Consider the following 106,862-nt stretch of genomic DNA (forward strand, 5'->3'; position numbering starts at 1 on the left):
CCACCGATACCGAGACGCAGCGTCGTATAGAGAATCCACAAGAGCCACAGCAGGCCGAACGCCATCGCCGCGAGCGACAGCGTCAGCGCAAGCGCGTTGGTCATGCGACGGCGCCCTTGCAGACGCACGCGCATCGTTTCGAGCGTCGCGGCGTCCTTCAGACCCGGCATGTTCAGGGACGGCCCGCTCATTTCGCGCCCTCCCCTTTCTCGAGACGCAGCAGCATGATTTTCGAAATCGCCAGCACGATGAATGTAATCACGAACAGGATCAGGCCGAGCTCCATCAGCGCCGACGTATGCAGGCCCGGCTCCGCTTCCGCGAACTCGTTGGCGAGCGCCGACGTGATGCTGTTGCCCGGCGAAAACAGCGAAATATTGTCGAGCAGGTTGGTGTTGCCGATTACGAACGTGACCGCCATCGTCTCACCCAGCGCGCGGCCGAGGCCGAGCATGATGCCGCCGATCACACCGCTCTTGGTGAACGGCAGCACGATCTTCCACATCACTTCCCACGTCGTGCAGCCGATACCGTACGCCGATTCCTTCAGCAGCACCGGCGTCACTTCGAACACGTCGCGCATCACCGCTGCGATGTACGGGATGATCATGATCGCAAGGATCACGCCCGCGCACAGAATGCCGATCCCGATCGGCGGACCGGCGAACAGCGCGCCGACGATCGGAATGCCGCCGAGCACCGCGCCTAGCGGCTTCTGGAACCACACCGCGAAGATCGGCGCGAACACGAGCAGACCCCACATGCCGTACACGATCGACGGAATCGCGGCGAGCAGCTCGATCGCGATGCCGAGCGGCCGGCGCAGCCACGCGGGCGACAGTTCGGTCAGAAATAGCGCGATACCGAAGCTGACGGGCACCGCGATGAGCAGAGCGATGATCGACGTCGCGAGAGTGCCGTAGATCGGAACGAGCGCGCCAAATTGCTTGCTGGGTGGATCCCACACTGCCGTCCACAGGAACGCAAGACCGAACTCGCGAATCGACGGCATCGAGGCGACGATCAGCGACACGATGATGCCGCCGAGCATCAGCAGCGTGACGATGGCGGAAAGGCGTGCGAGGCCGCCGAAGATCACATCGCCCGAGCGGCCAGGCGCTTTCTGCTGCGACGCGCTGCCAGGCGGAGTGGCCCGGCTCGTGCCGGACCCTAAATGAATATCGGACATGAGAGCCTGAGGGACCTGTTTCCAGTTGCCGGACGACACATGTCGGGCGGTCGGTGATGCATGCGGCGCATGCCGCGTGAAAGTCACAGGCCGTCCTCGCAGGAGGACGGCCGGGGTGCTACAGAGCGCGGCCCAGATCGACCGCGCCAGCTTACGCCTGTTACTCGGCGAGCGTCTTGCCTGCCGAATCCTTGACCTTCTGCTTCCACTGCGTGCGGATTTCCGAGACGACCGACTGCGGCAGCGAGATGTAGTCCAGATCGTTCGCAGCCTGGCCGCCGTTCTTGAACGCCCAGTCGAAGAACTTCAGCGTTTCCGCGCCTTGCGGTGCCTTGTCCTGCGTCGTGTGCAGCAGCACGAACGTCGCGCCGACGATCGGCCATGCGTTCTTGCCCGGCTCGTTCGTCAGGATCTGATAGAACGACTTCGACCAATCGGCGCCAGCCGCCGCTGCCTTGAACGTGTCGGTCTCCGGCTGAACCACCGCGCCGGATTCGTTCTTCATCGCGACGTAGTTCATGTGGTTCTGCTTGGCGTACGCCCATTCGACGTAACCGATCGCGCCCGGCAAACGCTGCACGAAAGCCGCGACGCCGTCGTTGCCCTTGCCGCCCGTGCCGGTCGGCCAGTTGACCGTCGCACCTTCACCGACCTTCGTCTTCCATTCCGGGTTGACCTTCGACAGGTAGTTCGTCCAGATGAAGCTGGTGCCCGAACCGTCGGCGCGGCGCACCACGGCGATGTCCAGATCCGGCAGCTTGACCTTCGGGTTCAGCGCGACGATTGCCGGGTCGTTCCACTTCTTGATCTTGCCCAGGTAGATGTCACCGAGCACTTCACCCGACAGCACCAGTTCGCCCGGCTTGACGCCCGGCACGTTGACTGCCGGCACCACGCCGCCGACCACCGTCGGGAACTGGAAGAGGCCCGCCTTCGCGAGTTCGTCGTCCTTCAGCGGAGCGTCCGACCCTGCGAAATCGACGGTCTTCGCCTCGATCTGCTTGATGCCGCCCGACGAACCGATGCCTTGGTAGTTAACCTTGCCGCCGCCGGTCTTCTGATAAGCGTCGGCCCACTTCGTGTAAATCGGTGCCGCGAACGTGCTGCCCGCGCCGGTGATGTCTGCGGCTTGCGCTGCGATTGCGAAGAGCGCGCCAGCGACGCCAGCGAACACGGTTTGCATCAATTTCATGAGACCTCCAAGGGGGTGTGAGCGTGTGGTGTGAGCGTGAAACTCGAACACCGCGAAGCTTAGGGTCTCTTTATGACAAAAACGTGACTGATAATGAATCAGATGTGACAGTAATATTACCCCGTGAAAGGTGCCGAAGCCGCCGAATTGCCGCTGTGCCGATGCCCGTTGCATCGCATTTTTCGAGGTAGACAAAAAAGATGGGGCGCGAACGTTTGCGCTGCGCGCGGAGGTCGTTTTTATGCGGGATGTGTCGTCCTTTTGGCGGCTGCGGAGTGGGGATTCGATGGGGTGAGGAATGAGCCTTCGTTGGGTGTGAAAGCCCGGCCACCCAGTTTATGGAGCCCGCTGAATCTTCTGCTTGCGACGCTCAGGCAGGCGGCAAGCGGTCGCCACCGCTCGCCGTCGACTCGGGAATCGATCAGGCCGTCGCTACCCGCACGGCTTCGGCAATCGCTTCAGAATGCTCGAGCGCGTCCGCGACGTTCTGCGCCTCCACCATCACGCGCAGTACCGGTTCGGTGCCCGACGCGCGGATCAGCACGCGGCCGCGGCCGTCGAGCGCGCCTTCGGCCACCTTGATCGCACTGCGGATCGTCTCGCTGCCCTTCCAGTCCGAGCCGGGCTTCATGCGCACGTTGATCAGCTTCTGCGGAAACAGGGTGACACCGTCGAGCAGATCCGCGAGCGATTTGCCGCTGCGCTGCATCGCCGCCAGCACGAGCAGAGCGGACACGATGCCGTCGCCGGTCGAATGGCGATCGAGTGACAGAATGTGGCCCGAACCTTCGGCGCCGAGCTGCCAGCCGTGCTCGCGAAGCTGTTCGAGCACATAGCGGTCGCCGACCGCGGCGCGCACGAACTTGACGCCGGCATTCTGCAGCGCGACCTCCACGGCCATGTTGGTCATCAGCGTGCCGACCGCTCCTTCCACGTGGCCGGCGGTCGCCATACGATCCTTGACCAGCACGTACAACAGCTCGTCGCCGTTGAAAAGGCGGCCGGACTCGTCGACGACCTGCAGACGGTCGGCGTCGCCATCGAGCGCGATACCGAGGTCCGCGTGGTTCGCGCGCACCGCGCGAACCAGCGCATCCGGCGCGGTCGCGCCGACGCCGTCGTTGATATTGAAGCCGTTCGGCGAGACGCCGATCGGGATCACTTCCGCGCCGAGCTCATGGAACACGTGCGGCGCGACGTCGTACGCGGCGCCATGCGCGCAATCGACGACGAGCTTCATGCCGCGCAGGTCGTACGCGGCCGGGAACGTGCTCTTGCAGAACTCGATGTAGCGGCCACCTGCGTCATCGAGACGGCGCGCTTTGCCCAGTTGCTCGGAGGCCGCGCACGCGAGCGGCAGTTCGAGCTGCTCCTCGATCTGCGCCTCGACGTCGTCCGGCAGCTTGTTGCCGTCGGCCGAGAAGAACTTGATGCCGTTGTCGTAGTACGGGTTGTGCGATGCGCTGATCACGACACCCGCGGCAAGCCGCAGTGCGCGCGTCAGATAGGCGATGCCGGGTGTCGGCATCGGGCCGGCCAGCATCACGTCGACGCCGGCGGCCGAGAAGCCCGATTCGAGCGCGGCTTCGAGCATGTAGCCCGACACCCGCGTGTCCTTGCCGATCAGCACGGTCGGACGGGTGCCTGTTTTCGCCCATTGATCGGCGCCCGCGAGCACCTTGCCGGCCGCATAGCCGAGCCGCAACACGAATTCCGGCGTGATCGGGCCTTCGCCGACCTTGCCTCGAATGCCGTCCGTTCCGAAGTAACGACGTGCCATGTTTGTTCTCCCTGTCCGTGGCTGCGGGTTCAACCGTGCGCGCGGCTCTGCTTGTCCGCGTCGCGCAGGGTTGCCCATACTTTCAATGCATCGACTGTTTGCGCGACGTCGTGTACGCGCAGAATCGCGGCGCCCCGTTCGGCCGCGCACACCGCCGCGGCGATGCTGCCGGCCACGCGCTCCGGCGCCGGCCGCCCCGTCACCGCGCCAACCATCGACTTGCGCGACATGCCCGCAAGAATCGGATACGGCGAAGCGGCGCGCGGAGCCGTGTCGCGCAGATGCGCGAGCAGCGCGTAGTTATGCTCGACGACGACCTTGCCGAAGCCGAAACCCGGATCGACGCTGATACGCTCGCGCGCAATCCCCGCCTGCTGCAACGTCGCGACACGCTCCTCGAGGAAGTGGCGCACTTCGCCGACGACGTCGTCATAGTGCGGCTCGCCCAGCTGCATGGTCTGCGGCTCACCTAGCATATGCATGACACAAAGGCCGCAGTCGCTGTCGCGCACCGCGTCGATCGCGCCGGGCATGCGGAAGCCCCAGATGTCGTTGATCAGGTCGGCGCCCGCGTTCAACGCATGACGCATCACTTCCGGCTTGTACGTATCAACCGACAATGGCACGTTCGCGCCACGCAGTTGCTCGACGAGCGGCAACACGCGCTCCAGCTCTTCGTCGAGCGGCACCGGCGGCGCGCCAGGACGCGTCGATTCCCCTCCGATATCGATGATGTCCGCGCCCTCGAACATCATGCGCTCGGCCTGGCGCAGCGCATCGCCGCGCATCGCGAACTTGCCGCCATCGGAAAAGGAATCGGGAGTGACGTTCAGGATGCCCATGACCAACGGGCGTTCGAACGTCAGCTTGAAGCGGCCACACTGCAGCGGCTCTGGAAGGGGTACGGAAGAAGAATCGGCTTTCGACACGTAGCAATGCTTCACTTGGAACGGATAAATGCAAAACGGGCCGGTGTGTAGCACACCGGCCCGCACTTTCTACTGGCTGCCGATCAGGCCGGCGCGGTTGCGCTGCCCGGCTTGACTTCGGTGCCCGGGCTGCCGCCCGACGAGGCGTCGCTTGCCGACGGCGGCGAGCTCTTCGGCGAACGCGGCGGACGGCCTGCCATGATGTCGTTGATCTGATCGGCGTCGATCGTCTCCCACTCCATCAGTGCGGCGGTCATCGCTTCGACCTTGTCGCGGTTCTCTTCGAGCAGGCGCCGTGCGAGATTGTACTGCTCGTCCAGCACATGACGGATTTCCGCGTCGACCTTCTGCTGCGTCGCTTCCGAAATGGTCCGCGTGAAGCCACGGCCGAACGGCGAAGCGTCGTTCTCGTCGTCGACATAGACCATCGGTCCGAGCGCATCCGTCATGCCGAAGCGGGCAACCATTGCGCGAGCCGTCTGCGTCGCCTTGTTGAAGTCGTCCGACGCACCGGTGCTGATCAGGTTCAGGAACAGCTCTTCCGCGACGCGGCCACCGAACAGGATGGCAAGACGGTCGAGCAGATATTCCTTCGAGTACGTTTCGTTGTCATGCTCCGGCAACTGCCATGTGACGCCCAGCGCACGGCCGCGCGGAATGATCGTGACCTTGTGCACCGGATCGGCCTTCGGCAACAGCTTCGCGATCACCGCATGACCCGATTCGTGATACGCGGTAGCACGCTTCGATTCTTCGCGGATCACAGCCGACTTGCGCTCTGGACCCATGAAGATCTTGTCCTTCGCGTCCTCGAAGTCCGTCATTTCGACGATGCGCTTGCCGCGGCGCGCCGCGAACAGTGCTGCTTCGTTGACGAGGTTTGCGAGATCTGCGCCCGAGAAACCCGGCGTGCCGCGCGCGATCACTGCCGCATCGACGTCGTTCGAGATCGGCACCTTGCGCAGGTGCACCTTCATGATGTGCTCGCGGCCGCGAATATCGGGCAGACCCACGTACACCTGACGGTCGAAACGGCCCGGACGCAACAGCGCCTTGTCGAGCACATCCGAACGGTTCGTCGCGGCGATCACGATGACGCCCGAGTTCGCCTCGAAGCCATCCATTTCGACGAGCATCTGGTTCAGCGTCTGTTCGCGCTCGTCGTTACCGCCGCCCATGCCGGCGCCTCGATGACGGCCGACCGCGTCGATTTCGTCGATGAACACGATACACGGCGCGTGCTTCTTGGCCTGCTCGAACATGTCGCGCACGCGGGCCGCACCGACGCCGACGAACATTTCCACGAAATCTGAACCTGAAATGCTGAAGAACGGCACCTTCGCCTCGCCGGCGATGGCGCGCGCGAGCAGCGTCTTACCGGTTCCCGGCGGGCCGACGAGCAGCACGCCGCGCGGAATACGACCACCGAGCTTCTGGAATTTCTGCGGATCGCGCAGGAAGTCGACGAGTTCCGACACTTCTTCCTTGGCTTCGTCGCAACCGGCGACGTCGGTGAAATTGATTGCGTTGTTATTCTCGTCGATCAGCCGCGCGCGCGACTTGCCAAACGAGAAGGCCCCGCCTTTGCCGCCCCCCTGCATCTGTCGCATCATGTAAAACCAGAAACCGATGATCAGGATCGTCGGTCCGAGGTAATACAGCACGGACATCAGTGCATTGGGTTCGTCGTCAGCCTTGCCGCTCACCTGTACGCCATACTTCATCAGATCGCCGACCATCCAGATGTCGCCCGGCGACACGATCTGGTACTTCTGGCCGTCTGCTGGAGTGACCGTGAGGTTCCGCCCCTGGACAATGACGTTCTTGACTTTGCCGTTCTTCGCGTCGTCCATGAACTGCGAATAGGAAACGCCTTCCTGGACACGGGGCTTGTCGAACTGCTTGAACACCGTAAACAGCACCAGTGCGATCACCAGCCACACTGCTGCTTTCGAAAACATATTGTTGTTCAAAGCACCACTCCTTCACTTAGACGGGCGCCTACATTTGCCTTGCGGCACCACGAAAGCATTCTAATCCAGTCCGCAGACCCCTGCCATAACGTTTCACTACCACGGAAATAGGGTAGCGGGCCGGCTTGACGCCCGTCTCCGGACGCATCGGGCTCATTATTGGCAGAGATGGAACCGGCTCGCCGCATCCCTATGCGGGACGCTTCAGATGCTTACCCAAAATAAATGTTTCTGACGATTTATCCCGCGACGCCTTCGGCTTGCGGGCCGCCACCACCTTGAATTGGCGTTTGAACTTTTCGACAATCTGACTGTATCCGCTGCCGTGAAAGCATTTGACTAAAAGGGCACCATCCGGCTTCAGGTGATTTTGCGCGAATTCGAGCGCGAGATCGCATAAATGCTCGATCCGCGCCGCATCCGCGATCGCCACGCCCGACAGGTTGGGCGCCATATCCGAAATTACAAGGTCTACCTGGCGCGCACCGACCAATTCTTCGAGCTGGACCAGCACCGAGTCTTCGCGGAAATCGCCCTGGATGAAGTGCACGTCGGCCACCGGCTCCATTGGCAGAATGTCCAAAGCGATGATCGTGCCGTCGATGCCACCTTCGCGCTCCGCGTTGCGCTGCGAGCCGCCCGCGAGCTTGTTGCGCACGTACTGGCTCCAGCTGCCCGGCGAGGAACCGAGATCGACGATCACCTGCCCGGGACGGATCAGCTTGTCCTGCTCGTCGATTTCCTTGAGTTTGTAGGCCGCGCGGGCGCGATAACCTTCCCGTTGCGCCATTTTGACGTACGGATCGTTGATGTGGTCGTGCAGCCACGCGGTATTGAACTTGTTTTTTGCCATTAAAGATTGAACTATTGCTGCGTGGGGTCGCGCTTTAGGGGATAATACGCGGTTAATTCGCGCGGCCCCCGCCAGACTGGCGGCGATCCGCGATTCTGTTGTTCTGACGCGCGCCCTGCTGAATCGAGTCGCCCGAATCGCTCGGCGATCGGACGAAAACGCAGGAGCCGCCATTTTAGTCGAGTCTTCCACTTTCCATGCCAGCCCTCAAAGTCTCTTCCGACCAACGCGCCGAGTTGCGCTCCCAGGCACATGCGCTCAAACCGGTCGTGCTCGTCGGCGCCGAAGGCTTGACCGACGCTGTGCTCGCCGAAATCAAGGTGCACCTCGCCGCGCATCAACTGATCAAAATTCGCGTGTTCGGCGATGAGCGCGAGGAGCGCATCGCTATCTACGAAGAAATCTGCGACGCGCTGAACGCTGCACCGATCCAGCATATCGGCAAGCTGCTCGTGATCTGGAAGCCAGAATCGGCACAGCCGGCGGCAAAAGCGAAGCGCGGCGCGTTGCCGAGCGCCCGCGAAGCGGCAGCCGAACAAACCCGGCCGGCCAAGGGACGCGCACCCCGCATCGTCAAGGTCGCCAAGCCGACCGACGTGCCGATGCGCAAGCCGCGAGCGAAAGCGGTGCTGGTGCGCGGCAATGAACGCGTGACGCAGGGCGGCAACATCAAGCGCGCGAAGAAGCGTCAAACCAGCGCGAAGCGTTCGCATCAGTCGAAGTAAGAGAACACGCGCCCAAGGTGCGGACCGACTCCGCACTGCGCATTGGCGGCCTTGAGCGCGAGGCCCGAAGCAGCGCGAATGAACCGTAGTTGGCCACCGGAATCGCGACGATTCGTCGCAATGTGAGGTTCATCGCGGGCATCGGCATCGACCCGGCGGCCATGGCATGCGCACCGTCACACCATCAGCCACCCGCGAGCTTCAGCCCGCCACCTTGCCCGTGACGCCGCGCGCGCCCTCTTCCTCGGCACCGACAGGCGCCGGCAGCAGCCAAACGAGCGCAACCCCTAGCAGGCTCTCGATCAGGTAGAACAGACTGGACACGCCATGCAGGATGCCGAAGCGCGTCGCATAAACGGAATGCCCGATATCGCTGCCCGCCTCGAGCGCCGCCACGCGCATCGCGTTCATGAACGGCTGCAACGCGAAATAGCCAACCAGCACGCATACGAGCATACCGGCGAGCAGCCAGCGCAAGCGGCGATATGCGCCACTCCCGCGCCGCACGAGCAAATTGGCGAGACCGAGCAGCAAAATGCCGCACACGACGCCAATCACACCCTGAATACGAAACAGCTGCGCGGCGACGGCGCCCGCCGTCATCCGGTCGAGCGTCGTGAACAGCACGGGCGCAACCGCATAGCCGATAGTCAACAGACTACCGACCCACACCACCGTCAACAGGCGGAAAAAACGATGCGGCATCAAAGACACCGGCGCCACCCTCAGACGTAGCTGACCGCGATGATTTCGTATTCGCGCACGCCCCCCGGCGCTTGCACCGACGCGACGTCGCCTTCCGACTTGCCGATCAGCGCACGCGCGATCGGCGAGCTGATCGAGATCAGGCCGTGGTCGATGTCCGCTTCGTCGTCGCCGACGATCTGGTATTTGACCGACGCACCCGACTCGAGGTCTTCGAGCTCGAGCGTCGCGCCGAACACCACGCGGCCGTCCGCTTCCACTTGCGAGGGATCGATCACCTGCGCGCCCGCGAGCTTCGACTCGATTTCGGCGATACGGCCTTCGATGAAGCCCTGCTTTTCCTTCGCAGCGTCGTATTCCGCGTTTTCCGACAGATCGCCCTGGGCGCGCGCTTCCGCGATCGAGTTGATCACGGCCGGACGTTCAACCGATTTCAGGCGCTGCAATTCATCGCGCAGCATGTCTGCGCCGCGCTTCGTCAATGGAATAGTGCTCATAAACAACTCTGGAGGCAAAAAACGGCCATAAAAAAAATCACCGCGGTTAAGTGCATTCCGCGAAAGCCGCCGCCCGTGGACAAACCCGGGCCGCAGCACCTGCGGAACGCCGCTTAACCGCGGCACTTACATCTTGGACAGCTAGTCGAAGCCTTAGTTTAGGCGAGCATGGAGTCCTTGTAAATCATAGACTTCCAGGTTCTTCAGATAACGAAGACCCTCCACCGCCGCGCGTGCGCCCGACATCGTCGTGTAGTAGGTGACCTTGTTCGCCTGCGCGCTCATGCGGATCGAACGCGAATCCGCGATCGCCGCGCGCGTTTCGTCGACGGTCGTGAAGACGAGCGCGATCTCGCCGTTCTTGATCATGTCGACGATGTGCGGACGGCCGTCCTTCACCTTGTTGACGACCTTGACTGGCACGCCGGCCGCTTCGATCGCGGCAGCCGTGCCCTTGGTCGCGACGATCGGGTAGCCGAGCTCGTGCAGCATGCGCGCGACTTCGACTGCCTTCGGTTTGTCGGCGTCCATCACGGTCAGCAGCACCGTGCCCGATTCGGGCAGACGCGAACCCGCCGCGAGCTGCGACTTGAACAGAGCCTCGCCGAACGTCTGGCCGACGCCCATCACTTCGCCGGTCGAACGCATTTCAGGTCCGAGCACCGGGTCGACCGCCGGGAACTTGACGAACGGGAACACCGCTTCCTTCACGCTGAAGTACGGCGGCTCGACTTCCTTCGTCACGCCTTGCGCGGCGAGCTTCTGGCCGACCATCGCGCGCGCTGCGATCTTCGCGAGCGGCAGGCTGGTCGCCTTCGACACGTACGGCACCGTGCGCGACGCGCGCGGGTTCACTTCGAGCACGTAGATGATGTCGTCCTTCGAGCCGTCAGCCTGCGGTACCTGCTGGATCGCGAACTGCACGTTCATCAGGCCGACCACGTTCAGCGCCTTCGCCATCGCAGCGGTCTGGCGCTTCAGTTCGGCGACGGTCGCCTTCGATAGCGAATACGGCGGCAGCGAGCAGGCCGAGTCGCCCGAGTGCACGCCCGCCTGTTCGATGTGCTCCATCACGCCGCCGATGAACACGGCATCGCCATCGGAAATGCAATCCACGTCGCATTCGATCGCGTCGTTCAGGAAGCGGTCGAGCAGCACCGGCGAGTCGTTCGACACCTTCACCGCCTCGCGCATATAGCGCTCGAGATCTCGCGGCTCGTGGACGATTTCCATCGCGCGGCCGCCCAGCACGTACGACGGACGCACGACGAGCGGATAGCCGATTTCGTCGGCGAGCTTCAGTGCTTCGTCTTCGGCGCGCGCGGTGCGGTTCGGCGGCTGGCGCAGACCGAGGTCCTGCAGCAGCTTCTGGAAGCGCTCGCGGTCTTCGGCCGCGTCGATCATGTCCGGCGACGTACCGATGATCGGCACACCGTTCGCCTCGAGGTCGAGCGCGAGCTTCAGCGGCGTCTGGCCGCCGTACTGCACGATCACGCCGACCGGCTTTTCCTTGTCGACGATTTCGAGCACGTCTTCGAGCGTCAGCGATTCGAAGTACAGACGGTCGGAGGTGTCGTAGTCGGTCGACACGGTTTCCGGGTTGCAGTTGACCATGATCGTTTCATAGCCGTCCTCGCGCATCGCGAGCGCGGCATGCACGCAGCAGTAGTCGAACTCGATACCCTGGCCGATCCGGTTCGGGCCGCCGCCCAGCACCATGATCTTCCTGTTGCTGGTCGGATTCGCTTCGCACTCTTCCTCGTAGGTCGAGTACATGTACGCGGTCCTGGTTGCGAACTCGGCCGCGCAGGTGTCGACGCGCTTATACACCGGACGCACGTTCAACTCGATACGACGCGCGCGCACGTCCGCCGGCTTCGCGCCGAGCAGCTTGGCCAGACGACGATCCGAGAAGCCGCTCTGTTTCAGATACTTCAGCTCCTCCTTCGTCAGGCTCGCCAGCGTGCGGCCTGCCAGCGCCTTTTCCTTCAGGACGATCTGCTCGATCTGTGCGAGGAACCACGGGTCGATCGCGGTCTCCTCGAAGATCTCTTGCGCGCTCATGCCCACACGGAACGCGTCGCCAACATACCAGATGCGATCCGGACCAGCTTCGCCGATCTCGCGGATGATCTCGTCGCGATTGGCGGTCTTTTCATCGAGACCATCGACGCCGACTTCGAGGCCGCGCAGCGCCTTCTGGAACGACTCCTGGAACGTGCGGCCAATCGCCATCACTTCGCCGACCGACTTCATCTGCGTGGTCAGGCGCGAATCGGCTTCACGGAATTTCTCGAACGCGAAACGCGGGATCTTCGTGACGACGTAGTCGATCGTCGGTTCGAACGACGCCGGGGTCTGGCCGCCGGTGATTTCGTTCTTGAGTTCATCCAGCGTGTAGCCGACCGCCAGCTTCGCCGCGACCTTCGCGATCGGGAAGCCGGTTGCCTTCGACGCCAGCGCCGACGAGCGCGACACGCGCGGGTTCATTTCGATCACGATCATGCGGCCGTCTTTCGGATTGATCGAGAACTGCACGTTCGAGCCGCCCGTGTCGACGCCGATCTCGCGCAGCACCGCGAGCGACGCGTTACGCAGGATCTGGTATTCCTTGTCGGTCAGCGTCTGCGCCGGAGCGACCGTGATCGAGTCGCCGGTGTGGATGCCCATCGGGTCGAGGTTTTCGATCGAGCAGACGATGATGCAGTTATCCGCCTTGTCGCGGACCACTTCCATTTCGTACTCTTTCCAGCCGAGCAGCGACTCTTCGATCAGCAGCTCGCGCGTCGGCGACAGGTCGAGCCCACGCTTGCAGATCTCTTCGAACTCGTCGCGGTTGTACGCGATGCCGCCGCCCGAGCCGCCCAGCGTGAACGACGGACGGATCACGACCGGATAGCCGCCGCTGCCAGTTTCCACGGCGATCTTCGCCTGCACCTGCAGCGCTTCTTCCATCGAATGCGCGGTGCCCGACTTGGCCGAACCGAGGCCGATCTTGGTCATCGCGTCCTTGAACTTCTGACGGTCTTCCGCTTTGTCGATCGCTTCCGGCGATGCGCCGATCAGCTCGACCTCGTACTTCGCCAGCACGCCGTGCGCGTGCAGGTCGAGCGCGCAGTTCAGCGCGGTCTGGCCGCCCATCGTCGGCAGGATCGCGTCCGGGCGCTCCTTCGCGATGATGCGCTCGACCACTTCCCACGTGATCGGCTCGATATAGGTCACGTCGGCCGTGTTCGGGTCGGTCATGATCGTCGCCGGATTGCTGTTGACGAGAATGACCTTGTAGCCTTCCTCACGCAGCGCCTTGCATGCCTGCGCGCCCGAATAATCGAACTCGCACGCCTGACCGATGATGATCGGACCCGCGCCGATGATGAGGATGCTCTTGATGTCTGTCCGCTTGGGCATAACGCTCTCGCTAATGTATTCCTGAATTCTTTCCGTCGGCGCGCGCCGTTTTCACGTTGCGCGCGCTGTTTCGCGGCATGCCCGCCGCGTAGCGCCGCGGGCTGCGGCGGCCGCCGCGAGCCGTTTCCGGCTGGCCTCTGCGGCCGGCCTGTACTGCTTCAAGCCGCTGCGCTCTTGCCGTTCTTGTGCGCGTCCATCAACGCGGTGAAGCGGTCGAACAGGTACGCGATGTCGTTCGGACCGGGCGATGCTTCCGGGTGGCCCTGGAAGCAGAACGCCGGCTTGTCGGTCAGCGCGAAGCCCTGCAGCGTGCCGTCGAACAGCGACACGTGGGTCACGCGCGCGTTGGCGGGCAGCGTGTCGGCATCGACCGCGAAACCATGGTTCTGCGACGTGATCACCACGCGGCCGTCTTCGAGATCCTTGACCGGATGGTTCGCGCCGTGATGGCCGGTCTTCATCTTCATCGTCTTCGCGCCGACCGCGAGGCCCATGATCTGGTGGCCCAGGCAGATGCCGAAGGTCGGAATGCCGCGCTCGATGAACTCCCTGGTCGCCGCGATCGCGTAGTCGCACGGCTCAGGGTCGCCCGGGCCGTTCGACAGGAACACGCCGTCGGGGTTGAGCTCGAGCGCGTCAGCGGCGCTCGCTTGCGCCGGCAGCACGGTGACATGGCAGCCGCGCTCGGCCAGCATGCGCAGGATGTTCTGCTTGACGCCGTAGTCGAATGCGACCACGCGGTACGTCGGCGCTTTCTGCTCGCCATAGCCCGTGCCCAGACGCCATTCGGTTTTGGTCCACTCGTAGGTTTCCTGGGTCGACACGACCTTCGCGAGGTCCATGCCGGCGAGGCCCGGGAACGAGCGCGCGAGTTCGATGGCCTTCGCTTCGTCGTCGGAACCAGCGAGGATCGCGCCGTTTTGCGCGCCCTTGTCGCGCAGGAGGCGGGTCAGCTTGCGAGTGTCGATGCCGGCGATGGCGACCACGCCTTCGTCCTGCAGATATTGCGGGAGCGTGCCCTCCATGCGGAAGTTCGACGCGAGAACCGGCAGATCACGGATGATCAGGCCGGCGGCATGGACTTTCGTCGCTTCGACGTCTTCGGCGTTCACGCCGACGTTGCCGATATGCGGGTACGTGAGGGTCACGATCTGGCGCGCGTAGCTCGGGTCAGTCAGGATTTCCTGATAGCCGGTGATGGCAGTGTTGAACACGACTTCACCGATGGTATGCCCGGGGGCGCCGATCGAATAACCACGAAAGACCGTGCCGTCGGCGAGCGCGAGTAGAGCGGGAGAAAATGACGGCAACACGGGAGACTCCTTGGGGGAACACCCTGTTGCCACCTGTCTATCCGATTGCAAGCCGCAGCGAAACACATCGTGGATGCGCGCGCAGACTCGCTCGCGAGTTGCCGGTGACGCTGCAAGGGGCGCGATGGGTCCATTGTGTGGACGACTCGGCTGGGTGTGGAGCCCTTCTTGCTACGCCAATGGCGCGCGGCGGATGAACGGTATGGGGGAGGTAGGCGCTAGGGTGCGGGTGGATAAGCTCAAACCTTCAAATTATAGCCTGAATCCACTGTTCCCTCCAAATGGGAGATAGGACGAGGCGTTGAGGCGACGTGCCTGGGCGGACCCTCAAAGCCTTGCCGGGCCGCGTCGCCAGGTACTTGCCACGCCTGTCTATGCGGTTCTGTCGAGACGCCACTATTGACTGGGACGGAACCGCCGTGGCGGCCCCTCCGGGTCCGACGCAAGGCCTGGCGCGGCCGTTCAGGCCTCCTGTTCCGCGCGCAGCTCGCCCGAACGGACAAGCTGCCGACCCGGCAACACGTACCAGATCGCACTCAGCACCTGCAGCGCGACGAGGATTTTCCACACACTCAGATGCGCGAGCACCGGGTAATGCCCGCCGCTCGCCGGCCAGTGCGACAGCACCGCGCCAACGCCGATCTGGAAACCGAAGATCAGCAGAAAAATAATTAGCGTCAGCGTCGTGTTGACACGGCCGATCATCTGCGGCGGGAAATGCCGCGCCATCACCGCGTAGCTCAGAATCCCGGTGCCGCCGAAGATGCCGTAGGCGGCCCACAACAGGCTCGCCGGCAACGGCGCGTTAAACATGATGAGCATCTGCGTCAGCACATATAGCGCCATGCCGATGCCGCAGAACGCGTACAGCGAGAGGCCGCGCCGCTCGAGACTACGCGCCGCCGCGCCGAAACCGACGCAGCCGGCCATCATCGCGAAGCCGAGAATCGACACGAGCGCCGCCGCCTGGTGCGGCTCGAAGCCTTGTACGTCGCGCAGCCATGCTCCGACCCACAACGACTGCATCGCGTAGAAGACGCCTTGCGTAACGACCGAGAACGACGCGATTTTCCAGAAAGCCGCGCTGCGCAGGATGTGCCACGTACCCTTGAACTGCGCGACGATGCTCGCCTGGCGATGCGTTTCGCGCGCGTCCGGAGCGAGCGTCCATTGCGCGAGCGCAACCGCTACCGTCAGGACACCGAGTCCGACGCAAACCGGGCGCCAGCTGGAAAAACCGAGCACCCACGTGAGCGGCGAACCGACCATCACGCCGCCGAAACCGCCGATCGCCATCACAAGCCCGTTCATCAATGGCAAACGCGCCACCGGAAAATGCTGCGCGAGCGCCTTGAACGCGGCGCCGAGGCACACCGACACGCCAACGCCGATCAGCAGCCGCCCGACCATCATCATGCCGAGACTGTGCGCGGCGCCGAATACCCAGATGCCGAGCGCGGCAAAAAGCAGCGTGACGGAGGTCACGCGACGCGCGCCGAAGTGATCGAGCAGCACGCCAGCGGGGATCTGCGCGCCCGCGAAACCGAGGAAATACAGACTCGTCAGCACACCCAGATCAGCGGCTGACAGACCGAGATCGCGCGTGATGAACGGCGCGAAACCAAGATTGACGCCGCGAAACACGTAAGAGACGAAGTAGCCGGCGGAAAAAAGCAGAAAGACGCGCAGTTGGGTCGACGACATAAATCAGGAAGTAAACCTGGAAATGACCTCAAGAACCTCTCCCGAGGTTCGGACGGATCAGGACGGACCGGCACCCCGCGGCCAACGCGGCCGAAGCACGAACAATAAAGTAAATACCGCAAACGCGCAGGAATCGTCCGCGCAATGAAAAACGCCGTCACCCTGAGGTGACGGCGTTGGATGAACACGGTACGTGATCGGAGCGCAATCCATGCGCTGCCCCCGCAACGCATGTGGTCACTACCGTGAGAGCCGCTATTGGTCTATTTACCCTTCTTCTTCGCGTTGGCCACGGTCTTCGGGCGGCTCTCAGCCGCGGCCTTCGACGCCTTGCCGGGCTCCGAGGCCGAGACCTTCTCGACCTTGCCCTTGCTGGCAACGGGCGCCGCCGGCTTGTTACCCTTGCCGCCCGGCTCGGAGACCTTGACGATGGCAGAGTGGCCGCGCCCTTTCTTCTTATCGTAGCGCGAATGACCGTGTGTGTCTGCGACGCGGACGCCAATCTTCTGCACACTGCCGCCTTGCACGTCGGCGGCGATCTTTTCCGGACCCGGCTCGCTGGGTACCGGCTTGCCGACCGGCACGTGCAGCACGATCACCTGGCCGCGCGAAACCTGATCGCGATGCGTCCTGTTCCACGCCTTCAGCTGACCGACCGACACACCGTAGCGCACCGCGATGGCCGCCATCGACTGATTGCGACGCACGCGGATCAGCATCTTGCGCGTGTCGGGTACGTCGGGTTCCATCGCGAGCACCGCGCTTTCGGCGACGTCGGCGCTGATGTCCTCGTCGTCGTCCGAGCCGCGCGGCACGACGATCGTCGAGCCCGGCTTCAGGCGCATACCGACCGGAATCTTGTTCACTTCCATCAGCGTGTCGGGGTCGACGCCGATCTTCTGTGCGATCGCCGCGGGCGTCGCGCGTGCGTCGACCGTGTAGGTCGTCCAGGACGACAGCGAGCCCGAGTACGTTTTCAGATTGCGCTCGAACGCGGACGCGTTGTCGAAAGGCAACAGAATCTGCGGCTGCGTCGCGCCGAGAATCACCGGCTTCCTGAACGACGGGTTCAGCGAACGGAACTCGTCCGTCGACATATTGGCGAGCCGCGCGGCGACGTCGACGTCGATGTCGTGCGAGGTCGTGACCGTCACGAAGTACGGGTGGTTCGGAATAGACGGCAGGGTGAGGCCGTACATCTGCGGGTTCATCACGAGGTTCTTGACCGCTTGCAGCTTCGGCACGTAGTTGCGCGTTTCGTTCGGCAGACGCAGGCTCATGTAGTCGGTCGGCAGACCCGCCGCCTCGTTGCGCGCGATCGCGCGCTGCACGTTGCCCTCGCCCCAGTTATACGCAGCGAGCGCGAGTTGCCAGTCGCCGAACATGTCGTGCAGGTTCGACAGGTAGTCGAGCGCGGCACTGGTCGACGCAAGCACGTCGCGGCGCTCGTCCTGCCACATGTTCTGCTTCAGGTTGTAGGTCCGGCCCGTGCCCGGCATGAACTGCCACATACCCGCAGCCTTGGCGACCGACAAAGCCTGCGGACTATATGCAGACTCGATGAACGGCAAGAGCGCGAGCTCGGTCGGCATATGGCGCGACTCAAGTTCCTCGACGATGTGATACAGGTATTTCTGCGAGCGCTCGGTCATGCGCTGCACGTAATCGGGACGCTGCAGATACCAGTTCAGCTGCATGTCGACGAGGTCGCTCTGCAGGTCCGGCATCTGGAAGCCACGGCGAATGCGGCCCCACAGATCGGCGTCCTCGCTCGTCAACTGATTGACGGAGCTCTGGTCGACGTTGATGGTTTCTTTAGCGGTGGCGTTCTTGCGAAGGGCGTCGGCTACGGCCTGCTGGCTGGCGGGGTTAGTGGCGGTATTCGTCGTCGGTCCCTGACTCGCGCACGCGGCGAGTGTCAGGACCAATAACGCACTTAAGATAAATCGCATGAACGTCTCGGTTTCCACAAGGGCTGGAATTTGCAGCCGATAGTACGAAACGTCAACGTTTCCGTCAATTGGAAAATCAAGAAAAAAATCAACCAAATCTGGGGCTTGGCGAATTTTTCCGATTCATCGCGTGAAGAACCGCCGAATGCGCTCCGGATCAACGGAAGCGGTTCTTCCATTCGCGCATCAATGTGAAGGCCTTCAGCCGGTCAGACACCGTTTCGTGCAATCGTGCTTCGAGGTTCGACTGGATCGCCGGCTCGCCTGCGCGCAGGAACGGATTGACCGCGCGCTCGTGCGCGATCGTGGTCGGCAGCGTCGGCTGGCGGCGGGCGCGCAACTCGTTCGCCTTGTCGCGCCACGCCTGCAGTTCGGCATTATGCGGCTCGCAAGCGAGCGCGAAGCGAATGTTCGACAGCGTGTATTCGTGTGCGCAATGCACTTCGGTTGCGCCGGGCAGCGCGGCGAGCGCATCGAGCGAATTCAGCATCTGCTGCGGCGTGCCTTCGAAAAGGCGCCCGCAACCGCACGCGAACAGTGTGTCGCCGCAAAACACGTGCGGCGTGCCGCGCGTATCGGCCGCCTGGAAATAGGCGATGTGTCCGCTCGTGTGACCGGGCACGTCGAGCACGCTGAATTCAAGTGCGGGTACAGCGATCGTCACGTGATCGCCACTTTTGAGACGATGCGTCAGGTGCGCGATCGCTTCGCCGGCGGGGCCGTAGACCGGCACGTCCTGGCCGTTCAGCAGATCGGCCACCCCGCCGACGTGGTCTTGATGATGGTGCGTGAGTAAAATAGCGCTCAGCCGCCAGCCTCGTTGGGCCAGACAGGCGCGCACAGGGGCGGCTTCGCCCGGATCGACGACGACCGCGTGGTGTCCGTCGGCAATGACCCAGATGTAATTGTCTTCAAACGCCGGGACCGGTACGTACTCGAGCGCATTCATAGGCGACGCATTTTTAATATGACTGACCGAGCGATTATAGACTGGCCCGCCTGGACCGATTCGCCGCCAGGCCGCTACGTGCTCGACTGGGAGCAAACCCAGCTCGATCGCGTGGTGTCGGACGTGTTCGGCTATCATGCGCTGCAACTCGGCCTGCCGCAGCTCGACGCGCTGCGCGAGAACCGCATGCCGTGCCGCGGCCTCGTGCTCGACGCGGCGAGCGGCGCGAGCGCGCCGTACACGTATCCGCGCTGGGCACGTCATGGCAGCGTGAGCGGCATCAGCAGCGCGGGCAACGCTGGCGACGACAACCCCGCGAACGCCGCGCGAGGCGCCCCTGGTCTGCACGCGCCGGCCGGGCGCAGCGCGGTCTGGTGCGACCTGCTCGATCTGCCGTTCGAAGCGCAAAGCGTCGACCTGCTCGTGATGCCGCATACGCTCGAATTCACCAGCGACCCGCATCGGCTGCTGCGCGAAGCCGAACGCGTGCTGGTGCCTGAAGGCCAACTGATCATCCTCGGCTTCAACTCGTTGTCGCTGTGGGGAGTACGGCAGTCGATCGGCAAGATGACAGGCCGCCCGTTCGTGCCCTCCGCCGTCGATCTGATCGCGTTCACGCGCCTGAAGGACTGGATCAAGTTGCTCGGCTTCGACCTTGAACGCGGGCGCTTCGGCTGCTATCGTCCGCCGCTCGCGAGCGATCAATGGCTCGCGCGTTATGGCTTCATGGAAGCCGCCGGCGACCGCTGGTGGCCGATTTTCGGCGCCACCTACATGATCAAGGCGATCAAGCGCGTGCGCGGCATGCGTCTCGTCGGGCCGCTCAAAGTGAAAAAGCCCGTGCTCGCGGCAGGCCTCGCGCCCGCCGCCACCCCGAACACACGAAACCACACCGAATGACTCCAGATCACATCGACATCTATACCGACGGCGCCTGCAAGGGCAATCCCGGCCCTGGCGGCTGGGGCGCGTTGCTGCGCTTCGGCAGCCAGGAAAAAGAACTGTTCGGCGGCGAGGCCAACACGACCAACAATCGCATGGAGCTGATGGGCGTGATTTCCGCGCTCGAGGCGTTGAAGCGCCCGTGCAAGGCGATCGTGCACACCGACTCGCAGTACGTACAGAAAGGCATCAGCGAGTGGATTCACGGCTGGAAGAAGAAAGGCTGGGTCACTGCGGCGAAACAGCCGGTCAAGAACGCCGATCTGTGGAAGCGGCTCGATGCGCTCGTCGCGCAACACGAGATTGAATGGCGCTGGGTGCGCGGCCACAATGGCCACCCGGAAAACGAGCGCGCCGATCAATTGGCCAATCGCGGCGTGGCATCGCTCGCCGAGATGTAAAGAGCGTGCGCGCATCGGCAACACCGCGCGCCGCCCTCCCCGCTTTTTTTCCGCAATTTTTTCGAAGCAGGCTAATCCGACATGCGTCAACTGATCCTCGATACCGAAACTACCGGCCTGAACGCCCGCGGCGGCGACCGGATTCTCGAACTCGGTTGCGTCGAGCTCGTGAACCGCCGGCTGACCGGCAACAACCTGCACTTCTATATCAACCCCGAGCGCGACAGCGATCCGGGCGCGCTCGCGGTGCACGGCCTCACCACGGAATTTTTGAGCGATAAGCCGAAGTTCGCGGAGATCATCGACCAGTTCCGCGATTTCATCCAGGACGCGGACCTGATCATCCACAACGCGCCATTCGACATCGGCTTTCTCGACGCCGAGTTCGCGCTGCTCGGTCTGCCGCCAGTGAGCATGCACTGCGGCGAGATCATCGACACGCTCGCGCAAGCCAAGCAGATGTTCCCCGGCAAGCGCAATTCGCTCGATGCGCTGTGCGATCGCTTCGGCATCAGCAATGCGCACCGTACGCTGCACGGCGCGCTGCTCGACTCGGAACTGCTCGCCGAGGTCTATCTGGCGATGACGCGCGGTCAGGAAAGCCTCGTCATCGACATGCTCGGCGAAGCGCAGGCCGGCGGCGATACGCATGCGCCGCGTGTCGCGCTCGACTCGCTGGAGCTGGTCGTGATCGCTGCGAGCGACGACGAAAGCACCGCGCACGAAGCCGTACTCGACGATCTCGACAAGGCGCTCAAAGGCGCGAGCGTATGGCGTCTTGAACCCGCGCCGGCAACTGATGAGCAAACTGCTTAAAAAAGACTAGACGAACCCTAAATTCCCTGACATAATTTCGATCTCTTCGGGTGGTTAGCTCAGCGGTAGAGCACTGCCTTCACACGGCAGGGGTCACTGGTTCGATCCCAGTACTACCCACCAGATTCTTGGTGTGTCGATCACCGAAGACAAAAGGGCTTACGCAGCAATGCGTAAGCCCTTTTTCTATTTGCCGGCAAATACGTCGCGTGCGCCATGCGAGATATCGTTGGCTATAGAACCACGTCGTTCCGTAGGTTGGCGAGCGCCCCGCACTATTGCTATATTCGGCAAACGGGCATTCGCCCGGTCCGGCTCCGTCCGGTTTCTCCATCTTGAACCATCTCAGGGAGGCGCCACATGTTTGCAGTGCATCGCGCGCTCCCCCGCATGGTTCCACGACCGCCGGCCCGTCCGCCACGACCGATGCGACCTTGAAGCCGCAGCGTTGTCGCTGATGCGCCGCCGCCTCGGCAGGCGCACCGCGTTCATTCCAGACAGTCCGTTGTTCGGTTGCCGTTGTTTGCCGTCGTATTTTTTCGCGCGTTCCCGCGCGGATTCCGGCATCCGCTGGCTGTCTACCCCTTTTTCGCTTCTGACTGGAATCTCGGCGCGCTCGTGCTTCGCCGGGCCCAAAGCAAATGGCCAACAGAAAACTCGATTTTCGCGGACAAGCCTTCAAGGATGTCCTCGGCTTCACCTTCCGTCACTGGGCGCAACAGCCGGGGCGCATCGTCGTGATCGCGGCGCTCGCGCTGTTCACGGCGGGCGCGGACATCCTGACGCCGGTCTTCGCCGGACGTCTCGTCGACGCGATCGCGGCCGGTCCGGCGTCGTCGGCGCCCATCTGGCATCACGCGCTCGCGGCCTTCGGCGCGCTCGCCGCGCTCGGCCTCACCGCGACGCTGCTGCGCCAGGGCGTGTACTTCAACATCATCCGCTTCACGCTGAAGATGATGAGCGAGATCGCCGCGCGCGCGTTTCATCGCGTGCAGCGCTTTTCGACCGACTGGCACGCGAACAGCTTCGCCGGCTCGACCGTGCGCAAGATCACGCGCGGCATGTGGGCGCTCGACCTGCTGAATGACACGCTGCTGATCGCGCTGCTGCCATCGCTGGCGATGCTGATCGGCGCGACCCTGCTGCTCGGCTCGCGCTGGCTCATGATGGGCATCGTCGTCGGCATCGGCTCGCTGCTGTACATCGGCGTGACCGTAACGGTGTCGCTGGGCTTCGTCGCGCCGTCCGCGCGTCTCGCGAACGCGTGGGACACACGCATGGGCGGCGCGCTCGCCGATGCGGTCAGCTGCAACGGCGTCGTCAAGGCATTCGGCGCGGAAGCGCGCGAGGAAGCGCGCCTCGCGCACGTGATCGGCAAATGGCGGCAACGCACACGCCGCACGTGGGTGCGCGGCACGCTCAACGGCGGCCTCCAGGGCGGCATGCTGGCTGCGATCCAGGCGGCGATTCTCGGCGTGGCGCTACTGCTGTGGGCACGCGGCGAAGCGAGCGTCGGCGACATCACGTTCGCGCTGACGATGTTCTTCATGCTGCAAGGCTATCTGCGTGACATCGGCATGCACATCCGTAACCTGCAGCGCTCGGTCAACGACATGGAGGAACTGGTGTCACTCGAGAGTCAGCCGCTCGGCGTCGAGGATCGTCCCGGCGCCGGCGCCATCGCGATCCGCGACGGCGAGATCCGCTTCGAGCAGGTGTCGTTTCACTATGGCGCGCACAGCCGGCCGCTCTACGACGACTTTTCCATCCGCATCGCGGCGGGCGAGCGCGTCGGGCTGGTCGGTCATTCCGGCTCGGGCAAGACGACCTTCATCAAGCTGATCCAGCGCCTTCACGACATTTCGGGCGGGCGGATCACGATCGACGGCCAGGACATCGCGCAGGTCCAGCAAGCGTCGCTGCGCAGCCAGATCGCGATCGTCCAGCAGGAGCCGCTACTGTTTCACCGCTCGCTTGCCGAGAACATCGCGTATGGACGGCCCGGCGCGAGCCGCGCCGACATCGAGCGGGCCGCGCGGCTCGCGAGCGCGCACGACTTCATCGCCGCGCTGCCGAACGGCTACGACACGCTGGTCGGCGAACGCGGCATCAAGCTATCGGGCGGCGAGCGTCAACGCGTCGCGATCGCGCGGGCTTTTCTCGCCGACGCGCCGATCCTGATTCTCGACGAAGCCACGTCGAGCCTCGACAGCGAAAGCGAAGTGCTGATCCAGCGCGCGATGGAGCGGCTGATGCAGGGGCGTACGACGCTGGTGGTCGCGCATCGGCTGTCGACGGTGCGCGCGCTCGACCGGCTCCTCGTGCTCGACAAGGGCAAGGTGATCGAGGAAGGCAGCCACGACGCGCTGATCAAACGCGACAACGGCTTGTACCGTCGCTTGTTCGAGCGTCAGGCGCTGGAGCTGATCAAGGGTCTCGGCGAGCCGGAGCTCGTGCGCGAGTCGGCAAAGGTCAAAGCCGACCGGGTCGACGATTCTGGCTTGTTGGTCGGCTAGCGCGACGCAGGCATGCACCAGGCTTCGCGGCAAACGATGTCACGCCTGGCGCCACCAGCCCTGGCAATAGAAGGCCCGCCGCGCTACACCGCGCCGGCGGGCAACCCGATGCCGCGCGCCATTCCGGTCGCGGCAAACACCATCAGAACCAGCAGCACGGTCTGGATCACGCTGAAATGCGCGTAGGATCGCGCCTTCTTCAGATTCGGCGCCGCGCCGCTGCGGATCGACGCGCGCCAGCGCATCAGGCCGAGCATCGTGGGCACTTCGAGGATCAGGATCAGCACCAGCAACGTCATCTTCACGTGAAAGAGCGGCTGGTGCAGGTAGTAGTCGGCGCCCTTCTCATAGCTACCGAACATGCGCATCAGGCCGGTCACGATCAGCACCAGCGCGGCGATGCCCCAGCGTGAATCGGCGCGGAACACCGAACGCAACGCGGCGGGCACCGACGCGCGACGCAGCGACCACGTGCGTCTGAGAATCGACGCGAGCGCAAAACCATAAGCGAGCAGATGAAGGGCGGCAAGCAACCAGCGAACCAGCATGGCGACTCCTGCGAAAGACGCAATATGATCGATGAGTGTCCCACTCGCCCGCCTGCAGGCCGGGCGCCTTGATTGCATTATCGACGAAGCTTCGCTTCGGGATGCGTGCATCGGCCACGCGATGTGACCGATAGCACAAAACATGCAGCGTCAGACCTGGCGCAGCGTCGTGTCGAGCGCGCGAGCGGCGACGCGATCGCCTTCGGTCGTCAGCGCGGCGCGGAAAACGGTCTGCCGGTTATGACCCGCGGCGGCAGGCGAATCCCACAGCAACTCGACCTTCGGACGTACGCCGAACGCGCTGCGCGCAAGCGAGGGCGCCGCGACCGACCCTATCGGCGCCGCTGACGCGCCGGCCTTGCCCGCCGCGCCGAACGCGACCGCGGGCGCCGGCGTCGCGCGCGCATTGGAACCGCTCGCCCAGCGCACCGACAATTCGCGCGCATCGTATTGCCCCACCTTGCGCCGCTCAGCCCACACGACGACGGTGCGGGTCAGCGGATCGAGCGACACCGCATAGCGGCCGATCGCAAAGCGCCGCGCCGCCACATTGGTGCGCCACAACGGCAGCGGCCGGCAGATCCACAAGACGATCGCATACAGCACCGGCGCCGCGACGAGCCAACCGTTGCTGGCCGCGACCGCCTGCATCGCGCGACGCCAGCCTGCGCTCGCGACGAACGCGCCGACCGACCACAGCGCAAACAAAAACCCGAGGAACGCGAACAGGCGCAGCGCCTGACGCAGCCATTGCGGCAACGGATGGAACGGACGCTCCGCGACGGCGCGCGCGCCCGGCAGGAAGATCAGCAGGAACAGAAAAACGAGGTTGATACAGGCCCACGGTGAAGACGCCATCGCGGTCAGCGCGGTGGTCAGCTTCATCTCGGACATCGAGAAAAACCAGCGGGCGGCGAGCACGAGACCGATGGCGCGCAACGTAAAAATCGTTCCGGCGCCGGGCGCGGCGTTCGCGCGCGTCTCTTTCGTTCTCGCCAAGGCATCCTCCTGTCGTCGGCGGCACCGCAGCCCAATTTGCGGCACGGCAATTATAGGGATATTACCGAGACTGGCTCGTTCGCGCCGCGCGGAAACCCGCATTTTCAGTTGTGCACCGACGAAAAACGCAGCGCGCATGCAACAACGCCCCGCCGGCGACATGCCGGCGGGGCGTTCAGAGCAGCAGGGAAGCGTGCAACCGGTTCCTGCCGACAGCGTTTTATCTACCGCGAAACAATCGCCAATCAGCCCGCGTTGACTTCGCGCAGCACCGTGCGATGTTTGCGGCGCAGCAGCTCTTCATAGGTGGCGACGTAGTTCTGCGCCATCACCTTCGACGAGAAGCGCGCCTCGAACGCCTTGCGCACGCCAGCGCGGGGCAGCGTGTGCAGACGTTTGACGGCGGCGACCGCGCTGATTTCGTCCTCGACGACGAAACCCGACACGCCGTTTTCGATCACTTCCGGCACCGAACCGCGATTGAACGCGATCACCGGCGTGCCGCAAGCCATCGCCTCGATCATCACGAGACCGAAGGGCTCCGGCCAGTCGATCGGGAACACCAGTGCGTGCGCATTGCCGAGAAACTCGCGCTTTTCAGCTTCGCCGATTTCGCCGATGTACTCGACGTGCGACAACGACATCAGCGGCTTGATGACTTCTTCGTAGTAGGCACGGTCGGCCTTGTCGATCTTGGCGGCGACCTTGAGCTTCATGCCTGCCTGCCCGGCGATGCGAATCGCCCTGTCAAGCCCCTTCTCCGGCGAGACGCGGCCCAGGAATGCGAGGTAGCCGGGCTCGACGTTGGGAATCGGCTTGAGCACGTCTTCCGGCAAACCGTGATAGACGGTTTGCAGCCAGTGCGCCTGCGGAAGCGGAATGCGCTGGTTGTCCGAGATCGACACGACCGGCACGTCATTGAACGTGTTGAAGATCGGCTGCAGTTCAGGCAGATCGAGACGGCCGTGCAGCGTCGTGACGAACGGCACAGGCTGACGCGCGAACAGCGAGAACGGGTAGTAGTCGATGTGGAAATGCAGCACGTCGAATTCGTCCGCGCGGCGGCGCACTTCTTCGAGCAGCAGCATGTGCGGCGCCATCACGTCGCGGATCGTCGGGTCGAGGCGCAGCGCCTGCGGCCAGAAAGCTTCGAGCTTCGCCGAGGTTTGCGAATCACCGCTTGCAAACAGCGTGACGTCGTGGCCCTGCTCGACCAGCGCCTCGGTCAGATAGGACACCACGCGTTCCGTACCACCGTACAGCTTGGGAGGAACCGCCTCGTGCAGCGGAGCGATTTGAGCGATTCGCATATTGACGAACTCCTAGTAAAAAATCAGGCAAAAGTCCTGCATTTGGAAAAAGCGACTCGCTTGCTCGCCAGGGCAGTCTGGCCGGAAATGCCGGCGCGGGCCTGATTCTTTTGAGAAATCCTGCGATGGATCGCTTGGTAACGAGCCCGGACAAGTGGATCAGCGACTGGGCATGTGCGAGTAAACGCGCCCGTTGCACCGACGTTGACAAACTGTCAGAAAAATTACCGGGCTAACGAGCACGCATTATCAATGCCTGGATTGTTGCAGCACCGCAGCATTTCAAAGTCTTTACGTTGTTACAAACGCGAAACACTTTGCAAACCCTTGTTTTCAAAGACAGTTCTACAGTATGCAAGAGGTTTCGGGAGGCGCGGCGGTACCGTGTCTGCGAGCTCTCGCCCATCAACGTTGCCGGCAGGAATTGCAAAATTGCCGCAGCGCGGTCGAATGCAATCTGTAATCATATCTCGAAATTTTCCGCAATCTGCCTGAATGGCCCGTCGGCTGGTGTGTCGGGACGATGCAGATCGCGGAGGTCCATCGCGAAATCAATCGCGTCAAAGCCCGGATACACAGGGCGCAATCGCCTTTGCATGTTTACAATGCGAAGCATCGGCTTCACGGAGAGCCATGCTTGTCCGTGTGGTCCGCGCATTGCATGCACAACCCGCAACACATCGATCTCAGCTCAATTGGAACACTTGACCATCGCCCAGCGTAACGCCCAGAACGCCAAGCTCGCGAGCTATGCGCACCGGCCACTTGCGTTTCTCTTCCGCTTTATCCGCCGCCATCCGCTCGCGCATGCGATCGTGTTGTGCAGCGTGTTTGCGGCCGTGGGCTGTGCACTCGCTTCGCAGTACGCGATCAAACATCTGATCGACGTGCTCGGCGGCGGCAGGCATCATCCGGGACCGCTGTGGGGCGCGTTCGCGATCCTCGTCGGCCTGATCGCTGCCGACAACCTGTTGTGGCGGATCGGCGGCTGGTTCGCCGCGCACACGTTCGTCGCCGTGACGGGCGATTTGCGGCGCGACCTGTTTCAGTACCTGAGCGGCCACTCGCCGACCTACTACGCCGAAAAGCAGCCCGGCATGCTGGCAAGCCGGATCACCGCGACCTCGAACGCCGTCTACACCGCCGAAAACACCACCGCGTGGAACGTGCTGCCGCCGTGCATCGCGGTGCTCGGCGCGATCGTGATGATCATCGCGGTGAACCCGCTGATGGCCGCCGGCCTGATGCTGTGCTCGGCGATCCTGTCGGTCGTGCTGTACAAGCTCGCGGGCCGCGGTTCCGCGCGTCACCATAATTTCGCGACCAAGGCGGCATCGGTCGACGGCGAGCTTGTCGACGTGATCAGCAATATGGGGCTCGTGCGCGCGTTCGGCATGACGTTCCGCGAACAGCACCGCTTTGCTTCGACGGTCAAGTCGGAAATGGACGCGCGCCAGCAAAGCCTGCTGTACCTGGAAAAGCTGCGTCTGCTGCACGCCGTGGTCACCGCGCTGCTGTCGGCCGGCCTGCTCGGCTGGGCGCTATGGCTGTGGGACCAGGGCCGCGCGACCTCGGGCGACATCGTGCTCGTCAGCTCGCTCGGCTTCACGATCCTGCACGGCACGCGCGATCTCGCCGTCGCGCTCGTCGACGTCACGCAGCACGTCGCGCGACTCGCAGAGGCCGTGCGCACGCTGCTCGAACCGCACGGCATGCCCGATCGCGACGACGCGACCGAACTCGTGCCGCAGGGCGGCCGCGTCACGTTCGACGGCGTCACGTTCGCCTATCCGCGCCGCCGGCCGATTCTCGATCACTTCGACCTCGATATCGAACCGGGTCAGCGCGTCGGGCTGATCGGCAAGTCGGGCGCCGGCAAATCGACCGTGCTCGCGCTGTTGCAGCGCTTCTACGAGACCCAGGGTGGCGCGATCAAGATCGACGGTCAGGACATCGCGTCGATTACCCAGGACAGCCTGCGCCACGCGATCGCGCTGGTGCCCCAGGACATCTCGCTGTTCCATCGCACCGTGTACGAGAACATCGCGTACGGCCGCCCGGACGCGAGCCGCGAGGAAGTGCTCGCCGCCGCGCGCGAGGCGCGTTGCTCTGAGTTTATCGAAGCGATGCCGGAAGGCTACGACACGATCGTGGGCGACCGCGGCGTGAAGCTGTCGGGCGGTCAGCGCCAGCGCATCGCAATCGCGCGCGCGATTCTGAAAAACGCGCCGATCCTGCTGCTCGACGAAGCCACGTCCGCGCTCGACAGCGCGTCCGAGGAAGCGATCCAGAAGGCGCTCGACCGCCTGATGGTCGGCCGCACCGTGATCGCGATCGCGCACCGTCTGTCGACGCTGAACAACTTCGACCGGATCATCGTGATGAGCGCCGGCAAGGTCATCGACGACGGCACGCCGGAAGAACTGCGCCAGCGTCCGGGCCTCTATCGCGACCTGCTCTCGAAGCAGTATGGCAAGGGCCAGACGCTGCATATCGGCGGCAAGAAGGTCGACGAACAGCACGTAGCCTGACGCACGCCTGGTCCACGCGCTGCGCATCGCTTGAAAAAAAGCCGCTCCCTGGAGCGGCTTTTTGCTGTCTGTCTCGCGGCCCGGCTTGGCTTAACCGGTCACGCTCTCGCGCGCCGCCCTCTTCCGCGCGGCGCCCGCAGCACCCGTGGCCGCGCGCGCTTTCCCGCTTCTGGCGCGCTTCGCGCCCTCGACGCTCTGCAGATCGCGCATGAAGTTATCGCGCCACACCGACACGTTGTTCTCGCGCAGCTGCGCCATCATGTCCCGATAGCGCCTCTGGCGCTCGGCGAGCGGCATGTCGAGCGCCCGCGCGAGCGCTTCGGCCATGCCGTCGATATCGACCGGATTGACGATCAGCGCGCCGTCGAGCTCCTGCGCCGCGCCCGCGAAGCGCGACAGCACCAGCACGCCGGGATTCTCCGGATCCTGCGCCGACACGTATTCCTTCGCAACGAGGTTCATGCCGTCGCGCAACGGCGTCACATAGCCGACGTGCGCGGTACGGAACAGCGCCGCCAGCACCGAGCGCTCGTACTGCTTGTGGATGTATAGGATCGGCGTCCAGTCCAGCTCGGCGAAACGTCCGTTGATCCGTCCCGACTCGGCTTCGAGCTGTAGCCGGATGTCTTGATACGCGTGCAGGTCGGCGCGCGTCGGCGGGGCGATCTGCAGGAACGACACCTTGTTGCGCTGCGCGGCCGTATGCTCGAGCAGGCGCTCGAACGCGCGGAACCGCTCGACCAGCCCCTTCGAATAATCGAGCCGGTCGACGCTCATGATCAGCTTGCGCGAATGCAGGGTCGCCTTCATCGTGCGCACCGGCTTGCCGCGTTCGCCCGCCTTCGCGAGCTCGGCGATCTCGTCCGGATAGACGCCGATCGGATACGCAGAGGCGCGCAACGTGCGGCCGAACGCATGCACACTCAGCGGTCCTTTCGCCGACGCGTCGATCGAGCCGCCCTCCTCGTTGATCACGTAGTCGCAGAACGCGCGCAGATCGGGACCGGTCTGGAAACCGAGCAGGTCGAACGAACACAGCGCCTCGACGAGCTCGCGATGCGGCGGCACCGTCAGCAGCACCTGCGCGGCCGGAAACGGAATGTGCAGAAAAAAACCGATGCGGTTCTTCACGCCTGCCGAGCGCAGCGCCTGAGCGAACGGAATCAGGTGATAGTCGTGCACCCAGATCACGTCGTCTTCGCGCAGGAGCGGCACGAGTTGCTGCGCGAGCCACGCGTTGACGCGGCAGTAGCCTTCGAAGTCGTGCCGGTCGTAATGCAGCAGGTCGGATCGATAGTGGAACGCGGGCCACAGCGTCGCGTTCGAGAAACCACGGTAGTACTGGTCGTAATCGCGGCGCATGAGCGGGACGGTCGCGAAGGTCACCGGACCCCGCTCCTCGAGCTTGATCTGCGGCTGGCCGGAGGTCAGCACGTCGCCGCTCCAGCCGAACCACATGCCGCCGGTCTCCTTCAGCGCGTCGTACACGCCGACCGCCAGACCGCCCGCCGCCGGACCGCCCTCCGAAATAGGCGCCACCCGGTTCGAAACAATGATCAGTCGGCTCATGAAGCGCGATTCCCGATGCAGTATGTTGTTTTCGTTGAACGGGGCCGCCGGCGTCATGCGCCGCGCGCCGCCGCGACGATGGTTTCGAGCCAGTCGAGCAGTGACGACACCGATTCGACGCGCGTGTGCGCCATCGTTTCGCCCGCGCCGACCTTGATCGACAGACCGCCGCGCTCGTTGACGACCGCGAAGCCCTTCTCGTCGGTCAGATCGTCGCCGGCGAATATCGGCGTGCGGCCGGTGAACGGCAGCTCGTCGAGGAACGCGCGCGTCGCGCGGCCCTTGTCGACGTCCTTCGGCTTGATCTCGTAGACCATCTTGCCGGGCTGCAGCACGTAAGAAGCGGGGTAATCGGCGACGAGCCGCTCGGTCGCCTCGCGCGCGACCGGCTCGCGGTCCGGCGCGTTGCGGTAGTGCAGCGCGAGCGCCGCGCCCTTGATCTCGAGCAGCAGGCCCGGATGTTCGTTGACGACCTGCGCGAGCACCTGCTCCATGCGCAACAGGCGCTCGTCGTGAAAGCCGATGCGCTGCGTGTCGCCATTCGCATCGCGCCGCTCGGCGCCGTGCAGACCCGCGACCGGCAGATCGGGCATGCCGAGAAAACTGTCGATGCTGTCGATGCCGCGCCCCGACACCACCGCGACCGCGCCATTCGTCAGACTGCGCAGTTCACGCAGCAGGTCGATCACGCGCGGCTGCACCAGCACGCCGTCCGGTGTGGGGGCGAGTTCGACGAGCGTGCCATCGAAGTCGAAGAAAAATGCCGTCTCGCTCGGAGACAGAACAGCCGGAAGTGCTTGCATCGCCTGGGTTCGCCTTTCAGCCATCTATGGCCGGAAAAGTGTGCGCATCTTACCGCGCATCCGTCAATTTTTCGAGAAAGTAAGCTGGGACTCAAGCCCGATGGGCGATCTATCCATCCGCTTCTGTCGATTGCGTTCAAAAGCGCAACAATTGGGCTTCAACCGGCTTTCAGCAAGCTGCGTCAAATTGACTCGCAAATCGCGCGCCCGGTGCGCCGCGCGACGCTGGCGCCAATTTTGCGCTACAGTCGCTGCCACGCGGACCGTCGGTGTGATGGACATCGTTGCACGCTCTCAATCAATCGCGTGTCGCGCGCGAATCTTGCGCGGCATGATCGGGCGGCGGTGCGGCCCCCTGCTCCATCGATTCGTGTTGCCTGCTCTTCAATCGAGTCATTGAACCCTGCTTTGTTCCCGATCCTGCCACCCCAGCGCCAGCGGCCGAACCTGTCCCGCTCACGACCCAAGCGACTCACGCACCGCTTGATGCACGGGTTGGCACGCCGGCTTGCGGCGGCAACTGCGCTGGGCATGCTGGTCGCGCTCGCCGCGCTGACCGGTTGCACACAGCGCGCCGAGCCGTGGCAGTTGACCAACGTGACCGGCCACCTGCCGGATCTGGACTTCACCTTGACCGACGACACCGGCCGTCCCGTCAACGCCGCGTCGTTCAGGGGCCGCACGTCGCTGGTTTACTTCGGCTACACGCATTGCCCGGACGTCTGTCCCGAAACGATGGGCCGTCTGATGCAGGTGCTCGGCAAGCTCGGTCCCGATGCGCAGAAAGTGCGCATTCTGTTCATCACCGTCGATCCCGCGCGCGACACGCCGCGGGCCTTGCACGACTATGTCGGCGCGTTCGACGCACAGCACGCCGAAGGGCTGACCGGCACCGACTGGCAGATCGAGTCGCTGGCCAAGCGCTATCGTGTCGCTTATCAGATGGAAAAGCGCGACTCGACCGGCAACTACGAGGTCACGCACAGCTCCGCCGTCTATGTGTTCGACAGCCGGGGCCGCGCGCGCCTGCTCGCCACCGATCACGACACGCCCGATGCGATCGCGCAGGACCTGCGCCGCATCATCGATGACCAATCCTGATTCTTCTTTGATCCCAGTCCATTCCATCATGACGATCAAGCTCAAACCAATCGCTTCCCTCGCCTGCGCGCTCGCGCTGTCACTCGGCGCCGCGTCGGCCGCGCAAGCGGCCGATGCTCACGCGATCAGCATCAAGGACGCGTGGGTGCGCTGGCTGCCGAACAACCTGCCCGCGGCCGGCTATGCGACGCTCGTCAACGCGAGCGACAAGCCGATCGACCTCGTCGATGTATCGAGCGACGACTACGGCGATGCGATGCTGCATCAAACCGTATCGAACGGTTCGACGCAGAAGATGGTGATGGTCGACAAGCTGACGGTACCCGCGCATGGCCAGGTCGCGATCGCGCCGGGCGGCTATCACGTGATGCTCGAGGACGCGAAGCACAAGGTCGCGCCGGGCGACACCGTGCGTCTGACGCTGAAGTTCTCCGACGGCGAAACAGTGAGCGCGCCGTTCGCGGTCAAGTCGCCGGGCCAGACCAAGTAAGCGGCACGACGGGCCGCCGCCACCGCACGCGCCATCGCCATGAACCTGCTCTACTGGCTCGATCCCTGGGAGTTTTCGCCGACCGTCGTGATCGCGTTGCTGATCCCCGCGATCCTGTTCGTGCGCGGCGCGCGCAAGGCGCGGCTGTCGTTCGCGCGGCGTCTGTCATTCTGGTTCGGGCTGGTCGCGCTGTATGTCGTGCTGCATACGCGGCTCGATTATTTCTTCGAGCATGAATTCTTCATGCATCGCTTGCAGCATCTGGTGCTGCATCATCTCGGGCCGTTCTTCATTGCGCTGTCGTATCCGGGCGCGGCGTTGCGCGCGGGAATTCCGTTGCGCTGGCGACAGCGCTTCGTGCGGCCCGCGCTGCAAACACCGCTCGTGCGCACGGCGCTCGACGTCGTCATGCACCCGGTCGTCGCGCTCACGCTATTCGTCGGGCTGATCTATTTCTGGCTGCTGTCGCCGATCCATTTCGTCGCGATGCTCGACTGGCGGCTCTATCGCGTAATGAACTGGAGCATGGCGATCGACGGCCTGCTGTTCTGGTGGCTCGTACTCGATCCGCGTCCGGCGCCGCCCGCGCGTCTGTCTCCGGGCAAGCGCGTGCTCGTCGTGATCGCGGCGATTCCGCCGCAGATCGTTCTCGGCGCATTCATCTTTTTTACGACGCACGAGTTGTATCCGATCTACTCGATCTGCGGCCGCGCGTTCACGTGGCTGAGCCCGATGCGCGATCAGCAGATCGGCGGGCTCCTGCTATGGATTCCGGGTTCGATGATGAGCGTGGTCGGCGCGCTGATCGCGCTGCGTCACTGGATGCGGCTGTCGTCTCGCGGACGCCTGCGCGCCGAGCGGCATGCAAAAGCGGCGCGCGGGCTCACGCATGCGGCGTCGACGACCACGAACGTGCCCCGCTGACCCGTTCGCGTTCACAGCGCGCGCATCCACACATGCGGGATGCCGTCTTCGTCGTGAACCTCCGAGACCGGCTCGAAGCCGAACGCACCGTAAAAGCCTTGCAGATGCGCCTGCGCGTGCAGACGGATCGGCGTATCGGGCCACAGCGCACGGATTTGCGCGAGCGAGCGTTCGAGCATCGCATTGCCGAGACCGATGCCGCGAAACGGCGCGGTCGTCAACACCCGGCCGATGCGCACATCGGCATCCGCCGCATCGGGCAACAACACGCGCAGATAGCCGGCCAACGGCGGCAGCGCCGCACCGTCGCCGGTGCCATACGCAAGCAGATGCCAGGCTTCGACGTCGAGCCCATCGATATCGCCATACACGCAGTTCTGTTCGACGACGAACACCGCGCTGCGGGCGGCCAGCATCTCATAGACTTCGACGCTCGTGAGGTTCCCGAACGGCTTCCAGCGCCATTCGAGCTGGGCGAGCCGCGCGGCGGCGGTGTGTTGCGGTTCAGTCATCGGTAGCTTTCAGGGTCAATGCGCGACAGCGCGGGCAACGATCCGCAATTATGCCGCGCGGCTCGTCATCGAGCATGCGCAGGCCTGGCATCCGGGCGGTCGACACGGCTGTATTCAGTCGCGAAAGCCGCGCACGCGTTCAGAACACCGCTTGCACGGGTCGCGCGAGACAGTCGGGGAGATTGCCGGGGCCGCATAGATGCAGCGCGCCGACGACCACCAGCGTGCGCGCGCGAACGTCCAGCAACTCGCTCAGCCGCGCGGCCCACGCGCGATTGCGCACGTCGAGAATCGCCTGACGGATGCCGGCCAGATTGAACATCGGCGCTTCGACGGCGATTTGCTGTATCGCGTGCAGATCGCCCTCCAGCCACGCCGCGTGCATCCGTTCGAGCGTGCGCTGCGGTTCGCCGCGGTCGGCCATCAACATGTCGAGCGCCGCGGCAATGGCTTCGAGCGGAATCGATTCGAGCGCGACTGCGACGTCCCGCGCGGACTCGAGATAGCGATACGGCTTCGCCTGCGCGAGCGCCGAGCGCAACATGCGCGGCTCGACACCCTCGACGACCTGCTGCAGCAGCGTCGGCGCGACGATCAGCGCGGCCCACGGACGCAGTGTTTCAAGCGGCGCGAGCAGGCCATCGGTCGGCCACAGCGCCTGCAGTTGCGTCCAGGCTTCGTCGCGCATCCGGGGCCGCAGTTGCGCGGCGTCGGGGTGTGCGTCGGCTTTGAGAAACGGCAGGATCGTTGCTGGGTCGGACTCGAATACGAGCGCGTCGGCCCAGTCATAGGCTTCGGCGACCCATGGCGGCGTTCGACGGCTCGTCGCGGGAAACAGATGCATCGAGCCGAGCAGGCGGACCTGAGTGCCGGTGAGTTGGAAATACATGCGGCTTCAATGAAAACGGGCGATGACGATGGTGCGATTCTATCGCCCGCCCTGGATGAGGCGCGCCGGCGTGCGTTGCCCTTCCCGTGCGCGTGCCGGACACGCCGTTGAGCGGAATGCGCTGCCCCAATGAATGCGGGAACGCATCAAACGCCTGAACCCGATTATTGCCCGCTCTTTTTAAACGACTCGAGTTCGGTCGTATAGCGCTCGTTTCTCACGCCATTGCTGCCGTAATACTCTTCCACCGATTTCACCCAACGGCCGACTTCCGGCACATACCAAAACGCTTTACACGTGCGCCCCGTCGCCTGAACAGGACCGAGTTTCTGCGCATGCGTGATCATCGCAGTGTCGCCCTGCTCGACCTGGGTGGCTTGCATGACCGTCTGCCGCGGCTCGAGTTGCGCGAGCCAGTCGCCTTCAGCTTCGATCTTGATCGCCTGGGACGGTTTCCGTCCCGACCACCCGATACTGCGAGTTCCACTTCTGCGAAGCGAATACCCGGTTCGGATGCTGCCCGGCGTATTCGACCGTCCAGCTCTTACCCCGCGACAACGGAAACGCGAACGGCCGGTTCACGACTGTATCGGTGCCGTTCACGCTGCGCTCGCGGCTCCAGTCCGCTCCGGCGATCACTTCGCGTGGCGCCTGCGTCGAACCCGAGATCTTCGATTCGAAATAGATGTGCGTGGCGTCGCCCGCAGCACCGTCACCTGCTCGTGCGTCTGGTTCCAGCCCGATGGCCCTCTCTCGCTCGTCGATGTATATGTCCGGCGGTACGCTGCAAGAGAACTACTGCTTCCTGAACACCGCTGCCGTGCAGTCGATTAAATCCGCGCTCAATTTCTGATCGATTCGGAGGAACGTCTGCGGCACGCAGTCGGATCGACCGCTCCGCTCACCTTGATGACGACGATCGACAAGGCTGGCGAAGAGAGGAACAGAAAAACGAAAAGCCCCGACAAGTCGGGGCTTTCGCTTTACATCAAAGACTGGAGGCGCGAGCCGGAGTCGAACCGGCCTAAACGGCTTTGCAGGCCGCTGCATAACCGCTTTGCTATCGCGCCGCAAGCGGACTGGAACCTGGACACGGGTTCGCAGATTTATCTGGTGATAACCAGAAGAACCGAAGCTCTGGAAGTTCAGAACGAGCGGCCTTCCAAACAAAAAGGGAAGCGCTGCTTCCCCTGATGTATGGAGCGGGAGACGAGGCTCGAACTCGCGACCTCAACCTTGGCAAGGTTGCGCTCTACCAACTGAGCTACTCCCGCATTGAACTGCTTCACCGCGCTGCCTTTTTTACTTCGCCAAACAACGCGATGCTTCGAATACTGGAGCGGGAAACGAGGCTCGAACTCGCGACCTCAACCTTGGCAAGGTTGCGCTCTACCAACTGAGCTATTCCCGCGTTGTGCTGCATTTACCGCTACTGCTTTACTGCGTCTCCGGTGTTTCGCATTGCGTGCATCGGAGAAACGAGATTATGGAGAATCGACTGAAACGTGTCAACCCCTTTGCCCGTCTGCTTTAAAGAAAATATTTCTCTCGTAGTAGTGCGGGGTTCGAACACACTTTTGCGCCCCTCGTGCTCTTCTATTCACACCGTCACGCAATGCCGCCGCGCTCGCGAATCTGCGGCCACGCGAGCTTCATGTAGTACAGCATCGACCAGATCGTCAGGAACGCAGCCAGATAGATCAGCCACAGGCCCCACACGCGCGTGTCGACCGTCACGCCGCCACCGAGCGGCAGCGGGCCATAGAACAGCAGCATCGGAATCGCGACCATCTGGCAAGCGGTCTTGAACTTGCCGAGCGAGTTCACCGCGACGCTCTTCGACGCACCGATCTGCGCCATCCATTCGCGCAGGGCCGAGATCGCGATTTCACGTCCGACGATCACGAGCGCGATCGCGGAATCGATCCGCGTGAGTTGCACGAGCACGAGCAGCGCCGCGGTCACCATCAGCTTGTCGGCGACCGGATCGAGAAACGCGCCGAATGCCGAGGTCTGATTCCATTTGCGGGCCAGAAAGCCGTCGAACCAGTCGGTGAGCGCCGCCAGGATGAAGATCGTCGCGGCCGCGAGATTGCGGTGCGCAGGGCTCATCATCATGTCGGGCAAATAGAACACACCGACGACGAGCGGAATCAGCACGATCCGCAGCCAGGTCAGGAATATCGGGAAATTAAACGGCATGGGGCAGGCGCAGCGTCTGACGAGTGAGTTGCAATTGTGCCGTGTCACAGGGCCTGCCACAAGCAAGCGCGCCCAGGCATGGCCGCGCGGGGGTGGCAAGCGAGCCGCCCCCGGCGCGTGGTTCGCAGCCAGCGCATCCGCAGCGCGACGCCGCGGGTCCGACGAACCGTCGTTCCGATCACGCCGCGGCGCGGCCCGCCAATTCAATGCAGTTGCCGGTAGATCTGCTCGGCGAGCGCCTGCGAAATGCCTTCGACGCTCGCGAGATCCTCTACGCTCGCGGCCACCACGCCGCGCAAGCCGCCAAAGCGCGCCAGCAGGCGCTGACGCCGCTTCGCCCCTACGCCTTCGAGTTCTTCGAGCCGCGAGGTCTGGCGCGTCTTGCCGCGTTTGGCGCGCATGCCGGTGATCGCGAAACGATGCGCTTCGTCGCGGATCTGCGCGACCAGCATCAGCGCGGCGCTTTCCTTGCCGAGTTCGAGCGGCGTGCGGCCGTCCGCGAAAATCAGCGTCTCGAGACCGACCTTGCGCCCCTCGCCCTTCGCGACGCCGACGAGCATGCCAGTATCGAGCCCCAACTCCGTGAAAACCTGCCGCGCGATCTCCACCTGCCCCTTGCCGCCGTCGATCAGCACGATGGTCGGCAGCACGCCGCCGGCCGCGGCCGGCTCGGCGGCATCGGCGGCGAGCGCGGGATCGGCGGCCGCGTCACTTTGCGATTCGGCGGCTTCGTCGCTCGCATTCGCGGCGGCCTGCGCGACCATCTTTTCGTAGCGGCGCGTGAGCACCTGGCGCATCGCCGCGTAATCGTCACCGGGCGTGATGCCGGCGATGTTGTAGCGGCGATACTCGGACGACTGCATCTTGTGGTGGTGAAAGACGACGCAGGACGCCTGCGTCGCCTCGCCCATCGTGTGACTGATGTCGAAGCATTCGATGCGCAGATGCGCGAGGTCGTCGCACTCCATGCCGAGCGTGTCGGTCAACGCGCGCGTGCGCGCCTGCTGCGAGCCCTGCTCGGAGAGCAGGCGCGCGAGCGCGAGCCGCGCGTTCTGCTCGGCCATCGCGAGCCAAGCGCGCCGCTGTCCTTGCGGTTGACGCAGTACGGTCACCTTGTGGCCCGCCTGCTCGATCAGCACGTCGACGAGTTCGCGCGCCGGCGCGTGGCTGACCACCAGCACCGGCGGCACGCGATTGCCGAGGTAATGCTGCGCGATGAACGCTTCGAGTACTTCGGATTCGATGCCACCTGGCGCGCGGCTTTTGCGGCGCTTCGCCGCGGGGCCGGACTCTGCGTTCCCGTCGGTGCCTTCGTCCGCGCCTTCGTCGCTGACGGCGTCCGGGGTCGCTTCGGCAGCCTCGTCGATCGCGTCTTCTTCACTACCATCGGCGTCCTCGTCTTCCGACGGCATGTCCTGAGCGATCGCGAGCGCATCGGCCGAGGCGCTCGCCGCCACGGCCGATGGCGCGACCGCTCGCGCATCCGCCGATGCATCGTGCTGATCGCCGTCTTCTTCGAGCCCGCCTTCCTCCGCCGTCAACGCGCTCTCCACGTGCGTGGGAAAGTACGCCTTGTCGCCGAGATGTCGTCCGCCGCGCACCATCGCGAGATTCACGCACACGCGGCCGCCCAGCGCGACTACCGCGAGAATGTCGACGTCGCTGTCGCTGCCGACTTCGATTGCCTGCTGATGCAGCACCGTCGACAGCGAACTCATCTGGTTGCGCACCGCCGCGGCCTGCTCGAACTTCAGCTGGCTCGCGAACGCATGCATCTTCTGCTCGAGCTCCTTCATCACCTCGCCCTGACGGCCGAGCAGAAAGCGCGACGCGTTGGCGACGTCGCGCGCGTAATCCTCCTCGCTGATGTTCGCGACGCACGGCGCCGTGCAACGGCCGATCTGATGCAGCAGACACGGCCGCGTGCGGTTGTTGAACACCGAGTCTTCGCAGGTGCGCAGCTGGAACACGCGCTGCAGGATCTGGATGCTCTCGCGCACCGCCCACGCGCTCGGGAACGGGCCGAAGTACTGGTTCTTGCGATCGACCGAGCCGCGGTAATAGGCCATGCGCGGAAACTTGTGGCCGGTCAGCTTCAGATAGGGATACGACTTGTCGTCGCGAAACAGGATGTTGTAACGCGGCGTGAGCGCCTTGATCAGATTGTTTTCGAGCAGCAGCGCCTCGGCCTCGGAACGCGTGACCGTGGTCTCGATGCGCGCGATGCGCGTGACCATCATCGCGATACGCGGCGACAGTTGCGTCTTCGTGAAGTAGCTCGATACGCGCTTCTTCAGATCGCGCGCCTTGCCGACGTAGAGCACCGCGCCACTCGTGTCGTAATAGCGGTAGACGCCGGGCAGATGCGGCAGTTGGGCGAGCACTGTTTTCGGCTCGAAGGTGTCGGGGGCGTCGCTGGCTTCGGGTTCGGTCATGCGGGATCGATTGAGGTGGGACTGTCTCGCGCTGCCTCGCCGCTTGCACCGATTGCACCGATTGCGCCGCCGGGTGCCCGGCATCGTGCGCCGGGGGTCATGTCGCGTGTCGCCGATGCGGCCCGCATGGCGGACAAAGGGCGCGCGCGATCGCGAGCGAGGCTTTAGAATCGCCAGTTTAGAACATTCCGCGTTCGTTCGAACCCGCTCCGTTCGCCGGAGTCACCGAGCCAGCCGAGCCGCCATGTCCTCCGTCGCGCCCGATTCCGGATCACCCGCCGCCCCTGCCAACCCGATCGCCTGCGATATCTTCTGCGCGGTGATCGACAACTTCGGCGACATCGGCGTGTGCTGGCGCCTCGCGCGCCAACTCGCGCGCGAGCACGGCTGGCAGGTGCGCGTGTTCGTCGACGATCTGCATGCGTTCAGGAGGCTGTGCCCGTCACTCGAGCTGGAGCGTGCGCGGCAGACGCTCGACGGCATCGTCGTCGAGCATTGGCACGAGCCGTCCCACGCTGGCGATACGCTCGAAGTCGCCGACGTCGTGATCGAGGCGTTCGCCTGCGAACTGCCGCCCGTCTATATCGCGGCGATGGCAGAGCGAACGAGCGTGCCGCTCTGGTTCAACCTCGAATATCTGAGCGCCGAGGACTGGATCGCCGATTTTCATCTGCGGCCGTCGCCGCATCCGCGCTATGCACTCAGCAAGACCTTCTTTTTCCCCGGACTCGGCCCCGGCACCGGTGGCGTCCTGAAGGAGCGCGATCTCGACGCGGCGCGCGCCGCGTTCGAAGCATCGCCCGCCGCGCGCACCGACTGGTGGCGCAACGTCACGGGCCACGCGCCGCCGCCCGCCGACGCGACGGTCGTGTCGCTGTTCGCCTACGAAAACCCGGCCGTCGACAGCCTGCTCGAACAATGGCGCGACAACGCAAGCCCGATCGTGCTGCTGGTGCCCGAAGGACGCATTTCCGGCGCGCTGGCGCGCTTTTTCGGCCTACCGTCGTTTGCAGCGGGCACCCATGCGACGCTCGGCAACCTCAGCGCGCACGCGCTCGCGTTCACCGATCAGCCTGGCTACGACGCACTGCTCTGGGCGAGCGACGTCAATTTCGTACGCGGCGAGGACTCGTTCGTGCGCGCGCAGTGGGCCGCCAAGCCGTTCGTCTGGCACATCTACCCGCAGGCCGACGACGCCCATCTGCCAAAGCTCGACGCCGCACTTGCGCACTACACCCGCACGCTCCCAGCTGACGCGCGCGCCGCGCTCGAGCGCTTCTGGCACGCGTGGAACGGCGCTGGTCAGCCGGACTGGGCGGAATTCCAGCGCCACTATCCGGCCCTGAAACGGCGCGCCGCTGGCTGGGCGGTCGAACTCGCGCAAGTCGGCGATCTCGCCGGAAATCTGACCTCGTTCGCAAAAACTCAGTTAAAATAAGCGGTTATCCAACGGCCGACGACGCAAGCGCGGCCCGATTAGACCAACTACCCCATGGTCAGCCCGTCTGACCGGTCCCCTCGAAAGACACAGCACGCGTCCCAATCTTCCGGTCGGGAACGCGAATGTCAAAAAAGGGACGTATGTTTGGGCGTGTTGCAGATCGGCGCCACTCGTGTACACGCCCGAACAGGGTAAAAATCAGGTAGCGGACAGGTGGAACGCCGAGGCATCACGCCCCCGGGTTTTCGCCGCGAGCCGATCCCGTTTCACGCATCCGGGCTGCGCGGCCGCTTCACGCGGCGCGCGGCAGGCGGTGGGCGAAACGCCGAAGCCGCTTGCGCCGTATGCCGTTGAGCAACAGTTAAGCTATTTATCTCGTACAGGACAGTTTTATGAAGACCGCACAGGAACTCCGCACCGGCAACGTCGTGATGATCGGCGCAGACGCAATGGTCGTGCAAAAGGCCGAATACAACAAATCGGGCCGTAACTCCGCCGTCGTCAAGATGAAGTTCAAGAACCTGCTGACCGGCGCAGGCATGGAAACCGTGTACAAGGCGGACGACAAGTTCGACGTCGTCGTGCTCGAGCGCAAGGAAGTGACGTACTCGTACTTCGCCGACCCGATGTACGTGTTCATGGACGCCGACTACAACCAGTACGAAGTCGAAGCCGAAATGATGGGCGACGCGATGCACTACCTCGAAGACGGCATGGCTTGCGAAGTCGTGTTCTACAACGAGAAGGCGATCTCGGTCGAACTGCCGACCACGCTGGTTCGCGAAATCATCTACACGGAACCGGCCATCAAGGGCGATACGTCGTCGGGCAAGGTGCTGAAGAACGCCAAGCTGAACACCGGCTTCGAACTGCAAGTGCCGCTCTTTTGCAACATCGGCGACAAGATCGAAATCGACACGCGTACGCACGAGTACCGCAGCCGCGCCTAAGCGCCCGCCTGCGTCACCCCGCCAGCGCCCGGCGCCCTGCCGGCCTGCACAAAAAGCGCTCAATTTTTGGGCGCTTTTTCTTTTCTGTCGCGCCGTGTATGGTTTAGGAAAACTTTACCGGCAAATTTCTCAAAATTACCATCGCGACATCCGGATTTCGCGTTGGGCGCGCGGCAAGCCCTTGATCGATTTCGTCCACGCTCTTTGGCACGATCTCTGCTAGGTGGAGAGAGTTACGCGAGTATCGCTCATTTTCCACTCCTGGGAGAGGCACCATGAACAACGACATCGCTGAAGGTAAATGGAGACAGATGATCGGCAAGGCGAAGACCGCATGGGGCGAACTGACGGACGACGAGTTGACCAAGGCCGAAGGCCGGGCCGACAAGCTCGCTGGTCTGATTCAGGAACGCTATGGCAAAACCCGTGAACAGGCGGAACTCGAAGTGCGCCGGTTTTTCGATAGCAACCGGGATTTCTGACAGGACCAGTGAAGGAACTACAGGCGCCGGCCCGCGTGACTCAAGGCGCAGTGCCGGCGGCTGTCGTTTTTTCATCGCCCAGGGACCGTTCGTTTAGCCCTGTCATCGAGCCCCCAGAGTCCGCGGTGCGCGCCATCAGCGTTGGCGGCGCACCGGGCATTCAACCCATTCATAAAATTGCGCTCGCCATGCCACACGCCCTGATTGTTGAAGACGATCCTAATAGCCTGTCCGGTCTGTCGGCAATCCTCGCCGCCGACGGCTTTTCAGTCGACACCGCGACCACGCTCGCCGAGGCCCGCGGCGCATTGACGCGCTTCATCCCCGACGTCGTGCTCGTCGACCTGAATCTGCCGGACGGCAGCGGCCTCGATCTGTTGCAGCATCTGCCCGCGCATCCGCCGGGCGGCGCGCTTCCGGTGATCGTGATGACCGGCAATGCGACCGTCGAGAGTGCGATCGAGGGCTTGCGGCACGGTATCTGGGACTATCTGCTGAAGCCGGTCAACATTCCGCGCCTGCGCAGCCTGCTCGCGCGCATTCCGCGGCCTTATGAGCTGACCGAGGAGGTCCAGGCGCTGCGCGCGGCGCTGCGTCAGCTTGGGCGCTTCGGCTCGATGCTCGGTCGCAGCGGCGCCATTCAGCACGTGTACGACACGATCGAGCGTCTCGCGCCGACAGAAGCCGCAGTGCTGATCTCCGGCGAGGCTGGCACCGGCAAGCAGATCGCCGCGCGCACGCTGCACAACATGAGCCGCCGCCGCAAAGGCCCGTTCGTCACGTTCGATTGCCGCGGCGCGACCGCGGGCGGGCTCAATCGCTCGCTCGACAGCATGCTGCTCGGTCACGAACGCGGAGCGTTCGGCGGCGCCGAGCAGCGCGAGCCGGGTCTCTTCGAACAGGCGAGCGGCGGCACGTTGTTCATCAACGAAATCACCGAGCTGCCGCGCACGCAGCAGGAAGCGCTGTTGCGCGCGCTCGATTCGCAGACCTTCATGCGCGTGGGCGGTACCAGCCACATCGTGACCGACTTCCGGCTCATCGCGTCGACGCGCAAGTCGCCGCGCGCGGCGGTCGCGGACGGCTCGCTGCATCAGGACCTCGCGCTGCGCCTCGAAGCCGCCGCGGTCACGCTGCCGCCGCTGCGCGAGCGTGGTGAAGATCCGCTGCTGATTGCGCAGGCAGCCGTCGACGAACTGAATGTGGAAGCGACCGCGCGCGGTACGGCCGAGGTCGCGAAGCAGGCGGCGCCGAATTTCCTGCGCGAATGCCTCGCGTACGACTGGCCGGGCAACGTGCGCGAACTGCAGGAGCGCGTGCGGCGCGCTTATCAGGCATCGGGCGACGTGATCGAGTCATTGCGCGCCGACGAAGCCAGCACGGCGAACGGCCGCGATCTGAACGGCAGTCGCGTGCAGGTGACCGTCGGTACGCCCCTCGCGGACGTCGAAGAAATGCTGATTCGCGCGACGCTCGACGCGGTCGGCGGCACGCGGCATCGCGCGGCGTCGTTGCTGGGAATCAGCCCGAAGACGCTGTACAACAAGTTGCAGCGCATGCGCTTGAACTGAGCGATCGGATCGCGCGTGCTGCGGTTGTCAAGCAAAGCTTGACGGCGGCTCGCACCGTTCGAAGCTGATAAAAAATGGCGCCTTGAATTGCTTCAAGGCGCCATTTCCTTTTATGCAAACGTACTGCGCAGCAGCCTCTGCGCTTCGGCGTACCGTGGCTCGGCCATCAGCTTGCTCCACGTGAGCGCTTTACCGCGCGGCCGCATGCGCTTCAGCCGCCGCTGCGATTCCCTCGACGGCGTGACGCGCAGCGCGTCGAGCACCTTCTCCGCTTCGTCCGGCTGGTTGCAGATCAGCACCATGTCACAGCCGGCCTCCAGAGCCGCTTGCGCACCTTCGGTCAGCGTGCCGCCCTGGCGCGCGGCTTCCATCGACAGATCGTCGCTGAAGATCGCGCCTTCGAAGCCAAGCTTGCCGCGCAGGATGTCCTGCAACCAGATGCGCGAGAAGCCGGCCGGCTTCGCATCGACCCGCGGATAGACGACGTGCGCGGGCAGCACCGCGCCAAGCGACAGACCGAGCCAGTCGTACGGCGCGACGTCGTTGCCGAGGATTTCTTCGATCGGGCGTTCGTCGACGGGCATCGCGACGTGCGAATCTGCCTGCGCGAATCCGTGCCCCGGAAAATGCTTGCCGCAATTGCTCATGCCGGCGAGCGCGAGGCCGTGGTTCAAACTCTTCGCGAGCAGCGCGACCACGCGCGCATCGCGATGGAACGCGCGATCGCCGATCACCTGCGAGTGTCCATAGTCGAGGTCGAGCACCGGCGTGAAGCTCATGTCGATACCGCACGCGCGCAGTTCCGCGGCGAGGATATAGCCGACCGCGGTCGTCACCTTGGTCGCGTGCAGCACGTCCTGGTCCCACAGCGCGCCGAGCTTACCCATCGACGGCAGCACCGTGAAGCCGTCGGTGCGAAAGCGCTGCACGCGGCCGCCTTCGTGATCGACGGCGATCAGCAGATCCGGGCGAATCGCGCGGATGGCATCGGTCAGCCCGACCAGTTGCGCGCGGCTCTCGTAGTGGCGCGCGAACAGGATCACGCCGCCGGTCATCGGGTGAGCGAGACGCCTTTTGTCATCGCGGTTCAGCGTTTTGCCGACCACGTCGAGCATCACCGGTCCGGGTGTGGTTTTCATCGAATTCCGCTGGAAAACTGTGAGACAACCCAAACGCGACCGCCAGCGGCCGCGCTCAACCTTTTCATTCTGTGGCGGAACGGGCGGACGAAGCCCGCGACGCCGACGCCGCCAACGAACCTTCCATATCGCCTGGCCGCTGCGTCTCCGCGATCACGAACGATACCGCGTAGTCGCGCTCGTCGCTGATCGTCACGCGCGCCGTGATGCCGCGCGCGTCGAGCCAGTCGGCCAGCTCGCCAGACGCGACCACCACCGGCTCGCCGCTCGGCCGGTTCAGCGTTTGCAGCGCGCGCCAGCTCATCGGCCAGTGCATGCCGAGGCCGATCGCCTTCGAGAACGCCTCTTTCGCCGAGAAGCGCGTCGCGAGAAACGCAAGACCGCGCGCCGCCGAACGGGCGTGGCGCGCGTGGTACACGCGTAGTTCGTCGGGACCGAGCACCTTCTCCGCGAAACGGCCATTGGTGCGAGTCATCACCGCTGCTACGCGGCTGACCTGAACGATGTCGGTGCCGATTCCGTAGATTGCCATGCGTGCGTCCGTCGCCAGGTTGCGTTACGCGCGCGCGCCGAGACGCGCGGCGACCATGATCGCCTTCATCTCGCGCACCGCGTTGTCCCAGCCCGCGAAGATCGCGTGCGCGACGATCGCATGGCCGATGTTGAGTTCGACGATGCCGTCGATCGCCGCGATCTGCTGCACGTTCGTGTAGTGCAGGCCGTGGCCCGCGTTCACTTTGAGGCCGAGCGTCGCGCCGAATTCGACTGCTCGCACGATGCGCTCGTATTCGCGCTGCTGTTCCGCGGGATCATGAGCTTCCGCGTAACGGCCTGTGTGCAACTCGATCACCGGCGCGCCGGCTTCGTGCGCGGCGCGAATCTGCATCTCCTCGGGGTCGATGAAGAGCGACACGCGCGAGCTCGCGTCCGCCAGTTGCTTGCATGCGGCGCGCACCGCCTCGAACTGTCCGGCGACGTCGAGACCGCCTTCGGTCGTCAGCTCCTCGCGCTTTTCCGGCACGAGGCAGACGTCGTGCGGTTGCACTGCGCACGCGATGTCGAGCATTTCCGGCGTGACCGCGCATTCGAGATTCATGCGCGTTTTCAGCAGCGGACGCAGCTTGCGAACATCCGCATCGATGATGTGCCGGCGGTCTTCGCGTAGATGCAGCGTGATCGCGTCGGCGCCGGCTTCTTCGGCCATCAGCGCGGCGCGGATCGGATCGGGATAGGACGTGCCACGCGCGTTGCGCAGCGTGGCGACGTGGTCGATGTTCACGCCGAGGTCGATCGCGGTCGGCGAAGTCAGGAAGAAGCTCATAGGTTCTGCAGGTCGATCAGGATCTGGCGGGTGGCAAGCGGCGCGCCGCCGAGATAGTTGTTGAGCAGGAAGCGCATCAGCGTTTTGCTTTGCGCGACGGTCTGCGCTCGATGGTAATCGTCCTTTTCCATATCGAGCAAGGTTTGTCCCGACACTACCGGCCACTGCGCGGGCCATTCGTCCGATGCCTCGCGTACCCCGCGCTCGGGATCGAACACGTAGCGGCCGTCGGCGAGCACCGCTTTGCGTGCGACCGTGCGGTCGAGCGCCATCGCGTAACCGGTCTCGCGTAGCAGCACGCGTTCGAACGAGCGCAGCACCTGCACCGGCGGCTCATCGTGCGCGAGCCGCGTCAGCGTGACGACGTAGTGATGGAACAACTGAGGATGCGGGTCTTCGCGCGCGCAGAAGCGCACCAGCAGTTCGTTGACGTAGAAACCGCACAGCAGCGCGTCGCCGGTCAGCGGCAGCATGCCGCCGACCCATTCGGCGCCGGTCAGCGTGCGCATTTCGGACTTGCCCGACCACGCGAGCGACAGCGGCTGGAACGTTTGCAGCACGCCGCGCAGCGCGGAGTGCGGGCGCTTCGCGCCCTTTGCGACCAGCGCGAGACGGCCGTGATCGCGCGACAGCACGTCGATGATCAGGCTGGTCTCGCGATACGGATAGCTATGCAGCACGAACGCGGGCTGCTCGGTGATCCGATATTCGGATGCGGGGGTGCGCGGCGCGCGGCGCGCCGGCGTTTTGCGTGGCTCGCCATCGTCGGCGGGTGCGCGTTTCGTGCTTTTTGGGCTTTTTGCGTCGGCCGACGATTTCCTCGCGCTACGCGCGGGCCGAGGCGGTTCGTGCTCCGGCTGATCCGAAGCCTCGTCTGAATTGAGCGTCATCCACGCGTCATTCGTACCCATACGCACGAAGCCCGGCTTCGTTATCGGCCCAGCCGCTCTTCACCTTGACGAAGGTTTCGAGGTACACCGGCCCGTCGAACAGCTTTGCCATGTCGAGGCGAGCCTCGGTGCTGATCTGCTTCAGCTTCGCGCCCTTCTGGCCGATGATCATCGCCTTGTGCATGTCGCGATCGACGAGGATCGTCGCGAAGATACGGCGCAGCCGCCCTTCGGTTTCGAACTTCTCGATCAGCACGGTGCTCGTGTACGGCAGCTCGTCACCGGTCCAGCGGAAGACTTTCTCGCGCAGGATTTCGGCGGCAAGGAAGCGCTCGCTGCGATCGGTCAGGTCGTCCTCGCCGTAGATCGGCTCGCCTTCCGGCAGGAACGGCTTGACGGTGGCCATCAGACGTTTGATGTCGTCGGAATTTTTCGCCGACAGCGGCACGATCTCGTTGAACTCGCGCAGCGTGCTCATCTGCTGCATGAACGGGAACAGCGAGTCTTTATCCGACACGCGATCGAGCTTGTTCGCGATCAGCAGCGTCGGGACCTTCGCCGGGATCAGATCGAGTACCTTCTGGTCGTCAGGGCCGAAGCGGCCTGCTTCGATGACGAACAGGATCGCGTCGACCGAGGTCAGCGTCGACGTAACGGCGCGGTTCAGCGAGCGGTTCAGGGCGCCGCTGTGTTTGGTCTGAAAACCGGGCGTGTCGACGAAGATGTACTGGGCGTCTTCGAGCGTATTGATGCCGGTAATGCGATGGCGCGTGGTCTGCGCCTTGCGCGACGTGATGCTGACTTTCTGGCCGACCAGCGCGTTCATCAGCGTGGACTTGCCGACATTCGGGCGGCCGACGATCGCGACCATGCCGCAGCGAAAACCAGTGGGAGTGGGAGCGTTCATATTCGGACTACGGCAGGTTCAGTTCGGCGCGCGCGACGCGCACGCCGATTGCAATCAATGGCCCGCATCGGCGACGCGCGTTTGCACCGCGTCGGCGACGCCGGGTTCGTGTTCGGCAGGTGCCGGGGGCACCGAGACAACCGACGCGGGCGCGGCGCTCACGCTCGATGCAGCAGTCCCCGGCGCGGCCTCGCGGCTGCGCTGACGGTCTGCGCTGCGAGCGTGTGACGGCGTGTCGGCTTTGAGGTCGGGGGTTTTGTCCGCTGCGGGTTTTTCGGCCGGCTTGTCGACAGGTTTCTCGCCCGCGTGGATCGAAACCTTGTCGGCCCTCTCCGTCTTTTCGGACTTTTCGGCGCGCTCCGGCTTGTCCTGTCCGCTGTACTCCACATGCGCGGCACGAATTACAGCCAACGGCGCACCGGCGGGACCCGGCGCGGCACGCTCGGCCGCCGGTCTTTCAGCGGCTGATTTTTCCACGAAAGGTTTGTCGGCGTGCGCTTCCAGCGCGACAGCCGCGCGCCCTTCACCGCGCGCGCTCTTGCGATCGGGTGTGCGCAAATCCAGTGCGGCCTGTACGCCGGTCACGCCCGGCACGATTTCCTGCAGGGCATTTTTCGCGGCACGCGCGCCCTTCGAGCGCTTCGGCTTCGCGACCACGGCAGGCGCCGCGGCCATCACTTCGTCGAGCGCCTTCTTTGCGGCCGCCTGCTCCGCCGCGCGACGGCTCGCGCCGGAGCCAGACACCTTGACGTCCAGCTTCGGCACCGTACATTCCACTTCGAACTGCTGATTGTGCGCCGCACCATGCGTGGCGACGACCGTATAAGTAGGCAACGCAATCTTGTGGCCCTGCAGATACTCCTGCAGCAGCGTCTTCGCGTCCTTGCCAAGCGTGCGTGGGTCGATATGGTCGAGAATCGGTACGTAAAGGCGCTTGATGACCGTCTGCGCAGCCTCGAATCCGCCGTCCAGAAATATCGCACCGAGCACCGCCTCGAGCGTATCCGCGAGGATCGACGGGCGGCGGAAGCCGCCGCTGCGCAACTCGCCCTCGCCGAGGCGCAGGCCCTCCGAAATATTGAGTGCCTGAGCAATCTCGTAGAGGGACTGCTGTTTGACCAGATTGGCGCGCACGCGAGACAGGTCGCCTTCGTCGAGTTTGCCGAAACGTTGGAACAAAAGCGCAGCCACCGCGCAATTCAGAACGGAGTCGCCGAGAAATTCGAGCCGTTCGTTATGCGTGGAGCTATGACTGCGGTGTGTTAGAGCCTGGCGCAGCAATTCCGCATTGCGAAATTCGTAGCGCAAACGGCTTTCCAACGGAGATAGGGGCATGGGCAGAGTATAACGCGGGCGCCTGACCCGGCGGAAACACGGGGCGCCAGCGGAAAAAGCGTGGTGAAACGACGTTACCGCGAGTTCTTAAAGTAGCATGACAACACGCCGCGACCGAGATAACCGGGTGCCGGTTATTCGCGCGGCGTCTGAGAAGCGCTCATGAAGCGATCAATGCACGCGACTCACTGGAAAGGGCCGATGCGCCGCAGATCGCTGAAGTTCATCCAGATGAAAAATGCGCGGCCGACGATATTGCGTTCAGGCGCAAAACCCCAGTACCGGCTATCCGCGCTGTTGTCGCGGTTATCGCCCATCATGAACAAATTGCCCGGCGGCACTTTGCAGATCACGCCACGCGCGTTGTACTGGCAGTTGTCGCGATACGGATAATCTTCCGCACCGACGATGAACGGCGGCACCGCCGGATTGTTCAGAATCGCGTTCTTGCGGCCGTCGATATCTTCCTGGAACTGCTTCGCATAACCGAGACGCTCTTCGTCGAGATAATCGGGCAACGGCGTTTCAGGCACCGGCTTGCCGTTGATCGTGAGTTTCTTGTCCTGATACTCGATCACGTCGCCGGGCAGACCAATGACGCGCTTGATGTAGTCGACCGATTCGTCTTTCGGATAACGGAACACCACCACGTCGCCGCGATGGACCGGACTGCCCTGCGTGATCCTCGTGTTGGTAATCGGCAAACGTAGACCATATTCGAATTTATTGACGAGGATGAAGTCGCCCACCAGCAGCGTCGGCACCATGGAGCCCGATGGGATCTTGAACGGCTCGATCACGAACGAGCGCACGACGAACACCACCAGAATCACCGGAAAAAAGCTCGCCGTATATTCGAGCCACCACGGCTGACGCAGCTTGTCGTCGCGCAGACGCGCGCGCGTTTGCGCGGCGTTTTCATCGGCGAAACGCTCGCCGATGCGTGCCTGCTGACGATCGAATTCGGCGACTGCGGCTTCCGCCTCACGGCGCCGTTTCGGCAGGAAAACCAGTTTGTCCGCGACCCATGCGACACCCGTCAAAACGACGAGCACAAAAAGAATCAACGCAAAATTCATAGGGTTCCGTTATTCAACTTATTTGTCTTCGACACGCAGAATAGCGAGGAAAGCCTCTTGCGGGATTTCAACCGAGCCCACCTGCTTCATTCGCTTCTTGCCCGCCTTCTGCTTTTCAAGCAGCTTCTTCTTACGCGTGATATCACCGCCGTAGCATTTTGCCAGCACGTTCTTACGCAACGCTTTAATGTTTTCGCGCGCAATAATGTTCGAACCGATCGTGGCTTGAACCGCTACGTCGTACATCTGACGCGGAATCAGCTCGCGCATTTTCGCCGCCACTTCGCGGCCGCGGTACTGGCTTTGCGAACGGTGCACGATAACCGACAGCGCATCGACCTTGTCGCCGTTGATCAGCATGTCGACCTTCACGACGTCCGACGCGCGGTATTCCTTGAACTCGTAATCCATCGACGCATAGCCGCGCGAAATCGACTTCAGACGGTCGAAGAAATCGAGCACGACTTCACCCATCGGAATTTCGTACGTAAGCTGAACCTGACGACCGTGATACTGCATGTTGATCTGGTTGCCGCGCTTCTGCGTACACAACGTGATCACCGCGCCGACGTAGTCTTGCGGCATGTACAGGTTCACGGTGACGATCGGCTCGCGCACTTCCTCGATCTTCGACGGCTCCGGCATCTTGGCCGGATTCTCGACCATCAGCGTCGTGCCGTCGCGCTGCAGGACTTCATAGACCACGGTCGGCGCCGTCGTGATCAGGTCCATGTCGAACTCACGTTCGAGACGTTCCTGCACGATTTCCATGTGCAACAAACCGAGGAAGCCGCAGCGGAAACCGAAACCGAGCGCCTGCGACACTTCCGGTTCGTACTGCAGCGACGCGTCGTTCAGCTTCAGCTTTTCGAGCGAATCGCGCAGCGCGTCGTACTGATTCGCTTCGACCGGATACAGACCCGCGAACACCTGCGGCTTCACTTCCTTGAAACCCGGCAGCGGCACGGCCGCCGGCTGGTTCACGAGCGTAACCGTGTCGCCGACCTTCGCCGCCGCGAGTTCCTTGATGCCGGCGATGATGAAGCCCACCTGCCCCGCCGACAGTGATTCGAGATCCTTCGACTTCGGCGTGAACACGCCGATATGTTCAACCGGATACTGCGCGCCGGTTGCCATCAGCCGGATCTTGTCCTTCGGACGCAGCGTGCCGTTGACGATGCGCACCAGCATCACGACGCCGACGTAGTTGTCGAACCACGAGTCGATGATGAGAGCCTGCAGCGGCGCTTGCGGATCGCCCTTCGGCGGCGGCACTTTCGCGATCAGCGCTTCGAGCACGTCTTCGACGCCGAGGCCCGTTTTCGCGCTGCAATGCGTCGCGTCGGTCGCGTCGATGCCGATCACGTCCTCGATCTCGGCGATCGCGTTTTCGGGGTTCGCCGCCGGCAGATCGATCTTGTTCAACACCGGCACCACTTCGACGCCGAGTTCGATGGCCGTGTAGCAATTGGCGACGGTTTGCGCCTCCACACCCTGGCTCGCGTCGACGACGAGCAGCGCGCCTTCGCACGCGGACAGCGAGCGGCTGACTTCGTACGAGAAGTCGACGTGCCCCGGGGTGTCGATCATGTTCAGGTTGTAGAGCTGCCCATCGCGCGCGCGATACGACAACGCGGCGGTTTGCGCCTTGATGGTAATGCCGCGCTCGCGCTCGAGATCCATCGAGTCGAGCACCTGAGCTTCCATCTCGCGGTCGGACAAACCGCCACAAATCTGGATGATGCGATCGGCGAGCGTCGACTTGCCATGGTCGATGTGCGCGATGATCGAGAAGTTACGAATATGATCCATTCAGTGCCGATCAAGCGAAAAGGCGCGCCCCGGACAATAGCGGAGCACGCCTTGTAAGTAGGTGAAAATCTTATCTATTTTAGCCGAAAAGCCCATCGGCCGGCGCATCTTGCGAAGCGCGGGCCTCAAGACGGCGTAGAGGATGCGAGAAAATTACCGCGCGCATCGCAGTGAGCCGCGGCAAAAATGCGCATGGATCGCGCGAAACCAGATGCCGCGCGGGTGCGTATCAGGATGCCGCCGCGACACGCGACGCATGTGCAGCCAATGCTGCCCGCACGGGCGCTTCGTCGAGATGGTAGTGGCACAGTTCGACGCCATCGCAAACCAGCACCGGCACCAACTCGTTGTAACGCGCTTCGAGCAACGGATCGCTGTCGACGTCGATCACCGCCAGCTGCGCTCCGAACTCGGCCAGCATTGGCTCGAGCGCAGCGCGCATGTCCTCGCACAGATGGCACCACGCGCGCCCATAGAGCGTGAGCGATGCTGTCTTCGTCATTTCTGCGCGCTGCGCGGACGAATCGGCACGAACTGCGTGTTGTCGCCGCGACGAACCAGCAACGCGACCATCTTCTGCGAATCGAGGTGTGAGGTCAGCTCGTCGAACTGTTTCGTGCTCGTCACATCCGTATCGCCAATCCGCAGGATGATGTCGCCCTTTTGGAGCCCGACACGCGCGGCCGGACCGTCGACCGCGTCGATCTGCACGCCGTTCTGAATCTTCAGCGCTTTCTGCTGATCGGCGGGAATGTCGCTGACCGCGATGCCGAGCGCGTTGGTCGCGCGCTGCTTCGGCGCTTGCGGCTTCTTCTGATCCGCCTTCGCGACCTTGTCCGGCTGCATTTCTGCGATCGTGACCGGCAGTTCGCGCGTTTGACCCTTGCGCCAGATCGTGATCGACGTCTTCGTGCCCGGCTTCGTATCGCCGACCATGCGCGGCAGGTCCGTCGCCGTGTCGACCGAATGACCGTTGAACTTCAGGATGATGTCGCCCGGCTGCACGCCGGCCTTATCGGCGGGTCCGCCCGGCTCCACGCTGCTCACAAGCGCGCCCTGCGCCTTCGGCAAACCGAGCGACTCGGCGACGTCCTTCGTCACTTCACCAATCGCCACCGCGATGCGGCCGCGCACCACCTTGCCCGAACTCTTAAGCTGATCGGCCACGCGCATCGCCTCGTCGATCGGAATCGCGAACGAAATGCCCATGAACCCGCCGGTGCGGCTATAGATCTGCGAATTGATGCCGATCACCTCGCCCTGCATGTTGATCAGCGGACCGCCCGAATTGCCCGGATTGACGGCCACATCAGTCTGGATGAACGGCAGGTAGTCGCCGGTGTCGCGTCCCTTCGCGCTGACGATACCGGCAGTCACCGTGTTTTCGAGACCGAACGGCGAACCGATCGCGACGACCCATTCGCCGACGCGCACCTTGTTCGAGTCGCCGATCGTGATGGTCGGCAGGTTCGACGCGTTGATCTTCACGACCGCGACGTCGGTACGGTCGTCGACGCCGATCAGCTTCGCCTTGAATTCGCGCTTGTCGGTCAGCGTCACGTAGATCGTGTCCGCGTCGTCGATGACGTGCGCGTTGGTCATCACGTAGCCGTCCGCCGACAGGATGAAGCCCGAGCCTACCCCGCTGTTCTGTTCGGCGTCCGAGTTGTCCGGTGAATCCGGGCTGCCGCCACTACCGCCGCCGGCCCCGTTATCACCCCCGTGCGGCGATTGCGGTGACTGCGGCAACGGAATCCCGAAGAAGCGCCGGAAGAACTCCGACATGTCGCCGTCGTCCATACCCGGCGGCAGGCCGCCGCGGGAACTACCGTTCGACACGCGCGTTGTCGTGCGAATGTTGACGACCGCCGGGCCGACCTTGTCGACGAGGTCGGTGAAGTCGGGCAGGTTGGCAGCGGGAGCCGCCGATGCCATATGCGGCACAAGCGGCAAACACGCCACCACCATTACGGCCGCGAGGAATTTGCGCACCGAGAAAGTCGTCATATCGTAGCAAGCCGAGGGATTTCAGGATTCGGAAGGGTTACTTCGGAGCTTTGTATTCTATGGCAGACGCGAACTGCTGCAATGTGGTTTGGGGCACTTCACCGAGCAGGGTAATCCAGAAGTCGCCCTGACGCTTGACCAGTACGTGCGTCGCGCCGCTATCGCCCGTGCCTTCCTTACGCGTATTTTTCTCGACGGGCTCGACGAACACCGAAATCGCTGCGAGGCCGTCGGAAAACACGGCCTGGTCGACCGGGATCGGAGGCTGCCCCGCCTCGCGCGACGCCATCGGACGACGCAACTGGCGGATCATATGGAAGCCCGGTACCGACGGCATGATTTGCCAACCCTGCGCGGCCATGTCGACCGGCTCGACGGGCGGACGCACTACCGTCCAGCCCGTGAGATTGCGGATGCCGTTGACGATGCCCGTCTTGTCGACCGGCACGCCGATGCGGACCTGCGAAAACGACAACTGCTCGAGCACCTGACCGCTCGGGTCGAGCGTCTGCGCGCGCAACAGCAGACCGGACTTTTTGTCTGCCCACAGCTTGTATGCGAAGCGGTACGCGTCTTTCGGATCGAGTTCCATCACGAGGCTGTCGACGCCCGCGACGCGGTCGTCGTCAAGCATCTTCGGCTCGTAGACGGACAGCACCTGCTCGCCGTTCACCGACAGCAGCGCAGGGAATGAGTCCTTGTTCTGCCGTTTTTCGAAGACCACGATACGCCGCTCCGGCAAGAACGTGTACATGTCGTCGTTGTGACGCAGCATTTTGCGCGGCTTGCCGTCGAGGCTTTCGAGTTGCTCGAACTCGCCGTCCGTACGCGTGGAGTAATGTGCGATGCGCGACGTCTGCACGAAACTGCCGCGCTGATAGACGAACGCGCCCTCGTAGTTCTGCTGCTGGGCGGCCTGATGGATGCGATCGAGCAGTTCCGCGGCCGTGCGACGGGCGACGGCAGGATCGTCTTGTGCGAAGACCCGCGGTGCAGCGGACAACAACACGGCTGCGCAGAACAGAAATGCTGGCAACCGCCCCCAGATAGTCGTTTCATTGAACCGCGGAGTCTGCATCAAACTATTGGCCCTGCGTGGAGACTGAGGCAGCGCGAATCACCGGCATCGAGCCTGCCATCGCCGGTTGTTGCGCGAATTGCTGATGAGCTTCGAGGTATTGATCGAGGCTCGCGTCGCGAATGATGTTGGAGTCTTGCGCGGGCACCGAGGCCATGGCGACACGCTGCACCGCGTCGCCGTGCGATTGGAGCGAAGCGAGCTGGGCACCCGGTCCACCCGGCACGCCCTGCAGCTGCGGCACGACGATCCAGGTCAACGTAGCGGCCGCGGCAGCGACGGCAAGAGCCGGCACGACTCTCCTGCGCAGCCCGAGCAGGCGGCGCGCGACCGATGCAGACGCGGCGGAGGGTGCCAGCACATGCGGCTCGCTTTCAAGACGCGCGGCAAACCCGCTCAGAAAGGCACTGCTCCGCGCGGGGCTGACTGCCAGATCGTCGGAACGTAGCGCGTCGCCGATCAGGTGGTAGCTCGACCAGGCAGCGCGATCATCGCCGCCCAGCTCCGCAAGAAACTTGTCCAGATTCAGATGCTCTTCGCCGAACAACTCACCGTCGACGAAAGCGGACAGACGCTCGCCGTGCGAGCCTGCTTGCGATTGCATCGAGACCGACCCCATGATGCTCTCCATCTTCCAAATACCCCGTAGTGACACCACTAATCCAGATATTGCACCGCTGCCCCGCCAAGCCAGCTGGACGTTCGGAAACGTCTACCAACGCTTGCCTTCGGGTGTGTCAAGCAACGGTCGCAATTTTGCCGCAATGGCTTCGCGAGCGCGGAAAATTCGTGATCTGACTGTGCCAATCGGGCAACCCATCATCTCGGCGATTTCCTCGTAACTCAAACCCTCAATTTCTCGGAGAGTAATGGCGGTGCGCAATTCTTCCGGTAAAACCGCCATCGCAGCATTGACCGTCTCTGCGATCTGCTTGCTCATCAACATCGACTCAGGTGTGTTGATATCCCTTAGTTGGTCGGCATCGGAGAAAGTTTCAGCTTCTTCAGCATCCGCTTCGGTCGAGGTCGGCGCGCGCCGGCCCTGGGTGGCAAGGTAGTTCTTCGCGGTATTGACCGCAATCCGGTACAACCACGTATAAAACGCCGACTCGCCGCGAAACTGCGGCAACGCGCGATACGCCTTGATAAAAGCGTCTTGCGCGACGTCTTCGACTTCGGCGGGGTCCCGCACGAGACGCGAGATCAGCCGGAGAATCTTGCGGTGGTATTTGGAGACCAGAAGCTCGAACGCGGCCTTGTCGCCCTTCTGGACGCGCTCGACCAGCACCTGATCAATTTCTTTTTCGCTCACCTGATAAATCCGTTAACTATAGGGCGCAAGGCGGGGGACCATTGTAGCGTCCCCCTCGTGAGGGCACGTTACTACGGTAACAGCGGTTACAGTCGTTACAGTCAGGCGCCGGCCGCACGCCGGCCCAGCACGGAAAGTTCGCGGAAAACAGTGGACGGCAGCGCGTCCGCGGCGAGCAGCAGGGAGCGCCTGCGACCCGTCGGTGCGCGCATGAGGCCGCGCCTTCGACCACCCTCGGGATCGAGCTCAAGCACCAGCAAACGGCCGCTCCACTGCGCGCAACCGACCATGCGGCCCCGCGCGAGCAACTCACCCGCGTGGTTCCAGGCGGAAATCTCGCCCATCGCGACATGCAGCGCGATGGCCTGCGCCGCGTCATGCCTCGCCGCGCAGAGCATGAGCAGTGCTGCGACGGCGAGCGTCAACGGAGCGGCCTGCCAAGCGCCCACTCGCGGCGCGAGACAGGTATAAACGGCTAACGTCGCAATCAGCACGAACGCTCCCACCGCGGCACGCATTGCGATAGAGCGACGCAGCGTGATGCGCTGCGCTGCCCTACCCAATGTTGCCGGTGCGGGGGAAAGCGCCGGCGAAGCCGGCGTCGTGAGCCGACGCGTCACCCGAGATCAGGCGATCCGGCGCGCTTGAACACCAGCGTGCCGTTCGTGCCTCCGAACCCGAACGAGTTCTTCAGCGCGACGTCGATCGTCATTTCCCGCGCGGTGTTCGCGCAGTAATCGAGATCACAGGCCGGGTCCTGGTTGAAAATATTGATGGTCGGAGGCGACACCTGGTGATGCACGGCGAGCACCGTGAACACCGACTCCAGACCGCCAGCGCCGCCCAGCAGGTGACCCGTCATCGACTTGGTCGAGTTGACGACCATGTTCTTCGCGTGGTCGCCGAACGCCCGCTTAATGCCGGTCGTTTCCGCCAGATCGCCGAGTGGCGTGGACGTGCCGTGCGCGTTCAGGTAGCTCACCTGATCGCCGTTGATGCCCGCGTTCTTCAGCGCTGCGAGCATGCAGCGGCGTGCGCCGTCACCGTCTTCGAGCGGCGCGGTCATGTGATACGCATCGCCGCTCATGCCGTAGCCGCCGATTTCCGCGTAGATCTTCGCGCCACGCGCCTTCGCGTGCTCGTATTCTTCGAGCACCATTACGCCGGCGCCTTCGCCCAGCACGAAGCCGTCGCGGTCCTTGTCCCACGGACGGCTCGCGGTAGCCGGATCGTCATTGCGTTGCGACAGCGCGCGCGCCGCCGCAAAGCCGCCGATACCGAGCGGCGACACGGTCGATTCCGCGCCGCCCGCGATCATCACGTCGGCGTCGCCATATTCGATCAGGCGCGAAGCCTCGCCGATGCAGTGCAGACCGGTCGTACACGCGGTAACGATCGACAGATTCGGACCCTTGATGCCGAACTTGATCGACAGGTGGCCGGAGATCATGTTGATGATCGAAGCCGGCACGAAGAATGGCGAAATGCGACGCGGGCCGCGATTGAGCAATTCGGTTTGGGTGATTTCGATCATCGGCAGACCGCCGATGCCCGAACCGACCACCACGCCAATGCGCTCCGAATTCTCGTCGGTGACTTCGAGGCCGCTGTCCTGCATCGCCTGGATGCCCGCAGCCACGCCGTAATGGATGAAGGTATCCATGTGGCGCGCTTCCTTACCGGGGATGTAGTCCTCGATATTGAAGCCCTTCACCTCGCCGGCGAAACGAGTCGAGAAGTTCGACGCATCGAACTTCGTGATATTGGCAATCCCAGACTTGCCGGCGACCAGATTGGCCCAGCCATCGGCAACATTATTGCCAACAGGCGAAATCAGCCCCAGGCCTGTAACAACAACACGACGGCGGCTCACGGTAACCCCTTTTTCATAGATGACAAAAAGCAAAAGCCACAGCGGCCACAGGAATCGCCCTGTGTGCCCTGTGGCTGTTTAAGTCGGCAATCGCGCGGAAAGTTGCGCTGTCAACATCGCTGGCTCCTGCGTGGCAAGCGGCGCGACGTATGGTGTGCCAATGGACACGCCCGATAGCGTCGACCCTGCTGGCGCCGGCAAGCGGCACGGCAGGGCGTCATGCGCGGCCCGTGCAGAAACGCAGGCGCGAATGACCTTAGGCCTTGACGTTTGCGCGAGCGTAGTCGATCGCTTGCTGAACGGTGGTGATCTTCTCGGCTTCTTCATCTGGAATTTCCATGCCGAATTCGTCTTCGAGGGCCATCACGAGTTCAACGGTGTCGAGCGAGTCGGCGCCGAGATCGTTCACGAACGACGCTTCGTTCTTGATTTCCGCTTCCGCAACGCCCAGTTGTTCCGCGACGATCTTCTTGACGCGCTGTTCGATATTGTCCATTACCCCTCCAAGGGAAAAGAAGTTCAAAAATACAGGTGCGCGCATTTTATCAGGTTTGACCCGGCAAAAAAGCGGCGCATCGGGTTCCTGTCAACGCATGCGCCTCGTGCTTTCCGCAAACGCATCAAGGCGCGGATAGTAACCGAAATTGGTTACTGCATATACATGCCGCCGTTCACGTGCAGCGTCGTGCCGGTGATATAGCCCGCTTGCGGCGACGCGAGGAACGCGACCGCGTGCGCGATGTCTTCCGGGCTGCCGAGACGGCCGAGCGGAATCTGCGTTTTCAGCGCGGTCTGCTGCTCTTCGGGCAGCGCCTTCGTCATGTCGGTTTCGATGAAACCAGGTGCCACGCAATTGACCGTGATGCCGCGGCTGCCGATCTCACGCGCGAGTGCGCGCGTCATGCCCGCGACGCCGGCCTTCGCGGCCGCGTAGTTGATCTGCCCCGGGTTGCCGGCCGAGCCGACCACCGACGTGATATTGATGATCCGACCGCCCTTCGCTTTCATCATCGGGCGCAGCACCGCACGCGACAGACGGAACACCGACTTCAGGTTGGTGTCGACCACGGCGTCCCAGTCGTCGTCCTTCATGCGCATCGCCAGTTGATCCTGCGTGATGCCGGCGTTGTTCACCAGCACGTTCAGCGCGCCGAATTCCTTGACGGTGCCGTCGATCAGCGCTTCGGCCGCGGCCGCGTCGTTGACGTCGAGCACCGCGCCGCGGCCGTTCACGCCCGCCGCCTTGAACGCTTCGGTGATCGCCGTCGCGCCGCTTTCGCTCGTCGCGGTGCCGATCACCGTCGCGCCCTGACGCGCGAGTTCCATCGCGATCGCACGGCCGATGCCGCGCGATGCGCCCGTCACGATTGCGATCTGCTTGTCGAGAGTCTTTTCCATCTGTGAGTCCGGATGCCCTTCAAATAGGGCTCATTGATTCTTGTTGATTCGTCTGTCGAGCAATGCCGCGCCAGCGCGGCATTGCTCTGTCGATACCCGTTCGCGAATGCCCGCTCAGTCTGCCGTCACGAGCTTCAGCGTTTCTTCGAGCGACGCCGGATCGAACACCGACGCGCCGACGAGATTGCCGTCGATGCGCCTGGTCAAACCCGCAAGGACCTTGCCCGGGCCGCATTCGATCACGTGCGTGACGCCCTGCGCTGCCATTGCCTGTACGCATTCGACCCAGCGCACCGCACCAGCTGCCTGGCGCACGAGCGCGTCCTTGATTTTGGCCGGCTCGTTGACCACGGCGACGTCGACGTTGTTGATGACGGGAATCGACGGCACCTGCACGTCGATGCTCGCGAGGTATTCGCGCAATTGATCCGACGCCGGCTTGAGCAGCGACGAGTGGAACGGCGCCGACACCGGCAGCGGTAGCGCGCGCTTCGCGCCCTTCGCCTTCGCGACTTCGCAGGCTTTCTCGACCGCGGCTTTGTGGCCCGCGATCACGACTTGCGCGGGCGCATTGAAATTGACCGCTTCGACGACGCCCGCCGCCGACGCTTCCGCGCAGACCGCGCGCACCGTGTCGTCGTCGAGGCCGAGAATCGCGGCCATGCCGCCTTCGCCCACCGGTACCGCGGTTTGCATCGCCTGCGCACGGAAACGCACGAGCGGCACCGCGTCGCGGAACGCAAGCGCGCCAGCCGCGACGAGCGCCGTGTATTCGCCAAGGCTATGGCCGGCGACGAGCGCCGGCGCCCGGCCGCCCGCCTGCTGCCACGCGCGATAGATAGCGTAGGCCGCGGTCAGCATGACCGGCTGGGTATTGGTGGTGAGATTGAGATCTTCGGCGGGGCCTTCGGCGATCAGCTTGCCGAGGTCCTGGTTGAGTGCGTCGGAGGCTTCCTGAACCGTCTCACGCACGATCGCGTAATCGGCGAATGCGTTGAGCATGCCGACCGCCTGCGAACCCTGCCCAGGAAAAACGAACGCGAATTTCATATCGTCCCCAAAATCTGTTTAATCGGATGTGGCGGCCGGCCGCGGCTGCCAGATGGCGCGCGGTGTTATTCCGGCCGCACGGGCGCCGCCAGCGACGCCCCGGAATGCGTCGTCCCGCTCAGTAGCGGATGACCGACGCGCCCCACGTGAAGCCGCCGCCGACGCCTTCGATCAGCACGTTATGGCCGCGCTTGATGCGGCCGTCGCGCACCGCGACGTCGAGTGCAAGCGGAATGGACGCCGCCGACGTATTGCCGTGCTCGCCCACCGTGACGACCATGCGCTCCTGCGGCAGGCCGAGCTTGCGGCAGGTGCTTTGCATGATGCGGATGTTGGCCTGATGCGGAATCAGCCAGTCGATCTGCTCGGGCTTCAGATCGGCTTTTTCCAATGCTTCGATCGCGACCTTCTCGAGCACGTTGACGGCAAGCTTGAACACCGCCTGACCGTCCATGTGCAGGAAGGCGCTGCCGGCGACCACGCCGCCATTCACGTTGCCCGGCGTGCACAGAATGTTCGAATGGCTGCCGTCCGCGTGCAGCGCGCTCGAAAGCACGCCCGGTGCGTCGGACGCTTGCAGGATCACTGCGCCGGCGCCGTCGCCGAACAGCACGCAGGTGGTACGGTCGTTGAAATCGAGAATGCGCGAGAAAGTTTCCGCGCCGACCACGAGCGCCGTGCGATGCTGGCCGCTGCGAATCAGGGCGTCCACCGTCGCCACCGCATAGGCGAAGCCGGAGCAGACCGCCTGTATGTCGAACGCGGCACCGTGATTCTTGATCCTGAGCTTGTTCTGCAGCAGGCAGGCGGTGCTCGGGAACACGAAGTCCGGCGTGGAGGTGGCGACGACGATCAGGTCGATGGACTGCGGATCGATGTCCGCCGCTTCGATCGCTCGCTGCGAGGCGATCAACGCGAGGTCGCTGGTCGTGACGTCCGGCTCGGCGAAGTGACGCGCATGGATGCCCGTGCGCGCGACGATCCATTCGTCGCTCGTTTCAACGCCTTGCCTGGCGAGACGCTCAGCCAGATCCTGATTGGTGACGCGGTTGGGCGGCAGACAGCTGCCGGTGCCCAGCACGCGGGAGTAGATTGTGGATTGAGCCATTATGCCTTCGAGGATTGCGCAGCGTAGGGCTCGGCCGGCTGGCCTGCGATCGGGCTTGCGTGACCCGCACCGCTTGCGTCGCGCGCCGCCTGTTCGAGAGAACCCGCGTTCTCTTCCATCGCTCGCGCAAGGCGCTCCAGCACGCCGTTTTTGACGGCATCATACCCGCGTTTGATAGCCCACTCAAACGCGTAGGCATCGGCTGAACCGTGGCTTTTGATCACGAGACCGCGCAAGCCGAGCAGCGCGGCGCCGTTGTATTGCCGATGATCGACGCGTTTCTTGAAGCGCATCAATACCGGCAGCGCGAGCACCGCCATCACCTTGGTCAGCCACGAACGGCCGAACTCTTCCTTGATGATGTTGGACAGCATCTGCGCGAGACCTTCCGACGTCTTCAGCGCGACATTGCCGACAAAGCCATCGCACACGATCACGTCGACGGTGCCCTTGTAGATGTCGTCGCCTTCGACATTGCCATGAAAGTTGAGTGTACTCGCACGCAGCAGTTCGCCGGCGCGCTTGATGATGTCGTTGCCCTTGATGACTTCTTCGCCGATGTTGAGCAGGCCGATGGTGGGTCGCTCTTTTCCTTCGAGCGCGGACACGAGCGCGTGCCCCATCTCGGCGAACTGCAGCAGATGCTGCGGCTCGCAGTCGACGTTGGCGCCCAGGTCGAGCATCATCGTATAGCCGGTGGGATTAGGCAGGGCAAACGCGATGGCCGGGCGTTCGATGCCCGACAGCGTTTTCAGCACATAGCGCGAGACCGCCATCAACGCGCCGGTATTGCCGGCGGAAATGCAGGCTTGCGCCTCGCCTTCCTTGACGCGGTTCAGCGCCACGCGCATCGACGAATCTTTTTTCTTGCGCAGCGCGACCTCGACCGGGTCGTCCATCGCGACGACCTCGGTAGCAGGTACGACGGTCAGCGCCGGCAGATCCTGAGCCTTGAGCTTCTTCAGCTGCGCACGAATCGCACTTTCAATGCCGACGAGCAGCAACTGCGCGTCGGGATGCGAACGAACGAAGTTGACGGCAGCGGGAACGGTCACGGACGGGCCGTGGTCGCCTCCCATGCAATCTATCGTGAGCTTTACTGTCATGGAGTGCGACGAATTTCAGACACAAAAAAGCGGCAGTTGAATGCCGCCTTTTTGCCGAACCGGGAAAATGTCAAGCGAGCCGATCGCTACGCGAAACGCCACAGGGCGCATCGCAGTCAACGATTAGTCGTTCTTCGTCTTGACGACTTTCTTGCCGCGATAGTAGCCGTTCGGGCTAATGTGGTGACGTAGATGCACTTCGCCCGTGCTCGGCTCGACGGCCAGCGGCGCTGCCGTCAGGAAATCGTGCGAACGGTGCATGCCGCGCTTCGACGGCGACTTCTTGTTTTGTTGAACTGCCATGACTAAAACTCCAAAAAATTTTCCGAATTCTAACACAGCCCGACACGGACTTAACCACCGGCCGAATGGCCAATGCGCCCGCATCGCGCCCCCTGCAACTGTTTAGCGCTTCTTGCCGCCCGGTTCGTCGCGTTTCAGACTTTCGAGCGCCGCGAACGGATTGCGCCGCTCGCTGGACTGGTCCGGCTTGCTGGCATCGCCAGCTTCTTCCTGCGCGGCTTCGTCGCCCTCGCCTTCGCTACCGTCCGTGCCCGAGACAAGGCTCTCGTGCACTTCGGGACAGACCTCGTGTTTGGGCACGAGCGGCAAGGAAAGCAGCAACTCTTCTTCGATCAAGTCGATGAGATCGAACTGGCGCGAGCCGACGACCACCTCGACTTCATCCTCGTCCAGCGGAAACTCTTCGGCTTCCGCCTCCGTATTGACGATCCGGTAAGTTGCATCGACGTTGAACGCCTGCGAATACGGCGTCAAGCACCGCTGGCATTCGAGCCACGCGGCACCGTGAATCGCCAGCCGCAGATACGGCTGGGAACCTTCGGTGCCATCGTCCTGCAATTCCGGCTGCATCGTCCCTTCGGCCTGCCATGTGAACGCGGTGTCGCGATCTGGCGCTTCCGCCGGGACTTCGTTTAACATGCGCGGCAGTTGCGAGACGCGCACGACACCCGCGGCCTGACGCCCGCTCCGCGCAAATTCGAACAGATCGAGTTCATGCGGGTCGGACAGACCTGCAGGTTTGCCAGGATGTTGAGTCATGTGCGCTCCTGCGTCGGCAAGCATGTTGCCGGGGTGATTCGCGAAGGATGATCAGATCCGCCGCGAAGATAATCCGGTGTGCGGGGCAGTCAGTGGGGCCCGCGGCCGTTGCGTTCACCCTGCCGGGCTTTCTTCAACCTTCCGACTGCCGAAAGCCGCTGAACGCGCCGAGACCCTTCAAGTGCAAGCATACCGTGAAAAGCCCGAAATCATATCCGTTTTGTCTTTTCGAGTCAAACACTTAAGCCCGTACGTACGGGAGCCTCGCGCGACCCCGTACGACCCGCCACTCCCGTTGCCCGCAAACTATGCCTGAATCCTCCAAACGCCCGCCACGCCTGATTCTGGCGTCGAGTTCGCGGTATCGCCGCGAGTTGCTCGAACGCCTGCGCGTGCCGTTCGACGTCGTCGTGCCTGCTATCGACGAAACCCCGCTCGCCGCCGAAACGCCCGAAGCCACTGCGCTGCGCCTCGCCGAAGCCAAAGCGCGTGCGGTCGCCCAAGGCCTCGCCGCCGCCGAACATGCGCTCGTGATCGGCTCCGACCAGGTCGCCACCTACGACGGCCTGCAGATCGGCAAACCCGGCACGCACGACAGGGCGCTCGCGCAATTGCAGGCGATGCGCGGCCGCGACGTGTTGTTCCACAGCGCGCTGTGTCTGTTCGACAGCGCGACGGACAGCGCGCAAACGATCGACGTGATCACCCGCGTGCGCTTTCGCGATCTGCCGGACGCGGCGCTCGACGCCTACCTGCACGCTGAAACACCGTACGACGTGGCCGGCAGCGCCAAATCCGAAGGGCTTGGCATCGCGCTGCTGGAGGCCATCCATTCCGACGACCCGACCGCGCTCGTCGGCCTGCCGCTTATCGCGCTGTCGCACATGCTGCTCGCGGCCAACTACCCGCTTTTGGGGGCCCGATGACCGGTACGCTCTATCTTATTCCCAACACGCTCGGCGAAGGCGACGCAAGCTCGCTCGATCTGGTACTGCCCGCGCCCGTACGCGCCCGCGCGGCGTTGCTGCACTATTACATTGGCGAAAACGCCAAAACCACGCGCGCGTTCCTGAAGAAAGTCGGCCCCGATCGGCCGATTCAAGAAATCGAGATTCGCGAACTGAACGTCAATACGCCGGCCGGCGAAATCGACAAGCTGCTCGCGCCGCTGCTGTCGGGCACCGATGCGGGTCTCGTCTCCGAGGCTGGCTGCCCTGCAGTCGCGGACCCGGGCGCGCTGCTGGTGCGACGCGCGCACGAGCGCGGCGTAAAGGTCGTGCCGCTGGTCGGGCCGAGTTCGATTCTGCTCGCGCTGATGGCATCGGGGCTGAACGGCCAAAGCTTCGCGTTTCACGGCTACCTGCCCGTCGACGTCACCGAGCGCGCCAAACGTCTGCGCGATCTCGAGCAGCAGTCGCGCAAGAGCAAGCAAACGCAGATCTTCATCGAAACGCCGTACCGGAATCGCGCGCTGCTCGATACCTTGCTCGCGACCTGCGCGCCGTCGACGCTGGTCTGCGTGGCGGTCGATCTGACTCTGCCGAGCGAACTGATCGCAAGCCGGAGCGTCGCCGACTGGAAAAAGAAGGCGGAGATCGACCTGCATAAGCGGCCGGCGATTTTTCTGATTCTGGCGGCCTGAACGTAGACACCGGCCAGGCAACTGAGGGCGACCTGGGCCCGAAACTCACAACGCAAAGTCCGCGCGATCGGCCGAAACCGACCGCGCGGGCGTCTTTTTAAAACTGTGGATTCAACGCAGATTCATTTTCGCGCCGAGCGCCATCGCCCGAACCGCGCCGGCGCCGACGGCCGCGCCGAATTTGCGGGCAACGCGATCCGTAATGCTCTCTTTCACCGTGTAATCGACGATATCCGGCGCCTTGAAGATCTCACGCGCGACGTAATCTGCATCGCCAAAACCGTCCGCGAGTCCAAGTTCGACGCTCTTCTGCCCCGTCCAGAATAGACCCGAGAACATGTCCGATGTCTCATGCAGACGCTTGCCGCGCCCTTGACGCACCGCGTCGATGAACTGTGCGTGGATCTGATCGAGCATAACCTGCGCATGTTCGTCCATCTTCGGCGTTTCGGGCGAAAACGGATCAAAAAAGCCTTTGTTCTCACCCGATGTGTGCAGTCGGCGCTGAATCCCCAACTTGTCCATCAGGCCGGTGAAACCAAAGCCGTCCATCAGCACGCCGATCGAACCGACGATACTCGCCTTGTCGACATAGATCTTCTCCGCCGCCGCGGCCGCGTAGTAGCCGCCGGACGCGCACATGTCGCCGACCACGGCATACAGCGGAATAGACGGATATTTACCGCGCAATCGCCGAATTTCGCCGTTGATAATGCCCGCTTGCACTGGACTGCCGCCCGGGCTGTTGCAATAAAGAATCACGCCGGCTGTATCGGAATCCTCAAACGCGGAATCGAGTGCGGTGTTGATATCTTCGGCGTTCGCACTCGCATCCGTCGCGATCTCGCCATCAAGCGAAACCATTGCCGTATGACGGCCAGTCGTGGCGACCCGCTCGCCCGAGACGTTCAGCGCACCCCATACCGCCAGTGCGAGCACTGCGAGGAACAGGAAGCGGAAGAAAATCCGCCAACGTCGCGAGGCGCGTTGCTCGTTGATCGCGGCGAGCGCGATGCGCTCGAGCGCGGCCCTTTCCCAGCCGGGCTGGTCGGCGGGTGCACGGGAGCTGCCTCCCGAGGCAGGGTCTTTTTCGGGGGTCAAGTTGTCGGACATGCGGACAGTGAAAAGTTGGAAGAGGAAATCAGCGCGTGACCGGCAGCAAATCGCCGTCAGGCAGCCAGAATACCGCACGGCCCTCGAGCGTATCGCGTTCCTCGACCTGCACGGGACGCAATCTGCCCCCGCGACACGGACCACCGACGCATTTGCCAGTATCCGGCGCGTAAATCGCGCCATGTGTCGCGCACGTCAAGTATAAGCCGGACGATTCGAAGAACTGCCCTTCCTGCCAGTCGAGCTCCATCGGCACGTGAGCGCAACGGTTCAAATAGCCGTAGGCGCAGCCATCATAGCGGACGAAAAACACCACGGCATCCTGCCCGCCGAGCCGCGCGTCGCGCCGGATGCCGTCGCCACCGTCGACCAGCTCGTCGGCCGCGCAAATGCGCACTGCCTGCGCAGCCGCGGCAGTAGCAGTATCCACGCCGTCGGCGCTCATGCGTTCTCCCGCAGCCAACCGGACAGATCGCTGATGCTCGACGCCACGAACTTCGGTGACATCGCATTCAGCGAATTCGCCGGATGCGCGCCATAAGTCACGCCAATGCCCGCCACGCCGGCGTTGAGCGCCATTTGCAGATCGTGTGTCGTATCGCCGATCATGACCGTGCGCGCCGTATCCTGCCCCAATTCGCGGGTGAGCTCGTGCAGCATGGCCGGATGCGGTTTCGAGAAGGTTTCGTCAGCGCAGCGCGTGCCGTCGAACAGGCTCGTCAGGCGCGCCTGGTCAAGCGCACGATTGAGCCCGACGCGGCTCTTGCCGGTCGCGACCGCGAGCAGATAGCCGACGTCGCGCAACTCCTGGAGCATGTCGCGCACGCCGGGGAACAGCTCGGTAGTCTGGTCTTTTACAAGAAAATGAAAGCGGTAACGCTCAGAAAGCCGCGGGTAGTCGGCCGGATCGAGCGTCGGCGCGGCAATCTGCAGCGCGTCGCGCAGGCCGAGGCCGATGACGTAGCTCGCGGCTTCGTCCGCGGGAACCGGCAGGTGGAGATCGCGGCACGCCGCCTGGATGCTGCGCGTGATATGCGCGGTGGAATCCATCAGCGTGCCATCCCAGTCAAACACGATCAGATCGAATTGCTCTCTAGCCATGCAAGGTCGTCTCCGGGTTGAACCCAGTGCGTAGTTCGTTGAGTTGTTCTATAAAGGCGCGGCAGTCGGCAGGCAGCGGTGCCTCCAGCTGCAGCGGCGCGCCCGTCGCAGGATGCGTGAGCTTGAGCCGGTAAGCGTGCAGAAACATCCGCTTGATGCCGGGCTTCGCGTTGGCGCGCGCAAGCGCCTTGTTCAGCGCGAAATCGCCATATTTGGCGTCACCGACGATCGGTAGTGCCAGATGCTGCAGATGCACGCGAATCTGGTGCGTACGCCCCGTCTTCAGTTCCGCCTCAAGCAGCGCATATTCCGGCCAGCGCTCGACCAGATTGAAGATCGTGTGCGAAGCGAGGCCATCGGCCTGCACGCGCACGCGGCGCTCGCCGTCGGCGGTCAGGTACTTGTGAAGTGGCTCCTTTACCGCGCGGCGGCGACCCCAGTCAGTCGCCCATTCGCCGTGCACGCAAGCGTAGTAGCGCTTGTCCATCCGGTTATCGCGAATCTGCTCGTGCAGATTGACGAGCGCCGCGCGCTTCTTCGCGAGCATCAGGATGCCCGAGGTCTCTCGATCCAGCCGATGCACGAGTTCCAGGAATTTCGCCTGCGGCCGCGCCTCGCGCATCTGCTCGATCACACCGAACGCGACACCGCTGCCCCCGTGGACCGCAACGCCGGCCGGCTTGTCGATCACGAGCAGATGCTCGTCTTCGAACAGGATGTGAAAGCCCTGCGCGGGCACGGGCACGCGGGCTGCGGCCTGATGCGGCTGCGCGACGCGGATCGGCGGCACACGCACCAGATCGCCCAGTTCGAGCCGGTACTGCGCGTCGATCCGGCCCTTGTTCACGCGCACTTCACCGCTGCGCAGGATGCGATAAATATGGCTTTTCGGCACGCCCTTGCAGACGCGCAGCAGGAAATTATCGATGCGCTGACCAGCCGACCGGTCGTCGATTTCGATCAGCGAAACCTGGTCGCTTGAAACCGAATCTTCGACCGCGCCTGCAACCGATCTCTGGGATGTTTTGCCTAACTCTTTCATTCTGAATATAATTTGCCCAGCAGTCCGCGACGGCCGGCGCAGTGTCCGGAATGCGGCGGATTGCGCGAGCGCAAGCGATAAACCGTTATTTTACTTGCGCCGGGGTCTGGTTGCTCGCCCTGAAAATGAGATGCAACAAGTTGCACGCACGAAGTCAGCACCCGGCAGGGACGGCGCCCGCAGGCGCGTTCGGTCAAGGTCGGCTTCGACGGTAACGGAATTTTGGTAAAAAAGAATTTAGCTTTCAGCTTCGTGATCCGGGTGGTATGACGCCCAGCTGGACGAAGCTGCAAGTCGCGAAAATACGGCGTGCGCCCAAGGCGTCTTGTAGAAAGTACAAGACATGGCGACGTCAAAAGAAGGCGAGACACCCCCAGCAGGAAAAGACGCGCCGCCTGCGCGAACTTCCCGTTGCGGCATGACCGCGGACTTCGGCCCTTCGCTCGCGCGCCCATTTGGCGCGCCGGCTTCAGAGGGCGAAGACTTATGAAGGTCTGCTGGCTAAACGCGGCGTGTCAGGCCATGATTTGAAGCCGTGTTCGCATGTGCCCTGCGGCACCGTGCCCTTTTTTTATCGGGCTGGGCCCTCTCAGGCAATTCTCCCGCCATCTTTCCCGCTCCAGCGTGTTTGTGAAAACACAATAAGACGCGGCACGCCTACTCTCCCCGCTCTCGCGACTGACAACCGCGCGGCTGGGCCGGCGAGGCCGCTCTGGAGCCGTTCAATGAAACGAATGTTGTTCAACGCGACGCAGCAGGAAGAGCTGCGCGTCGCCATCGTCGATGGGCAAAAACTCATCGACATCGATATCGAAACCGCCGGTCGCGAACAGCGCAAAGGCAATATTTACAAGGGCATCATCACGCGCATCGAGCCGTCGCTCGAGGCCTGCTTCGTCAACTACGGCGAAGACCGTCACGGCTTCCTGCCGTTCAAGGAAGTCGCCCGCCAGTACTTCCGCGATGGCGTCGACATGCGTTCCGCACGCATCCAGGACGCATTGAAGGAAGGTCAGGAACTGATCGTCCAGGTCGAAAAGGAAGAACGCGGCAACAAGGGCGCAGCCCTGACCACGTTCATTTCGCTCGCCGGCCGCTATCTGGTGCTGATGCCGAACAACCCGCGCGGCGGCGGTGTGTCGCGCCGGATCGAAGGCGACGACCGTCAGGAACTGCGCGAAACCATGGCGCAGCTGCAACTGCCGGAAGGCATGAGCATCATCGCGCGCACGGCCGGCATCGGCCGCAGCGCCGAAGAGCTGCAGTGGGACCTGAACTACCTGATGCAGCTGTGGCGCGCAATCGAAGCCGCGTCGCAAAGTGGCACGGCCGGCCAGCCGATGCTGATCTATCTCGAATCGAGCCTCGTGATCCGCGCGATTCGCGACTACTTCCAGCCCGATATCGGCGAAATCCTGATCGACACGACCGAAATCCATGACCAGGCCCGCGCCTTCATGGACATCGTGATGCCGGACAACGTCGGCAAGGTAAAGCGCTACCACGACGACGTGCCGCTCTTCTCGCGCTTCCAGATCGAGCACCAGATCGAAACCGCGTACTCGCGCACCGTGCCGCTGCCGTCGGGCGGCGCGATCGTCATCGACCACACCGAAGCGCTCGTCGCGATCGACGTGAACTCGGCGCGCGCCACCAAAGGCGCGGACATCGAGGAAACGGCCGCGCGCACGAACCTCGAAGCCGCCGACGAAGTCGCTCGCCAGTTGCGTCTGCGCGACCTGGGCGGCCTGATCGTGATCGACTTCATCGACATGGAATCGGCCAAGAGCCAGCGCGAAGTCGAACAGCGCCTGAAAGACGCGCTCAAGCACGACCGCGCCCGCGTCCAGATGGGCAAGATCTCGCGCTTCGGCCTGATGGAGCTGTCGCGTCAGCGTCTGCGGCCGGCGCTGTCGGAAGGCAGCCACGTCACGTGTCCGCGTTGTAACGGCACGGGCCACATTCGCGATACCGAATCGTCCGCGCTGCAAGTGCTGCGGATCATTCAGGAAGAAGCAATGAAGGAAAACACCGCGGCGATCCACTGCCAGGTGCCGGTCGAAGTGACCGCCTTCCTGTTGAACGAGAAGCGCGCCGAAATCAACAAGATCGAGTCGCGTTTCAAGGTCAACGTCGTGCTGATCCCGAACAAGCACCTCGACACGCCGCACTACAAGCTCGAGCGTCTGCGTCACGACGACGCGCGCCTCGACGAGCCGCGCGCATCGTGGAAGATGGCCGAAGAAGCGGCCCGCGAACTCGAATCGGAAACCGGCTACAGCAAGCGCGCTGAGGAAGTGAAGCCGAAGCAGGAAGCGGCGGTCAAGGGCATCACGCCCGAGAAGCCGGCTCCGAGCGCGCCGGCCCGCCCGGCGGCTATCCCCGCTCCGGTCGCGGTGACGCCGGCCAGTGGCGGCTTCATCGGCTGGCTGAAGAATCTGTTCGGCATGCAGCCGGCTGCTCCGGCGCCCGCCGCGCCGGCCACCACCGACAAGCAGGCTCGTCCGCAACGCGGCGAGCGCACCGAGCGCGGTGAGCGCACGGGCGAGCGCGGCGGCGATCGCAACCGCAATCGCCGTGGCGGCGCAGGCGGTCGCGACGCGGCAGCGCGTGGCGAAGGCGTGACCGGCGGCCGTCAGGCGCAAGGTCAGCAGCCGTCGCCGCGTCGCGAGGAACGCGAAGGCCGCGAGGCACGCGAGGGCCGCGAACCGCGCGCGCCGCGTGAGCAACGCGAACCGCGTGAGGCCCGTGAAGGCCGTGAACTGCGTGAGGCTCGCGAGCCGCGTGAAGCGCGTGAACCGCGCGAGGCTCGCGAACGCGACACCCGCGGCGCCGAGCGCGCGGAAGCCGTCGAAGGCACGGCACGCGGTGAGCGTCGCGAGCGTGGCGAGCGCGCTGAACGCGTCGAGCGTGGCGAGCGTCGCAAGCCGCAGGCGGAAGCCGCCTCGGCGCTGACGCAAACCGACACGCAAGCTGCCGACGAACTGGCGCGCAACCGCGCCGCAGCGGGTGAAAACGGCGTGCCGGTCGATCAGGAAACAGTCGCACGTGACGGCGAAGAGCGTCGTCGTCGTCGCCGCGGCCGTCGTGGTGGTCGGCGCGAGCGTGAAGATGACGTGAATGGCAATCTCGCGGCGGATGTCGCGGAAGCCGAAGGCGACAACGTTGCCGCCAGCGACGAAGCGCCGGTGCGCACCCAGCAGCCGGTCGAGCACACGCCTGCAGCCAGCGAAGCGAAGGAAGTTACCCCGGTCGAAGTGGTGGTCGCCGCTGTCGCAACGGAAAGCGCCGTCGTGGCCGAACTGCATGCGGCAGCCGAAACGCCGGCTCTCGCCGCGGAAAATGCCGCGAAGACCGAAAAGGTCGTGCCGGTGGAAGAGGCCCCGGCGGCGTCGATCGAACCCGTGGCGGCGGAGCCGGCTATCGAAGCGCCAGCGCAGGCAGAGCAAGCCGCGTCGGCCGCGAGCGAACCGGTTACGCCGGCCGCTTCGGTCGAACCCGCCGCGCATGCCGAATCCCCGGCAGTCGAGCCGGCCCTGGAAATGCAGCCGACCGTCCCGACCGAACCGCGAGCCGTCCCGGCTGCGCTCGACACCGCGGCTCCGGCCACGATCGTCGAGGCGCCGGCAGCCGTGCCGGCACCGCAGGCCGAAATCGTCGAGCCGCAACCGGTCGTCGCAACGGAACCGGCCGTGGTCGAACCGGCGCCCGTCGCCGCGGCCCCGCAGCCGGCCCCCGTCCGCAGCGCAGCCCCCGCCGCCGCATCGGCCGACGCCTTGCAGCCGATCCTCGAGCAGGCTGGCCTGATCTGGGTGAACACCGACGCCGACAAGCTGCGTGCCGCGCAGGAAGCGGCGGCGCAGACGGTCAAGCCGCCGCGCGTGATCCGTGAGCGCAAGGCGCTGCCGCCAGACGACCACACGCCGATGCAACAGGTCGAAACGATCAAGCATCCGCAGTAAGCCGCGTCGTTGTTCGTGAAAAAGCCCGCCCTTTCCGGCGGGCTTTTTCTTTAGGCGGTCATTTGTCGCTTTAGGCGGTCATTTGTCGCCGCGAGCCGCGCCGCTCCCCGTATACCCCGACAACGTCCGTCGCGCATCTGCCGCCACCGGCATTTCCGATAGAATCAAATCATCCCCGTCCGTTAAAGCACCTGACGAAGCATTTCATGTCACGACGCATCATCCCTGTTGCCGATCTCAGCGCGGCGCCGGTCATCACCGGCCCAGTGCAGACACCTAGCGGCGTGCTGCACGATGCGCTCGTGCGTCCGCTGCACGATCTGCGCATCTCGGTGACGGACCGCTGCAACTTCCGCTGCGTGTATTGCATGCCGCGCGCAGTGTTCGACAAGGACTACGCTTTCCTGCCGCACAGCGCGTTGTTGAGTTTCGAGGAGATCGAGCGGCTCGCGCAGTTGTTCGTCGCGCATGGCGTCGAGAAAATTCGCCTGACCGGCGGCGAGCCGTTACTGCGCAAAAACCTCGAATTCCTGGTCGACCGGCTCGCCCGATTGACCACGCCTGCGGGCCGTCCGCTCGATCTCACGCTGACCACCAACGGCTCGCTGCTCGCGCGCAAGGCGCGCAGCCTGAAGGACGCCGGCCTCACCCGCGTGACCGTCAGCCTCGATGCGCTCGACGACGCGCTGTTCCGCCGCATGAACGACGCCGACTTCGCGGTCGCCGACGTGCTCGATGGCATCGCCGCCGCGCACGCGGTCGGGCTCGCGCCGGTCAAAGTCAACATGGTCGTCAAACGCGGTACCAACGACGGCGAAATCGTCCCCATGGCGCGTCATTTCAAAGGCACGGGCGCGGTGCTGCGCTTCATCGAGTACATGGACGTCGGCACCTCGAACGGCTGGAACATGACCGAAGTGCTGCCTTCCGCCGAGGTCGTCACGCGCATCACCGAGCATTTCCCGCTGGTGCCGCTCGAAGCGCACAGCGCCGCCGAAACTGCCCAACGCTGGGGTTATGTCGACGGCGGCGGCGAGATCGGCGTCATTTCGAGCGTCACCCGCGCGTTCTGCGGCAATTGCACGCGCGCGCGTTTGTCGACCGAGGGCAAGCTATACCTGTGCCTGTTCGCATCGACCGGACATGACCTGCGCGCGCTGCTGCGCGGCGGTGCGAGCGATGCCGGGATCGCCACCGCCATCGCCGAAATCTGGCAGGGCCGCGGCGACCGCTACTCGCAGCTGCGCGGCAGCCAGCCGGCCGATCAGGGCGAGCCGGCCAAGCGTCGCGTGGAAATGTCCTACATCGGCGGCTGAGCGGCCGACGCATGTCCATCCCCCGCGAACAGATCACTGGCCTCGTGCTCGCGGGCGGGCGCGGCACGCGCATGGGCGGCGTCGACAAGGGGTTGCAGCCGCTGCACGGCGAACCGCTCGCCGCTCACGTGCTGCGGCGCCTCGCGCCGCAGACCGGCCCGCTGATGATCAGCGCGAACCGCCATCCCGAGACCTACGCGGCGCTCGGCGCGCCATATCGCGCAAGGCTCGTCGCCGACACCCTCCCCGACTTTCCCGGCCCGCTCGCCGGCATGCTCGCCGGACTGCGCGCCGCCGGCACGGCGTACCTGCTGAGCGCGCCCTGCGATTCGCCGTGGCTACCGGCCGACCTCGCCGCGCGCCTCGCGGATGCACTCGACGCGAACCACGCCGACATCGCAACGGTCACCACCGTCGACACCGATGGAGAAACCTCCCTGCACCCGGTATTCGCGCTGATGCGCACCGCCGTCGCGGACGACCTGGCCGCGTTTCTGGCCTCCGGCGAGCGCAAGGTCCGCGCGTGGTACGCGCGCCACAAGACGGTCGAAGTCGTCTTTGCCGACGAGCGCGCGTTCTACAATGCCAACTCGTTACAAGAACTCGCCGACCTCGAACGCAATCGGGGCCCCGGCTGACATCCGCTCCGGCCGCACGGCAACAGCCGCGCCCGTCACCGGTCGCGACGCCCAGCCATTCATGACCACGCTCAACGACTTTTCCCGCTGCGTCGCGCAGTACGATCCTCATGCGCTACCCGTCCCGGCCGCTCAGGCGATCGTCCGGCAGTGGGCGACGCCGGTCGCGGCCGTCGAGCGCCTGGCGTTGCGCGATGCACTCGACCGCGTGCTAGCCGCCGACATCGTGTCGCCGATCGACGTGCCCGCGCACGACAACTCCGCGATGGACGGCTACGCGTTCAATCACGCGGCGCTCGCGGCCGCTATGCGAGGCGGCGCGGACAGCGTCGAGCTGACGGTTGCCGGCAAGGCGCTCGCCGGTCATCCGTTCGCGGGCCGCGTCGCGGCGAACCAGTGCGTGCTCGTGATGACGGGCGCCTGCATGCCCGCCGGTTGCGACACCGTCGTGCCGCAGGAACAGGTGGAGCGCGACGGTGCGGATTCCACGTCGATCCGCTTCGCCGCCAGCGCGGCGGCGGCGGGTGCGAACCGCCGCCGCGCCGGCGAAGATCTCGCGCGCGGCCACGTCGCGCTGCATGCCGGCCGCATCGTGCGCGCGTCGGACCTCGGCCTGCTCGCGTCGCTCGGCATTGGCGAAGTCAGCGTGCGGCGGCGTTTGCGCGTCGCGTTCTTTTCGACCGGCGACGAACTGCGCTCGCTCGGCGAGCCGCTCGACGCGGGCTCGGTCTACGACAGCAACCGCTACACGCTGTTTGCGATGCTGCGGCACCTGAACATCGACGCGCTCGATCTCGGCGTCGTGCGTGACGAGCCGGCCGCGCTCGAAGCCGCGCTGCGCAGTGCCGCGGCCAACGCCGACGTGGTGCTGACTTCGGGCGGCGTGTCGGTGGGCGAAGCGGACTTCACGAAGCAGCTGCTACAGACCTTCGGCGACGTCGCCTTCTGGCGTCTCGCGATGCGTCCCGGCCGGCCGCTCGCGTTCGGCCGCCTGTGGTCCGGCGAAAAGCCCGGACTCGGCAAACCTGCGCTATTCTTCGGCCTGCCCGGCAATCCGGTCGCCGTGATGGTGACGTTCTATCAGATCGTGCGCGAAGCGCTGCTGCTGATGGCCGGCGCGACGCCGCGGCCGCTGCCGGTGATTCACGCGACGAGCCGCGTGGCGGTGGGCAAGCGCGCGGGCCGCACCGAATTCCAGCGCGGCATCGCCGAACAGGATGCGCACGGACACTGGCACGCGAGCCCGACCGGGTCGCAAAGCTCAGGCGTGCTGAGCTCGATGAGCGAAGCGAACTGCTTCATCGTGCTCGGCCACGACGAGGGCGACATCGACGTCGGCGATCGCGTGTCGATCATGCTGTTCGACGGTCTCATCTGACGTTCCAGGCGCGCATCGATCGCACGACATCGGCACCACAGCAGCACTTCATCGACACTCCACCCACTATCACTACTACGACGCACGGGTTTGACTTACATGAAAAAACAGATCTCGTTCATCGCACCAGGACAGACGGCCAAAGCGCTGATCCTCGTGTATCTGACGTTCTCGGTGCCGATCGTGCTGCTCGGCGTGGTGGTCGCGTTCGTGCGCTATGGCTCGGTCGAGCTGAGCACGGTGTTCAGCGCGTTGCTGCTGAACGCGATCCTCGGCTTCGTGCTGTTGTGGATCGCGTGCCACGCCTACAACTGGGTCGCGTCGCGCTTCGGTGGTATCGAAATCCATCTGGCCGACGCACCGGAAGAAGCGTAATGCCCGCGACGATCCGCGCCGCCGAGCCCGCGGATACCGGCGCGATCTTCGCGCTCACCTACGAACTCGCGCAGTTCGAGAACCTCACGCACATCTTCGTCGCGACGGAAGATAGCCTGCGCGACGCGCTGTTCGGCGCGCGGCCGTCGATCGAAGCGCTGGTTGCCGAAGACGCGGGGAGCATCGTGGGCTATGCACTGTTCTTCCACAATTTTTCGAGCTTCGCGGGCCGCCGCGGGCTCTATCTCGAAGACGTCTACGTGCAGCCCGCGCAGCGGGGCAGCGGGCTCGGCACCGCGCTTCTGCGACACGTCGCGGCGCTGGCGGTGGAGCGGCAATGCGCGCGCTTCGAGTGGACCGTGCTCGACTGGAATCAGCCGGCGATCAGCTTCTATCAGAAGATGGGGGCGACGGTGTTGCCGGACTGGCGCGTCGTGCGTGTGACGGGCGATGCGCTGGCGCGGCTGGCTGCAAGGGCCTGAATTCCAGCGCCTCGCCCCTCATTGCTCATCAGGCTCCACACCCGACAGCGCATCGCCGAGCAACCCGCTTGCCTCGTCGCCCGGTAACGCCTCGACGTCGCGCAGCTTGCGGTTCATCATGCGCGTGCGCGTTTCCGCGGCCTCGATCGAACGCGTGACGGTTTCGAGCTGCGCCTTGGTCTTCGCGAGCACGTCGCCGAATTTGCCGAACTCCGTCTTCACCGCGCCGAGTACCTGCCACACCTCGCTCGAACGCTTTTCGATCGCGAGCGTGCGGAAACCCATCTGCAGACTATTGAGCAACGCGGTCAGCGTGGTCGGCCCCGCAATCGTCACGCGATAGTCACGCTGCAGCAGATCCGTGAGTCCCGGTCGGCGCAGCACTTCCGCGTACAGGCCTTCGGTCGGCAGGAACAGCAGCGCGAAGTCGGTCGTATGCGGCGGCGCCACGTACTTCTCCGCGATCGTGCGCGCCTCCGCGCGAATTCGCACTTCGAGCGCGCGCGATGCTTCCTCGACCGCGACAGGATCGGCGCGCTCCTGCGCTTCGATCAGCCGCTCGTAGTCCTCGCGCGGGAATTTGGCGTCGATCGGCAGCCATACCGGCGTATTCGCGCCGCCGGGCTCCGGCCGCCCCGGCAGACGAATCGCGAACTCGACGCGATCGGCGCTCTTCGGCACCGTCGCGACGTTCTTCGCGTATTGATCGACGGTCAGCAGTTGTTCGAGCAAGGCTTCGAGCTGCACTTCGCCCCACGTGCCGCGCGTCTTCACGTTGGTCAGCACGCGCTTCAGATCGCCGACGCCGGCCGCCAGCGTCTGCATTTCACCGAGGCCGCGATGCACCTGTTCGAGCCGGTCGGACACGAGCTTGAACGACTCGCCGAGACGCTGCTCAAGCGTTGCGTGCAGTTTTTCGTCCACGGTGCGGCGCATTTCCTCGAGCCGCGTCGCGTTGTTCGCCTCGATGTCCTTCAGACGCTGCTCGATCGTCGCGCGCACTTCGGCGAAGCGCCGGTCGTTCGCCTCGGTTAGTTGCCCGAGTTGCAGGCTCAGCGTGTCGCCGAACTGCTTCAGCGAGCGGCCCTGCTCGTCGCGCGCCTGCTGCGCCTGCGCCTGCAGGCTGTGACGCACGGCGTCGAGCTGTTGCGCGAAGCCGTCGATCTTGCCGCCCTGCACCGTCGTCATGCTGCTGAACTGCGCGGCGAGCGTCTGCTGAAAATGCGCGAAGCCGCTGCTTTGCTCGGTGCGCGACACGCGCGCGGTCTCGGCGATGTCGTTGCGCAGTTGCCGCTCGAGCCGCTCGGCGGTATGCGCCTGCGCGTCGACGACGGCATCGACGCGTTCGTTCAGCATCTCGAACTGTTCGTGCTGCTCCGTGCGGTCGTGACCGCGTAGCAGCAAGGCCAGTGCGATCACGAGGGCAACCGCCAGCACCGCGACGGCCGCCACCAGAATCATCGTCATGAACGCGCCTTGCCGATCACGTCGGGGTTGATCGGATTCGGCGGCTGACCGGCGCGCGGTCCTGCGCCGAGGCCGGCGATCAGGTTGTCCGCGGCGAGATTCGCCATGGCGCGGCGCGTGGTTTCGGTCGCGCTCGCGATGTGCGGCGTCAGCACGACGTTCGGCACGTTCAGCAGCGCCGGGTGCAGCTGCGGCTCGCCTTCGAACACATCCAGACCGGCCGCCGCGATGCGCCTGTCACGCAGCGCGTCGGCCAACGCCGCATCGTCGACGATGCCGCCGCGCGCGATGTTGGTGAGCGTCGCGCTCGGCTTCATCAGCGCCAGTTCGGCCGCGCCGATCGTGTGGTGGTTGCCTTTGTTGTACGGCAGCACCAGCACGACGTGGTCGGCGCGCCGCAGCAGATCCTCTTTCGACACGTACTCCGCGTTCAGCTCGGCCTCGATTTGCGGCGCGACGCGCGAGCGATTGTGATAGATGACCCGCATGTTGAAGCCCTGCGCGCGCCGCGCGAGCGCCTGGCCGATGCGGCCCATGCCGATCACGCCGAGCGTCGAACCGTATAGGTCGCTGCCGAGGAAGCCATCGTAGCTCCACTTCTGCCAATGTCCGGCGCGCAGCCAGTGCTCCGATTCGGCGATGCGGCGCGCGGCGGCCATCATCAGCGCCCAGCCGAAATCGGCGGTCGATTCGTTCAGCACGTCCGGCGTGTTGGTGCCGAGTACGTTCGCCGCGTTGAACGCGGCCATGTCGAAGTTGTTGTAGCCGACCGCCATGTTCGACACGACGCGCAGACGCGGCGCCGCGGCGAGCACGCCCGCGTCGATCATCTCGCCGGCCGTCAGCGCGCCGTCCTTGTCCGCGAGACGGCGCTTCAGTTCGTCGGCGGGCAACACGTCGCCCTCGTTCCAGTCGACGTCGAAGTACTGCTTGAGCCGGTCGATCACGTCGGGAAAGATCGAACGGGCAACGAGGATTTTCTGCAATGCAAGTCTCCGTATCGCACGTCGAGGGATAGTCTCGGCGTTGCAGAGTCAGCGTTCAAAAAAGAGCCAGCCGGTCAGCGCGAACAACGGCACCAGCACCGCGCCGGACCAGCCCAGATACGCAAAAAAGCTCGGCATGCGCACACCGCGCGATTGCGCGATCGCCTTCACCATGAAGTTCGGCGCGTTGCCGATGTAGGTGTTCGCGCCCATGAACACGGCGCCGGCCGAAATCGCCGCGAGCGTGGTCGCGCCGGTGGTCATCAAGGTCTGCGCATCGCCGCCGGCCAGGTTGAAGAACACGAGGTAGGTCGGCGCGTTGTCGAGAAACGAAGATAGCAGGCCGGTCGCCCAGAAGTACATGATGTCGCGCGGCTCGCCTGACGGATCATTGACCAGATGGACGATGCCCGCGAACGCGCCGGCTTCTCCCGCGCGCAGGATCATGATGACCGGCACGATCGTCACGAAGATGCCGGCGAACAGTTTGGCGACTTCCTCGATCGGCGCCCACTTGAAGTCGTTGCCCGCGCGGGCCGCGCGCGGTGTCCACGCGAGCGATAGCAGCGTGACGGCGATCAGCGCGGCGTCGCGCACGATGTTTTGCAACGCGACGTGCGTGCCGAGCACGTCGAATGTGATTTGCGGGCGCCACAGTCCGCTCATCAACACGAGCGCGATCACCGCGGCGAGCAGCACGAAATTGATCTTGCCGTCGATGCCGAGCGGCGCGCCGTCGGGCGTCGGATCGAGGAAAGCCGAACGCACTTCCTCGCGCTGGTGAAAGTAGTACGAGTCGAGTGCATAGAAAACGGCAAGTAGCATGCCGCTCACGAACAGCATCGGGGACGCGAGATGCGTAGTGGTCCAGAAAAAGCTCACGCCTTCGAGAAAACCGAGGAACAGCGGCGGGTCGCCGAGCGGCGACAGCGAGCCACCGACGTTCGCGACGAGGAAGATGAAGAACACGACCACGTGGGTCACGTGGCGGCGATTGTCGTTTGCGCGCAGCAACGGGCGGATCAGCAGCATCGCCGCGCCGGTCGTACCCATCACGCTCGCGAGCAAGGTGCCGAGCGCGAGAATCGCGGTGTTCAGCCGCGGTGTGCCATGCAGGTTGCCACGCACGCAGATGCCGCCCGCGACGGTATAGAGCGCGCTCAGCAGGATGATGAACGGAATGTACTCGTCGAGCATGGCATGCGCGAGCGCGCCGAGCGCCGCGCTCGCGCCGAAGCTCACGGCAAACGGCACGATGAACGCGAGCGCCCACGCCGCGGCGATCTTGCCGAAGTGGTGATGCCAGAGGGCTGGCGCGATCAGCGGAACGATCGCGATCGACAGCAGCACACCCGCGAAGGGCAAGCCCCACAACGCCGACAAGCGCGCGCCGTCGAGGAGCGTCTCAGCCTGCACGGACGGCGAGCACAGCGCAAGCATCGACGCAACGGCGAGCCACCGGCCCGTGCGGCCGGCCTGCGAATTCATGCCGATACAGGCCGCGCGACGGCTTGCAACCGCACGCACGACAGATACCGCGCGTGTCGCGTATGCGCTGGCACGCCGCCGCGCGACGCGTTCAAGCATCCTGCACGACGATCGCATGCACCCGGTAGGGGCCGTGCGCGCCCAGCACGATGGTCTGCTCGATGTCGCCGGTGCGCGATGGTCCCGACACGAAATTGACCGCGCGCGGCAGCTCGCCGCGTTCCTTGCGGATCAGGTCGAACGCCTCTTCATGACCCGCGACGATCCGCGAGCCCGGCACGATCGCGATGTGCGTCTCCGGCAGCAGCCCGGCCGACGCATACGTCTCGGGACCGGACAGCAACACGAGCGTGCCGGTCTCCGCGGTCGCGCAGAAACAGCCGGTGAGACCGACCACGTCATTGTCTTGCGGTTTGCGATATTCGACGGCGAGGCCGGCTGCGGCCCACGGCAGATCGCGCAGCGTTTGCCACGCGATGGCCTGCAACGGCAAACCGTGTTGCGTCAGATAGCGATGCGCGGCGGCGGGTACATCGGCGAAGGTTTGAACTGTGTCGACAGTACTCGCCATTTTCTGCGCTTCCTCGATGAAGCGCGCGCGCAGATCGGTGGGCATGTCCGGACGCGGGCCGACCGGATGACGCGCGAGATAGTCCGCCGCGGCTTCGCGCTCGGCGGCGCTCGATTCGGGCTCGCGCCCTTGCGCGGCGCGGATGCGCGCCAGGATGTTGCGGCGGGCAATCGATGTGTCCATGGGCGAAATCCTCGTGTCGACGGCCGTGCGATATGGCGAGGATTATACCGGCCGCGCTCCGCGCGAACACCCTGGCCGAACGGCATATTGCCGCCAGTCGATAGCGCGGCGACACTGTTCGCCGTGCCCCCCGAACGCGAGCAGATCATGGTCAGGCGATGAACCGAAAAGCAGTCCGCAAAGCGCGCTACCTGGCCGCCTCTTCTTCCGGCTGCGCGATGCCGAACACCTGGCGCAGATACGCGAGATACGCCTTGTCCTCGCACATGTTCTTGCCCGGCGAGTCCGACAATTTCGCGACCGGCTGACCGTTGCAACGAACCATCTTGATCACGATCTGCAGCGGGTTGTAGCCGAGGTCGTTGGTCAGATTGGTGCCCACGCCGAACGCTAGCTTGCAGCGGCCGCGGAAGCGCTCGTATAGCTGCAGCACCTTCGGGATGTCGAGCGCGTCGGAGAACACGAGCACCTTGGTGCGCGGGTCGCAACGATTCGCCTCGTAGTGTTTGAGCAGGCGCTCGCCCCAGTCGAATGGGTCGCCGGAATCGTGGCGAGCGCCGTCGAACAGCTTGCAGAAGTACATGTCGAAGTCGCGCAGGAACGCCTGCATGCCGTACACGTCGGAGAGCGCGATCCCGAGGTCGCCGCGATATTCCTTCGCCCACATCTCGAAGCCGAAGATCTGCGAGTCGCGCAGCCGCGGACCGAGCGCCTGGCAAGCCTGCAGGTACTCGTGCGCCATCGTGCCGAGCGGTGTCAGGCTGTGCTTCATCGCGTAGAAGACGTTGCTCGTGCCGGCGAACTGCTCGCCGAGACCGTCCTTCAGCGTGAGGATCACTTCCTCGTGCCACTGCTTCGAGAAGCGGCGGCGCGTGCCGTAATCGGCGATCTTGCAGTCGGCGAACTCCGGACGAGCGCCGAGCAGTTGAATCTTGTCGAGCAGACGGCCACGGCCTACGTGATAGTCGGGCGTTTGCTGGGTGTTGCGGAAATAGACTTCGTTGACGATCGCGAGCACCGGAATTTCGAAGAGGATCGTATGCAGCCACGGCCCCTTGATGTCGATGTCGATTTCGCCATTGCCCTTCGGCGACGGCGTGATCGAAATGTACTTCTCGTTCAGATGGAACAACGCGAGGAACTCGATGAAGTCGCCCTTGATGAAGCGCATGCGGCGCAGGTAGTCGAGTTCGTCGTCGGTGAAACGCAGTTCGCAGAGCTTGCGCACTTCGTCGCGAATCTCGTCGATGTACGGCACCAGATCGACGTTCGGCGTGCGGCAGCGGAAGCGGTACTCCACGTTGGCGGCGGGGAAGTGATGCAACACCACCTGCATCATCGTGAACTTGTACAGATCGGTATCGAGCAGCGAAGTAATAATCATGATGGTACGAACTGGACCGCTGAAAAAACGAAAAGGGCTCACTGCACCCTTGCAACGGACGCGCTGAGCCGAGCGGCGCGCCAACCTGATGCATGTTACCCGAATGCGTCCGCATCCAGCGTGCCACCGGGCCTTCGCCGCCATTGCGCGGCCGCTCGCGGCACCCCATAAACTAATCACAAAAACATATAAGACGCACGGCCCGATGCTTTATGCGCCCGTTGACGTTACGTTACAATAACTCTTTTGGCGTCCGCGCCCTCCCCGATTCCGCATGCAGGAGCTGCCTGAATGACTCACGTTGTGACCGAAAGCTGCATCAAGTGCCGCTATACCGACTGCGTCGATGTGTGCCCGGTGGACTGCTTTCGCGAAGGTCCCAACTTCCTCGCGATCGATCCCGATGAATGCATCGACTGCGCCGTGTGCGTGGCCGAGTGCCCGGTGAACGCCATCTATGCCGAAGAAGACGTGCCGGGCGACCAGCAGGACTTCATCGCGCTGAACGCCGACCTGGCGAAAGCGTGGCCGAGCATCACGAAGACCAAGGCACCGCTGCCGGAAGCCGAGGAATTCAAGGATGTGAAGGAAAAGGTCGCGCTGCTCGCGCGCTGAGCGCGGCCGCCTGTCACCTGCCTTGGCCGTTCAGATTCAGTATCAGGATGAACGCCGAGGTATTGACAGACGTTTCAGCTGCCTCTACAATTTCGCTTCTCTGCTGTTGTTGTTCTGTTCCTCGATAGCTCAGTCGGTAGAGCGCCGGACTGTTAATCCGTAGGTCCCTGGTTCGAGCCCAGGTCGAGGAGCCAAGAATTGCAAAAGCCCGTTAATCAGACGGGTTTTTTTATGTAGATCAAGTTGTACTGCTGTTCCTCGATAGCTCAGTCGGTAGAGCGCCGGACTGTTAATCCGTAGGTCCCTGGTTCGAGCCCAGGTCGAGGAGCCAAAAAATTTGAAAGGCCCGCATCCATGCGGGCCTTTTTGTTTTTGTGCCACGTGGACAGCCTCACGCGCGCCGCGCGCCGTTATACGATGGCGACTTCACGGCGCACGTTTCGCCCCGCTCTGGCGCCGGCCCACTCCAGACACTCAACCGGCACGCTCATGAAATCCACCTCGCTACGCATCGCGCTCGCGGCCGCCGGCACCCTGCTGCTTTCTTCGGCGCGCGGCGAAGAAATCGCCAGCGTCAATACGAATTTTCACGTTACCGGCTCCGACCGCGTGGTCGTGGAGGCCTATGACGATCCCATCGTGCAAGTATGAGCATCTTTTAGAAAAATGGACAACACCAAGCCCATAAAAATCAAGCACATAGCAGAAAGAGGACTGTCCATCGTTCGAGCAGAAAAAATGGACGAACCACCCCGCCTTTGTCCATTTTCGAGGAGCATTCAAGCCCCTGTCCTCGCCGCCGGACGGGCTCGCAGGCCGGGCTCCGCAAGCTCCGTCCGGCCCTAGCCCTTTAGCGTGCTACAGGGAGTATCCGCGTCAAGGGTTCGCTACGCCGGGCTCCGCCCGCCCTTGACCCGAATCCACCCTGTAAATGCCAAACCATCGAGCCACTAACCCTTCCCCTCTCTCCCTTTTCGAATCGGCAAAACAGAGCCGCCCCGCAATTTAACAAGTTCCTGCTTCAAGTCGAATATTTCCTTCACGAGAGCAATCTCACGCTCCAATGACTCGTCCAAACGCTCTTGCAATTGGCGCTTATCGCCCTTGTATCGCTCCAGCTGTACTGCTGGCTCATTCCTTATAGCGGCCGTTCCAGCTGCGGCCGCCTCGATAGCGGCAATAAGCTCAGCGAACTGGGCACGCGACTTCTTTATGCTCCCCTTTTTGCGTCCAGCCTCAATTGAGACTGTATCGTTGTTTATCTTCGCTTTTCGGGTTTTCAGCCTATCCAAAGCCTCGTAATATTCCTTGAGAGAATCGTTCATTGCGTTTCCTCTTTGTCAATCTTTGCCAGAACACCGAGCAATACGTCCAGACCTCTCTTTTCGAGGCGGTATTCGACGGATTTGGTATCTTGCCGTTTGAGCTTGTCTACTATTCCCATTTGAACGTCTGCTACTTTTCTGATTTTTCTGGGGCTGGCAACAAGGTTCTTGCAGTTCTTTTCAAGACACTCAAACGGAATTGGCGACAAAGGCAAGCTTTCGCAGATAGAGGTGCTCGTACAGCCACCAACGACCGTTTCACGATACGCGATTTCACCTCTTTCAAACATCTCCAAAGCATGAGCACGAGAATAAACGGAGACCGGTGAAAGCTTAACAGCCGGACTATTAGCCCAAGCAGCACCGCCTCCAAATAACCGTTCGTCGCTCATCAGCACATTCGTGGCGTAACCAAGATATTCGGACAACGCTCGGCTACCATTCCATTCTCGCGCAAAATGCTCGTCCGGAAACAAAATAGATTTGGAGAATTCTGAGCCCCTCGAATAATACATCGTCATCTCTTGCGTCAAATGCTGCAACTGAGATTTCAGGCTAGGCAAAGTAACCAAACCAGATGAATGTGCATAGAGAGCTAAACTGCGTCGGAGTTGATGGACCGTAAGTGGCCATCGAGCCCCAATCGAGAACTCCGGTTCATTGCGCCAATCCCGCTCCGTGTCCATCCGCATTAAATCATCAATATCCGACGACTCAATGACCGGGCAAATCATCTTAATAAGACGTTCTCGGCTTTTGTCGTCACCTTTGGGCTTGAATCCGTCATAATCGCCCTGCGAACCCACCCCGTGACGTGGAAAAAGGACAAGCTTATTCTTCTGCTTCAACAGGTCCCCCATGCCATTCAATGAATGAATCGCAGTCGCTAGAGTTTCTGCGCATTGAACGGCACGCTTCCCAAGTTGATTGGTGACCCATTCGGTCTCTTTCGGCCTACCTTTATTAAATTTTGACGTTGTCCCCCTGATGCATGTATGAGCGGAGCCGCCGTGTTCAAATATACTCAACGCATGGACGGGCAACGATTCAAATTCTCCACGGCGCATTCCAGTATGTGCGGCTATAACCACTCCGCAGACGGCGTAGATATGCGTGACCCAACCGGCAACAGCGTTAAGACGAGGGGCTTCCTCGATATTTTGACCGAGATAGGCAGCATATTGACGCAGTTTTTCTCCTGCCGCCGGATATGAGCCTCTGGCACCACCATGCCTGATACGGAGATAATCAACCAAGTCGTCAATCACGGCCTCAACTATCTCAAGCTCCGAAGTCAATGCCTCAAGAATATGAGAATAAATCCGAGGTGGAATTATGGGGGTTTGTCTTTCAGCATCTCGGGCATCCTTGTCCGCTTTTATGATGAAAGGGTGAAGCCGTTTTAAATCCACCTTGGCTGTGAATCTCTCGTCGTCGCAAAGACTAGAAAGAACAATAAACAACTCGACGCCCATCACCGGACGGTTCTTCAAAAACGAAATTATAAAATCTTCATGCCGCAAGGCCTGATAGACATCATAGCCCGCTTCCGATGCGTCAGCAGCGAAGTTTCTCAATGCGTAATACTTAGCCAGAAATGTATTAGCCGCCGGGAGCTCCTTACCCTCCTGATGCAACAGCAGGTAGAAGATAACTTTTAATTGAATAATGGAGGCTTCGATAGCAACACCGGCCTTTCTGATACGGTGGAAATTCACCATCTTGCCCCAAGAGGAGCTACCGCCTTTAAGAGCGGTCGCGTCCCAAACATCGTGGCCAAATCGACTATTGATTTCGCTAGCGGACGCTTTTATTTCTGTTTCGTCAACCGGCCGCCAAAAGTCGAAAGTCGGCTCACGCCCAAAATCAAATTGAATTTTTTCGAATTCTAAAAGGCTCATAGCACTCCCAGAGCAGTCAGTTGCTCCATTTTTGTCGTCCAGAAAGCGTCCAGATTTTCTTCTTCTTCAACTTCCCGTTCGATTCGGGCAACCAGGTCCCCGTCGACCTTTCTCAATTCACCAAGCAACTCGTCGATTCGAGTTAGCACTTTCCCGAGGACTCCGTCAGAAAAGTCGACATCTCCCTTTGTTGAGAACGTTAGCCGAAGGCAATATCGACAGCTCAAAAGTTTTCTTATATCAACCTCATCTGCATGAATTCGATATTTATCGCAGAACAAGCATCCTTCTGTTGATTCACATTTTGGCACAACAGGTACGTTGATATGCAGCGAGGCAGGTCGATTGAATTCGACGCATGCGCCCACGCTGCTTTGAACATGCTCTGCTTCATCTTTCCGAGACTTCAGCACGGTATTTTCCAGACTGACCAAGTATTTACCAAGTTCGAGCACGTGAGTTGCGCGCGACCCGTTCGAATAAACACGAATGGCTGTTGTGATGGAATGTCCCATAAGCTTTGCTGCGACATCTGGTGTGGTATTTCTAATCAGATAATCCTGTTTTGCCGCTCTAATCTTTCGTAGCCCAAGACCCGTGAATTCTATACCCACGCGCTCTAATCGTAGTTTCAGCTGCTTTCTGTACCATGTGGTGTGGAACGGTGTGACAACTCCAGATTTATCCACGGTCAAAAATAACTTCGAGTGTGTTTCTTCGCGAAGGATATAGGCACGCAACTCAAGATACCGAAGAAAATACGGAATGAATTGCAGAGAAATTGACGCCACGACCTCCTTCCCAGCCGCGCGAAGCTTAATGCCCCGGAATTTCGCTCGAACTGCTTTCCCCCGCCGAATACGCTCGGAGAGGTCATCCGAATATTCCAGGCCCTCGATTACCGCTTGGTTAAGTCCGGTCTCCAACGCGAACAACGCACCGAACGCTAAGCATCCAAAAGCAGCGAGATTCAGGCGTTCTGGATGATATTTATTGCTGTTAATCTCACCAATAACTCGAGTCGCTTCGCTTCGAGCGCGCCATGCGTGACCACGGGCGTGTTTCTCCGACGATAATTTGAATGTCTCGTGGATTTCGTCGGTGGTACGTAAGCGACCAGTCTCAATACACCACGCCGCACCGTATCGGCTATTTTCCAGAGCCTTGCGGCTTCGACCATTGGGAAATAACCAAATTTTATGGCCAATTTTCCCACTGCGGTCATTGAATGCCACTGGAAAGGCAGAATGCCCCAATATAGTATTGGCAGCCGTACTAAAAATCTCGTCCATCCAACCAGCAAATGCCTGAAGTACCCCTTCATCGGGTGCGCGAGTGCCGTCTCCGCTACTCTGAGTTAACCGGACAATTCGCTTTCCAAAACTGTCGTCCTCATAGTATTCGCGAGCAAAGTCCAGAAGACTCTGCTGACGAAGAGCTGCCGATTTGGGCTTTAACTTACTTGTGGATACTTGAAGGGTAAGCTCTTGAGTATATTCTCTTAATGACGCTTCTGTTGCATCGCGGTCAATCCATATTTCTGACCCTCGGCCATCTTTATCTACCCAATTCATATAGAAACGGATGTTGGCGAATTGGCCTTCCGCGCTACGACCGGACCAACTCCTCGTCCGCATTATTCGAGACAAGGTCTCAGCAAACCGTGTGATTACCGGCAGCCGATTCGCACAGAAGCTAGATTCGTCAATAAGCCAGTTGCCCGCTTTGTGCCCCTTCCTGATTAAATAGGCAAAGGTCCAAACGTGGCCCAAGGTCTCAGCGCCGAAAAATCGCAACGCAAGCCGCTCTGGCCTGGCGACAGCGATTCCTTCTGAAATCGGCATTTCGAGAACGGTTATGTCGTCCGGACTCACGCGTCACTCCCAGAGCTTCGCTGAATTAGCTGACGTAGATATGCACTCCACCCCTCGTTAGCGGCATCGGCCATTTTCAAGTTATATCGATAATCGAGATAGCGCATGGTGGTATCCAAATTGGCGTGCCATAGCAGTCCGGCGAGCTGGCGAATAACTTTTTCTCGCTCTGCTCCGCCGACGGCAATTCGCTTAACATTGAAGTCCACAAAATTCATGCCAAAACTGGCACGCAGGTCATGAAAGCGGTAGCTGAAATCTGGTCGGTTTAAACGCGCCCGGACCTTCGGAATGATTCTTTTCGTTATAAATGTGCGAAGAGATTGGCCCTGCTTGGTGCCTTTTAGTTGTTTGCCGGTAGTTCTGATTTTATGCCTGTCTTCGATTGATTCGTAGAATGGCTTACCATGCTGAGTCAAAAACAGGTATTGATTTGAATTTTCAGAAACACCATTTTTTTCCCGACGGGCCTTAGCTCGAGGACTCAGTGAATATACATGCAGTTTCTCGTAGAGATATTTTGGAATATGGAGCGTCCCTTTCTTGTTCTTTTTCGTATCAATCCCTGTTCCCGGACCACAACGAATTCTCACGTCTTCGCCAATTATCTGGTCTGGTGGCGTCGCGACGTGTGAGAGACGGAAAGTCAAAACGGTTTGCTCTCGAGCACCAGTCAGCAAAGCCAATTGATGGATAAGCGTTATCTCAACGTTTGCAAGTTCCGTTAGGGCATGCAATATGGCGTCCTGCTCCTGAGTTATTAACGGACGTAATTTTCCACCATCGCTTATTAGCTCTTCCCAAGGGTCTTCAGCGATAGGGTTTGTAATGCTGACGTCCGTTGTCGTAACAGCCTTTATATGCTCACGTCCTGCGTCATCCTGGAATGCAATAGCGACTCCTCTTTCGACCCAAGGTGGATTTTGAGGAAAAATCAGCTCATTCCGCATTAACCATCCGTAGAATCGAATCACAGTTGCCATTCGACGCTTGCCAACTCCGGGACTCATTTTTCCTACGCGTATTTGGTGTTTTAATTCCGCTGAATAGCGATAGGTTGGCCTTCCGAATTTTCTGGCTGGAAAACTCAACCAATCTACATCTTCGATGTCTAGAAAATTGCGGTAGGCTGCTATATCTTCAGCAACCGTACCCAGAGAAAGCATGTTCGGCTCTGTTTTAATCTCAGCGAGGTCGATTAAATACAGGTTAGCCTCAGCCCACGGGCTTCCGTCAGCATTAAGAACAATCGGAAACCGGGCATAGCGGCCTAACGACCATTCCGGGCCCCCGTCCAATCTTTTTTCGCCCGGAATGCGAACCGGTGTGCGATGGTATGTGAGTTTTTCTTCTTTAGACTTCAGAACAACTTCTTCCGAACCTATGGACGGCACATCGGATGCCACCGACAGGACGAGTTTGGGAAGAAGTACACGCCGAGCGCTAGTGTTCATAGATTCTAGTTCGTATTATGATTGTCCATTTTTGCAAAAGACACATATTTCGTCAATAGGGGAAAAGTTGCTCCTATGCAAGGCGTCACCTGCTACGTGTCGCGGGCGCGGACGGGCGGCATCAAAGGCACGCTCGGCATCGCCGAAGATCCGACCGAGGCATCGATCGCGTGCCGCCAGGTCGGGGAGTTGCATTTCACCGGCCCCGTCAAGCAGAAGGACGACGTGTTCTCGGTCAGCATGTCGCTGATCTTCAAGTCGCTGCACGTGGTGCGCGTGGTCGACACGAAGCGCAACGCCCTGGTCTATTTGACCTACAGCGACCGCGTCGTCAGCGGCAGCGCGAAAAACAGCGTGAGCGCCGTGCCGATGCCCACTGGCACGACGATTCCGGTCAAGTAAGGGCAAGTCTCAGGACAAGTACCGGCAATTGACGGCACCAGCGGCACGCGGCGCGGCGCTGCACACCCGCCGCCGTCCCCGACAACGACGCGTTAAACTGACCGGTCCAGCTGGACTTTCGTCATGACCGCCACCCCTCGTTTCCGCGATTCCGCCCGCTACTGGCGCACGCCGCTACTGCCCGGCGCGGATCTGCTCACCGCCGAATATCACGATCACGAGTTCGCGCCGCATTGGCACGACGCCTACACGATCCCGGTGATCGTCGCGGGTGCGGAATGCTATCGGTATAACGGCGAGCACCATGTCGCCGAAGCGGGCAGCGTGCCGGTCATCAACCCGGGCGAGTTGCATACGGGGTCGAAGGCGGTCGAGGCGGGCTGGCGGTATCGCGTGATGTATGCGCCGGTCGGGTTCCTCTGCGCGCTGGCCGACGAAGTCGCCGGCAAGCCGCAGGCCTTACCGTGGTTCGCGCCCGGCGTGATCCGCGATTCCGATCTCGCGACGCGGCTCGCGCACGCCCACCGTCTGCTCGAAGCCGGCGACGACGCGCTCGCCGCCGAAACCGCGATGCTCGACGCGCTGTCCACGTTGCTGGTCCGCTATGCGCGGACGCGCCCCGCCGCTGCTCGCGTCGCCACCGACGACACTCGCGTCGCACTGATGCAGGAGCGTCTGACCGGCGACCTCGTCGAACCGGTGACGCTCGCCGAGGTCGCGAAGTCAGCGGGTCTGTCGCCGTTCCACGCGGCGCGGCTATTCACCCAATCGACCGGCCTGCCGCCCCACGCGTGGCGCAATCAGGTGCGCCTGCAGCGCGCGCTCGCGCCGTTGCGCGCCGGCGTCCCGGTGACCGACGTCGCCGCCGCGAGCGGCTTCACCGATCAGAGCCATTTCACGCGGCATTTCCGGCGCATGTTCGGCGTGCCGCCGGGCCAATGGCAAGGAACGCAGCGCGGTTCGTAACGCGATGCGGCACCGCCGGCGCCTGCACCGCGCGCCGTGAGCGTGCCGCCGCAATCCGTCAGCCCGTCATCAGCCATCCCCCCGCTACACCGTAGCACCCCATCCGCATTCCGCCGCAAGAACGTACAAGTCCGAACGCCGGTCAGCCGCTATGCTTCCGACATCAAGGAGGCTTAGATTGACCGATTCCACCCAAGGCCAGCCCACCCGGGGCGGCCATCTCAAAGAATTCGCCGCCGGCGCGCGCGACATCATCCCGATGATGGTCGGCGCCGCGCCGTTCGGCGTCATTTTCGGCACGCTCGTGACCTCCAGCCCGCTGCATCTGTGGCACGGCCAGTTGATGTCGCTCGTCGTTTTCGCGGGCTCCGCGCAGTTCATCGCGCTCGGGCTGATCGCCGGGCATGCGAGCTTCGCCGTGATCTGGGCGACCACGCTCGTCGTCAATCTGCGTCACGTGCTGTATAGCGCGACGCTCGCACCGCACGTCGCGCATCTGCCGAAGCGCTGGCGTTGGGCGCTCGGCGCGCTGCTCACCGACGAAGTCTTCGCGGTCGCGTGGGAGCATTACCGGCATCGCGAGCCGGGCACGGTCGGCCCGTACTACTTCTTCGGCGCCGGCGTCGCGATGTATCTGAACTGGCAGCTATGGACCGTCGCCGGCCTGCTGTTCGGCGCGGCCTTCCCCGGCCTGCAGTCGCTCGGTCTCGACTTTGCGATGGTGGCGACGTTCATTGCGATCGTCGTGCCGCAACTGGTCGCGCTGCGCTATATCGCGGCGGCCGTCACCGCCGGCACGCTGGCGTTTTTCTGGCAGGCGTGGCCGTATAAGCTCGGCCTGCTCGGCGCGGTGTTCGCGGGAGTCGCGGTCGGCGTGCTGCTGTCGATGTCGCGTCTGAACCTGCGTGGCGCGCGCCGTCCCGTGGAGGCCACGCGATGAACTACGTCGTTCTGATCGTCGGCATGGCGGCGATTACGTGGTTGATCCGCGCGGCCGTGTTCGTGCTCGGCGACCGGCTCGTGTTCCCGCCGCTTCTGCGCGCCGCGCTTAGCTTCGTGCCGGTCACCGTGCTGACCGCGATCATCGTCCCGATGGCCGTGTCACCGCACGGCAACAACGCCGAGCTGAACTGGCGCAATCCGCAGCTGGTCGGCGCGCTCGCCGCGATCGTCGTTAGCGCGCTGACGCGCCGGCCGCTGCTGACGATCGCAGTCGGTCTAGGCGTGTTCTTCGTCTGGCAGTGCGTGGTGCTGAAGTAAGCGCGCCCTGTCTCTACGCTCGTCGACTCAACAGCGGTCCCGTCGACACCTCGCCGCGTCGCGGGCCGCGCACTCCCGTTCAAGCGACTCCCAAGCGGGCCATTGCCCGAAGCTTCCCTCCAAAGCGTCCGCGCGTCGCCGGGCCGCCCTCAAGTTTCCCGCCACCCCGCCGATATGCAGTCGAGGTCCGCTCATCGGGAGTCGTCCCGCTGGTTACGCGGCAACAGGCTGGAATCAAGCGCGTCGGCAACCGGCGTCGCGTCGCCTCGGTGCGCAAGCGGCCGGGCGATCTTGCGACGGCGCGCCGCGCGCGGCCGCATTAAACGGGATAACACATGGGTCAAATCACCCTGAAGCTCAAGGACGAGACCGTCGCGTCGCTGCGCAAGGACTTCGAGGCCTTTTTACGGGTCTCGCTGAAGCTCGATCCGCAGTTCGCGACGCCGTCGTTCGAGGATTTCTTACGCGCCAAGCTGCTCGACAACATGGTGCCGCTCACCGAGCACGCGGTACAGCGGATGCTGCAAGGCGGCCAGTACGCGTGGGCCAAACGCACGCTCGACAAGGAATTCCCGGACGTCGTGTCGATCCTGATGCGGCAGGCGGGCGAGTTCGGATTCGGTTTCGCGGCGCGCTCGGAATGGACGCCCGAGGAGCTCACCAAGCAATGCCGCGACTGGGCCGCCGCAATCGTCAAGGAAGCGGAAGGCGACGCGACGCTGGTCGACCCCCTCGCCTCGCAGATCAAGAGCACCGTGCAGGACATTCAGGCACTCGAGGAAGAGATGCAGACGCCGGCATGGCGGCTCGTCGAATCGCTGCGCCAGCGCGTCTACGAGGCGAAGGTCGCGTGCGAGATGAGCGTGGGCAGCACCGCGCGCGAGAAGCTCGGCGAACTGCGTGGGCTGTTGCGGCTAGGCATTTCGCACGGCACGTTCCAGAAGCAGGAAGCGCAGCAGATCATGGAGTATCTGCGGCTCTTGAAGCCGGAGATTTTCGTCGAGGAGCCGTACGACGTGTTCTCGCGGCTGGCGGCATGGCTGCGCAATTTCTTCGTGCCGCCGCCTCCGGTCGCGCAGCAACAGCAGCGGCAGTCGCGCTGAGCTTCCACTGACCCGCGCGGCGCACGTCCCTTCGTCGGATAAACGCGCCCCCTGCCCGCGCGTCGATCCCAACGCGCGGTGCTAACCGCTCAATCCCACATCTTCCTGAGCTTCGCCGCGATCTCGATCTTCGCCTGCGCGGCCGCGGCGAGCCCCGCCGCGCTCGGCGCGCTCGCCACCGCAATGCGCGGCCATGCATAGGCGTCGAACAGCGGCAGCATCGGCGTGGCGATGAAGCGCGTGCGCGACGCCCACACATGGCGGTCGCCCAGATGCGTCTGGTTGTGCACGTAAAAGCGCTGTGGCACGACGATGTGCAGGTCTTCCTTCGCGCGCGTCATCGCCACGTACAGCAGGCGCCGCTCCTCGTCGATTTCCTCGTCGCTGCCGGTGCCGAGATCGGACGGAATGCAGCCGTCGACGCCGTTCAGCACGAACACGTTGCGCCACTCCTGACCCTTCGCCGAATGGATCGTCGACAGGATCAGGTAGTCTTCGTCGATCAGCGGCACGCCGGATTCGTCGCTGGTCGCGTCGGGCGGATCGAGCGTCAATTCGGTCAGGAAGCGTTCACGCGACGGATACGTACCCGCGATGCTTTCCATCTGCAACAGGTCCGCGTGACGGATCGCGGCGTCCTCGTGGTTGCGCTCCAGATGCGGCTCGTACCAGCGCCGCACCATCTCGAACTCGGCGGGCCACGGCGTTTGCCGGCCGTACACGCTCGACATCAGCTCGACGAACGGATGCCAGTCTTCCTGCGTGCGCGCGGGCGCCGCAAACGCGGCCAGCACACCGCCCGCGGTCGCGACCGGATCGCCGCCGTCCGCGCGCGCGACGATGTCGTCGAGCACCTTCGCCGCGGTGGCCGGGCCGACGCCCGGCAGCAGTTGCACGACGCGAAAGCCGGCGACGCGATCGCGCGGATTCTCGGCCCAGCGCAGCACCGCGAGCACGTCCTTCACGTGCACCGAGTCGAGAAATTTGAGCCCGCCGAACTTGACGAATGGAATGTTGCGGCGCGTGAGCTCGATCTCGAGCGCGGCGCTGTGATGCGCGGCGCGAAACAATACCGCCTGCGACTTCAGCTTCACGCCCTGCTCGCGCGCCTCGAGCACCTGCTCGACGACGTAGCGAGCTTGCGCGGCATCGTCGGCGACCGTGACGAGGCGCGGGCGCTGCGCCGACGCCTTGTCGGTCCACAGATTCTTGGTGTAGCGCTCGCTCGCGAGTTCGATCACCGCGTTCGACGCGGCGAGAATCGGCTCGGTCGAGCGATAGTTGCGCTCGAGCGTGACCTGCCTGGCGGGCGGCTCGAACTGCGTGGGAAAGTCGAGGATATTGCGCACCGTCGCGCCGCGAAACGAATAGATCGACTGCGCGTCGTCGCCGACCACGGTCAGGCCACGGCCGTCCGGCTTCATCGCGAGCAGGATCGACGCCTGCAGGCGGTTGGTGTCCTGGTATTCGTCGACCAGAACATGATCGAAACGCGCCGACAGATCGGCCGCGATGCTGGGCTCGGCGGCCATGTGCGACCAGTAGAGCAGCAGATCGTCGTAGTCGAGCACGCTCTGCTTCTGTTTGGCGTCGACGTATGCGGCGAACAGCCGGCGCAGATCGTCCTCCCACTCGCGACACCACGGAAACGCGCGGTCCAATACCTGGCCGAGCGATGCGCCGGTGTTGACGACACGCGAGTAGATCGCGAAGCAGGTGCCCTTCGCCGGAAAGCGCCGCTCCTTCGCGGACAGTCCAAGCTCGTGGCGCACGAGGTTCATCAGGTCGGCGGAGTCTTCGCGGTCGTTGATCGTAAACGCGGGCGCGAGGCCGATCAGATCCGCGTATTCGCGCAACAGCCGCGCGCCGACACTATGGAAGGTACCCGCCCACGTGAGCCCTTGCGCGAGCGCGGCGCGTGGGCCGACGGTAGTGGCCGCGGCGCCCGCGATGCGGGTCACGCGGCGGGTCATTTCGAGCGCCGCGCGGCGCGAGAAGGTCAACAGCAGGATGCGCTGCGGATCGGCACCCTTCACCACCAGATTGGCGACGCGGTGCGCGAGCGTGTTGGTCTTGCCGGAGCCGGCGCCCGCGATCACGAGCAGCGCGCCGGGCAGCGCGTCTGGCGTGTCGGTCCCGTATTCGACGGCTTCGCGTTGGGCGTCGTTGAGCTTCGCTAGCCAGGCGGCGGTATCGAACGACGGAGCGGATTCGGCGACGGTGGACACTGATCGGTTTCGCGGGTTGGATGGATTTTCAGGATGCGACGCACACTGTATATCCATACAACCTCATGCGACAAGCGCCCCTTTTTTCGGGCGCCTATCCGCCGGTCTACGCCGCGCACTACTCTGTTTCTTCGCGTCCTTCAGGTTGGCAGCAGCGCTGGCCTTGTCGGCGTCGGCCTGCGCGTCGGCTGTGGTCTTGTCCGCTTTCGCCTGGGCGAGCGCGGCTTTCTTGTCGGCCTTCGCCTGTGCTTTCGCGGCCTTTTTGTCCGCATGCGTGGGGGCGCCGCGGCCGGGGCGGTCAAGCGACCGACGCCCGCGGCGCGCGAGTCTCGCAGACCCGCGCGCCGCGGCATCCAGCAGGGCTTAGTGCTTGACGTCCGCGCCGTCGCCCTGCGCGGCAGCCTGCCCTTCCATGTTCATCTTCATTTCGTTATTGGCGGTCTGTTTGTCCGCCTTCTGGTTCAGCTTCGCGCCGCGCACCTGCTCCTTGTACTGGTCCTTCGCGGCCTTCTGCTCCGCCTTCAATTCCGCTTTCGAGGACTTCCTGGCCGCGCGATACTCGGCGTTGGCCTTCGCGTCGGCGTCGCGCTTCTGCACGAGCGGGTCGGTGGAGCCCGAAGCCGTCAAACGGGCCGGCGGCGGCGCCTCGACGCCTTGCGCGGCAGGTGCGCCCGGGACTTGCTGCATGCCTTGCGTCGAAGGCGGCACCTGCATGCGCTGGGCGCCAGCCGCGGACGGCGGCGCCATGCCGGCGGCGCCCTGGCTCTGGATCTGCGCCTGAGCGCCGATGCCTGCTGCCGGCTGCGCGGTCTGCGCAACGGCGGCCGTCGCGGCAAAAGCAGTGAGGGCGGTACCGATCAGGAGCGAACGAATCTGGGTCATGGCTATCCTCTCTGGAGTTGTTGTGACACGGGCGGACTCTCTGGCGTCGTGATGACGGGATGTCGCGCGCGCCTCGTCCGGTCTGTGCGTCGCTGGATGGGCGGCCGGGGAGCGATCCCGGAAGCCAGCGGGCTTTGCTGCTGAACTGCACTCTAGGAGTGAAATCCGTCCGGTGCGACCAGCGTTACGGAACGTTTCACTTTCCGACAACTGAATAACATCTACTTTCATTTGCTTGCGCGAAGGGCTCGCTGGCTGGCCGCGCCGCCGCTCCGGGTGCGCTTGCTTTATGATGCGAACCCCAACGCGACCCCGTGCCCAAAGGTGCAAACGCCATGCCCAACCTCAATTTCACGCTGACCGGCGAATACGTCGAACTCCACAATCTGCTGAAGATCACGGGCCTCGCGGATAGTGGCGGCTCCGCGAAAATGATGGTCGCCGACGGCGCCGTGATGGTCGATGGCCGGGTCGAGACGCGTAAGACCTGCAAGATCCGCGCGGGCCAGGTCGTGCTGCTCGGCGATACGCGAATCGCGGTCCACGAAGGCTGACGGCAGTCCGGAAAATCGCAGGACGGCACGCACCAGAATTGTGCGTCGTCCATCGACAGCGGCCGGGGGAGGCAATAAGCTGTCGGTTTCGACAGGTAAACGACGAACCGCGCGACGGACCGCGCCACGGGCGAGGAGTCGGCTGACCGGCTCGGCGCCGCGTCGCGTTTTTTTCCCGTCCGCTGCCCGGCCGCTCCAACGCCGGTCGGGGCACGCGGCGAGATGCAATGCGGCGCCGCTTGCGCCCGCCTTTCGCTGACGCCATCGCTGTTACCACCGCTGCCACTTTTCGCCGTCAGGCATTCGATGACTCAACCCAGCTTCGCCCGCGCGGCCAGCCGGCCGCCGACCCTATCCCGCCACGCGGCCGACACCGCGCGGCTCGCCGCGCCGCTCGCGATCGCGCAACTGTCGCAAATGGCGATGAGCGTCACCGACACGATCCTGCTCGGCTCGCTCGGCCCCGATGCGCTCGCCGCCGGCGGCCTCGGCGCGAACCTCTTTTTCGTCGTCGTCACGCTGCTGCAGGGCGTGCTGACCTCGGTCAGCGTCAGCGTCGCGCACGCGCGCGGCGCGCAGGACGACGGCCGCGTGCCGCATATTTACTGGACCGGTTTCGTGCTGTCGGTGCTGCTGTCGGTGCCGGCGTTCATCCTGCTGTCGTTCGCGTCGAGGATCCTGCTCGCGGTCGGCGAGCCCGGCCTGCTCGCGCACAACGTCGGCCGATACGCGGCGGTGTTGCGCTGGGGCGCACCCGCGAGCCTGATCGGCGTCGGCCTGATGCGCTCGTTTCTGCCGGCGATCGGCGCGGCACGGCGCCTGTTGTGGGTGTCGATCGCGAGCGTCGGCGTGAACGGCTTCCTGAACTACGGGCTTATCCACGGCGCGTACGGGCTGCCGCGGCTGGGTTTTCTCGGCTCGGCGGCCGCGACCACGATCACCGTGTGGCTGACCGCGCTCGTGCTGATGGCGCTGCTGCATCTGCGGCCGCGCTTCCGCCATTTCGTCGTCGCGACGCGGCCGAAGCTGCCGTTGATGGGCGAATTGTTCGGCATCGGCTGGCCGGTCGCGATCACCTACGGCGTCGAGTCGACGCTGTTCCTCGCCACCGGCCTGATGGTCGGCCTGCTCGGCGAATCGCAACTGGCCGCGCATCAGATCGCGCTGAACGTCGCGTCGGTCGCGTTCATGGTGCCGCTGTCGATCGGCCAGGCGGCCAACGTGCGGGTCGGCTACTGGGCCGGCGCCGGTCAGCCGCTCGCCGCGCGCCACGCGGGCTTCGTCGCGCTCGCCCTCGGCGTCGGCTTCATGTCGATGTCGGGCCTCGTGCTGATCACCGCGCCGCACTGGATCGTCGGTCTGTATCTGCATCTGGACGACCCGGTCAATGCGCCGACCATCGCGCTCGCCAGTTCGCTGCTCGGCGTGGCGGCGATTTTCCAGATCGTCGACGGGATGCAGGCGGTGGGCTCCGGTTGTCTGCGCGGCCTGAAGGACACGCGCGTGCCGATGATCGCCGCCGCGTTCGGCTACTGGGTGATCGGTTTTCCGACCGGCTATCTGCTCGCGTTTCACGCCGGCCTCGGCGCGCGCGGCTTGTGGTGGGGGCTCGCCGCAGGTCTCGCGAGCGTCGCGCTACTGATGACGCTGCGTTTTCACAGGCTAAGCCGGCGGCAGGCGCCGACGGCGGCATCGGCCACGCCGCCCGCGCGCTCGGCTCGAGCGAAGTAGCCGTACGTTCCACTCCTGAAGCACTCCCTGTAAAAGGTAAAATGGCCGCCGCGGCACGCGAGCGCTAACCCGCGCTCACGCGCCACGAACCGCACGACGGCGCGCCTCACGAAGGCAGGCGCCGGACTGGCGCCGCTCGCGCGCTCACCATTGCCCGCTTCGCGTGCGGCTTCAATTGGCCACCCGTTTTTGCCGCGCTTTCGCCACGGCGCTTGGCCGAAGCCGCTTCACCCGCTTTGGCGCGGCAAACGCCGCAACGCCAGCCGACACCCGGCCGCGCCGCAGCCCCCGCTTTCCCGCGATACAACATAACCAAGGACCACCCGCCATGCTTGCCCGCGTCACCCGCCTGTTCCCGCTCTGGGCCGTGCTCGTCTCGGTCGCCGCGTACTTCTCGCCGGCCTCGTTTTCCGGCGTTGCGCCGCACGTCACCACGCTCCTCACGATCATCATGCTGGCGATGGGCGTCACGCTGTCGGCCGGCGATTTCCTGCGCGTGTTTTCGCGGCCCGCGCCGGTGATCGCCGGCATCGTGCTGCACTACCTCGTGATGCCGCTCGCCGCGTGGGTCATCGCCAGGGCGCTGCGCATGCCGCCCGATCTGACTGCCGGCATCGTGCTGGTCGGCAGCGTCGCGAGCGGCACGGCGTCGAACGTGATGATTTATCTCGCGCGCGGCGACGTCGCGCTGTCGGTGACGATCAGCGCGCTGTCGACGCTCGTCGGCGTGTTCGCGACCCCGCTGCTCACGCGCCTTTACGTCGACGCGTCGATCGTCGTCGACGTGCACGGCATGCTGATGAGCATCCTGCAGATAGTCGCGCTGCCGATCGTCGTCGGTCTCGTCGTCAATCATCTGTTCGGCAAGCTCGTGCGCAAGATCGAACCGATCCTGCCGCTCGTGTCGATGGTCGCGATCGTGCTGATCATCGGCGCGGTGGTGGGCGGCACGCAGAAGAGCATCGCGTCGGTGGGCCTCGTCGTGATGGTCGGCGTCATCCTGCACAACGGCATCGGCCTGCTCGGCGGCTACTGGGGCGGCCGTCTGCTCGGTTTCGACGAAGCCGTCTGCCGTACGCTCGCGATCGAAGTGGGCATGCAGAACTCCGGCCTCGCCGCGACGCTCGGCAAGCTCTACTTCACGCCGCTCGCCGCGCTGCCGGGTGCGCTGTTCTCGGTCTGGCACAACCTGTCGGGCTCGCTGCTCGCGGGAGTGTGGGCGGCTCGCCCGGCGAAAGGCTCGACCCATCCCGATGGCGAGCGCGCGCTGCACGCCGGGCGCGTCTGATAGAGCGGCGGCGCGGCGCGGTTCGCATCAGGTGATGGATCACCGAACCGCGGCGCCCTGCCGACCGACGCGCGGCACTCTGCTGCGTTTGCAGACGAACGACGGACACGCGCCCCAATTCCCTTAGAATGGTTTTCTCGACAGCGTGCGCAGGCCTTCGCTGTCGCCACGCGAAAAGCTTGCAAAACAAGGGGAAAACAGCGTGCAGGGCCAATTCGAACAACCTCGGCGGGCCGCGCGCCGCCACTCGATAGTCAGCACGACGAGGCAATTTTTCCTGCTCTGTTGCGCGGCGGCATTTGTGACCGCCTGCGCGACGAAGCCGCCCGCCACCGCGTTCAACCGCCCGCTCACGCACGCACTCCCCGCCACCGCGGATACGCCGCTGCGCGAGGCGCTCGCGCCGTTCGAGGCGAAGCATCCGGAGCAGTCGGGCTTTCGCGTGCTGGCGAAAGGCACCGACGCGTTGCAGATGCGCATCGCGCTCGCGCGCGCGGCGACCAAAACCCTCGACATGCAGTACTACATTGCCAACGAGGACACTACCGGCAAGCTGCTGCTCGGCGCCGCGCTGTATGCGGCCGATCACGGCGTGCGCGTGCGCATGCTGGTCGACGATCTGAACTTCGAGGACATCGACCGCATCATGGCGGGGCTGAACTCGCACGACAACATCGAGATTCGCGTCTTCAATCCGTTCGGTAGCGCCCAGCAAGGCATGTTCGAACGCACCACGAACGTGTTCACGCAGATCGGCCACTTCACGCGGCGCATGCACAACAAGGCGATGATCGCGGACAACCAGCTCGCGATCGTCGGCGGGCGCAATCTTGGCGACGAGTACTTCAGCGCCAGCGAAACGCTGCAGTTCCGCGACATGGACGTGCTCGCGGCGGGCCCGATCGTCGCCGACGTCTCAGCGAGTTTCGACGACTACTGGAACAGCGACCTCGCCTATCCGCTGCGTGCGCTGAACAAGCAGAAATTCGACCAGAAAGAACTCGACCAGACGCGCGACGACCTGCGCCACCACTGGCGCACCCATGCCGATCCGTACAACGCGAAACCGCTGAACGCGACGCCGCTCGCCGCGCAGATTACGAGCGAGCAGCTCGGCCTCACGTGGGCGGGTGCGGAATTCAGGGCGGACCTGCCGGAGAAGATCGCGCATCCGTCGCCGGACTACGTGAGCCCGCCGCTCGCGCGGCTGCGCGAACTGATGCGCGACGCGCAGCACGACTTCCTGATCGTGTCGCCCTACTTCGTGCCGCACGCGTCGGGCGTGCAGGCGGCCGGCGAGCTCACGCGCCGCGGCATCCGCATCGCAGTGCTGACCAACTCGCTCGCGGCTACCGACGCGGTCGCCGTGCAGGCCGGCTACAGCCCGTTCCGGGTGCCGCTGCTAAAGGCAGGCGTCGAACTGTACGAATTGAGGCCATACCAGGACACGCCGGACGTGGGGCTGGTCGGCTCGCGTTCGCGCGCGAGTTTGCATGCGAAGACTTATGTGATCGACCACCAGATTCTCGTCATCGGCTCGATGAACCTCGACCCGCGCTCGGCCAATCTGAACACCGAGCTCGCACTCGTGATCCACAGCCCCGAACTCGCGAATCAGGTCGCCGGCATCTTCGAGCGTGCCATCCAGCCCGATCACAGCTACCACGTGACGCTCGCCGACGCGGCCCAGCTCGCCTATCTGCGCTCGATCGGCGCGCCCCTGTCGCCGCTCGTCTGGACCGACGTCGAGAACGGCCAGACACGCACCTACATTTTCGATCCGCAGGCCGGTTTTTACCGGAATGCGCTAACGGGTCTATTCTCGTTATTGCCTGTCAACTCGGAACTTTGAGAAGCGGAGTCAACCATGACTGAAGACGTACGGATGGAGCGCGACACGTTCGGCGAAATCGCGGTGCCGAACGCCCGCCTGTGGGGCGCGCAGACGCAGCGCTCGCTGCAGAACTTCAAGATTTCGACGGAAAAGCAGTCGCCCGAGCTGATCACCGCGCTCGCGGTGATCAAGCGCGCGGCCGCCGAGGTCAACCTCGGCCTCGGTGTGCTCGACGAGCAGAAGGCCCGCGCGATCATGCAGGCGGCCGACGAGATCATCGACGGCAAGCATCCGGACGAATTTCCGCTGGCGGTCTGGCAGACCGGCTCGGGCACCCAGACCAACATGAACCTGAACGAGGTGATTGCCAACCGCGCGAGCGAGCTGCTCGGCGGCGAGCGCGGCGAAGCGCGCAAGGTGCATCCGAACGATGACGTGAATCGCGGGCAGTCGTCGAACGACGTGTTTCCGACCGCGATGCACGTGGCTGCCGCGGATGCCATCGTCAAGCATCTGCTGCCCGCGCTGAAGACGTTGCGCGACACGCTCGACGGCAAGGCGAAAGCGTTCACCGACGTCGTCAAGATCGGCCGCACGCACCTGCAGGACGCGACGCCGCTCACGCTCGGCCAGGAATTCTCGGGCTATGTCGCGCAGCTCGAGCACGGCATCCGGCACGTCGAGTCGGCGTTGCCGCATCTGTACGAGCTTGCGCAGGGCGGCACCGCGGTCGGCACGGGACTGAACGCGCACCCGAAGTTCGCCGACGGCGTCGCCGCCGCGATCGGCAAGCTGACCGGTCTGCCGTTCGTGTCGGCGCCGAACAAGTTCGAGGTGATGGCAGCCGCCGACGCGCTGGTATTCGCGCACGGCGCGCTCAAAACGGTGGCCGCGAGCCTGAACAAGATCGCCAACGACATCCGCTGGCTCGCGAGCGGCCCACGCTGCGGTCTCGGCGAGCTGTCGATCCCCGAAAACGAGCCGGGCAGCTCGATCATGCCGGGCAAGGTCAATCCGACCCAGTCCGAAGCGTTGACGATGCTGTGCGCGCAGGTGTTCGGCAACGACGTCGCCGTGAACATCGGCGGCGCGAGCGGCAACTTCGAGCTCAACGTGTTCCGTCCGATGATCGCGCACAACGTGCTGCAGTCGGTGCGCCTGCTCGCCGACGGCGCGCACAGCTTCAACGACAACTGCGCGGCCGGCATCGAGCCGAATCACGAGCGCATCGATACCTTGCTCAACGAATCGCTGATGCTGGTGACGGCGCTCAATCCGCACATCGGCTACGACAAGGCCGCGCAGATCGCGAAGAAGGCGCACAAGGAAGGCACGACGCTGAAGGCGTCGGCGCTGGCGCTCGGCTATGTCACCGAGCAGCAGTTCGACGAGTGGGTGCGACCGGAGGATATGGTCGGACGCACCGCATGATGATGCGCTGCGCCTAGATCTTTCCCTGCGCGACTTCTTCCGGCTTCAGCTCGACGATCGCGTCGAGCGCTTCCTTCACGTCCATCGCGTACCTGGCGAGGCGTTTCTGCTCCTCGGTCTCTGGCAGGAAGGCGGGCACCGGCACCGGATGGCCGTTCTCGTTGACGGCGACCATGACGACGAGACAGTCGGTGGTCTGCAGCAGTTCGCCGCCCTTCGGGTCGCCCGCGTGCACCGACACGTGGATGTGCATGCTGGTGCGGCCCGTCGCGACGACGCGCGCGCGCAGCTCGACCAGATTGCCGACGAGGATCGGCCGACGGAAACGGATATTGCCGACGCTGACCGTCACGCAATAGCGCCCAGACCATACCGCCGCGCATGCGTAGGCGGTTTCGTCGATCCACTTCATCAGCGCGCCGCCATGCACCTTGCCGCCGAAGTTGACCGAGGTCGGCTCGGCGAGAAAGCGGAAGGTGGTTTCCGAACGGTCCAGCGGTGCGGTGGGAACAGTGCTCATCTTGACTCCGGTCAATCGGATGCATTGAAAGGAAGCGATTATACGAGCGCAATATTGCGCGCGGCGCGAAGCGCGCCGATGGGCCGAGGGTGGGCCTAGTTGTGGACGCTGATCCCTGTGTCGACGGTGCCGTACATGTTGATGCTGCCGCTGCCGGCCGACCCCGAGCCGGCTCCGCCCCCCGCGCAGGCGCTGGACAGCAGAACCGCCGCGGCGACGGCGAGAAGAGTTTTCATCACATCGATTTCCTGCAAGGACAGGCTTCGATTCTAGCCTGGTGGCTCGCGACGACGCGCAAACGCGGACCGAGCCGGACACGTCCGTCGCATTGATTGTTCACGCGAAGCTGAAACATCGAATACCCGATGCGCGTAGAGTAGGAATCGTGGCGGCGGGCTTTGCGATTGGACCGCGCTGCCCTGTGCCGCCCATTCAGGAGACGCGCCATGACCGCCCCCCTCTTAGACGACCAGAACCACTTCCCTGGCCTGAGCCGCATCGGCGCGCTACTCGCCGATCCCGGCCGCGCCGCGATGCTGTGGGCGCTAATGGACGGTAGCGCCCGCCCAGCCGGCGAACTGACGATGATCGCGGGGCTGTCGCCATCGGCGGCGAGCGCCCATCTCGGACGGCTCACCGACGGCGGGCTGCTCGCGCTCGAAGTGCGCGGCCGACATCGCTATTTCCGTATCGCGTCGGCGGACATCGCCGCATCGATCGAAGCACTCGCCAACGTCGCGCAGGTCAGCGCGCCACAGCGCTCCGTGCCGCGTCCGGCACGCACCGTGCCACTAGAAATGCGCTATGCGCGCACCTGTTACGACCACATGGCAGGCGAGCTGTCGGTGCGCATGTTCGAGCGCATGCTCGAGCGCGGACTGCTGACGCAAGACGGCGCATCGCTCGAAGCGACCGCGCAGGGCGTCGCACGCTTCGCCGACTGGGGCATCGATATCGCCGCGCAGAAGACCCGACGGCGGCGCTTCGCTTGCACCTGCCTCGACTGGAGCATGCGCCGACCGCATCTGGGCGGCGCGCTCGGCGCGGCGTTGCTCGATGCGTGGTCGGCGCAGGGCTGGGTCGAGCGGACCGAGCGGCCGCGCGTGCTGCGCGTCACGCCGGCCGGCCATCAACAATTCGATGCGTTTCTGGCCGGATAGACCGGCGGATTCAACCGGTCGATGCAACACAATGAACGTCGCATGAGCGGCGGGAGTGTTGCAAATGAAACAGAGGCGCCGGATCTATTACAGCGAAAGCCAGAAGGCATTGATGTGGGAACGCTGGC

97 protein-coding genes, 6 tRNA genes and 1 pseudogene (1 of these 104 cut by a window edge) are annotated in these 106,862 nt (G+C 63.6%); 37 read left to right on the top strand and 67 right to left on the bottom strand.

Annotated features, from left to right (window positions below; all coding sequences use genetic code 11):
- From pstA to F6X39_RS13185, 7 genes are all read right to left on the bottom strand, one after another.
- Positions 1-191 carry the beginning of a phosphate ABC transporter permease PstA gene (gene pstA, locus F6X39_RS13155; RefSeq protein ID WP_187616916.1) on the bottom strand. It extends 706 nt beyond the left edge of the window, so 191 of the gene's 897 nt are visible here — the first part of the coding sequence; its start codon is at positions 189-191; its stop codon lies off the left edge, out of view.
- Positions 188-1,189 carry a phosphate ABC transporter permease PstC gene (gene pstC, locus F6X39_RS13160; RefSeq protein ID WP_187616917.1) on the bottom strand — a complete coding sequence of 334 codons (1,002 nt, stop codon included), beginning with the start codon at positions 1,187-1,189 and terminating at the stop codon, positions 188-190. The genes pstA and pstC overlap by 4 nt, the downstream gene beginning before the upstream one ends.
- A gap of 160 nt (positions 1,190-1,349) precedes the next feature.
- Complete coding sequence (pstS, locus tag F6X39_RS13165; RefSeq protein ID WP_184006235.1) at positions 1,350-2,381, bottom strand: phosphate ABC transporter substrate-binding protein PstS; 1,032 nt, start codon at positions 2,379-2,381, stop codon at positions 1,350-1,352.
- Positions 2,382-2,802: 421 nt separating this feature from the next.
- Positions 2,803-4,161, bottom strand: coding sequence for a phosphoglucosamine mutase (gene glmM, locus F6X39_RS13170; protein ID WP_184028331.1), 1,359 nt, complete (start codon positions 4,159-4,161; stop codon positions 2,803-2,805).
- A gap of 29 nt (positions 4,162-4,190) precedes the next feature.
- A complete protein-coding gene (folP, locus tag F6X39_RS13175) occupies positions 4,191-5,003 on the bottom strand; it encodes a dihydropteroate synthase (RefSeq protein WP_262414698.1) in 813 nt (270 codons plus the stop codon).
- 170 nt (positions 5,004-5,173) lie between these two features.
- Positions 5,174-7,063 carry an ATP-dependent zinc metalloprotease FtsH gene (ftsH, locus tag F6X39_RS13180; RefSeq protein WP_018421239.1) on the bottom strand — a complete coding sequence of 630 codons (1,890 nt, stop codon included), beginning with the start codon at positions 7,061-7,063 and terminating at the stop codon, positions 5,174-5,176.
- A gap of 190 nt (positions 7,064-7,253) precedes the next feature.
- The gene (locus tag F6X39_RS13185) at positions 7,254-7,916 is read right to left on the bottom strand and encodes an RlmE family RNA methyltransferase (protein WP_184028328.1); all 663 of its coding nucleotides are present in this window, start codon (positions 7,914-7,916) and stop codon (positions 7,254-7,256) included.
- Between the two features lie 197 nt (positions 7,917-8,113).
- Here F6X39_RS13185 and F6X39_RS13190 point away from each other — a divergent pair, with 197 nt between their 5' ends.
- Entirely contained in the window at positions 8,114-8,641 is a 528-nt protein-coding gene (locus tag F6X39_RS13190) for a YhbY family RNA-binding protein (RefSeq protein ID WP_184028325.1), read from the top strand.
- A 201-nt stretch (positions 8,642-8,842) separates the two neighbouring features.
- Here F6X39_RS13190 and F6X39_RS13195 read toward each other — a convergent pair whose 3' ends face one another.
- The 7 genes from F6X39_RS13195 to gloB form a co-directional block, all read right to left on the bottom strand.
- Positions 8,843-9,346 carry a DUF4149 domain-containing protein gene (locus F6X39_RS13195; RefSeq protein ID WP_187616919.1) on the bottom strand — a complete coding sequence of 168 codons (504 nt, stop codon included), beginning with the start codon at positions 9,344-9,346 and terminating at the stop codon, positions 8,843-8,845.
- Between the two features lie 20 nt (positions 9,347-9,366).
- On the bottom strand, positions 9,367-9,843 hold the full coding sequence (gene greA, locus F6X39_RS13200; RefSeq protein WP_062127755.1) for a transcription elongation factor GreA: 477 nt from the start codon (positions 9,841-9,843) through the stop codon (positions 9,367-9,369).
- Between the two features lie 153 nt (positions 9,844-9,996).
- Entirely contained in the window at positions 9,997-13,251 is a 3,255-nt protein-coding gene (carB, locus tag F6X39_RS13205) for a carbamoyl-phosphate synthase large subunit (protein ID WP_187616920.1), read from the bottom strand.
- A gap of 158 nt (positions 13,252-13,409) precedes the next feature.
- On the bottom strand, positions 13,410-14,564 hold the full coding sequence (gene carA, locus F6X39_RS13210; RefSeq protein ID WP_090801117.1) for a glutamine-hydrolyzing carbamoyl-phosphate synthase small subunit: 1,155 nt from the start codon (positions 14,562-14,564) through the stop codon (positions 13,410-13,412).
- Between the two features lie 462 nt (positions 14,565-15,026).
- Complete coding sequence (locus F6X39_RS13215) at positions 15,027-16,268, bottom strand: MFS transporter (RefSeq protein WP_187616921.1); 1,242 nt, start codon at positions 16,266-16,268, stop codon at positions 15,027-15,029.
- 263 nt (positions 16,269-16,531) lie between these two features.
- Positions 16,532-18,220, bottom strand: coding sequence for a transglycosylase SLT domain-containing protein (locus F6X39_RS13220; protein ID WP_187616922.1), 1,689 nt, complete (start codon positions 18,218-18,220; stop codon positions 16,532-16,534).
- Positions 18,221-18,377: 157 nt separating this feature from the next.
- Entirely contained in the window at positions 18,378-19,169 is a 792-nt protein-coding gene (gene gloB / locus F6X39_RS13225) for a hydroxyacylglutathione hydrolase (protein ID WP_187616923.1), read from the bottom strand.
- 18 nt (positions 19,170-19,187) lie between these two features.
- Here gloB and F6X39_RS13230 point away from each other — a divergent pair, with 18 nt between their 5' ends.
- The 5 genes from F6X39_RS13230 to F6X39_RS13250 all read left to right on the top strand — a co-directional run bounded on the left by F6X39_RS13230 (position 19,188) and on the right by F6X39_RS13250 (position 23,844).
- Positions 19,188-20,069 carry a class I SAM-dependent methyltransferase gene (locus tag F6X39_RS13230; RefSeq protein WP_187616924.1) on the top strand — a complete coding sequence of 294 codons (882 nt, stop codon included), beginning with the start codon at positions 19,188-19,190 and terminating at the stop codon, positions 20,067-20,069.
- On the top strand, positions 20,066-20,512 hold the full coding sequence (rnhA, locus tag F6X39_RS13235) for a ribonuclease HI (protein WP_184028269.1): 447 nt from the start codon (positions 20,066-20,068) through the stop codon (positions 20,510-20,512). Before F6X39_RS13230 ends, rnhA begins: the two co-directional genes overlap by 4 nt.
- Before the next feature lie 81 nt (positions 20,513-20,593).
- The gene (dnaQ, locus tag F6X39_RS13240) at positions 20,594-21,328 is read left to right on the top strand and encodes a DNA polymerase III subunit epsilon (RefSeq protein ID WP_184071651.1); all 735 of its coding nucleotides are present in this window, start codon (positions 20,594-20,596) and stop codon (positions 21,326-21,328) included.
- Between the two features lie 48 nt (positions 21,329-21,376).
- Positions 21,377-21,451, top strand: a tRNA-Val gene (locus tag F6X39_RS13245).
- 518 nt (positions 21,452-21,969) lie between these two features.
- Positions 21,970-23,844 carry an ABC transporter ATP-binding protein gene (locus F6X39_RS13250; protein ID WP_187616925.1) on the top strand — a complete coding sequence of 625 codons (1,875 nt, stop codon included), beginning with the start codon at positions 21,970-21,972 and terminating at the stop codon, positions 23,842-23,844.
- 83 nt (positions 23,845-23,927) lie between these two features.
- On the opposite strand, the gene F6X39_RS13255 is transcribed toward F6X39_RS13250, so the two are convergent.
- The 3 genes from F6X39_RS13255 to F6X39_RS13265 form a co-directional block, all read right to left on the bottom strand.
- Positions 23,928-24,392 carry a DUF2214 family protein gene (locus F6X39_RS13255; RefSeq protein WP_184006244.1) on the bottom strand — a complete coding sequence of 155 codons (465 nt, stop codon included), beginning with the start codon at positions 24,390-24,392 and terminating at the stop codon, positions 23,928-23,930.
- A 150-nt stretch (positions 24,393-24,542) separates the two neighbouring features.
- Positions 24,543-25,391 carry a hypothetical protein gene (locus F6X39_RS13260; protein ID WP_184071645.1) on the bottom strand — a complete coding sequence of 283 codons (849 nt, stop codon included), beginning with the start codon at positions 25,389-25,391 and terminating at the stop codon, positions 24,543-24,545.
- A gap of 245 nt (positions 25,392-25,636) precedes the next feature.
- A complete protein-coding gene (locus F6X39_RS13265; protein WP_090801132.1) occupies positions 25,637-26,701 on the bottom strand; it encodes a glycosyltransferase family 4 protein in 1,065 nt (354 codons plus the stop codon).
- 695 nt (positions 26,702-27,396) lie between these two features.
- On the opposite strand from F6X39_RS13265, the gene F6X39_RS13270 reads away from it, so the two are divergent.
- Complete coding sequence (locus F6X39_RS13270) at positions 27,397-29,232, top strand: ABC transporter ATP-binding protein (protein ID WP_187616926.1); 1,836 nt, start codon at positions 27,397-27,399, stop codon at positions 29,230-29,232.
- 90 nt (positions 29,233-29,322) lie between these two features.
- On the opposite strand, the gene otsA is transcribed toward F6X39_RS13270, so the two are convergent.
- Both otsA and otsB read right to left on the bottom strand, forming a co-directional pair.
- Complete coding sequence (otsA, locus tag F6X39_RS13275; RefSeq protein WP_187616927.1) at positions 29,323-30,801, bottom strand: alpha,alpha-trehalose-phosphate synthase (UDP-forming); 1,479 nt, start codon at positions 30,799-30,801, stop codon at positions 29,323-29,325.
- A 53-nt stretch (positions 30,802-30,854) separates the two neighbouring features.
- Positions 30,855-31,604: a trehalose-phosphatase gene (gene otsB / locus F6X39_RS13280; protein ID WP_187616928.1), complete on the bottom strand. Its 750-nt coding sequence runs from the start codon at positions 31,602-31,604 to the stop codon at positions 30,855-30,857.
- Between the two features lie 486 nt (positions 31,605-32,090).
- On the opposite strand from otsB, the gene F6X39_RS13285 reads away from it, so the two are divergent.
- The 3 genes from F6X39_RS13285 to F6X39_RS13295 are packed head-to-tail and all read left to right on the top strand — an operon-like array spanning position 32,091 to position 34,119.
- Positions 32,091-32,705 carry an SCO family protein gene (locus F6X39_RS13285; protein ID WP_187616929.1) on the top strand — a complete coding sequence of 205 codons (615 nt, stop codon included), beginning with the start codon at positions 32,091-32,093 and terminating at the stop codon, positions 32,703-32,705.
- A gap of 28 nt (positions 32,706-32,733) precedes the next feature.
- The gene (locus F6X39_RS13290; protein ID WP_090801139.1) at positions 32,734-33,195 is read left to right on the top strand and encodes a copper chaperone PCu(A)C; all 462 of its coding nucleotides are present in this window, start codon (positions 32,734-32,736) and stop codon (positions 33,193-33,195) included.
- Between the two features lie 39 nt (positions 33,196-33,234).
- Positions 33,235-34,119 (top strand): cytochrome c oxidase assembly protein, encoded by an 885-nt coding sequence (locus F6X39_RS13295; RefSeq protein WP_187616930.1) that lies wholly within the window; start codon positions 33,235-33,237, stop codon positions 34,117-34,119.
- 11 nt (positions 34,120-34,130) lie between these two features.
- Here the strand turns inward: F6X39_RS13295 and F6X39_RS13300 are convergent, their stop codons facing one another.
- From F6X39_RS13300 to uvrC, 9 genes are all read right to left on the bottom strand, one after another.
- Positions 34,131-34,631, bottom strand: a complete 501-nt coding sequence (locus F6X39_RS13300) for a GNAT family N-acetyltransferase (RefSeq protein ID WP_187616931.1) — start codon at positions 34,629-34,631, stop codon at positions 34,131-34,133.
- Between the two features lie 139 nt (positions 34,632-34,770).
- Complete coding sequence (locus F6X39_RS13305) at positions 34,771-35,520, bottom strand: TraB/GumN family protein (protein WP_187616932.1); 750 nt, start codon at positions 35,518-35,520, stop codon at positions 34,771-34,773.
- 164 nt (positions 35,521-35,684) lie between these two features.
- The gene (locus tag F6X39_RS36775) at positions 35,685-35,903 is read right to left on the bottom strand and encodes a hypothetical protein (protein WP_262414695.1); all 219 of its coding nucleotides are present in this window, start codon (positions 35,901-35,903) and stop codon (positions 35,685-35,687) included.
- A gap of 40 nt (positions 35,904-35,943) precedes the next feature.
- Positions 35,944-36,159, bottom strand: coding sequence for a hypothetical protein (locus F6X39_RS36780; protein WP_262414696.1), 216 nt, complete (start codon positions 36,157-36,159; stop codon positions 35,944-35,946).
- Between the two features lie 357 nt (positions 36,160-36,516).
- Positions 36,517-36,590 (bottom strand) — tRNA-Cys (locus F6X39_RS13315).
- Positions 36,591-36,718: 128 nt separating this feature from the next.
- Positions 36,719-36,794, bottom strand: a tRNA-Gly gene (locus tag F6X39_RS13320).
- Between the two features lie 61 nt (positions 36,795-36,855).
- A tRNA-Gly gene (locus F6X39_RS13325) sits at positions 36,856-36,931 on the bottom strand.
- A gap of 197 nt (positions 36,932-37,128) precedes the next feature.
- Positions 37,129-37,722 carry a CDP-diacylglycerol--glycerol-3-phosphate 3-phosphatidyltransferase gene (gene pgsA / locus F6X39_RS13330; protein WP_062127799.1) on the bottom strand — a complete coding sequence of 198 codons (594 nt, stop codon included), beginning with the start codon at positions 37,720-37,722 and terminating at the stop codon, positions 37,129-37,131.
- 203 nt (positions 37,723-37,925) lie between these two features.
- Positions 37,926-40,157, bottom strand: a complete 2,232-nt coding sequence (uvrC, locus tag F6X39_RS13335; protein ID WP_187616933.1) for an excinuclease ABC subunit UvrC — start codon at positions 40,155-40,157, stop codon at positions 37,926-37,928.
- 244 nt (positions 40,158-40,401) lie between these two features.
- Here uvrC and earP point away from each other — a divergent pair, with 244 nt between their 5' ends.
- From earP to F6X39_RS13355, 4 genes are all read left to right on the top strand, one after another.
- Positions 40,402-41,595: an elongation factor P maturation arginine rhamnosyltransferase EarP gene (gene earP / locus F6X39_RS13340; protein WP_187616934.1), complete on the top strand. Its 1,194-nt coding sequence runs from the start codon at positions 40,402-40,404 to the stop codon at positions 41,593-41,595.
- A gap of 395 nt (positions 41,596-41,990) precedes the next feature.
- Entirely contained in the window at positions 41,991-42,548 is a 558-nt protein-coding gene (gene efp, locus F6X39_RS13345; RefSeq protein ID WP_184047636.1) for an elongation factor P, read from the top strand.
- 275 nt (positions 42,549-42,823) lie between these two features.
- Entirely contained in the window at positions 42,824-43,030 is a 207-nt protein-coding gene (locus F6X39_RS13350; RefSeq protein ID WP_090801149.1) for a CsbD family protein, read from the top strand.
- Between the two features lie 188 nt (positions 43,031-43,218).
- Entirely contained in the window at positions 43,219-44,601 is a 1,383-nt protein-coding gene (locus F6X39_RS13355) for a sigma-54-dependent transcriptional regulator (protein WP_187616935.1), read from the top strand.
- Between the two features lie 110 nt (positions 44,602-44,711).
- Here the strand turns inward: F6X39_RS13355 and nagZ are convergent, their stop codons facing one another.
- From nagZ to F6X39_RS13465, 22 genes are all read right to left on the bottom strand, one after another.
- Complete coding sequence (nagZ, locus tag F6X39_RS13360) at positions 44,712-45,740, bottom strand: beta-N-acetylhexosaminidase (protein WP_187616936.1); 1,029 nt, start codon at positions 45,738-45,740, stop codon at positions 44,712-44,714.
- Between the two features lie 64 nt (positions 45,741-45,804).
- On the bottom strand, positions 45,805-46,272 hold the full coding sequence (gene acpS, locus F6X39_RS13365; RefSeq protein WP_187616937.1) for a holo-ACP synthase: 468 nt from the start codon (positions 46,270-46,272) through the stop codon (positions 45,805-45,807).
- A gap of 24 nt (positions 46,273-46,296) precedes the next feature.
- On the bottom strand, positions 46,297-47,061 hold the full coding sequence (gene pdxJ / locus F6X39_RS13370) for a pyridoxine 5'-phosphate synthase (RefSeq protein ID WP_187616938.1): 765 nt from the start codon (positions 47,059-47,061) through the stop codon (positions 46,297-46,299).
- Positions 47,058-47,972 (bottom strand): DNA repair protein RecO, encoded by a 915-nt coding sequence (gene recO, locus F6X39_RS13375; protein WP_187616939.1) that lies wholly within the window; start codon positions 47,970-47,972, stop codon positions 47,058-47,060. Before recO ends, pdxJ begins: the two co-directional genes overlap by 4 nt.
- Positions 47,959-48,858, bottom strand: a complete 900-nt coding sequence (gene era, locus F6X39_RS13380; RefSeq protein ID WP_026225953.1) for a GTPase Era — start codon at positions 48,856-48,858, stop codon at positions 47,959-47,961. The genes recO and era overlap by 14 nt, the downstream gene beginning before the upstream one ends.
- Positions 48,859-48,912: 54 nt before the next feature.
- Positions 48,913-50,193, bottom strand: coding sequence for a ribonuclease III (gene rnc / locus F6X39_RS13385; protein WP_187616940.1), 1,281 nt, complete (start codon positions 50,191-50,193; stop codon positions 48,913-48,915).
- Between the two features lie 185 nt (positions 50,194-50,378).
- Entirely contained in the window at positions 50,379-51,272 is an 894-nt protein-coding gene (gene lepB, locus F6X39_RS13390; protein WP_184028065.1) for a signal peptidase I, read from the bottom strand.
- 18 nt (positions 51,273-51,290) lie between these two features.
- Positions 51,291-53,084 (bottom strand): translation elongation factor 4, encoded by a 1,794-nt coding sequence (gene lepA / locus F6X39_RS13395; protein WP_090801163.1) that lies wholly within the window; start codon positions 53,082-53,084, stop codon positions 51,291-51,293.
- 229 nt (positions 53,085-53,313) lie between these two features.
- Positions 53,314-53,586: a glutaredoxin family protein gene (locus F6X39_RS13400; RefSeq protein ID WP_184061411.1), complete on the bottom strand. Its 273-nt coding sequence runs from the start codon at positions 53,584-53,586 to the stop codon at positions 53,314-53,316.
- Positions 53,583-55,091 carry a DegQ family serine endoprotease gene (locus F6X39_RS13405; RefSeq protein ID WP_187616941.1) on the bottom strand — a complete coding sequence of 503 codons (1,509 nt, stop codon included), beginning with the start codon at positions 55,089-55,091 and terminating at the stop codon, positions 53,583-53,585. Before F6X39_RS13405 ends, F6X39_RS13400 begins: the two co-directional genes overlap by 4 nt.
- A 37-nt stretch (positions 55,092-55,128) precedes the next feature.
- Entirely contained in the window at positions 55,129-56,169 is a 1,041-nt protein-coding gene (locus F6X39_RS13410; protein WP_187616942.1) for a MucB/RseB C-terminal domain-containing protein, read from the bottom strand.
- 4 nt (positions 56,170-56,173) lie between these two features.
- The gene (locus F6X39_RS13415; RefSeq protein WP_187616943.1) at positions 56,174-56,788 is read right to left on the bottom strand and encodes a sigma-E factor negative regulatory protein; all 615 of its coding nucleotides are present in this window, start codon (positions 56,786-56,788) and stop codon (positions 56,174-56,176) included.
- Positions 56,789-56,881: 93 nt separating this feature from the next.
- Complete coding sequence (gene rpoE / locus F6X39_RS13420) at positions 56,882-57,481, bottom strand: RNA polymerase sigma factor RpoE (RefSeq protein ID WP_006051939.1); 600 nt, start codon at positions 57,479-57,481, stop codon at positions 56,882-56,884.
- A 101-nt stretch (positions 57,482-57,582) separates the two neighbouring features.
- On the bottom strand, positions 57,583-57,975 hold the full coding sequence (locus tag F6X39_RS13425; protein ID WP_409259013.1) for a hypothetical protein: 393 nt from the start codon (positions 57,973-57,975) through the stop codon (positions 57,583-57,585).
- 122 nt (positions 57,976-58,097) lie between these two features.
- On the bottom strand, positions 58,098-59,354 hold the full coding sequence (fabF, locus tag F6X39_RS13430; RefSeq protein ID WP_187616944.1) for a beta-ketoacyl-ACP synthase II: 1,257 nt from the start codon (positions 59,352-59,354) through the stop codon (positions 58,098-58,100).
- Positions 59,355-59,610: 256 nt separating this feature from the next.
- Positions 59,611-59,850: an acyl carrier protein gene (acpP, locus tag F6X39_RS13435; protein WP_004197638.1), complete on the bottom strand. Its 240-nt coding sequence runs from the start codon at positions 59,848-59,850 to the stop codon at positions 59,611-59,613.
- Positions 59,851-60,002: 152 nt separating this feature from the next.
- Positions 60,003-60,752, bottom strand: a complete 750-nt coding sequence (gene fabG, locus F6X39_RS13440) for a 3-oxoacyl-ACP reductase FabG (protein ID WP_187616945.1) — start codon at positions 60,750-60,752, stop codon at positions 60,003-60,005.
- A 114-nt stretch (positions 60,753-60,866) separates the two neighbouring features.
- Positions 60,867-61,802, bottom strand: a complete 936-nt coding sequence (gene fabD, locus F6X39_RS13445) for an ACP S-malonyltransferase (RefSeq protein ID WP_187616946.1) — start codon at positions 61,800-61,802, stop codon at positions 60,867-60,869.
- 118 nt (positions 61,803-61,920) lie between these two features.
- Positions 61,921-62,910 (bottom strand): beta-ketoacyl-ACP synthase III, encoded by a 990-nt coding sequence (locus F6X39_RS13450; protein ID WP_184028002.1) that lies wholly within the window; start codon positions 62,908-62,910, stop codon positions 61,921-61,923.
- Positions 62,910-64,016, bottom strand: coding sequence for a phosphate acyltransferase PlsX (gene plsX, locus F6X39_RS13455; protein ID WP_013090058.1), 1,107 nt, complete (start codon positions 64,014-64,016; stop codon positions 62,910-62,912). Before plsX ends, F6X39_RS13450 begins: the two co-directional genes overlap by 1 nt.
- Before the next feature lie 123 nt (positions 64,017-64,139).
- A complete protein-coding gene (rpmF, locus tag F6X39_RS13460) occupies positions 64,140-64,319 on the bottom strand; it encodes a 50S ribosomal protein L32 (protein ID WP_006401275.1) in 180 nt (59 codons plus the stop codon).
- Between the two features lie 102 nt (positions 64,320-64,421).
- On the bottom strand, positions 64,422-65,078 hold the full coding sequence (locus F6X39_RS13465) for a DUF177 domain-containing protein (RefSeq protein WP_187612377.1): 657 nt from the start codon (positions 65,076-65,078) through the stop codon (positions 64,422-64,424).
- Positions 65,079-65,386: 308 nt separating this feature from the next.
- Here F6X39_RS13465 and F6X39_RS13470 point away from each other — a divergent pair, with 308 nt between their 5' ends.
- Both F6X39_RS13470 and F6X39_RS13475 read left to right on the top strand, forming a co-directional pair.
- On the top strand, positions 65,387-66,004 hold the full coding sequence (locus tag F6X39_RS13470; RefSeq protein WP_187616947.1) for a Maf-like protein: 618 nt from the start codon (positions 65,387-65,389) through the stop codon (positions 66,002-66,004).
- Entirely contained in the window at positions 66,001-66,720 is a 720-nt protein-coding gene (locus F6X39_RS13475) for an SAM-dependent methyltransferase (RefSeq protein ID WP_187616948.1), read from the top strand. Before F6X39_RS13470 ends, F6X39_RS13475 begins: the two co-directional genes overlap by 4 nt.
- A gap of 111 nt (positions 66,721-66,831) precedes the next feature.
- Here the strand turns inward: F6X39_RS13475 and F6X39_RS13480 are convergent, their stop codons facing one another.
- Genes F6X39_RS13480 through F6X39_RS13495 form a run of 4 tightly spaced genes read right to left on the bottom strand, consistent with a single transcriptional unit; the run spans position 66,832 to position 69,976 of the window.
- Positions 66,832-67,833 (bottom strand): S49 family peptidase, encoded by a 1,002-nt coding sequence (locus F6X39_RS13480; RefSeq protein WP_187616975.1) that lies wholly within the window; start codon positions 67,831-67,833, stop codon positions 66,832-66,834.
- Positions 67,834-67,861: 28 nt separating this feature from the next.
- Positions 67,862-68,278: a Rieske (2Fe-2S) protein gene (locus tag F6X39_RS13485; protein ID WP_187616949.1), complete on the bottom strand. Its 417-nt coding sequence runs from the start codon at positions 68,276-68,278 to the stop codon at positions 67,862-67,864.
- Positions 68,275-68,934, bottom strand: coding sequence for an HAD-IA family hydrolase (locus tag F6X39_RS13490; protein ID WP_187616950.1), 660 nt, complete (start codon positions 68,932-68,934; stop codon positions 68,275-68,277). The genes F6X39_RS13485 and F6X39_RS13490 overlap by 4 nt, the downstream gene beginning before the upstream one ends.
- A complete protein-coding gene (locus F6X39_RS13495; RefSeq protein ID WP_187616951.1) occupies positions 68,927-69,976 on the bottom strand; it encodes an RluA family pseudouridine synthase in 1,050 nt (349 codons plus the stop codon). Before F6X39_RS13495 ends, F6X39_RS13490 begins: the two co-directional genes overlap by 8 nt.
- A gap of 725 nt (positions 69,977-70,701) precedes the next feature.
- Between F6X39_RS13495 and F6X39_RS13500 the strand changes: the two genes are divergently transcribed.
- The 6 genes from F6X39_RS13500 (at position 70,702) to F6X39_RS13525 (ending at position 78,127) form a co-directional block, all read left to right on the top strand.
- Complete coding sequence (locus F6X39_RS13500) at positions 70,702-73,938, top strand: ribonuclease E/G (RefSeq protein WP_187616952.1); 3,237 nt, start codon at positions 70,702-70,704, stop codon at positions 73,936-73,938.
- A gap of 206 nt (positions 73,939-74,144) precedes the next feature.
- A complete protein-coding gene (gene moaA / locus F6X39_RS13505; protein ID WP_187616953.1) occupies positions 74,145-75,254 on the top strand; it encodes a GTP 3',8-cyclase MoaA in 1,110 nt (369 codons plus the stop codon).
- Positions 75,255-75,265: 11 nt separating this feature from the next.
- A complete protein-coding gene (gene mobA, locus F6X39_RS13510; RefSeq protein ID WP_187616954.1) occupies positions 75,266-75,892 on the top strand; it encodes a molybdenum cofactor guanylyltransferase MobA in 627 nt (208 codons plus the stop codon).
- Between the two features lie 61 nt (positions 75,893-75,953).
- A complete protein-coding gene (glp, locus tag F6X39_RS13515; protein WP_187616955.1) occupies positions 75,954-77,270 on the top strand; it encodes a gephyrin-like molybdotransferase Glp in 1,317 nt (438 codons plus the stop codon).
- A gap of 99 nt (positions 77,271-77,369) precedes the next feature.
- Entirely contained in the window at positions 77,370-77,645 is a 276-nt protein-coding gene (locus F6X39_RS13520; protein WP_008923126.1) for a hypothetical protein, read from the top strand.
- A complete protein-coding gene (locus F6X39_RS13525; protein ID WP_187616956.1) occupies positions 77,645-78,127 on the top strand; it encodes a GNAT family N-acetyltransferase in 483 nt (160 codons plus the stop codon). The genes F6X39_RS13520 and F6X39_RS13525 overlap by 1 nt, the downstream gene beginning before the upstream one ends.
- An 18-nt stretch (positions 78,128-78,145) precedes the next feature.
- On the opposite strand, the gene F6X39_RS13530 is transcribed toward F6X39_RS13525, so the two are convergent.
- The 5 genes from F6X39_RS13530 to pncB form a co-directional block, all read right to left on the bottom strand.
- Positions 78,146-79,594, bottom strand: coding sequence for a DNA recombination protein RmuC (locus tag F6X39_RS13530; protein ID WP_187616957.1), 1,449 nt, complete (start codon positions 79,592-79,594; stop codon positions 78,146-78,148).
- Positions 79,591-80,580, bottom strand: coding sequence for a 2-hydroxyacid dehydrogenase (locus tag F6X39_RS13535; protein ID WP_090801203.1), 990 nt, complete (start codon positions 80,578-80,580; stop codon positions 79,591-79,593). Before F6X39_RS13535 ends, F6X39_RS13530 begins: the two co-directional genes overlap by 4 nt.
- A 48-nt stretch (positions 80,581-80,628) precedes the next feature.
- On the bottom strand, positions 80,629-82,020 hold the full coding sequence (locus F6X39_RS13540; RefSeq protein ID WP_262414699.1) for a sodium:proton antiporter: 1,392 nt from the start codon (positions 82,018-82,020) through the stop codon (positions 80,629-80,631).
- A gap of 139 nt (positions 82,021-82,159) precedes the next feature.
- Positions 82,160-82,822: a lactate utilization protein C gene (locus F6X39_RS13545; RefSeq protein WP_187616959.1), complete on the bottom strand. Its 663-nt coding sequence runs from the start codon at positions 82,820-82,822 to the stop codon at positions 82,160-82,162.
- A gap of 187 nt (positions 82,823-83,009) precedes the next feature.
- Complete coding sequence (gene pncB, locus F6X39_RS13550; RefSeq protein ID WP_184027904.1) at positions 83,010-84,206, bottom strand: nicotinate phosphoribosyltransferase; 1,197 nt, start codon at positions 84,204-84,206, stop codon at positions 83,010-83,012.
- Positions 84,207-84,497: 291 nt separating this feature from the next.
- On the opposite strand from pncB, the gene fdxA reads away from it, so the two are divergent.
- From fdxA to F6X39_RS13570, 4 genes and pseudogenes are all read left to right on the top strand, one after another.
- Positions 84,498-84,821 (top strand): ferredoxin FdxA, encoded by a 324-nt coding sequence (gene fdxA / locus F6X39_RS13555; RefSeq protein ID WP_187616960.1) that lies wholly within the window; start codon positions 84,498-84,500, stop codon positions 84,819-84,821.
- A 118-nt stretch (positions 84,822-84,939) separates the two neighbouring features.
- Positions 84,940-85,015: transfer RNA gene (locus F6X39_RS13560), tRNA-Asn, on the top strand.
- 61 nt (positions 85,016-85,076) lie between these two features.
- A tRNA-Asn gene (locus F6X39_RS13565) sits at positions 85,077-85,152 on the top strand.
- 158 nt (positions 85,153-85,310) lie between these two features.
- Positions 85,311-85,466: pseudogene (locus F6X39_RS13570) on the top strand (CREA signal peptide protein); the annotation flags it as partial.
- 305 nt (positions 85,467-85,771) lie between these two features.
- Here F6X39_RS13570 and F6X39_RS13575 read toward each other — a convergent pair.
- Genes F6X39_RS13575 through F6X39_RS13590 form a run of 4 tightly spaced genes read right to left on the bottom strand, consistent with a single transcriptional unit; the run spans position 85,772 to position 91,375 of the window.
- Entirely contained in the window at positions 85,772-86,146 is a 375-nt protein-coding gene (locus F6X39_RS13575; protein ID WP_187616961.1) for a hypothetical protein, read from the bottom strand.
- Complete coding sequence (locus F6X39_RS13580; protein WP_187616962.1) at positions 86,143-88,047, bottom strand: hypothetical protein; 1,905 nt, start codon at positions 88,045-88,047, stop codon at positions 86,143-86,145. Before F6X39_RS13580 ends, F6X39_RS13575 begins: the two co-directional genes overlap by 4 nt.
- Entirely contained in the window at positions 88,044-89,921 is a 1,878-nt protein-coding gene (locus tag F6X39_RS13585) for a site-specific integrase (protein ID WP_187616963.1), read from the bottom strand. Before F6X39_RS13585 ends, F6X39_RS13580 begins: the two co-directional genes overlap by 4 nt.
- Entirely contained in the window at positions 89,918-91,375 is a 1,458-nt protein-coding gene (locus F6X39_RS13590; RefSeq protein ID WP_187616964.1) for a site-specific integrase, read from the bottom strand. The genes F6X39_RS13585 and F6X39_RS13590 overlap by 4 nt, the downstream gene beginning before the upstream one ends.
- A gap of 21 nt (positions 91,376-91,396) precedes the next feature.
- On the opposite strand from F6X39_RS13590, the gene F6X39_RS13595 reads away from it, so the two are divergent.
- From F6X39_RS13595 to F6X39_RS13615, 5 genes are all read left to right on the top strand, one after another.
- Positions 91,397-91,777, top strand: a complete 381-nt coding sequence (locus F6X39_RS13595; protein WP_262414697.1) for a CreA family protein — start codon at positions 91,397-91,399, stop codon at positions 91,775-91,777.
- Positions 91,778-91,900: 123 nt separating this feature from the next.
- Positions 91,901-92,743, top strand: a complete 843-nt coding sequence (locus F6X39_RS13600) for a helix-turn-helix transcriptional regulator (protein WP_187616965.1) — start codon at positions 91,901-91,903, stop codon at positions 92,741-92,743.
- Between the two features lie 178 nt (positions 92,744-92,921).
- Positions 92,922-93,683, top strand: a complete 762-nt coding sequence (locus tag F6X39_RS13605; RefSeq protein ID WP_187612388.1) for an AzlC family ABC transporter permease — start codon at positions 92,922-92,924, stop codon at positions 93,681-93,683.
- Positions 93,680-94,003 (top strand): AzlD domain-containing protein, encoded by a 324-nt coding sequence (locus tag F6X39_RS13610; protein WP_184073774.1) that lies wholly within the window; start codon positions 93,680-93,682, stop codon positions 94,001-94,003. Before F6X39_RS13605 ends, F6X39_RS13610 begins: the two co-directional genes overlap by 4 nt.
- Before the next feature lie 335 nt (positions 94,004-94,338).
- Entirely contained in the window at positions 94,339-95,106 is a 768-nt protein-coding gene (locus F6X39_RS13615; RefSeq protein WP_187616966.1) for a DUF4088 family protein, read from the top strand.
- Positions 95,107-95,195: 89 nt separating this feature from the next.
- On the opposite strand, the gene F6X39_RS13620 is transcribed toward F6X39_RS13615, so the two are convergent.
- Together F6X39_RS13620 and F6X39_RS13625 are read right to left on the bottom strand one after the other, a co-directional pair.
- Positions 95,196-97,391 (bottom strand): ATP-dependent helicase, encoded by a 2,196-nt coding sequence (locus tag F6X39_RS13620; protein ID WP_187616967.1) that lies wholly within the window; start codon positions 97,389-97,391, stop codon positions 95,196-95,198.
- Between the two features lie 306 nt (positions 97,392-97,697).
- Positions 97,698-98,216: a hypothetical protein gene (locus F6X39_RS13625; RefSeq protein ID WP_184027875.1), complete on the bottom strand. Its 519-nt coding sequence runs from the start codon at positions 98,214-98,216 to the stop codon at positions 97,698-97,700.
- Between the two features lie 335 nt (positions 98,217-98,551).
- Between F6X39_RS13625 and F6X39_RS13630 the strand changes: the two genes are divergently transcribed.
- From F6X39_RS13630 to fumC, 5 genes are all read left to right on the top strand, one after another.
- A complete protein-coding gene (locus F6X39_RS13630; protein ID WP_013090085.1) occupies positions 98,552-98,770 on the top strand; it encodes an RNA-binding S4 domain-containing protein in 219 nt (72 codons plus the stop codon).
- A gap of 306 nt (positions 98,771-99,076) precedes the next feature.
- Complete coding sequence (locus tag F6X39_RS13635; protein WP_187616968.1) at positions 99,077-100,501, top strand: MATE family efflux transporter; 1,425 nt, start codon at positions 99,077-99,079, stop codon at positions 100,499-100,501.
- 328 nt (positions 100,502-100,829) lie between these two features.
- Positions 100,830-101,789: a bile acid:sodium symporter family protein gene (locus F6X39_RS13640; RefSeq protein ID WP_187616969.1), complete on the top strand. Its 960-nt coding sequence runs from the start codon at positions 100,830-100,832 to the stop codon at positions 101,787-101,789.
- A gap of 250 nt (positions 101,790-102,039) precedes the next feature.
- The gene (locus F6X39_RS13645; RefSeq protein WP_187616976.1) at positions 102,040-103,641 is read left to right on the top strand and encodes a phospholipase D family protein; all 1,602 of its coding nucleotides are present in this window, start codon (positions 102,040-102,042) and stop codon (positions 103,639-103,641) included.
- Positions 103,642-103,656: 15 nt separating this feature from the next.
- Positions 103,657-105,054 (top strand): class II fumarate hydratase, encoded by a 1,398-nt coding sequence (gene fumC, locus F6X39_RS13650; protein WP_187616970.1) that lies wholly within the window; start codon positions 103,657-103,659, stop codon positions 105,052-105,054.
- A 13-nt stretch (positions 105,055-105,067) separates the two neighbouring features.
- Here the strand turns inward: fumC and F6X39_RS13655 are convergent, their stop codons facing one another.
- Together F6X39_RS13655 and F6X39_RS13660 are read right to left on the bottom strand one after the other, a co-directional pair.
- Positions 105,068-105,574 (bottom strand): acyl-CoA thioesterase, encoded by a 507-nt coding sequence (locus tag F6X39_RS13655; protein ID WP_176105428.1) that lies wholly within the window; start codon positions 105,572-105,574, stop codon positions 105,068-105,070.
- A gap of 95 nt (positions 105,575-105,669) precedes the next feature.
- On the bottom strand, positions 105,670-105,810 hold the full coding sequence (locus F6X39_RS13660) for a hypothetical protein (RefSeq protein WP_167368602.1): 141 nt from the start codon (positions 105,808-105,810) through the stop codon (positions 105,670-105,672).
- Positions 105,811-106,020: 210 nt separating this feature from the next.
- Between F6X39_RS13660 and F6X39_RS13665 the strand changes: the two genes are divergently transcribed.
- Entirely contained in the window at positions 106,021-106,734 is a 714-nt protein-coding gene (locus tag F6X39_RS13665) for an ArsR/SmtB family transcription factor (protein WP_187616971.1), read from the top strand.
- Positions 106,735-106,862 lie beyond the last annotated feature (128 nt).

This window comes from Paraburkholderia sp. UCT2 (assembly GCF_014397665.1).
In the GTDB taxonomy this organism is placed as follows: Bacteria; Pseudomonadota; Gammaproteobacteria; order Burkholderiales; family Burkholderiaceae; genus Paraburkholderia; species Paraburkholderia tuberum.

Excerpts from the sequence above, each read along its gene's own strand:
- F6X39_RS13575 (WP_187616961.1), bottom strand. The coding sequence starts at position 86,146 with ATGAACGATTCTCTCAAGGAATATTACGAGGCTTTGGATAGGCTGAAA.
- F6X39_RS13485 (WP_187616949.1), bottom strand. The coding sequence starts at position 68,278 with ATGAGCGCCGACGGCGTGGATACTGCTACTGCCGCGGCTGCGCAGGCA.
- lepA (WP_090801163.1), bottom strand. The coding sequence starts at position 53,084 with ATGGATCATATTCGTAACTTCTCGATCATCGCGCACATCGACCATGGC.
- glp (WP_187616955.1), top strand. The coding sequence starts at position 75,954 with ATGACCACGCTCAACGACTTTTCCCGCTGCGTCGCGCAGTACGATCCT.
- F6X39_RS13545 (WP_187616959.1), bottom strand. The coding sequence starts at position 82,822 with ATGGACACATCGATTGCCCGCCGCAACATCCTGGCGCGCATCCGCGCC.
- F6X39_RS13630 (WP_013090085.1), top strand. The coding sequence starts at position 98,552 with ATGCCCAACCTCAATTTCACGCTGACCGGCGAATACGTCGAACTCCAC.
- era (WP_026225953.1), bottom strand. The coding sequence starts at position 48,858 with ATGAACGCTCCCACTCCCACTGGTTTTCGCTGCGGCATGGTCGCGATC.
- fumC (WP_187616970.1), top strand. The coding sequence starts at position 103,657 with ATGACTGAAGACGTACGGATGGAGCGCGACACGTTCGGCGAAATCGCG.
- F6X39_RS13290 (WP_090801139.1), top strand. The coding sequence starts at position 32,734 with ATGACGATCAAGCTCAAACCAATCGCTTCCCTCGCCTGCGCGCTCGCG.
- F6X39_RS13415 (WP_187616943.1), bottom strand. The coding sequence starts at position 56,788 with ATGGGGTCGGTCTCGATGCAATCGCAAGCAGGCTCGCACGGCGAGCGT.
- gloB (WP_187616923.1), bottom strand. The coding sequence starts at position 19,169 with ATGAATGCGCTCGAGTACGTACCGGTCCCGGCGTTTGAAGACAATTAC.
- F6X39_RS13620 (WP_187616967.1), bottom strand. The coding sequence starts at position 97,391 with ATGGATATACAGTGTGCGTCGCATCCTGAAAATCCATCCAACCCGCGA.
- acpP (WP_004197638.1), bottom strand. The coding sequence starts at position 59,850 with ATGGACAATATCGAACAGCGCGTCAAGAAGATCGTCGCGGAACAACTG.
- F6X39_RS13185 (WP_184028328.1), bottom strand. The coding sequence starts at position 7,916 with ATGGCAAAAAACAAGTTCAATACCGCGTGGCTGCACGACCACATCAAC.
- F6X39_RS13215 (WP_187616921.1), bottom strand. The coding sequence starts at position 16,268 with ATGTCGTCGACCCAACTGCGCGTCTTTCTGCTTTTTTCCGCCGGCTAC.
- recO (WP_187616939.1), bottom strand. The coding sequence starts at position 47,972 with ATGGGTACGAATGACGCGTGGATGACGCTCAATTCAGACGAGGCTTCG.
- F6X39_RS13230 (WP_187616924.1), top strand. The coding sequence starts at position 19,188 with ATGACTGACCGAGCGATTATAGACTGGCCCGCCTGGACCGATTCGCCG.
- otsA (WP_187616927.1), bottom strand. The coding sequence starts at position 30,801 with ATGAGCCGACTGATCATTGTTTCGAACCGGGTGGCGCCTATTTCGGAG.
- rpmF (WP_006401275.1), bottom strand. The coding sequence starts at position 64,319 with ATGGCAGTTCAACAAAACAAGAAGTCGCCGTCGAAGCGCGGCATGCAC.
- F6X39_RS13195 (WP_187616919.1), bottom strand. The coding sequence starts at position 9,346 with ATGCCGCATCGTTTTTTCCGCCTGTTGACGGTGGTGTGGGTCGGTAGT.
- otsB (WP_187616928.1), bottom strand. The coding sequence starts at position 31,604 with ATGCAAGCACTTCCGGCTGTTCTGTCTCCGAGCGAGACGGCATTTTTC.
- F6X39_RS13400 (WP_184061411.1), bottom strand. The coding sequence starts at position 53,586 with ATGACGAAGACAGCATCGCTCACGCTCTATGGGCGCGCGTGGTGCCAT.
- F6X39_RS13615 (WP_187616966.1), top strand. The coding sequence starts at position 94,339 with ATGGGTCAAATCACCCTGAAGCTCAAGGACGAGACCGTCGCGTCGCTG.
- F6X39_RS13265 (WP_090801132.1), bottom strand. The coding sequence starts at position 26,701 with ATGCGAATCGCTCAAATCGCTCCGCTGCACGAGGCGGTTCCTCCCAAG.
- rnc (WP_187616940.1), bottom strand. The coding sequence starts at position 50,193 with ATGCCCCTATCTCCGTTGGAAAGCCGTTTGCGCTACGAATTTCGCAAT.
- rnhA (WP_184028269.1), top strand. The coding sequence starts at position 20,066 with ATGACTCCAGATCACATCGACATCTATACCGACGGCGCCTGCAAGGGC.
- F6X39_RS13450 (WP_184028002.1), bottom strand. The coding sequence starts at position 62,910 with ATGGCTCAATCCACAATCTACTCCCGCGTGCTGGGCACCGGCAGCTGT.
- F6X39_RS13500 (WP_187616952.1), top strand. The coding sequence starts at position 70,702 with ATGAAACGAATGTTGTTCAACGCGACGCAGCAGGAAGAGCTGCGCGTC.
- F6X39_RS13525 (WP_187616956.1), top strand. The coding sequence starts at position 77,645 with ATGCCCGCGACGATCCGCGCCGCCGAGCCCGCGGATACCGGCGCGATC.
- F6X39_RS13635 (WP_187616968.1), top strand. The coding sequence starts at position 99,077 with ATGACTCAACCCAGCTTCGCCCGCGCGGCCAGCCGGCCGCCGACCCTA.
- F6X39_RS13350 (WP_090801149.1), top strand. The coding sequence starts at position 42,824 with ATGAACAACGACATCGCTGAAGGTAAATGGAGACAGATGATCGGCAAG.
- F6X39_RS13580 (WP_187616962.1), bottom strand. The coding sequence starts at position 88,047 with ATGAGCCTTTTAGAATTCGAAAAAATTCAATTTGATTTTGGGCGTGAG.
- F6X39_RS13625 (WP_184027875.1), bottom strand. The coding sequence starts at position 98,216 with ATGACCCAGATTCGTTCGCTCCTGATCGGTACCGCCCTCACTGCTTTT.
- efp (WP_184047636.1), top strand. The coding sequence starts at position 41,991 with ATGAAGACCGCACAGGAACTCCGCACCGGCAACGTCGTGATGATCGGC.
- F6X39_RS13255 (WP_184006244.1), bottom strand. The coding sequence starts at position 24,392 with ATGCTGGTTCGCTGGTTGCTTGCCGCCCTTCATCTGCTCGCTTATGGT.
- pstS (WP_184006235.1), bottom strand. The coding sequence starts at position 2,381 with ATGAAATTGATGCAAACCGTGTTCGCTGGCGTCGCTGGCGCGCTCTTC.
- F6X39_RS13285 (WP_187616929.1), top strand. The coding sequence starts at position 32,091 with ATGCACGGGTTGGCACGCCGGCTTGCGGCGGCAACTGCGCTGGGCATG.
- nagZ (WP_187616936.1), bottom strand. The coding sequence starts at position 45,740 with ATGAAAACCACACCCGGACCGGTGATGCTCGACGTGGTCGGCAAAACG.
- F6X39_RS13190 (WP_184028325.1), top strand. The coding sequence starts at position 8,114 with ATGCCAGCCCTCAAAGTCTCTTCCGACCAACGCGCCGAGTTGCGCTCC.
- F6X39_RS13405 (WP_187616941.1), bottom strand. The coding sequence starts at position 55,091 with ATGACGACTTTCTCGGTGCGCAAATTCCTCGCGGCCGTAATGGTGGTG.
- F6X39_RS36775 (WP_262414695.1), bottom strand. The coding sequence starts at position 35,903 with ATGCAAGCCACCCAGGTCGAGCAGGGCGACACTGCGATGATCACGCAT.
- F6X39_RS13305 (WP_187616932.1), bottom strand. The coding sequence starts at position 35,520 with ATGTATTTCCAACTCACCGGCACTCAGGTCCGCCTGCTCGGCTCGATG.
- carB (WP_187616920.1), bottom strand. The coding sequence starts at position 13,251 with ATGCCCAAGCGGACAGACATCAAGAGCATCCTCATCATCGGCGCGGGT.
- mobA (WP_187616954.1), top strand. The coding sequence starts at position 75,266 with ATGTCCATCCCCCGCGAACAGATCACTGGCCTCGTGCTCGCGGGCGGG.
- pgsA (WP_062127799.1), bottom strand. The coding sequence starts at position 37,722 with ATGCCGTTTAATTTCCCGATATTCCTGACCTGGCTGCGGATCGTGCTG.
- glmM (WP_184028331.1), bottom strand. The coding sequence starts at position 4,161 with ATGGCACGTCGTTACTTCGGAACGGACGGCATTCGAGGCAAGGTCGGC.
- fabD (WP_187616946.1), bottom strand. The coding sequence starts at position 61,802 with ATGAAATTCGCGTTCGTTTTTCCTGGGCAGGGTTCGCAGGCGGTCGGC.
- F6X39_RS13640 (WP_187616969.1), top strand. The coding sequence starts at position 100,830 with ATGCTTGCCCGCGTCACCCGCCTGTTCCCGCTCTGGGCCGTGCTCGTC.
- lepB (WP_184028065.1), bottom strand. The coding sequence starts at position 51,272 with ATGAATTTTGCGTTGATTCTTTTTGTGCTCGTCGTTTTGACGGGTGTC.
- F6X39_RS13475 (WP_187616948.1), top strand. The coding sequence starts at position 66,001 with ATGACCGGTACGCTCTATCTTATTCCCAACACGCTCGGCGAAGGCGAC.
- plsX (WP_013090058.1), bottom strand. The coding sequence starts at position 64,016 with ATGACAGTAAAGCTCACGATAGATTGCATGGGAGGCGACCACGGCCCG.
- F6X39_RS13480 (WP_187616975.1), bottom strand. The coding sequence starts at position 67,833 with ATGTCCGACAACTTGACCCCCGAAAAAGACCCTGCCTCGGGAGGCAGC.
- earP (WP_187616934.1), top strand. The coding sequence starts at position 40,402 with ATGTCCTCCGTCGCGCCCGATTCCGGATCACCCGCCGCCCCTGCCAAC.
- F6X39_RS13600 (WP_187616965.1), top strand. The coding sequence starts at position 91,901 with ATGACCGCCACCCCTCGTTTCCGCGATTCCGCCCGCTACTGGCGCACG.
- F6X39_RS13655 (WP_176105428.1), bottom strand. The coding sequence starts at position 105,574 with ATGAGCACTGTTCCCACCGCACCGCTGGACCGTTCGGAAACCACCTTC.
- fabG (WP_187616945.1), bottom strand. The coding sequence starts at position 60,752 with ATGGAAAAGACTCTCGACAAGCAGATCGCAATCGTGACGGGCGCATCG.
- moaA (WP_187616953.1), top strand. The coding sequence starts at position 74,145 with ATGTCACGACGCATCATCCCTGTTGCCGATCTCAGCGCGGCGCCGGTC.
- F6X39_RS13410 (WP_187616942.1), bottom strand. The coding sequence starts at position 56,169 with ATGCAGACTCCGCGGTTCAATGAAACGACTATCTGGGGGCGGTTGCCA.
- F6X39_RS13540 (WP_262414699.1), bottom strand. The coding sequence starts at position 82,020 with ATGCTTGCGCTGTGCTCGCCGTCCGTGCAGGCTGAGACGCTCCTCGAC.
- F6X39_RS13250 (WP_187616925.1), top strand. The coding sequence starts at position 21,970 with ATGGCCAACAGAAAACTCGATTTTCGCGGACAAGCCTTCAAGGATGTC.
- greA (WP_062127755.1), bottom strand. The coding sequence starts at position 9,843 with ATGAGCACTATTCCATTGACGAAGCGCGGCGCAGACATGCTGCGCGAT.
- pstC (WP_187616917.1), bottom strand. The coding sequence starts at position 1,189 with ATGTCCGATATTCATTTAGGGTCCGGCACGAGCCGGGCCACTCCGCCT.
- F6X39_RS13520 (WP_008923126.1), top strand. The coding sequence starts at position 77,370 with ATGAAAAAACAGATCTCGTTCATCGCACCAGGACAGACGGCCAAAGCG.
- F6X39_RS13295 (WP_187616930.1), top strand. The coding sequence starts at position 33,235 with ATGAACCTGCTCTACTGGCTCGATCCCTGGGAGTTTTCGCCGACCGTC.
- dnaQ (WP_184071651.1), top strand. The coding sequence starts at position 20,594 with ATGCGTCAACTGATCCTCGATACCGAAACTACCGGCCTGAACGCCCGC.
- acpS (WP_187616937.1), bottom strand. The coding sequence starts at position 46,272 with ATGGCAATCTACGGAATCGGCACCGACATCGTTCAGGTCAGCCGCGTA.
- uvrC (WP_187616933.1), bottom strand. The coding sequence starts at position 40,157 with ATGACCGAACCCGAAGCCAGCGACGCCCCCGACACCTTCGAGCCGAAA.
- fdxA (WP_187616960.1), top strand. The coding sequence starts at position 84,498 with ATGACTCACGTTGTGACCGAAAGCTGCATCAAGTGCCGCTATACCGAC.
- pdxJ (WP_187616938.1), bottom strand. The coding sequence starts at position 47,061 with ATGAGCTTCTTCCTGACTTCGCCGACCGCGATCGACCTCGGCGTGAAC.
- folP (WP_262414698.1), bottom strand. The coding sequence starts at position 5,003 with ATGGGCATCCTGAACGTCACTCCCGATTCCTTTTCCGATGGCGGCAAG.
- F6X39_RS13355 (WP_187616935.1), top strand. The coding sequence starts at position 43,219 with ATGCCACACGCCCTGATTGTTGAAGACGATCCTAATAGCCTGTCCGGT.
- F6X39_RS13470 (WP_187616947.1), top strand. The coding sequence starts at position 65,387 with ATGCCTGAATCCTCCAAACGCCCGCCACGCCTGATTCTGGCGTCGAGT.
- F6X39_RS13300 (WP_187616931.1), bottom strand. The coding sequence starts at position 34,631 with ATGACTGAACCGCAACACACCGCCGCCGCGCGGCTCGCCCAGCTCGAA.
- F6X39_RS13490 (WP_187616950.1), bottom strand. The coding sequence starts at position 68,934 with ATGGCTAGAGAGCAATTCGATCTGATCGTGTTTGACTGGGATGGCACG.
- F6X39_RS13610 (WP_184073774.1), top strand. The coding sequence starts at position 93,680 with ATGAACTACGTCGTTCTGATCGTCGGCATGGCGGCGATTACGTGGTTG.
- F6X39_RS13660 (WP_167368602.1), bottom strand. The coding sequence starts at position 105,810 with ATGAAAACTCTTCTCGCCGTCGCCGCGGCGGTTCTGCTGTCCAGCGCC.
- F6X39_RS13590 (WP_187616964.1), bottom strand. The coding sequence starts at position 91,375 with ATGAACACTAGCGCTCGGCGTGTACTTCTTCCCAAACTCGTCCTGTCG.
- F6X39_RS13495 (WP_187616951.1), bottom strand. The coding sequence starts at position 69,976 with ATGAAAGAGTTAGGCAAAACATCCCAGAGATCGGTTGCAGGCGCGGTC.
- F6X39_RS13220 (WP_187616922.1), bottom strand. The coding sequence starts at position 18,220 with ATGCGATTTATCTTAAGTGCGTTATTGGTCCTGACACTCGCCGCGTGC.
- pncB (WP_184027904.1), bottom strand. The coding sequence starts at position 84,206 with ATGATTATTACTTCGCTGCTCGATACCGATCTGTACAAGTTCACGATG.
- F6X39_RS13530 (WP_187616957.1), bottom strand. The coding sequence starts at position 79,594 with ATGACGATGATTCTGGTGGCGGCCGTCGCGGTGCTGGCGGTTGCCCTC.
- F6X39_RS13465 (WP_187612377.1), bottom strand. The coding sequence starts at position 65,078 with ATGACTCAACATCCTGGCAAACCTGCAGGTCTGTCCGACCCGCATGAA.
- F6X39_RS13665 (WP_187616971.1), top strand. The coding sequence starts at position 106,021 with ATGACCGCCCCCCTCTTAGACGACCAGAACCACTTCCCTGGCCTGAGC.